Genomic DNA, 115,343 nt, shown 5'->3' with positions numbered 1-115,343 from the left:
GCCGAACTGTTCGTGACCGATATCTTCCAGGACAACATCGACCGCGCCGTCAACGAGCTGGGTGCGACCGCCGTTGGCGCTGACGAGATTTTCGACCTGGATGTGGATCTGTTTGCTCCCTGTGCCATGGGCGCCATCCTGAATGACGATACCATCTCCCGCCTGAAAGTGGGCGCCATCGCCGGTGCCGCCAACAACCAGCTGGCGGAAGAGCGCCACGCGGCGGTACTGCGCGAGAAGGGGATCCTCTACGCACCGGACTATGTGATCAATGCCGGCGGCATCATCGATGTGTACTACCAGCAGCAGGGCGACTACAACCCGGCGCAGGTGAAGGAGCATATCGACACTATCGGCACCACCATGAAGGAAGTATTCCAGCGCGCCGACGAGAGCGGTGAGACCACTGCCCACGTGGCGGATCGCGTTGCAGAAGAGCGTTTCGGGCACGAGGATGCTGTAAACGGAGCGCTAAAAAAAACTGACTCGGAAGCCGCTTGATTTTTGAGCAGGAGCCTGGCTCCTACTGGTAATCTTTCCCCTTTGGCGATTTGCATCATCGCTTCTCTCTGTGATGTATTTACTTGGGCACCTAGGTGCCCATTTTTTTTGCCTGCAGCCTGCCGCATTATTTGGAGTTTCCGGCGAATTAGCCGACACCAGCCCCATTTTGTTGCCTACACTTCCCCTCTTGTGAGCCGTTCTTTATCAGGGATAACAACATGGAATTGCGCCAAGTCCTAATCTGCCTGTTTCTCAGTACATTTTTTCTCGCCAGTTGCGGCCAGCCGGACGAAGAGAGTCATCGTGCGCTGTCTGTAGACAAGGAAGCCGCCGCCAGCAGTCGCGCCGCGGCGGCGGACAAGCAGGCCTATGTGGCGGCGCCCAAGCTGGAGATTCCCTTTCACAAAGAAGTGCTGGACAACGGCCTCACGGTGATAGTGCACGGGGACCACAAGGCGCCGGTGGTGTCGATCAATATCTGGTACAAGGTGGGCTCCAAGGATGAGGTGCCGGGCAAGACCGGATTTGCGCACCTGTTCGAACACTTGATGTTCAACGGCTCGGAAAACTATCCCGGCGAATACTTCGAACCTTTCCAGCGCTCCGGTGCCACGGATATGAACGGTACCACCAACAACGACCGCACCAATTATTTCGAAACAGTGCCCAAGGGGGCGCTGGATATGGCGCTGTGGATGGAATCCGACCGTATGGGCCATTTCAGCGGCGCCATCACCCAGGAAGTTCTGGACGAGCAGCGTGGCGTGGTGAAGAACGAGAAGCGCCAGGGGGAGAATGCCCCTTACGGTAAGGCCTTCGATACCATCGCCATCAGCACCTTCCCCCCATACCACCCCTATTCGTGGACGCCGATCGGTTCCATGGAGGACCTGGACAACGCCAGCCTGGAAGATGTGAAAAAGTGGTTTGCGGATTACTACCAGCCGGCTAATGCAATCTTGGTGATCGCCGGCGATATCTCCGTCGAGGAGGCGATGGCCAAGGCGCGGCAGTATTTCGGTGATATTCCCAGTACAGAGGTGCAGCCGCGCCTGAAGAATTGGGAGTTGCCAGCGCAGGTCAACAAACGCGAAATCATCTTCGACCAGGTGCCGCAGACGCGCATCTACAAGGTATGGAATGTACCGGCCATTGGCAGTGAGGAGGAGGATGCTCTCGACCTGATGACTTCGTTGCTGGCAAACCGCAAGAACTCGCTTCTGTACCGACGCCTGGTCCGCGATGAGCAGGTGGCCACAGGTGTGAGTGCCTTCTATTACGGACGCCAGCTGGCCGGACAGCTGGTCATTATGGTAGATGTGAAGCCCGGGCAGCCGCTGGAAAAAGTGGAAAAGCTGCTGGATGCGGAACTGCGCGAATTTGCCAAGGGCGGTGTGAGCACGGAAGAGTTGCGCCGTATCAAGCAGAGCGAGTTTGCCGGACTGGTGAAAGGTCTGGAAAAAACCGGCGGCTTCGGCGGCAAGAGCGATATCCTCGCCCGATCAGAGTTCTATTACGGCGATCCGGGGGCGCTGATTGGCGGCCTGGAGGAGTACGCCAAGGTCTCCGCACTGGAAGTGCAGGATGTGGCCAGCCGCTGGCTCAAGCCGAACAGTTACACGCTGATCGTGAAACCGAAGAAAAAATACTCTTCGGCAGATAAGGGCGTGGATCGCAGCAAGTTGCCGGCGGTGGACAAGACCGTGGAGCTGGAGCTGCCTGAGCAGAAAGCCTTCACCCTGGACAACGGCCTGCCTGTGGTGCTGGCCGAGCGCCACGATACGCCGGCGGTCTTTATGAATCTGCAATTTCGCAGTGGTGCGGCCGCGGACCGCGACAAGCCGGGCCTGGCCTCCATGGCCGCGCAGATGCTGAGCGAGGGGGCGGGGGAGCTGGACGGCCTGGAGTTCAGCGCGCGCCAGGAGGAGCTGGGGGCGAGTATCGGCGCCGGCAGCGGCCTGGACTACAACAGCATTACCTTCAGTGCCCTGAAGACCCAGTTGGAACCGTCGCTGGAGCTGTTTGCCAAGGTGGTGCTGCAGCCGCTCTTCCCGGAAAAAGATCTGGCGCGGGTGAAATCCAATCGCATAGACGCCATCGCTCAGGAAAAGGCCCAGCCCCAGGGGCTGGCCCTGCGCGAATTGCCGCCGCTGCTATACGGCAAGGGACATCCCTACGGATCGCCGCTGACCGGTTCCGGCACCGTCGAGGGCATAGGGGCGATCAGTCGCGATGACCTGGTGCAGTTCCACGAGAACTGGGTGCGGCCGGACAACGCCATGCTGACCGTGGTCGGCGATGTCACCGAGGAGGAAATCAAGACACTGCTGAACAAGGCGCTCGCAGGCTGGAAGGCGCCCAAGTCCGAGTTGGCGCAAGTCCAGGTGCCACAAGTGGAGCGGCCGCAGCGGGCGCGGGTCTATCTGCTGGACCGTCCCGGTGCGGAGCAGAGCTACATCATGGCCGGCCTGGTGATGCCCCCCTGGCAGCCAGAGGGTGCCGAGGCCTTTGACGCCATGGCCAATATTATCGCTGGCAAGTTCACCTCGCGGGTGAATATGAATCTGCGCGAAGATAAGCACTGGTCCTACGGTGCCCGTGCCGTGTCTCTGGATACTGAGGGGCAGCGCCCCTATATCCTGTTTGCGCCGGTACAGACGGACAAGACGGCACCGGCGATCGAGGAACTGCTGAAAGAATACCGCAGTTATCTCGGCGACAAGCCGGTGCGTGAGGAGGAGCTGGCGGACTACCGCGATGACGAAGTGTTGAAGCAGAGCGGGCGCTTCCAAACCAAGGGGCAGTTGTTGTCCAGCATCACCTGGCAGGTCGAGAAGGGGCTGCCGCCGGCGTATATCGCCGAATATCCGCAGCGGGTGGCGGCCCTGACCAAAGACAGCGTCGAGGCCTCGGCGCAGGAGTTCCTGGCACCGGAGCAGTTTACCTGGGTGATTGTCGGCGACCTGGGCAAGATACAGAAGGAAATCGAGGCGCTGGATATAGGACCGGTGGAAGTGTTGCCGTCAGGTGATTAATCCGCTCGTCATGCCGGCGCAGGCCGGCATCCATTGCTGAGGTCGCTGGACCCCGGTCTGCGCCGGGGTGACGACTTAATCAGGCCTTGGCGCTGGGTCTCTCATTCAACTGATCCCGCCAGCGCACCAGATTCGCATGTTTCTCGGCATCCGGCCGCAGCTGCACCACCTTGCCGAAATCCAGGCTGCACAACATGCCGATATCCGCCACCGAGAAATAATCCCCCACCAGGTACTGGTTGTTCGCCAGGTGCCGATCCAGGACATCGAAGAACTTCAGTGCCCGCTTGCCGGCGTCCTCGCCAAAGTCCGGAAATACTGCCATGCGGTCGGCGAAGAAGCCGGAGGTGTGCTGGAAGCACATGCCCACGGCGAGCATCATGTTAAAGTCGGCGCGGCGGGTCCACATTTCCACCAGCGCCTTTTCCTTCGCATCGCGGCCGAACAGCGGCGGTTGCGGCTGCAGCTCCTCGAAGTAACGCTGAATCGCCACCGACTCGGCGATACAGCTGCCGTCATCCAGTTCCAGCACCGGCACCTTGGCATTGACGTCTTTGCTGCGGTACTCCTCGCTCAGGTTTTCGCCCTTGGCCAGGTCCACCGGTACATATTCCATATCGATGCCTTTCTCGGCCAGGTACATGCGGACCCGGCGGCAGTTGGGGGCACTGGCGAATTCGTAGATCTTCATCGGGCATCCTCTCGAATCATCACTTGGCGACGCACCCCTTGGGACTCTTCCCTTGGGTTGGGGGGGCGCTTGGGGTAGATTGTGTAGCTTCAATAAAAACCATACGACTCTAAGTTGGATTTTACGGGTGGGACAATGACAACAAATACCAAACGGGGCAACTTACTCAGTCGCGTCGCCGCGCTGCTGGCTCTTGTTGTGGGCCTCAGCTGTTCCGAGGCACTGGCTGAGGCCACGGCGATATACGCCGGCAAACTGTTCGACAGCGAGAGCGGTGAGATGCTGGAAAATCGCACAATCCATATCGTCGACGGCCGCATAGCGTCGGTGCAGAAGGGCTTTGCCAAGCGCGACCGCGAGAAGCTGGTGGACCTGCGCGATTACACGGTGCTGCCGGGTCTGATGGATATGCACACCCACCTGGTCTATGAGTTCGGCCCGCGCACCTATATGGAGACTTTCACCTGGAACCCGGCGGACTACACACTGCGCGGCGTCGATGCCGCGCGGCGCACCCTGCGGGCAGGTTTCACCACCGTGCGCGACCTGGGCGACAGCGGCAATGTCACCGTCAGCCTGCGCAAGGCGATCGATGCCGGCACCATCGAGGGGCCGCGCGTCTTTACTGCCGGCAAGTCCATCGCCACCACCGGCGGTCACGCCGATCCCACCAATGGTTACCGCCAGGACCTGATGGGCAGCCCGGGTCCGGCGGAAGGGGTTGTGAACGGCGCGGCCAGCGCCCGCGAAGCGGTGCGGCAGCGCTACAAGGATGGCGCCGACCTGATCAAGATCACCGCCACCGGCGGTGTACTGAGTGTGGCCAAGAGCGGCCAGAATCCGCAGTTCATGCAGGACGAACTGGAGGCGATTGTCGCCACCGCCAGGGACTACGGTTTTACCGTGGCGGTGCACGCCCACGGCAAGGAGGGGATCGATCGCGCCATCCGCGCCGGTGTCGATTCCATTGAGCACGGTACCTACATGGATGGCGAGACCATCGAACTGATGCGCCGCAACAACACCTGGTATGTGCCCACCCTGTTGGCCGGGGAGTGGGTTTCACAGAAATCCGCACTGGACGGTTTCTTCCCGGAAATGGTGCGCTCCAAGGCGGCCACCATCGGTCCCTTGATCCAGCAGACCTTTGCCAATGCCTACAAGCGCGGTGTGAATATCGCCTTCGGCACCGACAGCGGCGTCAGCCGCCACGGCGATAATGCGCGCGAGTTCGCGCTGATGGTGCAGGGCGGTATGACCCCGGCGGATGCCATCCGCAGCGCCACCTGGAATGCGGCGAGGCTGCTCAGGGTTCAGGACGAACTGGGAAGTATCAGCGAGGGCAAAAAGGCGGACATTATCGCTGTGGCCGGCGATCCGCTGGAGGATATTTCCGAGTTGCAGAAGGTCCGGTTTGTGATGAAGGACGGCAAGGTTTTTCTGAATGCGGAATGATGACAAACTTTTCTGGAACTAATTTGCACAGTCGAAGGCTGCCCGCGAAGCGGGTGAGGCGCAGGGAGGCGCCTCATGAATGCGGAATGCGGAATGCGGTGCCAATTAATTCCGCATTCCGATTTCCGCATTAAGGAATCACTCCAGCTCGAATACCAGATCCAGATTCACCGTCAGCGTGGTCTCCCCTGGCGCAACCGGTGTCGCCACATCCGCCTTGGCCGCCGCCATCTCCGCGCGCATCATCGGGCGAGGAATGCCGCCGCTGCCGCTTTCGGAAATGCTGACGATACGGCGTACCTTCATGCCCAGTGACTTGGCGTAGGTCTCGGCGCGGACCTGGGCTTTTTGCAGGGCCTGCTCGCGGGCCTCGGCCATTACCGGTTCCGGTTCGCCGATTTCCAGGCTGGGGCCGTGAATCTGGTTGGCCCCGGCGGCTGCCAGGTCATCCAGAATCTTGCCCAGCTTTTCCAGCTCCCGTACCTTGATACTGACGGTGTTGCGGGCGATATAGCCGGTGATCTGCGGCTTGCGATCCTGCTGGTAGTGGTAGCGCGGCGACAGGCTGATACCGCTGGTCTGCACGTCCTTGTCGTCGATGCCGGCTTTTTTGATCGCCTTGATCAATTTATCCATCTGTTCGGCGTTGTCGCGCATCGCCTTTTCGCTGTCCTCGGCTTCGGTGACCATTCCGGCGGAGATATTGGCTACATCCGGCACCTTGCTGGCCTCGCCATTGGCGGAAATGGAGACCAGGGTGCCAGGCTCGCCGGGGTGATCGCTACCGCAGGCGGTGGCGAGTACTGCGAGCAGGGCAATGGCCGATAGTTTTACAACCTTCATGACTTTTTCCTTGTAAGTGACTCTAAAAAAGTGGCCCGATCATAGGCGCTGTTATCTGAACACAAGCTGAGCGGCAGGTTCCCTAGCGGAAAACCTGCCGGTAAGTTTCATTTTCTCCGTGATAAATGGCAAATCCGAGTCGCAGCAGCCGCTGGCGGCGGTCGGACAACACTGCGCGGGATTTCAGCTCCTGCTGCAGCCGCTCCGATTGCTCGGCGGTGCCGCAGTCGAAGGTGAAAAAGTGTCCGTGGCCATTTTGCAGGTCGTGGTAGATCAGGTTGTCCCGGTTCAGCAGAGGGTGATCGACCGCATCCATGGTGTCGAGAAAGCGCTTTTGCGCCGCGAGGACATAGTCGTGGATCCTTTCCACGCTGATGCCCTCGCGCTCGAACAGCTCGAATATAGCCAGGCCTTTGTACAGGGCGGAGTAGTCCATGGTGGCGCCGGCAAAGCGCAGCCAGTTGTCGGCATAGCCGACCCGGTCGGCGCGGTTCTCCAGCTCCGCCAGTTCCGCAAACCAGCCGGTGTTCAGCGGGCGCAGCTGGCAGTTCGCGGGAATGCTCATAAAGCACATTCCCTCGCCGGCACCCAGGTATTTGTAGGAGCCGGCGGTAAAAAATACCTTGTCTGCTATCTCGCCGAGATCGATGGGGCGCGCGAAGAAGGCGTGGTAGCCGTCGATCACCAATTCGGTGCGCGCCGGCTTGCGCCCGGCAATCTGCAACAGCTCTGGAAATACCACACCGGAATCGAAAAACACCTGGCTGGCGTAGGCCAGCTGGTAGTCGCCGCGGTGAAGTTCCTGCTCGAAGCGCTCTGCCAGGGTGGCGTAGGGCTCTTTGGGAATACGGGTCACTTCGACACCGGGGAGCTCATCGAGCCGCTGCAGCTGGCGCGCGAAGCTGTAGAATTCGCCATCGGTGGTCAGGATGCGCAGCGGCCGGCTCAGGTCGAAGGCACTGAGCAACCGGTAGACCAGCTCGTGGGTGTTGGGCGCAATGGCGATGCGGTCCGGGTCCGGCAGATTCAGTGTGCGGGCCACGGCGCCCTGCCAGGCGGGGATCTTCTCCTCGAAAATGGGGCCCCACTTGTCGTCGGCGAGCAGGGCCGAGTCGCGCCAGTACTGTTGCACGGCATCGAGGGTGACGTCCGGCCAGTAGTGGTGGGAGTGGCACGCCATGTGCAGCATGGAAGTCGGGCTGCCACTGGGGGCCTGTAAAAACTGTCGATAGTATTTCTGGTACATTTGGTTCTGGTGTCTGCAATGCGGGTGTTTTATTTTGCTGCCGGCATTGTAGATGGAGACAAAAGGAAGGAGTAGTGCGGTGGAATATCTACATACGATGGTGCGCGTGGCGGACCTGGACGAGTCATTGAAGTTTTATTGCGAAAAGCTGGGGCTGCAGCAGGTCAGCCGCAAGGATTATGACAAGGGTCGCTTTTCGCTGATATTTCTCGCCGCGCCCGGTGACGCGGACAGTGCGCGGGAAAGCAAGTCGCCCTGCCTGGAGCTGACCTACAACTGGGATCCGGAAACTTACACCGGTGGGCGCAACTTTGGCCATCTGGCCTACCGTGTGGATAATATCTATGCGATCTGCCAGCGGCTGATGGACGAAGGCGTCACCATCAACCGCCCGCCCCGCGACGGCCATATGGCTTTTGTGCGCTCCCCGGACGGCATCTCCATCGAGTTGCTGCAAAAGGGTGAACCGCTGGAGCCGCAGGAGCCCTGGGCCTCCATGGAGAATACCGGCGAGTGGTAGACCGGAATATTCCGGGCTTGCGTAGGGTGTGCCGTGCGCACCGGCTGGCCTGGACGGTGCGCGCGGCGCACCCTACGGCTCCGAATTGAGTTAGAGAAGAGTAGTGAAAAGATCCAATTGCGTACTACTGGCCGGCACCTCTGCCGCGAAGCGTATCCGCGAGGAGGGCCTGCGCCAGGAGCAATTCTCGACCCTGGTGGGCGCCTCCGGCGGTCCCAAGTGGCTGGTCATCAGCCAGCTGGACCGGGTGTTGATGGGAGAGTTCTTCAAGGGCCGCAGCCAGCCTGTCGCCACAGTGGGCTCGTCCATCGGCAGCTTCCGCAATATGTGTTACGCGATGGAGGATTCTCTCGGCGCGCTGGAGCGCCTTGAGTTCGGCTATATTCACCAGACCTATGACTCGGGCAGACCGACGCCGGTGGAGATCACCGCGGCGGGCGAGAAGATATTGCGGGACGCGCTGGGCGGCGAGGGCGCGCGCCAGGTGGCGAACAGTCCCATCTGGCACAGCCATTTCGTGACGGTGCGTGGTCGCGGGCCCCTGGCCAGTGAAAGGCGCGCGTTGCTGGCGCCGGCGCTGCTGGCTTCGGCACTGGCCAACGCCATGTCCCGCCACAGCCTGCGTGTTTTCTGGGACAGGGTGGTTTTCCATAACGGTGACAGCGCCAGCGTACACTTCGACAGCCTGCGCACCGTCAATACGCGGCTGTCAGAGGAGAATGTCTGCGACGCGGTACTGGCCAGCGGCTCCATCCCGCTGGTAATGGCCGGTGTGCAGAACCCCCACGGCGCGCCCGCCGGCAACTACCGCGATGGCGGTATCACCGATTACCACTTTGACCTGCGTTTCGGACACCCGGAGGGGCTGGCGCTCTATCCGCATTTCTTCCCCTATATGGTGCCGGGGTGGTTCGACAAGAGCCTGTTCTGGCGCCGGGTCCGGGGCGGGGACATGCAGAACACTCTGCTGGTGTCGCCGTCGCCGGCCTTTGTTGCCCGGTTGCCCTACGGTAAGATTCCCGACCGCAACGACTTCTATAAGCTCAGCACCGAAGAGCGGCTGAAGTACTGGAACAGGGTGGTGGATATGAGCAGGCAGGTAGCGGATGACTTTTACGAGCTGTGGCAGACCGGCGCCGTTGCCGATCACCTGATCGAGGTGGGCTCAGAGGATATTCCCCACAAGCTGTCACGGGTAACCGCAGCGTGAGTAATGCACAGGAGTTCAGCGCGCCCCAGGAGGAGTACCGAACCACCCAGGAGCGGGTCTACTACCAGGTGCGCGACGCCATCTTGCGCGGCAAGTTTCTGCCCGGCCACGCGATCACCATCCGCGGCCTGGCCGCAGACCTGGGCTGCAGCCCCATGCCGGTGCGCGAGGCATTGCGCCGACTCACTTCCGAGAGGGCGCTGGAGCTGTCCGACACCCGGAGGGTGACGGTACCCACCATGACCCCGGAAAAACTGGCGGAAATCTGCGCGGCGCGGGTGGCGCTGGAGTGCCAGGCGGCCGCACAGGCGCTGCCCTATGTCGGTCCGGAGGAGCTGGACCAGTTGCGCCAGTTGGACGGGCGGGTCACTGCGGCCCTGGCGGACAAGGACATAGAGGAATATGTCACCGCCAACCTGGAGTTCCACTTCACCCTCTACCGCCTCGGGCGGCCCCATATCATCCTGTCGCTGATCGAGAGCCTGTGGCTGCAGACGGCGCCACTGCAGCACCTGGTATTCCAGCGTTTCGGCGTGCAGGAGCTGCCCGACCGCCACCAGGACCTGATCGATGCCATCGGTTCCGGCGACGCGGAGAGCGTGCGCACCGCCATCCGCCAGGATATCGAAGAGGGCCTCGGCTCCATCTCCGCAGAAGAACTTCTATAAATATGTTCAGTTACATCCACATCGCCCTGCACCTGCTGGTGCCGCTGGCCATCGCCTGGTTTTGCTTCCGTGCCGACTGGAAGAGGGCGGCGCTGATCATGCTCGCCGCCAACCTGGTGGACCTGGATCACCTGCTGGCCAGCCCCATCTATGATCCCGGCCGCTGCAGTATCAACTTCCACCCGCTGCACAAGATGCTGCCGATTTCCCTCTACGGCGCCATGATGTTCCTGCCCTGGAAACCGGTGCGCTATCTGGGTATCGGGTTGATCACCCATATGCTGCTGGATGCGCTGGACTGCGGTATCTGATTCTGTTTCCAGGGTTCCCCGGCGATTCGCTGGCTCCGCGCGGTGAGACTGCCGCCGCGAGCCGTCCGGGCACTACCAGCGGCGGCTGACAAAGAAAGCGCCCATGGCGCCGGCCAGCAGCATGGCGCCAAAGCTGATACTCGTATAGAAGGCGACGGGGATCGCAGCAGTGCGATCACGCCCTACAAAGGCAAAGCGACGCAGCTTTCCCTTCTCCTCGACGTCATAATACGCGCCCAGGTATTGGGGGGATCGAATTTGCTTGTAGTCCAGCCGGGCAAACAATGGATGCTGCCGGATGTGCTCCCTGTATGCCACGTTTTGCATGCGAGGGACAAAGCTCCGATACTCAGGCATTTCGGCAAACAGAAACGGCGGTTCCCCCTGCTTGATCCAACCCTTGGATTCGTACAGAAAGGTACCGACCTTGGCGTCCTTAATAACTGTGCCGTAGGCCGTTAACGCCGAACCCACCATCAGGGCCAGCAACCCCGCAAGCAGCCACGAGCGCCGGGTCCGTTCACTACGTTTTTTGTGATTGACAATTAAATCGCGCACCTGAGCTATGTCTTTCAGCTTGTGCAGCTCGGTATCCGTCACCTGTTGGCCAACAGCGGCCATGTCGAATTCGTAGGCCTGCATCAGCTTGTCGAAGCTCTCGGGCGAGGGGACGGCCTTATTGTTTTCCAGCTTGGACAAATAGGACTGTTCGATGCCGATCTGGGCTGCGGCCTCAGGCTGAGTCCAGTTTTTCGCCTCGCGCTGGTTTTTGATAAATTGGCCAAACGTCATGGGCATATCCTTATATCTGTTTGAAAATCAAACGAATTCTTTTGTATTCATGTCGGGAAAGCGAGATGAATATCGGGCCATACAAAGGAATTTCCAGATTTTGGCGGGTGATGCAAGCATTTTTCAAATCACACAACTGTCATCTCCCGGTCGAGGCGGCAACCGATTGCAAGGCCTTAACAGCTGGCACTGGTGTTCTCTCCGGATGACCCTCTCCCTCTGGCCCTATACTCGGCAGCCCGGGAAAGAGAGGAGCTATTCCGTCGAGCCCTGCCCCGGAATCTACAATCCCTATTGCGTATCCGGCTCGGCTCACACTAAAATGTGATCACATTTTGCCGTCGCCTCTGGCCTGGACGTCTGCGACAGGGCCAGGGGCGGTTTCATCAGGAGCGAGACCATGAACAAGAGTCAACTGCAACAACACGACCGCGAGCACCTGCTGCACCCCTTTACCGACTTCCACGACCTGGGCAAACAGGGTACCCGTGTGATCACCAGCGCCGACGGCGCCTATATCTCCGACATCGACGGTCACCGGATGCTGGACGGCATGTCCGGTCTCTGGTGCTGTAACCTGGGTTACAGCCGCAAGGAAATCAGCGACGCCATCTACGAGCAGCTGAACAAGCTGCCTTTCTACAACAGCTTTTTCCAGTGCACGACCGTACCCTCCATCGAGCTGGCGGACGCCCTGGCGGAAGTGACGCCGGCGGGCATGAACAACGTGTTCTTCACCGGTTCCGGTTCCGAAGCCAACGACACCAACCTGCGCCTTATCCGCCGCTACTGGGACCTGCAGGAGAAGCCCGAGAAGCGCATCGTCATTTCGCGCAAGAACGCCTACCACGGCTCCACCATCGGCGGCGCCAGCCTCGGCGGCATGAACGGCATGCACAAGCAGTTCCAGGGGCTGGACTATATCGAACATATCCAGCAGCCCTACTGGTTCGGCGAGGGCGGTGACATGTCCCCGGAGGAGTTTGGTGTCCAGGCCGCCCGTGCGCTGGATGAAAAAATCCAGGAGCTGGGCCCGGAAAAGGTGGCCGCGTTTATCGCCGAGCCGATCCAGGGCGCCGGCGGCGTGATCATCCCGCCGGAAACCTACTGGCCGGAAGTGAAAAAGGTGCTGGACCAGTACGAAGACATACTGCTGGTGATGGACGAAGTGATTTTCGGCTTCGGTCGCACCGGCGAGTGGTTCGGTGCCGACTACTACGGCATGCAGCCGGATCTGATGACCTTCGCCAAGGCGGTGACCAACGGCTACTTCCCGCTGGGCGGCACCATGGTCAGCGACCGCGTGGCGGACGTGATCAAGGCCAAGGGCGGTGAATTCACCCACGGCTACACTTACTCCGCGCACCCGGCGGCCTGTATGGCCGGCCTGGCGACCATCAATATCCTGCGCAACGAGAAGATCATCGAAAACGTACGCGATGTTACCGGCCCTTACCTGGCCAAGCGCTGGGCTGAGCTGGGGGATCACCCGATTGTCGGTGAGGCCCGCAGCCTGGGCCTCGTGGGTGCGCTGGAGCTGGTCAAGGACAAAGGCAGCCGCGCGCGCTTCGACGATGACTGCACCGCCGGTGGTATCTGCCGCGATATGAGCATCAAGAACGGCCTGGTGATGCGCGCCACCGGCGACACCATGATCATCGCGCCGCCGCTGATCCTCACCACCGAGCAGGTGGACGAGCTGGTGGAGAAGGCGCACCGCGCGCTGGACGACACGGCCAAGGCGTTGGCGTAATATTCTCGGGTCCCGGACTCGGGAAAATGAACCGAAATTTGATGCGAAGGTCCTGATACCGCTGGCTGTTTGCGGGGCCTTATGAGGCAGGGATGCCGATTAGAGCGTACAGGGATGTATTCACAGCGCGTCCCGCAAACAGCCAGCGGTATCAGGACCGCCACGGACACATCAAGGGGCCCCGAATCCGGGATCCCGGTAAAGGCAAACTATGTCTCAGGAAAAAGAATTTATACCGCTACCGGAACTGCTGGAAAAATCGCGCCAGGTCCTCGCTGAAAACCCCGATCTGAAATGGATCGAGGGCTTTATGTTCGATATCAACGGTGTTCCCCGCGGCAAGTGGCTGCCGGCGGATTCGGCGGAAAAGCTGCTGAAGGGCAGCCTGCAGATGCCGCGCAGTGCCGCCAGCCTGGATATCTGGGGGCGGGATATTGAAAACAGTCCGCTGGTATTCGCCAGCGGCGACAGCGATGGCATCTGCATCCCGGTTTCACCCATCTGCCTGGCGCCCTGGCACCGGGAACAGACGGCACAGCTGCATATGCAGCTGCACGAGGCGGACAGCTCGCCGCTCTACGCCGATCCCCGCACCCAGTTGCAGGGCGTGGTCGCAAAACTAAAGGAGCTCGGTTACACCGCGGTGTGCGCCACCGAACTCGAGTTCTACCTGCTGCGCGAAGAGGCGGACCACCTGGCGCGGCCGCGTCCGGTCAGCGACAACGATGCCGAGCTGGTGCCGTCCACCGATGTCTACGACCTCTCGGAGCTGGACGCCCAGCGGCATTTCTTCGCCGATGTGCGCGCCGCCTGTGAAGAGCAGGGCATCCCGGCGGATTCCGTCCTGTCCGAGTGCGCGCCGGGGCAATTCGAGATCAACCTGCTGCACAGCGCCGACCCGGTGAAGGTCGCCGACCAGACACTGCTGTTCAAGCGCCTGCTGAAGGGGGTGGCGCGCAGTCACGGCTTCCGCGTCAGCACCATGGCCAAACCCTTCGGCGACCAGGCCGGCAATGGCATGCACGTGCATATGAGCCTGATCGACGACAGCGGCAAAAATGTCTTCGACGACGGCAGCGAGCAAGGCTCCGAGCTGCTGCGCCAGGCAGCCGCCGGCATGCTGGCCACCGCCAATGACGCGATGGCCTTCTTCGCGCCGCACAGCAATTCTTACCGTCGTTTCCAGGAGAGTTCCCACGCGCCGCTCAACCTCTGCTGGGGCTATGACAACCGCACCACCACCCTGCGAGTGCCGGCCAGCAATCCGGAAGCGCGGCGCATCGAGCACCGCATCGCCGGCGCCGATGTGAATCCCTACCTGGTGCTGGCAGCGATCCTCGCCGGAGTCTGCCACGGTATCGAGAACAAGCTGGAGCCCCCGGCGCCGGTTGAAGGCGATGCCTACCAGGTGGAGAGCGAGCAGTTGATCAACACCTGGAGCGACGCATTGAAGCGCTTCGAGAAGAGTCCCCTGTGGCAGAAATACCTGGATCCGCGCTTTGTCGAACTCTTCCTGCTACTGAAGCGCCAGGAACTGGCGGAGATAGGTGCGCGCGTGACCGATGTGGAGTACCAGAGCTACCTGCACCGGGTGTGACCCTATCCACAGAGGGGCGGCACTTGCCACAACTACTCGACGGCTTTGGCGACAGGAATCGCAGGCGGGGATAAACATTTGCTATACCTAGGTTAAGCGCGTAACGCGCTTGAGACTCTCCTCCTGAAAGTGTGTTCGAGAAATCTGGCCCGCCATTTGGCGGGCATTTTTTTTGTCCGGCAACACACTGTCGGAATATATTTCCCCAGATCCGCTCTCTAATTGGTACGCCTTGCTGCATGTTGAAAAAGCCCACCTATACTGGAAGTAACCGCAACTGCGGCGAAGGAGCTTTTCAGCGTTACAAGGAGTTACCCCATGAGATTGAAGTCCCTCCTAATCCCCATGGCACTGGCGGGATACGCCGGCTTCGCCGCCCAGCCGGCCCTGGCGGGCCCATCTGGTTATCCAGTACAGCAGCCATCACCGGGAATATATACCGCTGGAACCGTCATGTTGCGTGTCGGCGCCTCGTATGTAGAGCCGGACGATAACGTCTTTTCTGGAACCCAGGTATTCAGCGTGGCTGATCCCGCGATCGAAAACCCGGTGGCGAGTGATTTTGTAAATGTCAACGTGTTTACCGACGTGGACCTGGATGATGATACTACCTGGTATATCAGTGGCGTTTGGTTACCGATTGAGCACCTGGGGATAGAGCTCTACTTAAGTGCCGACGCCAATCTCGATGCAACACTCACTTCAATTGCCAGTACCGGAGGCAGTTCCTTTGGTAGCTTCTCCCAGGGGGTCGGCGATTTCGATACCTATACCACCAGTCTTTTCGCAAACTGGTATCCGATGAGCCCCACCTGCCTGATTCAGCCCTACGTCGGTCTGGGTGTCAGCTACGTCGATATCGAGCAGGAGTTTTTGCGACCGGTTTTCCGCGATCAATTTGGTGAATTCGGTTTGCTGGATTTCGGCAGCGATTTCACCTGGACGGCGCAGGTCGGTGTGGATTTCAATTTCGGCCGTGACAACGGTTGGCAGATCAACGCCTCCGCGATGTATGTGGATGCCGAACCGGACATCTACATCGGTTACGACACCGAGACACTGGTGCCCGGATTCAGTGATTCCATCATCCTGCCAGTGCGTGTACGCGATGAGCTGGACATGAGTCCCTGGATGTTCAATCTGGGCGTGGGCTATCGCTTCAGCTTTTAATCCACCCGCTGCATCTCGCGAGGCAGGTGAGGGGCCCGGGCCGCTCACCTGCTTTTCTGTGCGTGTTGAAAATATGTCACTAAGCGGCAGGATTGCCGCTTAGTACGGCTGAAGGCTGCCCTAAGGGCGAGGGCTACGGATGGAGCAATCAACGTGAACTGATTCTGTCTGGCAGTCATTTCTGCGCCAGTGTATTCTTCGCAGTTTCCAGCCTCCGGTAATAGAACAACACAGATGGGGAAGTCATGACCGCCTCGGGCAAGGGTAGAGAGAGGAATTGTACGGGCGGCCCATCGGTCGCGCCGCCGCAGCCACTGAAGTCGCGACCACTGAGAATTTGCCTGCTGGGCTATCGCAGCCATCCTTACTGTGGGGGGCAGGGGGTCTATCTCCACTATCTGAGCAAGGCGCTGGTAGAGGCGGGTCACACGGTGGATGTTATCTCCGGGCAGCCCTATCCGGTACTGGACCCGCGCGTAAAGCTGATTGAGATGCCGGGGCTGAACCTGTTTGAGGAAGAGCGTCCCACGCGCGCGCTGAAATGGCGTCACCTGCTGTCCTGGACCGATTTCTTCGAGTGGTGGGGCAAGCTGACCGGCGGTTTCGCCGAGCCCTACACTTTCGGCCGCCGCGCGGCCAGGTACCTGCGCGAGCATGGCTGCCACTACGACATAGTGCACGACAACCAGTCCCTCTGTTATGGCCTGCTCGATATCGAAAAAAGTGGATTGCCGGTTGTGGCCACCATTCACCATCCGATTACCCGCGACCGGCAACTGGCCCTGGACGCGGCGCCGGACTGGCGTTACCGGCTGCTAGTGCGCCGTTGGCACAGCTTCCTGGGGATGCAGATCAGGGTTTCGCGCAGACTGCGCAATATTGTCACTGTCTCGCGCCAGTCAGAGCGGGATATTGTCGAACAGTTCGGTGTGGATCCGCAGCAGATCCAGCTGATCTACAACGGTATAGACACGGATCTGTTCAAGCCGCAGCCGCAGGTAGTGCGCAAGCCGCTGCGTATCATGACCACCGCATCTGCCGACCAGCCGCTCAAGGGGCTGCGCTTTTTGCTACAGGCGCTGGCGGAGCTGCGCCAGCGCCATCCTGGACTCGAGTTGCTGGTAGTCGGGCGCCTTCAGGAAGGCGGCGCCACAGAGCAATTACTGCACGAGTTGCAGTTGCAGGATGCGGTGCGTTTTGTATCCGGTATCTCCAACCAGGAGCTGGTGGAGTACTACGCGAGCGCAAGCGTAGTGGCCTGTCCGTCCCTGTATGAGGGGTTCGGCCTGCCGGCCGGTGAAGCCATGGCCTGCGGTGTACCGGTGGTATCCAGCGATGGCGGCGCCTTGCCGGAAGTGGTGGGCGATGCTGGTCTGGTTGTGCCGGCGGGAGACTGTGTAGCGCTGGCGCAGGCGCTGCATAAGTTGCTATCCGATGAGTCCCTGCGTCAGGATTTGGGGCGCAAGGGCCGGGAGCGTATCGAGCAGCAGTTTTCCTGGCGCCTGGCGGCGGCACACCTGGTGGATTATTACCGCCGGATTCTCGGCGAACCGCGGGTCAGGTCGCTGCCGCGCGTTGCGACACGCACCGAGGCCTCAAGTGGCGCGGAGGCAGCCTGATGATTACTGTCGAACTGCGCAATCTGAATCTGCAGGCTGGGCAGCGAGTGCTGGATCTGGGTTGCGGCGAGGGGCGCCACGCAATCCACTTGCTGGTGTCCGAGGCGGTGGATGTGGTAGGTATCGATCTGAGTATCGACGATGTGCGCACGGCCAGTGAGCGCGCCAAGCCATTTGTGGGTGAGCCGCAAACGCCGGGGCGGTTGCTACTCGGGGTCGGCAACGGCTTGCAGTTGCCTTTCGCCGATAATAGCTTCGATGTGGTGATCTGCTCCGAAGTCCTCGAGCATATCCTGGACTACCGCGGTGTCCTTGCGGAGATAGATCGGGTACTGAAGCCCGCGGGTATCTTCGCCGCGAGTGTACCGACCTTTTTCCCGGAGTGGGTCTGCTGGCAATTCAGCGACGAGTACCATCAGGTGGAGGGTGGCCATATCCGGATATTCCGCGAGCGCGAACTGCGCAACAGTATCGAAAGCCTGGGACATCAGTACTTTGCTCGCCACAAGGCGCACGCCCTGCACGCACCCTTCTGGTGGCTTAAGTGCCTGCTTTGGAGCAAGCCGGAGTCGCGTCTCCTCGCGGCCTATCATCGCCTGTTGGTCTGGGACCTGATGCAAAAACCACTGCTGACCCGCGCACTGGAAAAACTACTGAACCCGATTCTGGGCAAAAGCATAGTGCTCTACTTTGTCAAACCGCAGTCGCCCCCGGATGAGCCCCGGAAGTATGGGCAGGAGACAGCGGCAGTGGCAATGGAGGTGCAGTCTTGAGCGATCTGGCACTTCCCGCACTGTCCGGCAATGCGCTATTTCCCAGCGGTTTTTTGCGCGCCAGTGCGGGCTATATTCTCTCGCGGCAGCAGGCAGACGGTGCCATTCCCTGGTTCGACGGCGGCTATGCGGATCCCTGGGATCACGTTGAGGCGGCGATGGGGCTCAGTATTGCCGGTGAATACGCCGCGGCAGAAAAGGCGTACGGATGGCTGGCCGATATCCAGCTCGCCGACGGCAGCTGGTGGGCGGCATACAAAGACGGCGAAGTGCACAACCGCGAGCGCCGCGAGAGCAATTTCGTGGCCTATATCGCCACCGGTATCTGGCATCACTACCTGATCGAAGAAGATAAAAACTTCCTGCGCCGCTACTGGCCCATGGTCGAGCGCGCAGTGGAGTTCGTGCTGGCGCTGCAGACGGGGCACGGTGAGATTCACTGGGCGGTCGACGGTGACGGCCGGCCCAAAGAGGATGCGCTGATTACCGGCTGTTCTTCGATATACAAGAGCCTGGAGTGCGCCATCAATATTGCCCATTCCCTGGGCCAATCCCGCCCGCGCTGGATTGAGGGCAGGGCGCAGCTGGGTCGGGCACTGCGGGAGAAGCCCGAGCGCTTCGATCGCACCTGGGAGAGCAAGGCGCGCTTTTCGATGGACTGGTTTTATCCGGTGCTGACTGGTGTCTTCTCCGGCAGCGCGGCGCGCGCGCGACTGCAGAAAAAATGGGATGAATTTGTCGTGGCCGGGCTCGGCTGTCGCTGTGTCAGTGATGAACCCTGGGTGACAGTGGCGGAATCCTGCGAGCTGACCATGGCACTGGTGGCGGCCGGAGAGCGCAGTCGCGCGGCGAAACTCTATCGCGCACTGCACCGCTGGCAGGATGGGGACGGCGGCTACTGGACCGGTTACGTTTACCGCGACAAGGCGATCTGGCCGGAGGAGAAACCCACCTGGACGGTGGGCGCCATGCTGCTGGCGGCGGACGCGCTCGCCGGGCTGACGCCGGCGAGCGGGCTCTTTACATCCGTGCGACTGCTGTCAGATCCGGCGCAGAATACCGAGGGTGTCGACTGTCTCCACCAGCTCGAACTGAGCGGAAGCCAGGGCTAGCTTGTAAATATCATAGGGCGCCTGGCCGCCATCGGCCGGGTCTGGAAAAATATCGTGAATGGCGAGGTAGCCGCCCGGCACTATATGGCGGGACCAGCTGCGATAGTCCGTCATCGCGGCTTCCAGTGAATGGCCGCCATCGATAAATACCAGGCCCAGGGGTGTATTCCAACAGCGCGCGGCAACGGCCGAGGGGGCGACGACGGGTACCACCCAGTCCTCCAGCTGCGCAGCGCGCATATTCGCGCGGAATGTACGGAAGCTGTCCATCAGCTGGGCGCGATCATCGAAGAGGTCCGGATCGTGGTATTCCTCCCCGGGCTGGTGCTCTTCGGAACCGCGATGGTGGTCCACGGCAAACAGTACGCTGTCGGTCAGTTTGCAGGCAGAGGCGAGGTAAACGGTGGACTTGCCGCAGTAGCTGCCGACCTCGAGGCTGGGGCCCAGGGCGCTGGCTTCGGCGGCCAGATGATAGAGTGCCTCTCCCTCGTGGGCAGCGAGAAATCCCTTGATGGTGTGGATGTCGATGGGCAGTTTGAGTGACATGAATTACCGCTCGTTCTTTTCGTGGCGCAAACAGTAAACCGCCGCCTCCAGAAATGCAATTGAGTGCGGTGTACGTTGAGTAAGAGGCGGGTTAGTCGGTTGTGAATAATGCGTAAGGATCATAGACCCTACTGGTTGAAGCACTGGTTATTGCGGTGGCGTAAGTGGCGCACGCGCTACTTCCTGTTGCCGCAGTTTGATGCGGTCGGCGCTGACCCGGAAATCATGGATCCGGGTTCCGTATCTGTGTTCGGCAAGAATATCCGCCTGGGCGATTATCCGCACCTGATCTCCACACCGGACAAGTGTATTCGCTTTACCACGCTGGGTCACAAGGGCGGCGATGCCTTTATCACCATTGGCGACTATGTGCTGATTTCTCCCGGTGTGCGCATTTCCGCTGCCGAGTCGATTACCATTGGCGATGCCTGCATGATCGCTGCCAACGTCTATATCTCCGATTCCGACTGGCACGGTCTCTACAATCGCACTCGCCCCTTCCGCTGCACCGCACCGGTGCGCCTGGGGAACAATGTCTGGATAGGGGACAGCGCCATTATCTGCAAGGGGGTCAGCATCGGTGACAATTCGGTCATTGGTGCCGGCAGTGTGGTGACAAAAGACGTGCCGGCGAATACCGTTGTGGCCGGAAACCCGGCCCACGAGATCAAGCAGATCAATCCCCGCCGGCGTATGATCACCCGCGAGGCCCTCTTCGCCGATGCCTTCCGCCAGGCCCACAATATGGATGAACTGGATCGGATGCTGCTGCAGGGCAACTCCCTGAGGGGTTGGTTGCGCTCGCTGGTGTTTCCCCGTCACGGCGATTGACCGGTGCCGCTAAAGGTTTCACTGGTAACTGACTCCCGGCGGTATCGGTAATAAAATAGCGAAATGAAAAAAAACAAAAGTATTGTCCTGATAGGCATGCCGGGCGCCGGCAAGAGTACCCTGGGGGTGTTGCTGGCCAAGGAGCTGGCTCTGGATTTCGTCGACACCGACGTGCTGATCCAGCTGCGCGAGAGCAAAACGCTGCAGGAAATCATGGACGAGAGCGATTACCTGAACCTGCGCCGTATCGAGGGCGAGGTGATCGCCGATGCCGACCTGCCCAATCATGTGATCGCCACCGGCGGCAGTGTCGTGTACAGCGAAGAGGGTATGGCAAACCTGCAGCGTTTCGGTCCTGTGGTTTTCCTGAACTGTTCCGCAGATGAGTTGCGCCGTCGCATTCACAACTACGAGAGCCGCGGTATCGCCAAGGCGCCGGGGCAGTCGTTCGAGGAGCTGTTTGCCGAGCGGCAGGCGCTGTACCGGAAATATGCGGATATCACCGTGGACTGCGACGGCAGGGATCTGCAGCAGGTGCTGGATCGGGTACTGGTAGGATTAAAGGCGCTGAATTAATATCAGTTTCTGAGGCTCGGGAGCAGCGGAAGAATACCAGTGCTTGAAGCGAAGGCCCTGATGCCGGTGGCTATTTGAGGGACTGTTGGCGAGAGGGACCTCGCCGACAAGCCTACAGGGATGTATTCACGGCGTGTCCCGCAAATAGCCACCGGCATCAGGGCCGCCACCAAGCTGGATGGAGGTTCGGCGCTTGATGTTCCTCGCGAGTAAGGGCAAACATGCGGGTTGCCCTTGATGATAATTTCCCAGACGTGAAATTAAAGCGGCAGCTGAGTCGTGTACTTGACCTGCTTCAACGCAAAGGTGGAATTGACCGATGCCACATTGGGCAGGTGCACCAGCGAACGCTTCAGCAACTGCTCGTAGTGCTCGACACTGTCCACCACCACACGCAGTACATAGTCCTTGTCGCCACTGGTGGAATAACACTCCACGACTTCTTGCACGTCCTGTACGGCGGACTCGAAACTGTTCAGGGATTCTTCGTCGTGGTTGTGAATGGTGACATAGCAGTATACTGTGACCCCTAGGTCGAGTTTACGGGGGTCGAGCAGGGTGACGCGTCCGCGGATTATGCCCTCGGCCTCCAGGCGTTTGATTCGGCGCCAGCAGGGTGTGTGGGACAGGCCCACTTTGTCTCCGAGTTCCGCCATGGAATAATCGGCGTTCTCCTGCAGCGCTCGCAGTATCTTACGGTCAAAATCATCCAGGTCTGTCGAACGCTTCATATAAACTCCTATCCTACAAAATTTGTACTGGTCGAGATTTTCATCATAATTTTACGCGCATATGTGTAAATAAAGCAATGCTCTATTGCGCTTAACGCACTAGTATGACCCTGACCAGTCCGTCGCAGATTCTACGCTTTTTGTGATTGCCCGCCAGTCCGCTCATCCGGGCCGGGCAAACTACACTGCCGACGGCTGATGGCAGCAAAGCCGAAAGAATAATGACCAATAGTCCGAAAGTCGTTTCGAACTGGATAGATAACCGGAAGTAGGCGTATGAGTGAAAAAGTAAGCGGCGCGCAAGGCGCGGCCCAGTCCCAGGTGATAGGCCAGGCAAAGCAGGTCTCCCTGGACGATCGCTACACCACCCTGAAGGGGCGCGTGTTGCTGTCGGGTATCCAGGCTCTGGTGCGCCTGCCCATCGACCAGATGCGTATGGACCGGTCCCGCGGGCTCAACACCGCCACTTTTATTTCCGGTTACCGAGGCTCGCCGCTTGGCGGCTATGACCAGCAGCTGGCCCGCGCGAAAAAACTTCTCGAAGAACAGAATATCCGCTTCCAGCCCGGCGTGAATGAGGAGCTGGCGGCGACTGCTGTCTGGGGTTCACAGCAGGTAGGCCTGTTTGAGGGCGCCGAGGTGGATGGTGTCTGCGGCATCTGGTACGGCAAGACGCCGGGTGTCGACCGCTCCTGCGATGCTTTCCGCCACGCCAATGCGGCCGGTTCCTCCCCGAAGGGCGGTGCCCTGATCGTCGCCGGCGACGACCACGGCTGCAAGTCCTCTTCCTATCCGGGGCAGTCCGAATTCGCCTTCGTGGATATGCATATTCCGGTACTGAACCCGGCTACCGTGCAGGAGGTGCTGGACTACGGCCACTACGGCCTGGAACTGTCCCGCTTCAGCGGCTGCTGGGTGGCGATGATCACCCTGGCGGAAAACATGGATAGCTCCGCTACCGTCGAGGTGGATCCGGAGCGGGTGCAGTTTTCCTATCCGGAAATCGAGCGCCCCGAGGGCGGCCTCAATATCCGCAAGCAGGACAACCCGCTGGAACAGGAGGAGCGCCTGTGGCGCTACAAGCGCCCGGCGGCCCTGGCCTTCGCCCGCGCCAACAAGCTGAACGAGGTGGTGCTGGAAAACCCGCGCGCGAGCCTGGGGATAGTCACCACCGGCAAGGCGCACCTGGACCTGATGCAGGCCTTCGAGGATATGGGTATAGACGAACAGCGGGCGAAAGCGCTCGGTATCCGTATCCTCAAGGTGGGTATGACCTATCCGCTGGACGTGCCCGGCATCCAGGAATTCGCCCGCGGCCTGGACACACTGCTGGTGCTGGAAGAAAAGCGCAGCCTGATGGAAGTGCAGTTGAAAGAAGAGCTGTACAACGTGCACCAGAAGGATCCGCATTTTCCGCGAATCCTCGGCAAGGTGGATGAGAACGACCGTCCGCTGATGCCGATGTACGGTGAACTGTCGCCGGCGATTATCGCCCAGGTCCTGGGCAGGGTATTGGGCGACGAGAAACTGGATGAGCGCGGCAGGCACCGTCTGATGCGTCTCAATGCGCTGGCGGAGCGCGTCGCCGAGCAGGCCGGTTCCAGTGTGTCGCGCCTGCCGATGTTCTGCGCCGGCTGCCCGCACAACCGCTCCACCAAGGTACCTGAGGGCAGTCGTGCCCTGGCCGGCATCGGCTGCCACTATATGGCCCAGTGGCTGGACCGCGAGACCTATACCTTCACCCAGATGGGTGCCGAGGGCGTTAACTGGGTCGGCCAGGCGCCCTTTACCAGTGAGAAGCATGTGTTCGTCAACTTGGGCGACGGCACCTATTTCCATTCCGGCATCCTCGCCATCCGCGCCTCTGTCGCGGCCAAGGTGAACATCACCTACAAGATACTATTCAACGACGCCGTCGCCATGACCGGCGGCCAACCCCACGACGGCGAGCTGGCACCGGACATGATCTGTCGCCAGGTGCTGGGGGAGGGCGTGCGCAAAGTCGTGCTGGTGATGGACGACCCGGACAAGTACAAGGGTGCACTGACATTTCCCAGCGAGGTGGAGATCCGCCACCGCGACCATCTGCCCGTGGTGATGGAGGAGCTGCGCGAAACCGAAGGCTGTACTGTCATCATCTACGACCAGACCTGTGCCACCGAACTGCGCCGCAAGCGCAAGCGCGGCCTGCTGCCGAAAGCGGAGGGGCGCCCGTTTATCAATGAGCGGGTGTGTGAGGGCTGCGGTGACTGCGTGCAGCAATCCAGCTGTATTGCGGTGGAGAAGGTGGAGACCGCCCTGGGTGACAAGCGCCGCATCAACCAGACCGGCTGCAACCAGGATATGTCCTGTGTCAACGGTTTCTGTCCGTCTTTCGTCACCGTAAAAGGCGGCAGGCTGGCCAAGCGCGCCGGCGTCGGCGACGTGCTGCGCACCGAGGCGGAAAAGCTGCCGCCGCCGCAGTTGCCCGCATTGAGCGAACCCTACAACCTGCTGGTAACCGGCGTTGGGGGCACCGGCGTGGTGACCATAGGTGCGCTGCTGGCAATGGCGGCGCATATCGAAGGCAAAGCGAGCAGCACCCTGGACCAGACGGGGCTCGCGCAGAAGGGCGGGGCTGTCTATTCCCACGTGCGCTTTGCCGCCGAGCCGGAGGCGCTGCAGGCGGTGCGCATTTCCGACGGTCGCGCCGATGCGCTGATGGCCTGCGACCTGATTGCCGCGGGTAACCTGCAGGCCTGCCTGGCCAAGCTGGACGAGACCCTGAGCCGCGCCGTGGTGAACACCCATCTGAGCCCGACCGCGGCCTCGGTACTGGGGCGTGAGGACGTGCACTCGCCGCAGGCGGTGCTGGACACTCTCAGCGGTGCGGTGAAAGAGCTGGAGGCGGTGGAGGCCCACAAGCTGACCAGCGCCGCCCTGGGCGATACCCTGGCTGCCAATATCTTTATGCTGGGCTACGCCTGGCAGAAAGGGCTGTTGCCCCTGGCGCAGGATTCCCTGCTGCAGGCGATCGAGCTGAACGGCGTCGCCGTGGAGGGCAACCTGCAGGGCTTCGCCGCCGGCCGCCTGGCCGCCGCCAACCGCAAGGGGCTGGACGCACTGCTGTCGCGGGACGAGAAAGAAGTCGAACTGCCGCGCGGCCTGGAAGAAATAGTCGTGCACCGCGTCGAGCATCTGACCGGTTACCAGAACGCCGAGCTGGCGAGCCGCTACCGCTCTCTGGTCGACAGGGTCAAGGCGGCGGAAATTCTGAAAGTGCCCGGCAGCGAGGCGCTGGCGGAAGTGGTCGCGCGCTACTATGCGAAGCTGCTCGCCTACAAGGACGAGTATGAGGTGGCTCGCCTCTATACGGATGGCCGCTTTATCAAGGCGCTGGAAGAGAACTTCGCCGGCGACTTCGAGCTGGAATTCAATATGGCACCGCCGCTGATAGCGCCCTTCGACAAGGCGCTGGGTCGCCCGCGCAAGCTCAAATTTGGCGGCTGGATGTACAGGGCCTTCGGTCTGCTGGCGAAACTGAAAGTCCTGCGCGGCACGCCGCTGGATATCTTCGGCTACACCGCTGAGCGCAAGATGGAGCGCGCCCTGATCGGCGAGTTCGAGCAGTTGGTGGACAGGGTGATCGGCGAACTGAACGCCGAGAATCACGCCGCCGCCATAGAATTGCTCAGCTACCCGGACCTGATCCGCGGTTACGGCCTGGTCAAGGACGAGAGCCTGGAGCGGGCGCGGAAGCAGCGCGATGCTGCTCTGCTGCGCTTCGAGAACCCGGCGGCGGACCTGAATGGTGCTGCGCCGGTGGAGGTCTTCGATCCGGCCAAGGCGCAGCAGGTGGGGTAAGGAAATGCGGAATGCGGAATGATGAATGCGGAATACGCGAATGAGCATCGCGTATTCCGCTGGAGCGGGGGCCGCGCCTAAGCTAGCGGAATAGTGGGTTTGACGATTAAGCCTCGGCCGAACATTCTATTCCGCATTCCGCATTCCGCATTCCGCATTCCGCATTCCGCATTCCGCATTCCGCATTCCGCATTCCGCATCACCAGCTCGCCTGGGCGCGAAACGCCAGCTGGTCGGTTTCGTCGCCGGTAAAGTCATCGTCCCCCAATACCACATTGAGCATAAATCGCACGCGCGGGTTGAAGTAGAAGTTGACCCCCAGCGTGACGTTGCTCGCTTCCAGGTCGTCAATGTCCTTGTTTTCGATGGTCTGGTAGCGCGCGGTCAGCTCCCAGGCGCCCCAGCCGCTGCGCGGTTTGACGGATCTGAATACGCCTTTTTTGCTGTCGTAGGGTTTGTGTTCACCGGTGATCACCCAGCTTCCCATGACGTACCAGGTACGCACGTCCTGGCCGCCGATATAGCAGCCAAAATCCGGGTCGCACTCGAAGCTTGGCGGGGCGCCAAAGAAGTCTTCGAAGGCAATTTCCGACAAGAAGTAGTCTCCCTCGAAATCCCCGTACACATATTCCGCCTGTGCGTAGAGAGGGCCGTGGGTTCCCGCCAGCTCCAGGCCCACGGTGTTGACGCTGCCGCCCTGATCGCCGAAGAAAAAATCGTCGTTGTCGAAGTCTTCAACAAAGAAAGACCTGTCGCCCGGAGTCAATGCAATCAGCTGGTCCGGACCGCGGCGTCCGGCGTAGGTGACGTCAGCCACTAGGGGGTCCGAATCCCGGTTGGCATTGTCATGGCTCCCCGAAATCCCCAGGTGGACAGTGCTTAGGCTGTCATTGAGAGGGGCCCAGGTAAAGCGGCTGGAGGCTCCCAGCCCCTCGTTGCGCGGGCCGCCGGGGTCGCGCAGGTTATAGCCGGCGACACCGAGGGTATAGCAGTCCCAGAAGGTGTGCCAGCCGATGCCCTGTTGCCGCTGGCGGTCGGCATAGATACCTCCGGCGCTGGTAAATGAGCGCTCCATCATGGTTATTTCATTGGAGCTGGTCATCTCTTCCATGGAGCGATAGGGTTTGAAATTGCCGATGGTCAGCTTTCCACCGAGCACTTTGGTGGCGATATAGACGTCGCGCATACCGCCGGTGCCGCTGGAGGCGAAGTCGCGATCCAGTTTGTACTCCCATTTCCACAGCTGGCCACTCACTGCCAGGCGCGCGCGACGGATTTCGGTGGTGCTTACCGGGTCTTCGATGTCGGGGTCGAAAAGATAGGTGTCAAAGTGGATGCGGCCGCCGAGTTGGGAAGAGAAGTTGCCGTCATCCGAAGTGATTTTCAGTCCGCCTTTGGTTTCCGCCTGGTCGGCAATAGCCGGGTTGATCAATACCACGCCGGCCAGGGCGCAGAAAATTCCACAACGGATCATTGGATACCTCCCTGTATCTGTTCCCTGCAATAGTTTGTATAAACAATGCAATTCGAGTTTAGCAGTTGCGGGAATGGCAACCCGTAGTAATCATTAATTTCAAGAATAATTAATATCGGGTTGCGCGGGGAGGAAGGCAGTTACAGGCGTTGCAGTTTGTATCCCTCTTTTTTTAGCAGCGCTACAACGCTCTTATCCCCAATCAGGTGTCCCGCACCGACAATGACAAACAGGGGATTGTGGGCCGGGTCTGCACTGGCAATTTTTTCTGCCATGAGCCGGTTGCGACGGAAAAACAGGGTTTCGTACAGCGGAGCGTATTCGGGGTGCTCTGCGAGGCCGTCGGCGATGATGAGTTGATAAAGTAAGTCGGTATCCCCCTTCTTCCAGGCACTGGTCATCTGCGGCACAAAAGATTGGATATCTTCCAGCTGCTCCAGGGTCTGCTGCAGCAGCAGGTCCGGATTTTCAAGATTGTTCAGTAGTTGCAGCTGTTGCAATACGCCCTCGAGTTCCACGACGGGCTTGCCGTCCCGTTTTGCTTTCTTCAGGAAGTGGCGATCTATACCGAGACTGGGATCCAGGCCCAGTGCCTGCATTTCCATCATGCTCAGGGTGACCATCGCAATGGCGGGGCGCTGGCGAATGAACATCGCCTCCGGCAGTTGCCGTCGCTTCAGCCAATCCTGGAGTTGGCGGTAAGTGGCGGGTGAGAGATCGTCGCGCAGGCTGCGATCGCCCTGGTAGAGGGATTCCAGCATGATCCGCTGCTGCAGAGCCATGTCGGCTTCCGCGGCGAGAATATCCGCTTCGACCACCAGCGCGTCGCTATCGGCGTAGGCGCGCTCGATCTGCGGCCGCAGGGGGTAGAAGTCGGGTGTGGCCAGGTGTACGGAGCCCAGCAAATAGACCGTCTGCCCCTCTTTGTCCGCCTTCCAGAAGACACCTCTATCGGTTTCGCCCGCAGAGGCGACGCCGCAGATCAATAGCAATAGGGCGAACATTGGCAGCAATAGGCGGGGGTATCTCATTGTTTTTCCCTGTTCTTGTTGACTGTTCAAGCATGGTAGCACCCATTGCAACACCCTACATCCGGCGGTTTTCCGGCATTTCGCACAGTTGGCAAGGGGTGGGAAAGGGGGAAGGAGGAAGAAGAAGGAGGCCGGCGATAGCGGGATGATATTGTTTTCCCCGCGGGGCATTGGGAAGCCGGTTTCGGTTGGCCCGGCTGAAAGAGAAAACTGTGCGGGATTTACTGTGTTTTCATCCGCGGGAGCTTCAGAATAGGTAAGTTTTCACTGGGTTCATGGTGACAGTCGTGAAAGTCGTACAAATATTATCCGGGCTGGATGCCGGGGCGGTTGAGAAGGCCGCGCTGGATTTCGCCCATGAACTGGTGCGGCTCGGCCATGAGTCCATCGTGATATCCAATGGCGGTGAACTGGTGCCGCGCCTCACTCTTCGCGGCAGTCGGCATATCCAGATGTCGCTGCACAGGAAGTCCCTCTGGTCCCTGCGCCAGGTAAGCCGCCTGCGCCGGTTGTTGCAGGAGTTGCAGGCAGACGTCGTCCATGTGCGCTCGCGCATGCCCGCCTGGATTACCTGGCTCGCCTGGCGCGGTATGGCGGAAGGAAATCGCCCGCGACTGGTTACCTGTGTACACGGCCAGTATTCTGAAATTCTCTACAGTGGTGTCATGGCTTCCGGCGAGCGGGTCATTGCCGCCTCCCGCGGTGTGGCCGACTACCTGCAGGCGCGCTACGGCAAGCGGCTGCGCAGGCCGCCGCAGGTCATTTACCGCGGCGTGAATACGAGGGAGTTCGATCGCGATGCGCCCATTTCCGGCCAGTGGCAACTGCGCCTGCTCAACGATTATCCGCAATTGGAAGGCAGGCACTGGCTACTGATGCCCGCGCGCCTTGCGCCGGATAATGGCCAGGGTACTTTTCTGCAGTTGCTGGCAGTCATCGCCCGGCAGCGGGACGATGTGTTCGGGCTGGTGGTTGGCGGAGCGGACCCGGGGATGGAAAAGTACGCGCGCAAGCTAGAGCAGCAGGCGCTCGACCTGGGACTGAGCGACAGGGTGCTGTTTCTGGGTGAGCGCCGCGATATGCGTGAGCTCTATGCCAGTTCACAGATCACTTACGCCCTGCCTGGACGCCCGGAGGTCGTCAGCCCGGTTGCTGCAGAGGCACTGGCAATGGACTGCCCCGTCGTCACCTATGCGGATGGCGCTTCAGCCGAAATACTACAACAGTGCTTTACTGCTGGGCTGGTAGAGCGCGGCAACCTGGAGGCGCTGGTACAGGCCAGCCTGCAGATACTCGAGTGCCCACAGCCTGTGTCTTTCAATGGTTTGAGCCATGAGGATACGGCTGCGCAGACGCTCGCGGTGTACCGGGAACTGTGTCAGTCGGCATGATTCAGTCCTGACTCAGGAGATCAACTGCGAGTAAATCCGCCAGGTCGCCTGCGCCATATTGTCTAATGTGAGCTCGCTGGCAGCTTGCTCAAAAGTCGTGGCGAAGTCGCTGCATAGCCTCTCCCTGTCCTGCAAGGCGTAGTCGAGCCTTTCCGCCAGATGCGAGGGCTCCAGGCTGTCGAGTAGATATGCCGGTGGAATATAGTCCTCGGCGTTGTCGACGCGACTGGAAATCACCGGGCAGCGATTCAGCAGTGATTCTACCAGCGTGTAGGGCGCGCCCTCGCTGCGCGAGGGGATTACCAGCAGGTCGGCGGCGCGCATAAAGGCACTGACCCTGTCGGTATCACCGACAAATCTTACACGGCCGCCGAGATCCAGGGCTTTGCTCTGTTGCTCGAGGTTGGCCTTTTCCGGCCCCTCTCCAAGAACGATCAGTTGCACCCGTGGCAGTTCGGTCAGGGCTTCCAGCAACAGGTCGATACCCTTGAGCTTCACCAGGCGCGCCGCCGCCAGGATTCTGGGAGCCGGCCCCAGGTCGAATTCCAGCGGCGACAGTGGGTAGGTGGGGATGTCGATGCCGTTGGGGATGATATGCCAGGCCAGGCGGGAATTGGCGACGGCGCTGCGGCTGACGGCGATGCGCGCAGCAAAGGCGCTGGCCAGTTTGTCGCGCGGGTGACGCACGTTGTGGCGAGTGATGACCTGTTGCGCCTCGGTGTATTTCTGTACCGCCGCCAGCAGCTGCGCTGACTTGCTGCCGTGTCCGTGGGCTATCTGGTATTCGCCGGCGCGGATATGGTTGGCCAGGCGCCAGATCAGGTTGGGATGGTGGCGGCTGCGATCGGTGTTGAGTGGAATAAACTGAACCCGCTCATCGAGCGTGCTCTGGTAGCGGGGGTGGGCAATAACGGAAATTCTGGCATCGGTGTTGCGCGCCTGCCAGCGGGAGAGATCCGCCACGTGTTTTTCCATGCCGCCGTGTTCGCGGCTGGCAATCAGGTGGCAGATACTGAGCGGACCCGCGTGATCCCTGCTGCTCAGCGCCTCCGCGGCCTGGCGGAGGCCTGGTGCCGCCCGATCGTCACTGTGAAACGCTGAACTCTTAGCGCCCATAAGTCCCCCATATTTTTATGGGGCGTATTCTGCGGGATGCCTGTGACAGAAATTTGATTGAAATGTGACTGTTTGGCGACGCCGGGTGTTCAGGTCATTGTCCCCTGGTATTTATGAAGTGCGGGCAGGGGCTGCCTCCCTAGAAATGAAAATGCCCGTTCAGGGACGCGAAGTCAAAGCCGGGATTCGGGGTGTTGGTGTAGGCGTTGGAGAAGTGGCTGTAGCGCAGCGACAGGGTGTAGCCATTGCGCATGCGATAGCCGCCGGCGAAATGCAGGGCGAAATTGGGTTTGGTTGTGAGGTGGATATCGCCAAAGTCTTTGTTGGTCAGGTAGGCGACGCCGACGCCGGCTTCAGCGAAGATACCGAATGCCTCCTGCTGGGGGTACCAGCGCAGCACCGGCTTCAGTTCGAAGATATTCTGGCGCTGCTGCTCCCCGCGGTAGTCGAGACGCATATGGGAATAGCTGCCCTGGGCCCACCACTGCCAGTTGCCGGCGCCGCCCCGGTACTCTGAGAACAGGTAGGAGTAGTTGATTCCCGCCATGTCCGCGCCGGAAATGGACTCCTGCTGAATCAGTGCGTCGCCGAGTCCCTTGCCGGCGCTGACGATCAGTTCCTGTTCCGCACGGGCGCCGGGTGCCGTTAACAAGCTGCCCAGGATCGCGGTGAGAAACAGTGTGGAGGAAGAAAGTGCAGAGGAAACTGGCGCGGCGGCAAAAAATCTGCGCATGACAAATCGCTTAATACTGAGTTGAAACAGTAAATAAGCCTAGCGGTATCTCTGCCGAAGGCAAGCCCTATTCTACCCGCTTGTCACCCACCACGTGGATCTAGCGCCACTGGCGCTTGAGCTGGCGCAGTGCATCCGAATGCAGCTGCCGTGCGCGCTCCTGGCTGAGCCCCAACTGTTCGCCGATGACGCGGAAGGAGCAGTCCTTATCGGAGATAAGCCCATAACGCAGGTTCAGCACCGTGCGCTGGCGCGCGGGTAGCCGCGCCACGGCTTCGCGCAACCTCTGTGCCAGCTCCTGGTTGGTGACCAGTTCATCGGTGTTGTAGAGCTCGTCCGCCGGTGCGTAATCCAGTCGCGTACTGCTCTGGTCATCGGAGACAGGGTCGTCCAGTGAGCCGGTGGGGCCGGGTAGCTTCAACAGGCTCTGCACGCGTTCCAGTTCGAGACCGGTGTGCCTGGCGAGATTCTCGTCGGAGGCGGGCAGTCCGTCTGCGCGCACCTCGCCGATGGCGCGATAGATGGTGCGCAGGTCGTCTTGCACATTGGCGGGCTGGCGCACCAGGTCTTCATTGCGGCGCAGTGCCAGCTGAATTTCCTGCTGAATCCACCAGTAGGCGTAGGTGGAAAAGCGGTATCCCATCTGCGGCTTGAAGCGCTCGATGGCTTTCATCAGGCCGACATTGCCCTCCTGAATGAGGTCGATGAAAGGCACTGAGGGGTTGCGGAAGCGTTTGGCAATGGCGATGACCAGGCGCAGGTTGCACTGGATCAGCTTCTTGCGCTGTGCCTGGAAACGCCGCAGCAGGCTCTGCATCGAGCTGCGATCGCGCCGCGGCAACTTGTCCGAAGCCAGCAGCTCCTCGGCGCGGGCGATAATCAGGCCGTGGTCATAGGCCCCGGTACTACCGCGCTGTTCCACCCCCTCGCTGCGCAATTGCACCAGCTCCACACCGCGTTTTTGCAGCAGTGCGATCAGTTTGTCTTCCAGATCCCTGAGCAGGCAGGTGGTGGTGTGTTCCTCTTCGGGAGTCAACAGTTCCAGTCGATACAGGTGCTTGAGATAGCTCTGCATCGGGGTGCTGCTGCTTTCCGCGGTCGTATCCCCGGCGGCGGGCGTTTCGGCGGATCCCGCCTCACTTCCGCTATCGGCCGCGCGCTCGGATATATCTTCGGCGGCCTCATCGAGGGGAGCGGCCCCTGAGAGGGATTCGTCTGTGTCCTTCAGCCATGCTTCATCCCTTGAGTAAATATTTTCTCGGGACAAGAGAGTAAACCTTCTGTTGGCTGTATGGCTGGCTGCGGTCGCGGTGTCGCTGGGCGACAGCCGCGTGGCGCCTGATTCATTTTGAATATAGATGAATGTGGAAGGGTGCGTCGCACTTTGTCTGACCGGGGGGTTTTGGGGGGCAGGGGGGATTATTGCCAATAGAACTATGAATTGAAGCCGTTATAGATCGAGTGCATCAGCCATTGTCTGCGGCCGTTCGGGGGCAAGTGATAATCAGTCGATGACCTCTGTATAGCAGGTTTCTCTCTGTCCCGGAGAGAGTTGCGGGAATTGGAGCAGTCAATCTCGCGCAGTAATTCGCGCAGTTTCCAGTGACTTGTGACCGAAAACTGCGAAGTATCCCGTGCCAGCCGGCCCTTCGAGCTGCGGCTGTTCGCCGCAGCTGCTTTATTGATTTGGCTTTACCATCCGATAAATCCAGATTCAATCATTGAGGAGTTCGGCCAATGCTTGGCAGCAAAAGTGACACCATCAAATCCGAAGTCAATCCCAAGCCCTCCCTGGCGGGCAATGGCTCGGCTGCCGGTCATTTCGATGTGCTCGCGGCGCAGGAGGTATCGGCTCCGGCCGCGATCATCGGGCCCAAGATCCGTTTCCGCGGGGAGCTGGTGGGGGAAGAGGATCTCCTGATCCAGGGGCAGATTGACGGCACCATCGACCTCAAGGACAACAACCTGACCGTCGGCGAACAGGGAAAGGTGAAGGCCAATGTACTGGCCAAGACCATCACCGTGCAGGGGGAGGTGGAGGGCGATATCTTCGCCCAGGAGAGGATCGCCATTCTCTCTTCCAGCAATGTGCAGGGAAACCTGGTCGCCGAGCGGGTAATTCTGGAGGACGGTGCCAGATTCCGCGGTTCCATCGATATGGATGTGGAGGCGCACCGCGACCAGTTGCAGAAAGTCGGCGAGAAAACTGGTGCCAGCTGGTCGGTTAAACCCGGGACCAGGGGTGCAGGTACGGAAAAACAGCCCGAAACGGTGCTCGAAGAGTAAGTGACCATATCGTGGCTGTAGGCGACTCTCCGGGGGCGCATACAGCCCGAATAACAATAACAACCGCACTATGGCCATTCACTGTTCACCGGGAATCCAGTCCGTTTGCCGCGCCCTGGCACCGGGGCGTCAAAACAGGGTTCTGGATCTGGGCTCCATGAGCAGCCGCACCTTCCAGCACTTTTCCGGCAGCTGCTGCAAAATTCACTTCGAGAATCTCGACCAGTTTGTGGCCGAGAAGGGGCGTCTCTCCACCGGCAACCTTATCTATGCACTGGAGCGTTTCGTGCTGGGCCACAGGACGGGTGAGCGATTCGATATCGTCCTGACCTGGGATCTGTTCAACTACCTGCCCCTGGATGCCGTCGCCGCACTGTTGCGCCGGCTGCAACAATTCTGTAAGCCGGGCACGCTGGTGCACAGTGTGAATTATCTGTCCGCGCGCATTCCCGAGGCACCGCGCCGTTTCTCTATCTGTGACGAGGGACAGCTGGACCTGGAAGAAGCGCCGCTGGGCCCGCGCAGACTCCCCCGACACAGCGCCGCGGAGCTGCTCAAGGCCCTGGAGCACTACAGTATTCTGCACACCTATTGCGAGCGGCCGGGCATGCAGCCGGGCGTGTCCGAGCAGGTTTTCCGCTACGAACCCGATTCGCGGGCGAGCACGGTTGTCGCCGAAGCGCGGGGTGATGGCGGCGAGACTTCCATGCAATACCATTCGCCGATGTTCGGGCGGCTGCTGGCCCGCCTGAGGGACAGCATCGGTGTGAAGCTGTTGGACCTGGGAGGAGAGGGGCACCGGGCGCTCTGGTTGCGGGAGGGGGCCGAGCTGGAAGTGGTCGATCTTTACACAGCGGTGGAGCAGGGCGCGCGCTCCGGGAGTGAGTCACCGGAGGCAGCGATTCGCCGGCTGCTGGGAAGCTGTGTCGGGGAGAGGAAATTCGACGTCGTCATTGCCTGGGACCTGCTGAATCACCTGTCTCCCGTGGCCCAGCAGGTGTTTGCCCACTGGCTCGCGCCGCTGTGCCGCGAGTCTACGCAACTGCTGGCGCTGGACGGCGGCATCGCGTTTTGCCCCCGCTGCCTGCAGCTGACCGGCGGTGGCGTGGTAAAAGTTGAATTGTCGCCGGGTTCAGTGCCGCTGGAGTGCGGGGCCCCGCCGCAGCTGCCGGGTTTCTGTGGGCAGCGCATTGTCGCATCTCCCTCTGCCGCAGCACAGCAACTGGGGGAGCTCCTGTTTCAGCTAGGGGAGTTGCCAGCGGTCACTCGGTGCGCCTAGCCTGGATGTCGTAGGTGAAGTCTATATTGTCGGCCACCCGCAGTGCGCCCAGCGCGGCCCGGAATGGCGCCAGTCCCAACTGGCTGTGGCTCAGGGTGAAATGGCCGCGGGCGCGCACTTCGCGATCGCCGAATTCGATCTGGGCGGGAATCTTCAACCGGATGCTGCGTCCGGCCAGTTCAAGGGTCGTATCCAGGACCAGGTTCTGCCGGCGCTTGTCACGGGCGACCACGGCAGAGCCGCCCAGGCGGATATCGGGATGGTGTGCAGCGTTCAGCAGCGAGTTGCCGAGCATATTGGCGCGGGTGCCGGCCCTGGCCCTGGGGGACACGCGCGAGGAAAATTGCTTTCCGTAGCGCTGTCGCAGCGCGGGACTGTCCACTAACAGGGCCGCGACGGGAATCAGCAATTCAAAGTGCGAGGCCTCGGGCGCATCTGCCAGTCGCACGCTGCCGCTGATACGGCTGGTCGAGATGATGTGGTTGTGCCCGAGTGGCAGGGGGCCGTCGCTGTAAATGCGCCAGTGGATATCGGAAGCTGGCGAGTCGATGGCGAAGTCTACACTTTCGGCGGAAACCGGGCCGGCGAGGAGTAGCAGCAGGCTGAAAAGGCGGGCGCTTCGGTGGAACATGGGTGGCCTCCGGCCGCTTCGCTGCGGGGATTTTAGGGGGGGCGGAATTGGCCGCAGCAAAGGCGGCCAATTCGCGGAATGGATCGGGGAGGTCGCCAATCTACTGGACGCGCTTTACGCGTATTTTCCGTCCTCCGTCCTCCGCCTTCATAAAGAAGGAGCCAAACAGGCCGCGCTCCAATGTGACAGTATCGCCGCCTTTCCAGTGAACCCGCCCGCTGTCGTTCTGGCGCCACACCTGTCCATTGTCCAGTGTAATCAGCAGCTTGCCGTAGGCGATCTTCTGAACCTCGGCAATAGTGGCGTCGATGGACTCGGGGGCCTCTTCGGCAATACGCTGTTGCTCCTGGCCGAAGATCTGTTCCGCGCGCTTGTCGAGGGTCTTGCTCAGGGCATCGTAACAGGCCAGGCGCTCGCTGTTGTCTTTAATGGTAGAGCAGCCGCGCAGTTGCTTGGTGAGGGAGTCCTCTGCGGTGGCGCCGGCGGCGAGCAGTGCCAGCAATGGTATGGTGTAGAGAGTTCGCATATTGACAGCTTCGCTAGTTGGGATAGGTGGATTCTGCCCGAGTACCGGAAAATCGACAAACAGAAACGTGTTGCAGGTCACATTTTTGCCAGAACCACCGTGGAACAATGGACTGCGCAAATAATCATAAATCCACACTATCCAGGGGTCGGAAAATGAAGAAAATCATTATTCCCGCTATTGTGATTGCCGCCATCGGCGGCTACTTCTATTACCAGAACATGGAGCCCGCCACTTCCGAAGCGGCTATCGCCAAAGAAGTCGAATCTGCGGTGGAGCAGGCTGGTGAGGCGATGGAGAAGGCTGCGGACGAGACGGTGGTAGCCAGTAATGAATTGATGGAAGTCGAGGGCGATGTCTTTGCCGATGCCCCGGAGCATATGATGGGTAGCGCCGAAGAGGCGGCGGAGTCAATGGAAGCCGCCGCAGAGGAAGCGGAGGAAATGACTGAAGAGGCAATGGACGAAATGCCGGAGGAGGATATCGACCACACGGAGGAATGACCCTAAGTCAATCGAATCCGCAAAAAAATACCCGGGGCCTGCCCGGGTATTTTTTATCCGATCTCTAATCGCCGATCACCGACCACTACCTCTTCTGGGCATTGAACTGCCTGCCGCTCACCCCGCGGCTGTCGGCTCCCATCAGGTACAGGTAGGTGGGCATTATTTCTTCCGCCGCTACTACCGATTTTGGGTCCTCAGCCGGATAGGCGGTGGCGCGCATGTTGGTGCGGGTAGCGCCGGGGTTGACGCTGTTGGCGCGGGTGTTGGAGACGCCGTCCAGCTCGTCGGCCAGTACCTGCATCAGTCCTTCAGTGGCAAACTTCGACACCGAATAGGCGCCCCAGTAGGCGCGGCCCTTGAGGCCGACGCCGGAGCCGGTAAAGACAATCGAGCCGGCCTCGGATTTATCCAGCAGCGGCAGCAGCACTTTGGTGAGGCCAAAAGCGGCGTTGACATTTACCTGCATCACCTGCTGCCAGGTGCCGAAATGGTAGTTGGCGATGGGGGTGCGCTGGCCCAGCAGGCTGGCGTTGTGCAGCAGACCGTCGAGGCGACCGAATTCCTGGTCCACGGCTTCGGCGAAGTGTTCGAAAGTTTCGATTGTCGCCGTGTTCAGGTCCATCGGGAATATCGCCGGCTGTGGCCCGCCGGCCGCTTCGATTTCGTCGTAGACCATTTCCAGCTTGGGCGTGGTGCGGCCGAGCAGGATTACCGTGGCGCCGTGGGCGGCAAAGGTCTTGGCCGCGGTCTTGCCGATACCGTCGCCGGCGCCGGTGACCAGGATGATTTTGTCCTTGAGCAGGTCTTGGGGCGCTTGGTAGTCGCCGATAAATTCAGACATAACAATTCCAGATTCTGTGGTGGCTGAACCACCGATCGCGGCCACCGGCCGCTCCTACAAGGTCTTCCCGCAACTCACCTTCTAGAGATAGTGCCGCTGCAGCAGCGGCCAGATCTCTTCCGCCGAGTCCACCAGGTGATCCGCGCCCCAGTTGGCGGCGCTGTCGCCCTCGTCAATATAGCCGTAGCTGCAGGCAATGGTGGGCATGCCGGCGGCGCGGCCGGCGGCGATGTCCCGCTCGTGGTCGCCCACGTAGACCGCTTCCCGCGGATCGCAGCCGATCTGGCTGCAGGCGAGCAGGACCGGCTCCGGGTCCGGCTTGCGTTTGCTCACGTGATCGGGGCAGATGACCGCACCGGGAGTGGGCAGTTGGTCGAAGGCCTGCATCAGCGGTACCGTATAGGCTTCCGGCTTGTTGGTGACTATGCCCCAGGCGATCTGGTTTTCTGCGAGATTGTCCAGCAGCGCCTCGATACCGGGGAAGGGCACGGTTTTTTCGGCCAGGTGTGCGAGATACAGGTCCAGCAGCCGCTGGCGCAGCCCGTCGAACCCGGAGTCGCCTTCGTCCTTGCCAAAGCCCAGTCTCACCAGGGCGCGCGCGCCGTTGGAGACTACCGAGCGGATTGCGTCATCCGGCAGCGGCGGCAGTTGTTCCTGTTGGCGCAGCTGGTTGAGGACGACGATAAAGTCCGGCGCCGTATCGAATAGGGTGCCATCCAGATCAAATAAAACAGCTTTCATTTTGTTTCCGGTCACTTATTCCGGTTTACAGGCATGCATCAGGTAGTTTACGTCGACATCCCGCGGATTCAGCTTGTAACTGCGGGTCAACGGGTTGTAGGTCATGCCGGTGATGTCGCGGAGTTCCAGGTCGGCTTCGCGCAGCCAGGCGCCCATCTCGGACGGGCGGATAAACTTGCCGTATTCGTGGGTGCCTTTGGGCAGCAGGCGCAACACATACTCGGCGCCCACCACCGCGAACAGCCAGCCCTTGGCGGTGCGGTTGATGGTGGAGAAAAACAACTGTCCCCCCGGCTTCACCAATGCAGCGCAAGCGCGGATTGCGGATGCGGGGTCGGGTACATGCTCGAGCATTTCCAGGCAGGTGACGATATCGAAACTGGCCGGCTGTTCCCGGGCCAGTTTCTCTACGGGCATGCGGCGATAGTCCACATTGACGCCGCTTTCCAGCGCGTGCAGCTTGGCCACATTTAGCGGCGCCTCACCCATATCGATGCCGGTCACCTCGGCGCCGCGCTGGGCCATGGCCTCGGTCAATATGCCGCCGCCGCAGCCGACGTCCAGCAGTTTCCTGCCCGCCACCGGTGCACGCTGGTCGATATAGTTGGCGCGCAGCGGGTTGATTTCATGCAGCGGCTTGAACTCGCCCTCGCGATCCCACCAGCGGCTGGCGAGCTGTTCGAATTTGGCGATTTCCGCCGGATCTACATTGTTCGTTGGTTCGGCCACTTTGCGGTCCTTTATTAACTTCGTGGCGGCCCTGCTACTGGTAGCCTTTTGCGGGACGCGCCGTGAATCCATCCCTGGAGGCTTGTCTGCGAGGTCCCTCTCACAGGCAGTCCCGCAAAAGGCTACCAATATCAGCGCCTTCGCACTGAGTACAGATACTCTTATCAAGCCCCGATCAAATCTGGCCGGCGATTCTAGCACGCCACATTTGCGCCCGCTGAATCACCTCCGCCTCGTTCAGCGTCTGCAGCTGGCGATCCTTCAGCAGCGGTTTGCCGGCCACCCATACGTCAGTGACATTGTGCCCGCTGGCGGTATAGATCAGCTGCGATATGGGGTCATGCAGTGGCTGCTGCTCCAGCCCGCCGAGATCGATCGCGGCCAGGTCTGCGCTCTTGCCCGCCTCGAGGCTGCCTGTCACCTCGTCGATGCCCAGCGCGCGCGCGCCGTTGATGGTGGCCATTGCGAGGGCCTGATGGGCGGGCAGGGCGGCGGCGTTGCCGCTGACGGCCTTGGCCAGCAGGGCCGCGGTATTGGCTTCGGTAAACAGGTCCAGGCCGTTGTTGCTGGCGGCGCCGTCGGTGCCCAGCGCAACATTGATTCCGGCTTCCAGTAATCTGGCCGCGGGACAGAAGCCGGAGGCGAGTTTCAGGTTGGACCTGGGGCAGTGGGCCACGTGGGCGCCGCTCTGTTGCAGCAGTTCTATATCCCGTTCATTCACCGCGGTCATATGCACGCAGAGTGTCTGCGGGCCCAGCAGGCCCAGGCGCAGCAGTCGTTCGGTGGGACGCTCGCCGGTTTCCGCCAGGGCGCGCGCCACTTCGCCGGCGGTTTCGTGCAAGTGCATCTGCACCGGTATCTGTGCCTCGGCGGCGTAGACGGCGATCTTCTCCAGAGTGGCATCGCCCACCGTGTAGGGGGCGTGGGGGGCGAAGACCACGTCGATGCGCTCGTTGGCCTTGTAATCATCGCGCAGGGCCAGCCCTTTCTGCAGGGCGTCTTCGCCGTCGCGACTCCAGGGCGTGGGGAAGTCGATGATCGGGAAGGCGATCTGCGCGCGCAGGCCCGTCTCCCTGGCCACCAGGGCGGTGGCCTCGGGGAAGAAGTACTGGTCGGAGAAGCTGGTGGTGCCGCTTCGGATCATCTCTGCTGCCGCCAGGCGACTGCCGTCGGCGGCGAACTCTGGATTCACCCATTTCTTCTCTGTCGGCCAGATATGGTTCTCGAGCCAGTCCATCAACGGCAGGTCGTCGGCATAGCCGCGCAGTAGGGCCATGGCGGCGTGGTTGTGGGTGTTGACCAGGCCGGGAATCAGCGCATGGTGGTCAAGCCGGATCTCCTCCCTGGCCTGATAGCGCGCTTCAGCCGCCGCCGTGGGCAGCAGGGCGACTATGCTGCCGTCTGCGATGGCCAGCGAGCAGTTTTCGTACACTTTTTGCTCGGGGACGACCGGAATTATCCAGCGCGCGTGAATCAGCGTGTCTATGGATTGGGGCATGGGGGTGGCTACGTGGCTGTCTGCGGAGCGGTAGACTTTAGCGGCGGAACCCGGGGCGGGCAACCGCGGTGCTCTGGCGCCAAACTGTGGTAGAATCGCCCGCTTATCCGGGCCGGGTGCAGCGTTTGCATTCTGAGGCCTGCCGTATAAAAAGGAACGCCGTAAGCCATGGGCGAATTAGCCAAAGAAATCTCTCCGATCAATATCGAAGAAGAACTCAAGCAGTCCTATCTCGACTATGCGATGAGCGTGATCGTGGGCCGTGCGCTGCCGGATGTGCGCGACGGCCTGAAGCCGGTGCACCGGCGCGTGCTCTACGCGATGAACGAACTGAAAAACGACTGGAACAAGCCGTACAAAAAATCGGCACGTGTCGTCGGCGACGTGATCGGTAAGTACCACCCGCACGGCGACACCGCGGTGTATGACACCATAGTGCGTATGGCCCAGCCCTTCTCGCTGCGCTACATGCTGGTAGACGGCCAGGGCAACTTTGGCTCCATCGACGGCGACAGCCCGGCGGCCATGCGTTACACCGAGATCCGCATGGACAAGCTGGCCCACGAGCTGCTGTCCGACCTGGACAAGGAAACCGTCAACTTTATCGACAACTACGACGGCTCCGAGCAGATGCCGGAAGTACTGCCGTCGCGGGTTCCGAATCTGCTGGTGAACGGCTCCTCCGGTATCGCCGTAGGCATGGCCACCAATATCCCGCCGCACAACATGAGCGAAGTGGTCAGGGCCTGCCTGGCGCTGATCGACAATCCGGAGCTGACTGTCGACGACCTGATGGAGTATATCCCCGGGCCGGACTTCCCCACCGGGGCCACCATCAATGGCCGTGCCGGTATTCTGCTGGCCTATCGCACCGGCCGTGGGCGCATCTATGTGCGCGCGAAGGCGGAAGTATTGCGGGACGACAAGACCAACCGCGAAACCATCATCGTCCACGAGATACCCTACCAGCTGAATAAGGCGCGCCTGATAGAGCGCATCGCCGAACTGGTCAAAGAAAAGAAGATCGAGGGTATCTCCGAGCTGCGCGACGAGTCCGACAAGGACGGCCTGCGCGTGGTGATCGAACTGAAGCGCGGCGAGCTGGGCGATGTGGTCCTGAACAACCTCTACTCCCAGACCCAGCTGGAGAGCGTGTTCGGCATCAATATGGTGGCGCTGGTCGACGGCCAGCCCAAAGTGCTGAACCTGAAGCAACTGCTCGAGTACTTTATCCGTCACCGCCAGGAAGTGGTGACCCGCCGCACCGTCTACCTGCTGCGCAAGGCGCGCGAGCGCGGCCATATCCTCGAAGGCCTGGCGATTGCCATCTCCAATATCGACCCGGTCATCGAGCTGATCAAGTCCTCCGCCACTCCGGCGGATGCGCGCGAGGCGCTGCTGGCCAAGGGTTGGCCGGTGGGCGAGGTGCAGCAGTTCCTGGAGCGCGCCGGCGCCGACGCCTGCCGCCCGGACGACCTGCCCCCGGAATTCGGTCTGCGTGACGGCAGCTATTACCTGTCCCCGGCCCAGGCCCAGGCGATCCTGGAACTGCGCCTGCACCGCCTGACCGGTATGGAGCACGACAAGCTGCTGGCCGAGTACAGCGAGCGCCTGGAGCAGATCGCCGAATACCTGCATATTCTCGGCAGCTTCGAGCGTTTGATGGAAGTGATTCGCGAGGAGCTGGAGCAGCTCGACAGGGAGTTCGGCGACGAGCGTCGCACCGATATCGTCGCCTCTCGCCAGGACCTGACCGTCGAGGACCTGATCACCCCGGAAGACAAGGTGGTGACCATCTCCCACGGCGGTTACGCCAAGAGCCAGCCGCTGGCAGACTACCAGGCCCAGCGCCGCGGCGGCATGGGCAAGTCTGCGACCCAGGTGAAGGACGAGGATTTCGTCGAGCACCTGCTGATCGCCAATTCCCACGACACCATCCTGTGCTTCTCCAACAAGGGTAAGGTGTACTGGCTCAAGGTCTACGAGGTGCCCACCGCCGGGCGCGCCTCCCGCGGCCGGCCGATGGTCAACATGCTGCCGCTGGAAGAGGATGAGCGCATCAGCAGCATGCTGCCGGTGTCCGAGTACGACGAGAACTACTTTATCTTCTTTGCCACCGCCAATGGCACCGTGAAGAAGACACCGCTGCCCGCCTTCGCGCGACCGCGCAGTGTGGGCCTGAAAGCCATAGAGCTGGATGAGGGTGATCGCCTGGTGGCCACCGCCGTCACCGATGGCAGCCGCGATGTGCTGCTGCTCACCAGCGCCGGTAAGGCGGCCCGCTTTGCCGAGGAGAATGTGCGCTCCATGGGGCGGGTTTCCCGCGGCGTGCGCGGTATTCGTATGGCCGAGGGTGTGTCGGTTATCGCCATGGTGATCCCGGAAGAGGGCGGATCCGTGATGATGGTGACCGAGAACGGTTACGGCAAGCGCACTGCCACTGCGGATTTCCCCACCAAGGGCCGCGGCACCCAGGGCGTAATCGCCATTGCCGAGAGCGAGCGCAACGGTGCCCTGGTCGGTGCCTGCCAGGTGCATCCGGGTGAGGAGATCATGCTGATTTCCGATCAGGGTACCCTGGTGCGTACCCGCGTCGATGAGGTCTCAATCCTGGGGCGCAACACTCAGGGTGTGCGGGTGATTCGCCTGAAGAGCGGCGAGCACCTGGTTGGCCTTGCGCGTATCCAGGAAAGTGAAGAAGAGGATCAGGAAGAGGGCGGGGAAGAGTGATCCCCGCTTCTGTTGTCAGGAAAGGCTGCGATTCTCGCGGCCTTTTTTGACTCTGGCTATCTAAAAAGCGCTCGAAAGCGTGATGCTCATTTCCCGTTTATGGAAATTGGCGTCAGTTTATCTAGTTAATTTTGAAACCAATTTTTGCTGTCCTTATGGAAATTGAGTTATGAGGAAGTTTAATTTCTGTGCCGGTCCCGCCGCACTGCCGGAAGCGGTTCTGCTTCAGGCGCAACAGGAATTGCTCGACTGGGGTGGTCGTGGCTGCTCGGTAATGGAGGTCAGCCATCGCTCGCCGGAGTTCGTCGAGGTGGCCGAGCGCGCCGAACAGGATCTGCGTGATCTGCTGTCGATCCCGCACAGTTACAGGGTGCTTTTCCTGCAGGGGGGTGCCACAGGGCAATTCAGTGCCGTGCCCTGGAACCTGTTTGGTGCCGGTGACGGTCGTGAAAAGCGGGTAGCCGACTATATTCATACAGGTCAGTGGGCGGATAAGGCGATCAGGGAAGCGCGACGCTACGGGCAGGTCAACGTCGTGGCTTCCAGTGAGGACCGCAATTTTACCTACGCGCCGGCGGCGGACAGCTGGCAGCAGAGTAAAGATGCGGCCTATTTCCACTACACACCCAATGAGACCATCGGCGGCGTGGAGTTCGACTATGTGCCAGAGGTCAGCTGCCCACTGGTGGCAGATATGTCCTCGAACATACTCTCGCAGCCGATTCCGGTGGAAAAGTTCGGCATGATTTATGCCGGCGCGCAGAAGAATATCGGACCTTCCGGCATCGCGGTTGCAATAGTGCGCGACGATCTGCTCGATAGGGCCATGGACGGAATTCCCCGCAGCCTGAGTTGGAAGGTCGCGGCGGATGCCGGTTCCATGGATAACACGCCGCCCACGTTTGCCTGGTACCTGTCCGGCCTGGTATTCCAATGGCTGAAAGAGCAGGGTGGTGTCGAGGCGATGGCAAAGCTGGCCGGGCGGAAATCCGCGCTGCTGTACGACTTTATCGATCGCAGCGGTTTCTATTCCAGCCCGGTGGAAAAGGGCAGTCGCTCGCGTATGAATGTACCTTTCGTATTGGCGGACGAGCGCCTCGACAAAGAGTTTTTGCAGCAGGCCGAAGAAATGGGACTGCTGAACCTGAAGGGCCACAGATCCGTCGGCGGTATGCGCGCGTCGCTGTACAACGCGGTGCCACTGCAGGCAGTAGAGGCGCTGGTGGCCTTTATGGCGGATTTTGAACAGCGTCACGGGTGATTTACTCAATGGAGCAATGTAGGCAAAAAGGATGACTGAAGAAATTGTGAGCAGCGACCAGCATCTGCTGGAGCTGCGAGACCGTATCGACGAGATAGACGGTAATATTGCCCGCCTGATCAGCGAGCGCGCCGAGTGTGCGCTGAAAGTGGCGGAAGTGAAAAAGGCCACCGGCGAGGATGCCCTCTATTATCGGCCCGAGCGTGAGGCGCAGGTGCTGCGCAAGGCCATGGAGCGCAACCAGGGGCCGCTGACCGACGAGGAGATGGCGCGACTGTTTCGCGAGATAATGTCCGCCTGCCTGGCGCTGGAAGAGCCGGTAAAAGTCGCCTATCTGGGGCCTGAGGGGACCTTCACCCAGCAGGCAGCACTGAAGCATTTTGGGCATTCGGCCCAGAGTCGCCCGCTGGCAGTGATCGACGAGGTGTTCCGCGAGGTCGAGGCAGGTGCGGCCAACTACGGTGTGGTGCCGGTGGAGAATTCCACCGAGGGGGTGATCAACCACACTCTCGACAATTTTATGACCTCCAACCTGAAGATTTGCGGTGAGGTGGAGCTGCGCATCCATCACCACCTGATGATTTCCGATATCACCCGCCCGGATGCGATCACGCGCATCTACTCCCACGCCCAGAGTCTGGCCCAGTGCCGCAAGTGGCTGGATTCCCACTACCCGAACGTGGAGCGGGTGGCGGTGGCCAGCAACGCCGAAGCGGCGAAAAGAGTAAAGGGAGAGTGGAACGCGGCGGCAATCGCCGGTGATATGGCCGCGGATCTGTACGGCCTCAAAATGCTGGCGGAGAAGATCGAGGATCGCCCGGACAACTCCACTCGTTTCCTGATTGTCGGTACCCAGGCAGTGCCGGCCAGCAGCGACGACAAGACCTCATTGATGGTATCCATGCGCAATGAGCCCGGCGCCCTGCACGATCTGCTGGAGCCCTTCCGCCGCCATAATGTTGACCTGACCCGGGTGGAGACGCGTCCATCCCAGTCCGGCAACTGGACCTATGTGTTCTTTATCGACTTCAAGGGCCATCGCGATACGCCGGATGTCGCCGCGGCGCTGAAGGAAGTGGGTGCCTGCGCCTCCGATATGAAGGTGCTCGGCTCCTACCCGCGCGGGGTCCTCTGATGCTCGAAGCGGCGGGGGGGCGGCCGCAAATCGGCCGATTGGTGGTTGTCGGCATAGGCCTGATCGGTGGCAGTCTGGCCCTGGCCCTGAAGGCCGCCGGTGCCTGCCGCGAAGTGATCGGTGTCGCGCGGCGCCAGCGCACCTGCGAGCAGGCTGTGGGGTTGGGTATTGTCGATCGAGCGGTGACCGGGTTGCGCGAAGTGCTGCCGCAGTTGGAGCCGGGCGATGTGGTCTTTATCGCCGTGCCGACCCTGGCGGTGGAACAGGTGTTTGCCGAACTCAGGGATAAGCTGCCGGCCGGTGTGACTGTCACCGACGGCGCCAGCGTCAAGGGTAGTGTGATTGCTGCAGCGGAAAAGATCTGGGGGCAGGTACCGGACTTCCTGGTGCCTGGCCACCCGATTGCCGGCTCGGAAAAGAGTGGTGTCACCGCGGCGCGGGACGATCTCTACATCGCCCACCGTATTATCCTGACACCACTGGCAAATACCGATCCGGACCACCTGCGTCAGACGGTGCTAATGTGGCAGGCGACCGGCGCGGAAGTGCTGAATATGCCGGTAGAGGAGCACGACGAGGTGCTGGCGGCCACCAGTCATCTGCCGCACGTGATTGCCTTCGGCCTGGTGGATACCCTGGCCCACGACGCCGAGAACGAGAATATCTTCCGCTACGCTGCCGGCGGCTTCCGCGACTTCACCCGCATCGCCTCCAGCGACCCGGTGATGTGGCGGGACATCATGCTGGCGAACCGCGACGCCATCCTCAAGGCGATCGATCTCTACAGCGCCAATCTTGCATCGCTGCGCAGCGCTATTGCCGTCGGCGACAGTGATCAATTGATGGGCGTCTTTACCCGGGCCAAGGCGGCGCGGGATCACTTTACAAAAATGTTGACCAAGAAAGCGTATACAGAGCCTATGCAAGCACAGGAAGTTACTTTTATCGCGCAACCGGGCGGGGCTGTCAGTGGCAGGCTGCGGGTACCCGGCGACAAATCCATGTCCCACCGCTCCATCATGCTGGGCTCGCTGGCCGAGGGTGTCACCGAGGTCGAGGGTTTTCTGGAAGGAGAGGATGCCCTGGCTACCCTGCAGGCATTTCGCGATATGGGCGTGGTGATCGAGGGGCCGGTGGACGGTCGCGTGGTGATTCACGGTGTCGGCCTGCACGGGCTGCAGGCGCCGCCGGGGCCGCTGTACCTGGGCAACTCGGGAACGGCCATGCGCCTGTTCGCTGGCCTGCTCGCCGGTCAGGCATTCGACGTGACCCTGACCGGGGATGATTCCCTGTCCAAGCGCCCGATGAACCGGGTGGCCGACCCGCTGCGGGAAATGGGCGCGGAAATAGAGACGGGGCCCGAGGGGCGTCCGCCGCTGCTGATCAGGGGTGGTCGCAAGCTGCGCGGGATCGATTACCGGCTGCCGATGGCCAGTGCCCAGGTGAAATCCTGTGTGCTGTTGGCCGGCCTCTATGCCGATGGCGAGACCAGTACCACAGAGCCGGCACCGACCCGCGACCACACGGAACGCATGCTCCAGGGTTTTGGCTACGAAGTACGGCGCGATGGCGCCTGTGCGACCCTGCGCGGTGGTGGCAAAATGTCTGCGGGCAAGATCGATGTGCCGGCAGATATCTCCTCCGCAACCTTCTTCATGGTCGCCGCCGCCATAGCCCCCGGCTCCGATGTGCTGCTCGAACATGTGGGTATCAACCCGACCCGCGACGGCGTGATCAATATACTGCGCCTGATGGGGGCCGATATTGAGCTGCAGAACCGGCGCTCCGTCGGTGGTGAGCCGGTGGCGGATATCCGCGTGCGCCAAGCGCCGCTGAGGGGTGTCCGAATCCCCGAGGACCAGGTGCCGCTGGCCATCGATGAATTTCCGGCCCTGTTTGTCGCCGCCGCCTGCGCCGACGGCGAGACGGTGCTGACCGGCGCCGAGGAACTGCGGGTCAAGGAGAGCGATCGTATCCAGGCCATGGCCGACGGCCTGCGCATCCTGGGCGTTGACGCAGAGCCGACGCAGGACGGCATTGTGATTCAGGGGGCCGGAGAAGGCGTTGCCTTTGGTGGCGGCACCGTCGACAGCCTGGGCGATCACCGCATCGCCATGGCCTTCGCTGTGGCATCTCTCAGGGCGCGCGATACAATCCGCATCCAGCACTGTGCCAATGTGGCGACATCCTTCCCGAATTTTGCCGAGTTGGCCACGCGCGCCGGTCTGAAGTTGCAGGTTGCGTGAACGAAGCACCAGCTCCCCTCTCCCCAAGGTGAGAGGGGACTGATTGTGGCGGAACAGAGTTTGATACCAACAATATGACTGATAAACAGAGCCAAGTACCCGTTATCACCATCGACGGCCCCAGCGGCTCCGGCAAGGGCACCATCGCCAAGCTGCTGGCCGAAAGGCTCAAATACTCCCTGCTGGATTCCGGTGCCCTCTACCGACTGACGGCCCTGGCGGCGTTGAACCGTGACGCCGACCTGAGCGACGAGGCGACCCTGACCGAAATCGCTGCCAACCTGGATATCCGCTTCGAGTTGCGCGATGGCGAGGTCGCCGCGCTGCTGGAGGATAGGGATGTTTCCCGCGATATCCGTATGGAGCGAGTCAGCATGGCTGCGTCAAAAGTGGCTGCCATGCCCGGTGTGCGCGCGGCGCTGCTGCAGCGCCAACGGGATTTCCGCCGGGTACCGGGCCTGGTGGCCGACGGTCGTGATATGGGTACTACTGTGTTTCCCGACGCGCCGGTCAAGGTCTTCCTGACCGCCAGTGCCGAGGAGCGCGCCCGGCGGCGCTTTGAGCAGTTGCGGGAGAAGGGGGTTTCTGTTAGCCTCCGCGACCTGCTGGAGGACATCCGCGCCCGCGATGCGCGTGATATGAACCGCGCAGCCTCCCCCCTGGCGCCCGCTGAAGATGCGGTAGAGCTGGACAGTACCGGGGTGGATATCGACGGCGTCCTGCAGACTGTACTGCAACTGGTGCGCGACCGGATCCGTGTCCGGGGCGGCTGAAGAGCGCAGGCAGACCTACAATCAGTTTCAAACAACAGCGGCCGGGATCAGCCAGAATCGCCCGGCCGCTGTTGTAATCCGACCCGCGTGCTGGCAGCGCGGTGGGGCCGCGGCTGGCGGTTGACTAAACTCTATAGTCACCAGCGGCTGGGTCCATTTATATAGGTAATGTAATGAGCGAGAGCTTTGCTGATCTTTTTGAAGAGAGCCTGAAAAGCGTAGAGATGGCCCCGGGTTCCATCGTGACCGGTGTTGTTATCGACGTGGACAAAGACTGGGTAACCGTACACGCGGGCCTGAAGTCTGAAGGCGTTATCCCCGCTGCCCAATTCCTGAACGAAAAGGGTGAAGTGGATCTGCAGGTGGGCGACGAAGTACAGGTAGCCCTGGAAGCAGTAGAGGACGGTTTCGGTGAAACCCGTCTGTCCCGTGAAAAAGCCAAGCGCGCTGAAGCCTGGAAAATCCTCGACGCGGCCCACGCTGCTGACGAAGTGGTTAAAGGCGTTATCAGCGGCAAGGTTAAAGGTGGCTTCACTGTCGACGTGGCCAACATCCGCGCATTCCTGCCCGGCTCCCTGGTAGACGTTCGCCCGGTTCGCGACACCGCGCACCTGGAAGGCAAAGAGCTCGAATTCAAGGTCATCAAGCTGGACGCCAAGCGTAACAACGTTGTGGTATCCCGCCGCGCCGTTATGGAAGCCGCGACTTCCGAAGAGCGCGAGCAGCTGCTGGCCAGCCTGCAGGAAGGCATGACCATCAAGGGTATCGTGAAGAACCTGACCGACTACGGTGCTTTCGTGGACCTGGGCGGTATCGACGGCCTGCTGCACATCACCGACATGGCCTGGAAGCGCATCAAGCATCCGAGCGAGATCGTCAATGTTGGTGACGAGATCGACGTGAAGGTCCTGAAGTTTGACCGCGAGCGCAGCCGTGTATCCCTGGGCCTGAAGCAGCTGGGCGAGGATCCCTGGGTATCCATCAAGCAGCGCTACCCGGAAAACAGCCGCGTGAAGGCGACTGTGACCAACCTGACCGACTACGGCTGCTTTGCCGAGCTGGAAGAGGGCGTCGAGGGTCTGGTTCACGTATCCGAAATGGACTGGACCAACAAGAACATCCACCCGTCCAAAGTTGTCAATGTTGGCGACGAGGTAGAGGTGATGATTCTGGATATCGACGAAGAGCGTCGTCGTATCTCCCTGGGTATCAAGCAGTGCCAGGAAAATCCGTGGGATGCCTTCGCGCGTAAATTCGCCAAGGGCGACAAGATCTCCGGCAAGATCAAGTCCATCACCGACTTCGGTATCTTTATCGGTCTGGACGGCAGCATCGACGGCCTGGTGCACCTGTCCGACATCTCCTGGAACGAAGCCGGCGAAGAAGCCGTGCGCAAGTTCAAGAAGGGCGACGAGATCGAGACCGTTATCCTGGGAATCGACTCCGATCGCGAGCGTATCTCCCTGGGTATCAAGCAGCTGGAGTCCGATCCGTTCACTGACTACGTGGCCACCAACGACCGCGGTACCATCGTAACCGGTACCATCAAGGAAGTTGACGCCAAGCAGGCGGTCATCATCCTGGCGGACGAAGTCGAAGGCGTACTGCGCGCTTCCGAAATCAGTCGCGACAAGGTGGAAGATGCCCGCAACGTCCTGAAAGAGGGCGAAGAGGTCGAGGCCAAGATCACCAGCGTGGATCGCAAGAACCGCGTGATCAGCCTGTCCATCAAAGCCAAGGATCAGGAAGACGAAAAGCAGGCCATCAAGGATCACAGCAAGAAGCAGGCTGAACAGGTTCAGCCGGCGACTATCGGTGACCTGATCAAGGCGCAGATGAACAACAAAGAGTAATAGCTCTTGGTTGTTGAAAGCCCTGGATTGATTGTTTAGGGCAATGCGAAAGCCGGACTGGGGTTGCCCAGTCCGGCTTTCTATTAGATGATTGCCGCCCTAAGCTAGAATAATCAATGACTTACAAAAGGTTGCGGGGCGCATGACCAAGTCCGAACTGATCGAAAGGATAGCGTTGAGGTTGGATCAGCTGCCGGTGAAAGATGTGGAGCTGGCGGTCAAGGTGATGTTGGATACCATGTCAGATGTGCTGTCCCAGGGGGAGCGCATCGAGATACGTGGCTTTGGCAGCTTTTCGCTGCACTACCGCGCGCCGCGCACCGGCCGCAACCCGAAGACCGGAGATGCGGTGGCGCTTTCGGGCAAATACGTGCCCCATTTCAAGCCGGGAAAGGAATTGCGCGACAGAGTCAACCGGAGCATGCGCGACGAGACCATGACCGAAGTATGATCGGCCGGTGGCTGTTGATTTAATCATTCCTTGCGGAACGCGGAGGTTCCCTTGTCTTTTCTTCGCTGGCTGATGCGTCTCTTCTACGGATTGCTGGCTCTCCTGTGTATTGCCGTCGGTGTCTACTTCGCGGTCGACAATCCGGATACCATCGCCCCGAGCTTTGGTGGCTACACCCTCTATCCCGGCAGTGTCGGCTTCTGGTTGATCGGCTTCCTTCTGCTCGGCCTGGTTCTGGGTTTTATCGTCAGCCTGCTGCCTTTCTACGCCGAGCGCCGCCGCGCACGCGGGCTGGAACGGCAGTTGCAACGGCTGGAAAGGGAGCTCCACACTGTACGTCGACAAGTGTCCGCGGATTGAGACCTAGATGGGCGATCTAACCTTTTTCTTTTTTCTGCTCGCCGCCATCGCCATCGGTTGGTGGCTCGGGCGCAGAAGCACCAAAAAGAAAGTGGACTGCAGTCAACAGCAGCAGGCCCTTGCGCGCTCCTATGCGCAGGGGCTCAATTATCTGTTGAGCGAGCGCCACGATGATGCCATCGACAAGTTTATCGACGCGCTCGAAGTCAGCAGCGCCACCTTCGATACCCATCTGGCGCTGGGCAACCTGCTGCGCAAGCGCGGTGAGCACGACCAGGCTATCCGTGTACACCAGAATCTGCTGGCGCGCCCCAGCCTGACGCGCGCCAGCCAGCAAAAGGCGCAGCTGGAACTGGCGCGGGACTATATCGCCGCTGGCTGGTTGGACAGGGCAGAGCGATTGCTGCAGGAGTTGGTGGAAACCTCCTCGGAACTGCGCAATACCAGCCTCGAGTACCTGGTAGAGGTCTACCGGGATGAGCGGGAGTGGGCCAAGGCCATCCACGCGGTCAACCTGCTGCACGGCCGCCGCTTCAAGCGCCTCTCCCCCGAGTGGGCGCCGGTGCAGGCGCATTTCTGCTGCGAGCTGGCGGAGGAGGCCATCAATGGCAAGGACTACCTGAGCGCGCGCAAACATATCGACGCGGCGCTCGGCTACGATCGCAATTCCGTGCGTGCCAATCTGCTTTGGGGGCGGCTGGAGTATCTGCTCAGTCGCCCGCGCGAGGCGATCAAGGTGCTGCAGCGGATTCCGAAACAGAATCCGGACTATATCCCCGAGATTCTCGAGCTGCTGATTACCTGCTACGAGGCAATCGACGATGAAAAGGGGCTGGATCGGTATCTCGAGTCCCTGCTCAGGGAGCATCCCTCCAACAGTGTCCTGATCGCGCTGACCGAGAGAATCCATCACCAGCAGAGTGAGGCGGCCGCGGCGGCCTTTATGGGTAAGCAGCTGGCTCTGCGCCCGTCGCTGCGCGGGCTGGGGCATTTCCTCGACCTGCATATCGACAGCACCCAGGGTAGGGCGCGGGAAAACCTGTCGCTGCTGAAAACCCTGATCGACCAGTTGATTGCCAGCCGGCCTCATTACCGCTGCAGTAATTGCGGTTTCTCCGGCAATCAGCTCCACTGGCTCTGCCCCAGCTGCAAGCACTGGGATTCGGTGCGCTCCGTCAAGGGTGTCGAAGGCGAGTGAATAACAGAAAGTTTTCAATGGCATATGTGTAGGGTGCGCCGCGCGCACCACTGAGAGGTATTTTTGCAATCCCAGGTTTCTTCCCCTGTCTCTTCCCCGGTGATCGTCGCACTGGATTACGACAACGCCGCGGCCGCCCTGGCAATGGCGGAAAAGCTGGACCCCTCCCTCTGTCGCGTCAAGGTGGGCAAGGAGTTGTTTACCGTTGCCGGTCCGCAGCTTGTAAAGGAGTTGGTGGGGCGCGGTTTCCAGCTCTTCCTTGATCTCAAGTTCCACGATATCCCCAATACCGTGGCCTCCGCGGTCAAGGCGGCCGCGGAGCTGGGAGTATGGATGGTCAATGTTCACGCCAGTGGCGGTGCACGCATGATGGAGGCGGCCGCGGAAGCCTTGCTGCCCTACGGCGACAATAAACCGCTGCTGATTGGCGTGACAGTGCTGACCAGTACGGCGCCGGAGGAGCTGGCGGCGGTCGGTGTCACGCGAGCGCTGGATGAACAGGTGTTGACCCTGGCTTCGCTGGCAAAAGACTGCGGCCTGGACGGCGTTGTCTGCTCCGCGCGCGAGGCTCAGGCGCTGCGTCGGCAGTGCGGTGCGGAATTTGCACTGGTCACGCCGGGAATTCGCCCCGCCGGCGCTGCCGCCGACGATCAGCGGCGCATAGTGACGCCGGCCCAGGCGCTGGAGTGGGGGGCGGATTACCTGGTAATCGGCCGACCGATTACCGCCGCGGCGGACCCGATGGCAGCCCTGCGGCAGGTGCTGGCCGAGATAGGCGTGCAGGGGTGAGTGTATAGCGCCGTGTAATGGCGTGTAATCAGATCGCGGCCCATGGGTGCTGGCGAGCTGGTAAAGTGTGCCGGCTTGGGGGAGTAAAAGCAGTCCCGACGTGAAATTAGACAACTTCACTGGGAGTCCAATAATGAACCTTTTCCGTACACCACTTTCTATCCTGTTTGCCGCCCTGCTGCTGGTCTGTTCGCCCACACTGGCAATTGCCGACGAGGCAAAGGCGGATACCGCGCAGATGGCCTCCGCAACCGTTAACCTGAACAGCGCCTCGTCTGAAGAGCTGGCAGAGAAGCTCGACGGTATCGGCGTAGCGCGAGCGGAGATGATCGTCAAATTCCGCGATGAACACGGGCCCTTTACCTCGGTTGAACAGCTGCTGGAAATCAAGGGCATAGGGACGGCCACGTTGGAGAAGAATCGCGACAGGATTCAACTCTGAATCGAAAATCCGTGCACAGTCGGCAGTCTTGCAGGTGACTGCCGGCTAGTGTGCGGAAAAAGAACAATGCTGGGTAATAAAACAGATGGCGCGTTGGGTTGTAGTGGGCGGCACTGGATATATTGGCGGGGCACTCTGTCGTCGCCTCTGCGCGAGCGGGCAGCGGGTGCTCTCCGTATCTCGTGCGCCCAGCGGTCCGGCGGATTGTGAACACCTTTCCCTGTCACTGTCGGCCGACAGTGATTTTTCGTCCCTCTTTCAGCCCGGCGATCGGGTGATCTACGCGGCCGGCCTTGCCAGTCGATCCGACTGTGAGCGCCACCCGGAGCTGGCCCGCTGGCTCAACAGCGACTGCCCCCTGGCGCTACTGCGCTGTGCAGATACTGCGGGTGCGGAATCCTTTACCTATCTCTCCAGCGTCAAGGCGATGTGTCCGCCGCAGGGTAAGGTTGCCGATGAAGACACCGGCACCCCGGCATCGGATAGCTACGGTCAAAGCAAGTGGCTGGGCGAGCAGCAGCTGCTGGCGGAATTCTGCCAGTGCCGTGTCAACCTGATCCGCCCCGCATCCGTTTATGGTTTCGGGGAGGGCGCCGGGCCCGGCGGCCGGGCCGGGCGCTGGCGAAGTCGCCTGCGCCTGCTCGGGCGCCTGGCGCCGGTGCTGCCGGCGAGTGGCAGGCGGAGCTTTATCGGCCTGGAGGACCTGGTGCAGGCGGTTCAGTTGCTGGCGCAGGCGGAGCACTGCGACCGGCAGGTCTTTATCGCCGCGGAACCGAGTTTCTACGATCTGGCCGCTATCGTTTCCGCCTTGACCGGCGATCGCGCCCGGGGCAGCAGGCTGCTGGCGCGCCTGTTGCTGGCGCCGGTACGTCCATTGCGCAACCACCCGGTCGCTCGCGCACTGCTTGAGCTCGAACGGAGCGAACTCTATAGTGCCGCCCGATTGCGTCGGGCGCTGCCCTGGCGCGCTGAGGGGCGCTATAGCCAGTTCTTGCGGGGTGTTTCGTAATGGTGTTGATGGGGGAGTGGTTGATTCCGGTTCTTGCGGCGGCAGTGGTGAGTTACGGGCTGACCGCCGTGCTGCTGACCAGTATGCGCGAGTTCGCGCTGGATCTGCCGAATCACCGCTCCATGCACGAAATACCGGTGCCGCGCACCGGCGGCTGGGCCCTGGTGGCCGGCTGTGCGGTGGCGTTGGTTTTGAGCCCCGTTTCCCTCCCGCTTCCGCTGCTTGCGGGTTTTGCGCTCTTGCTGGCGGTATCTGTCGTCGATGACTTGCACCATGTCTCGGCGCGGGTGCGTTTTTCCGTGCACCTGTTGGCGGTGGCGCTGGTGCTGGCGGGGCTGCCGCAGGTCCTCGCCTGGTGGTGGTATCCGCTGCTGCTGGCGGGCGGAGTCTGGATGATCAATCTGTACAACTTTATGGATGGTATGGATGGGCTGGCAGGCAGTATGACTGCGATCGGCTTCGCATCGCTCGGCCTGGCCTGTGCCTGGCGAGGGCAGGGGGATCTGGCCGGTGTCTGCGCGCTGCTGGTCATCTGTGCACTGGCTTTCCTGCGCTACAACTGGCCTTCGGCGAGTATCTTTCTCGGCGATGCGGGATCGACTTCTCTGGGGCTGGCTTCGGTGGCGGTCAGCCTGTACGGCTGGCAGCGGGGCGCTTTTGGGTTGCTGGTGCCGGCCCTGGTTTTCGCACCTTTCTGGTTGGATGCCACGTTGACACTGCTGCGCCGTATGCTGACAGGCAAGCGCTGGTGGGAGGCGCACCGGGAACATCTCTACCAGCGCAGCGCTCTGCGCATCGGGGTTGTAAAAACTTTGTACTGGCAACTGGGATTTATGGTCAGTATGTCTATACTGGCGCTTGCGCTGGTCGGGCTCGACCTGGCGTGAAAGGCCAATATCCCGTAAATGGGGTGGGATAATCTGGCCGGGGGTTAAATTGGGGGATCATGTGATACGCATCTGGCGGACCGTACAGAAACATCACAAGCCGGTATTGATGCTGATATTCGACCTGTTGATGCTGGGCTTCGCCTTTATGATGGCGATGGCGATTCGGGTCAACGGCCTGACTCCGGCGCTGCAGACGGAAATGCTGGTCTGTCTCGCGCTGACGCTGGGCTCCAGTAGTTTCATATTCCTGCGCCTGGGCCTCTACCGCACTGTAATCCGCTATATGGGGCAGCAGGCCATAGTGGCAGTGCTGCAGGGGGTTACCGCCTCCGCGGTGGTGCTCGCGGTGGCTTCCTACCTTACCTTTGCCGGTGTGCCGCGCTCGGTGCCGGTCATCTACTGGTGTTTCGCCCTGATCGCTGTCGGTGGTTCCCGCTGGCTGGTGCGTATCTACTACCAGATGGCATTGGAAATCCACAAGACTCGCGTCGCCATCTACGGTGCCGGCACCGCGGGCCTGCAGATGTACAAGGCGCTGGTACACGGCGAAATCTACAAGCCGGTGGCCTTCTTCGACGACAATGCCTCCAAGCAGAATACGCTGATCGATGGTGTGCTCGTTTACAACCCGGCCAATATTCTCGATGTGGTCGCCGAGCGGGATATTGCCGAGGTACTGCTGGCCATGCCGGGTGTGCCCAAGCGCCGCCGCCGCGAGATTACCCGCGGGCTGCGCGAGCGCGGCCTGGTGGTCAAGGTGATTCCCGGGGTTGAGGAACTGGTGGACGGTGCCGGGCGCGTCGCCGACGTTTCGCAGATCTACGAGAACATTCTCGGCCGCGCGCCGGTGGAGCCGGAAAAGGCCCTGATCGCCGGCTCCATCAGTGGCAAGGTGGTGCTGGTCACCGGCGCCGGCGGTTCCATCGGTTCGGAGCTGTGCCGGCAGATCGCCCAATGGGGGCCGGCGCACCTGGTGCTGGTGGAGTCCTCGGAGTTCGCCCTTTACCAGATCGAACGGGAGCTCTACCAACAGCAGCAGGACGAGGGGCACCAGTTGAAGGTGACTTCCCTGCTCGGCGATGTGCGCGACCGCGCGCGCATGGCGGAGATTATCGAGAGTTTCTCCATCAATACCATTTACCACGCCGCGGCCTACAAGCACGTGCCTCTGGTAGAGCAGAATGTGGTGCTGGGGGCCGACAACAATGTGCTCGGCACCCTGTCGGTACTGGAGGCGGCCGAGGCCTTTGGTGTGGAACAGTTTGTGCTGATCTCCACCGACAAGGCAGTGCGTCCGACCAATGTGATGGGTGCGACCAAGCGCTTCGCCGAGCTGGTGTGCCAGGACTTCGGTCGCCGCTTTGCCAAAACCCGCGTGTGCATGGTGCGTTTCGGCAATGTGCTGGGTTCATCCGGCTCGGTGATCCCGCTGTTTACCGACCAGATCAATGCCGGCGGACCGGTCACCGTGACCCACCCCAAGGTCACCCGCTACTTCATGACCATTCCCGAGGCGGCACAGCTGGTGTTGCAGGCCGGGAGTATGGGGCGCAACGGCGAAGTGTTCGTACTGGATATGGGGGAGCCGGTGCGCATCTCCGATCTGGCCAGGCGCCTGATCCAGATCATGGGCCACACGGTGCGGGATGAGGAGAACCCGGAGGGGGATATCGAGATCCAGATCACCGGGCTGCGCCCCGGTGAAAAGCTCTACGAAGAACTTCTGCTCGGCGACAACGTATCCGGTACCGATCACCCGATGATCATGCGGGCCGAGGAGGAGCGGCTCCCCAGCGAGAGATTGCAGTTGCTGGTTGGAGAGCTTCGCGATGCCTGCAGTCGACACGACTGTGAGGGAGTGCATCGCCTTCTGTTGGAGGCGGTGAAAGACTATTCGCCCAAGCAGAGCCTGGTGGATGTGGTCTGGGCCCAGCAGCGCGACAACAAGCCTGCACCCAAGGTGGGGCAGGTGAAGCGCCTGCCGCTGCCGACGGATGGCGCCCGTCGCTAGGATCGGTTGGTATTATTGAATTAAGAGGCCCCGCCCAAATCGGCGGGGCTTTTTTATATCTGGAGATTGGCTGTTCGAGTACGCAGCGTAAGCACCCGGTTTACCTTGAGGGTATGTGGACACTTTGTGGGCGAGCAAACAAAAAGGCCTCTAGCTCGCGCTAGAGGCCTTTTTCGTATTTGGCTCCGCCTGCTGGGCTCGAACCAGCGACCCAATGATTAACAGTCATTTGCTCTACCAACTGAGCTAAGGCGGAATATCTTTTCGGTCCGGCCTGTTGTGCCGTCCCGTTCAGATGGCGCGTATCTTATAGAGGGGGTCGGTGCAGGTCAACCCCTTTTTGGCACTTTAACTCATTGATTTGTCAGTAGTTTAATTCTGTCGCCTGGTTGTTTAAAAATGCGGCGACCGGGTGCCGCTGGCGCATTAGATCACGGCGCACTGCGCGGGCATTTGTGGCCGTCCCGGGGAGAATCTACAATCGCGGATTGCCTTTCAAATCGGTTTTGGCGGTGGAGTTATGGAATCACGTCCTTTTCAGGTGGTGTGCAAATACAGTCCGGCGGGAGATCAGCCGGCGGCGATAGAGCAGCTGGTGGAGGGTGTGGGGGACGGCCTCAGCCATCAGACCTTGCTGGGTGTGACCGGCTCCGGCAAGACCTTCACCATGGCCAATGTCGTCGAGCGGCTGCAGCGCCCGGCGATCGTCATGGCCCACAACAAGACCCTGGCGGCGCAGCTGTACGGCGAGTTCAGGGAGTTCTTTCCCAAGAATGCGGTGGAGTATTTCGTCTCCTACTACGACTACTACCAGCCGGAAGCCTATGTGCCGTCATCGGACACCTTTATCGAGAAGGATGCCTCGGTCAATGAGCATATCGAGCAGATGCGCCTGTCAGCGACCAAGGCGTTGATCGAGCGCCGCGACGTCATAGTGGTGGCGACGGTTTCCGCCATCTACGGCCTGGGTGACCCGGACAAGTACCTGAAGATGGTGCTGCACCTGGATCGCGGCGACCTGGTGGACCAGCGCACTATTTTGCGCCGCCTGGCCGAGCTGCAGTACACCCGCAACGACGCCGACTTCCGCCGCGCCACCTACCGGGTGCGCGGCGATATCATCGATATCTACCCGGCGGATTCGGACCTGGAGGCGGTGCGCGTCTCCCTGTTCGATGAGGAAATCGAAGAGCTCACCATTTTCGACCCGCTAACCGGCGAGCAACTGAAAAAGGTGCCGCGGGTCACCATCTTCCCCAAGTCCCACTATGTGACACCGCGGGAGACCATTGTCAGCGCCATCGACCGGATCAAGGAGGAGTTGCGCGTGCGCCTCGAGCAGCTGCGCGACAACGGCAAGTTGCTGGAGGCCCAGCGCCTGGAGCAGCGCACCAAGTACGATCTGGAGATGATGCAGGAGCTGGGCTACTGCAATGGCGTAGAAAACTATTCCCGCTACCTGTCCGGGCGCGATGCCGGCCAGCCGCCGCCGACGCTGTTCGACTACCTGCCCCACGATGCCATGCTGTTTATCGACGAGAGTCATGTCACTGTGCCGCAGATCGGCGGCATGTACCGCGGCGACCGATCGCGCAAGGAGACGCTGGTGGAATACGGTTTCCGCCTGCCGTCGGCGCTGGACAACCGCCCGCTCAAGTTCGAGGAGTGGGAGCAGCTGGCGCCGCAGACCATCTTCGTATCCGCTACGCCGGGACCCTATGAGGCCGAGCATACCGGCCAGGTGGTGGAGCAGGTGGTGCGTCCCACCGGCCTGGTGGACCCGGAGGTGGAAATTCGCCCGGCCTCGACCCAGGTGGACGATGTCCTGTCGGAAATCCACCGCTGCGTGGATGCGGATCAGCGGGTGCTGATTACCGTGCTGACCAAGCGTATGGCGGAGGACCTGACCGAGTACCTGGGCGAGAGCGGCGTGCGCGTGCGCTACCTGCACTCCGATATCGATACGGTGGAGCGGGTGGAGATCATTCGCGACCTGCGCATCGGCGAGTTCGACGTGCTGGTGGGTATCAACCTGCTGCGCGAAGGGCTGGACATGCCGGAAGTGTCCCTGGTGGCCATCTTCGACGCGGACAAGGAGGGCTTCCTGCGCTCCGAGCGCTCGCTGATCCAGACCATCGGCCGCGCCGCGCGCAACCTGCAGGGCAGGGCGATACTCTATGCAGACAGGGTGACCGACTCGATGCAGCGCGCCCTGGACGAGACCCAGCGCCGCCGCGATAAGCAGATGGAGTTCAATGCCGAGCACGGCATCACGCCCCAGGGTATTCGCAAGAGTGTGGCCGATATCATGGAGGGCGCCATTGCCCCCGGTGTGCCGAAATCGCGCCGTAGGGTGGCCGAAGGCAAGGGCGCTTACAAGGCGGACAAGAAGCCCCTGTCCGACAAGCAGCGCTGGGCGCGTATCGAGGAGCTGGAGGAGCAGATGTACAACCACGCCAAGAACCTGGAGTTCGAGGCCGCCGCCAAGCTGCGCGACGAAATCTCCCGCCTCAAGGAAGAGCAGTAGATACTCCGTTCCATGTCGAGTCATCACTGACTCGTCATACCGGCGCAGGCCGGTATCCAGTTTCGGGGAGCGGGGGGCACCTGGATTCCGGCCTGTGCCGGAATGACGAGAAAGTGCTTCCGTAGGGTGCGCCGCGCGCACCATCCCCCGCAGCGGTGCGTACGGCGCACCCTACGACGCGGCACCCTGAGACTTAACCATCGGGCGCACTTTCCTGTCTTCCCCGCTCTTCTTCAGCAGCACCAGGCTTCCAATAATGATCGCCATTCCCCCGAGGTGATAGGCCGTAAACGGCTCCCCCAGCACCCAGGCTGCCGCGATCAGTGTAATCACTGGCCCGCTGGTGCCCACGGCCCCTGTCGCCGCCGAACCTATGCGCTGGATGGCCGCGCTCATCAGCAGTGAAGGCACCACGGTGCAGGCAAAGGCCACGATCAGCGCGTAGCCGTAGACCGGCCAGGGTTGAGCCACCCTGGACCAGTCCCCCTGCAGCGCGAAGTGCACGGCGATGGCCGCGCTGGCCGCGATCATCGCCAGGGCGGTGAACTGGCGGCTGCCCAGGCGCCGGATGGCGCCCTCACTGAAGGTCACGTAGATGGCAAAGCTCAGCGCGGCGCCGAGGGTCAGCAGCATGCCCCAGGCAGTCGGCGCCAGGGACACCCATTCCGGTGCGGCCGCGCCGGTGCTGAAGCTGTGATCCTGCCAGTAGATCAGCAGGATTCCCGCGTAGGCGCCGAGGATGCACAACAGCTGTCGCGGCGCCACCGGTTGGCGCAGGAACCACCAGCCCAGCAGCAGCACCATGGTCGGGTAGAGGTAGATGATCAGGCGCTCGAAGTTGGCACTGATATAGCGCAGCCCGTGCAGGTCGAGGAGGCTTGCCAGGTAGTAGCTGCACAGGCCCAGAATCCCGGTCACCAGCAGCAGGCGCGGAGAGGCGGGGCGCCATTGGCCGCTGCTCCGCAGCAGCGCGACAATCGCCAGGTAGAAGGGCAGGGCCAGCAGCATGCGCAGCAGGATAAAGGTCTCCACATCCACCCCGTGCCGGTAGGCCAGCTTGATAAAGATCGCCTTGACGGAAAACAGGGCCGCGGCGGCGAAGGCGAGGAAATAGCCGTTGCCCAGCAGCGGAGTCATATTGAGTTGTCTGGATTTCACGTTGGTCCCTTATCGGCGCCGGGTCGAAAGGGTGTGGACAACAGCCTTTCAGTGCGGCTGTTGTCATTGCGGAGGAGGTGAGTCTCAGGCAGGCGACAGCAGGCCGATGCAGCGGAATAGCCACACTGGCCATACGAAGGATTTCACTCGCGTCGGATTCATGTCTTCTCGGTATGCGGAAATGCCGGGTCATTAGGCCACAGGACAGCGGGGGGAGTCCATGGCCCCGGTGCGGGTTCGCACCCTCTGGTCGACGATTCAAATTCGCCGCTCGAAAAGCTCACTAAGTTGTTGAAAACACTAAAATCCGGTGCTAAAGTTCGCGCTCTTCGCAGCAAGGGGTTCCCCGCTGCAGAGTTGCTGAAAAAGCGTTACAGACCCGTAGCTCAGTTGGTTAGAGCGCTGCCTTGACATGGCAGAGGTCAGCGGTTCAAGTCCGCTCGGGTCTACCATCTTTTAAGTGCCTTCCGCACTTGGGCCAGATGCCCGACAAATCAAGTTGATTCACGCGGTCTTTGGTAGGGATCGCCACTGATAGAAAGGAAGTACAATGCCTGTTGTCACTCTCCCCGACGGCTCCCGTCGCGAATTTTCCAACCCTGTTTCCGTATTCGATGTCGCCAACGATATCGGCCCCGGCCTGGCAAAAGCCGCGCTCGCCGGTGTGGTCGACGGCAAAGAGGTCGACACCAGCCATGTGATCGACCGTGACGCGGAACTGGCCATTATTACCGACCGCCAGCCGGAAGGGTTGGAGGTTATCCGTCACTCCACCGCGCACCTGCTGGCCCAGGCGGTCAAGCAGCTCTATCCCTCAGCCCAGGTCACCATAGGCCCGGTGATCGAGGACGGCTTCTATTACGATTTCGCCTACGAGCGCCAGTTTACGCCGGAGGATCTGGAGAAGATCGAGCAGCGCATGAGCGAGCTGGCCAAGGAAGATATTCCTGTCAGTCGCCGCCTGTTACCGCGCGACGATGCGGTGAAATACTTCCGCGAGATGGGCGAGGAGTACAAGGCGGAGATCATCGCCAGCATCCCCACCAATGAAGATATCTCCCTGTATCGCCAGGGCGATTTCGAGGACCTGTGTCGCGGTCCGCACGTGCCCTCCACCGGCAGGCTGAAGGCGTTCAAGCTGACCAAGGTGGCCGGCGCCTACTGGCGCGGCGACGCCAACAACGAGATGCTGACCCGTGTCTACGGCACCGCCTGGGCCAACAAGAAAGAGCTGAAGGCCTACCTGCACCGCATCGAAGAGGCGGAGAAGCGCGACCACCGCAAGCTGGCGAAGAAATACGATCTCTTCCATATCCAGGAAGAGGCGCCGGGCATGGTGTTCTGGCACCCCAACGGCTGGACCGTCTACAGCACCATCGAGCAGTACATGCGCCGCCGCCAGCGCGAGTACGGCTACCGGGAGATCAAGACGCCGCAACTGGTGGATTTCTCTCTATGGCGCAAATCTGGCCACGCGGACAAGTTCGGCGACGATATGTTCACCCTCACCAGTGAGGAGCGCCAGTTCGCGATCAAGCCGATGAACTGCCCCTGCCACGTGCAGGTGTTCAACCAGGGCCTGCGCAGCTACCGCGACCTGCCATTGCGCCTGGCGGAGTTCGGCTCCTGCCACCGCAGCGAGCCGTCCGGCTCCCTGCACGGCCTGATGCGCGTGCGCGGTTTTGTGCAAGACGACGGCCATATTTTCTGTGCCGAGGACCAGATCCAGACGGAAGTGTCCGACTTTATGGAGCTGCTGCACTCGGTGTACAAGGATTTCGGCTTCGAGGACGTCATCTACCGCCTGTCTACCCGCCCGGAACAGCGCGTCGGTTCCGACGAGAGCTGGGACAAGGCAGAGAAGGCCCTGGCCGACGCCCTGGACGCCGCCGAACTGCCGTGGGAAGAGCTGCCGGGCGAGGGCGCCTTCTACGGGCCCAAGATCGAGTTTTCCCTGAAGGACTGCCTCGGCCGGGTGTGGCAATGCGGCACCATTCAGGTGGATTTCTCCATGCCGGGCCGCCTGGACGCCCAGTATGTGGCCGAAGACGGCTCGCGCCAGACCCCGGTGATGCTGCACCGCGCCACCCTGGGCTCCTTCGAGCGCTTTATCGGTATCCTGATCGAGAACTACGAGGGCGCCTTCCCCGCCTGGCTGGCCCCCCAGCAGGTGGCGATCCTGAATATCACCGATCGCCAGGCCGACTACTGCCGTGACCTGGAGGCCCGGTTGGGTGCCCAGCAGTACCGTGCTTCGGCCGACTTGAGAAACGAGAAGATCGGCTTTAAAATCCGCGAGCACACGCTACAGCGCGTACCTTATCTGCTGGTGATCGGCGATAAGGAAGTAGAGAGCCAGACGGTCGCCGTGCGGACACGCAGCGGTGAGGACCTGGGAACCATGACTTTCGAGTCGTTCCTGGACATCCTCAGGCAGGACGTGGATCGCCGCGGCCGTTTGTCTATTTCTGATAATTAACGGAGACGATAGCTATTAAACGAGAGAGCAAGGGACGGTCCAAAAAGGCCCGCATCAATGATCAGATCGAGGCGTCAGAAGTGCGTCTCATAGGCGCCGATGGCGAACAGGTGGGCGTTGTCTCCCTGAATGAAGCGCTGGAGGCTGCTCAGCAGGCCAATCTGGATCTCGTTGAAATTGCGCCGGACTCCGATCCGATAGTCTGTAAAATCATGGACTACGGAAAGCACGTTTTTGAGGCCAAAAAGGCCAAAAACGCTGCCAAGAAGAAACAGAAGCAGCAGCAGATCAAGGAAATGAAGTTCCGCCCCGGTACCGATATCGGGGACTACCAGATCAAGCTGCGCAACCTGACCCGCTTCCTCGAGGCGGGCGACAAGGCCAAGGTCTCCCTGCGATTCCGCGGCCGCGAGATGGCGCACCAGGAACTGGGTCTGGAAATGATGCAGCGCATCGAGAAGGACCTGGAGGAACTGGGCACCGTGGAGCAGCGGCCGAAGCTGGAAGGCCGCCAGATGATCATGGTGATTGCTCCCAGCAAGAAGAAAAAGTGAGGCCCGCGGCGCATGCCGCGGATCTCCCTTGGAGAAGTGGTTGGGCGACGGCTGCCCCCCCACTCTCGTAACGCCGCCGGTCTCCGGCGGTTCATTGAAGAAGTCTGTTCGCAGACAATTTTTTACTTTGGAGTACAAAATGCCGAAAGCAAAAGTACACAGTGGCGCCGCCAAGCGCTTCAAGAAGACGGCTTCAGGCTACAAGCACAAGCACGCCAACAAGAGCCACATCCTCACCAAGATGAGCACCAAGCGTAAGCGTCAGCTGCGCGGCACCCAGACCATGAACAAGTCTGATGCCACCCTGGTCGATCGCATGTTGCGCGCCAAGTAATTGGCCCATCGCTAAAAGGTTTAAGAGGATAGAGTTATGGCCCGTGTAAAACGTGGTGTAGAGGCGCGTCGTCGTCACAAGAAAATTCTGAAGCAGGCCAAGGGTTACTACGGTGCGCGTTCGCGTGTATTCCGCGTAGCCAAGCAGGCGGTGATCAAGGCCGGCCAGTACGCTTACCGCGACCGTCGCGTCAAGAAGCGTAACTTCCGCGCTCTGTGGATCACTCGTATCAATGCCCAGTCCCGCGCTGAAGGCCTGTCCTACAGCCGCCTGATCGCCGGTCTGAAAAAGGCGGATATCGCCCTGGACCGTCGCGTTCTGGCCGACCTGGCTGTATACGACAAAGCTGCTTTTGCTGCCGTAGTTGAAAAAGCCAAGGCAGCCCTGGCAGCTTAAGCTGCCACTTCAGTTGCAAAACTGAATACGAAAAATAGGGAAGGGCTGTTGTGGCCCTTCCCTATTTTTTTATGGAGATTCCGCTATTTTTAACCGGTGGCGGCTAAGACGGCGATGCCCGCCCTCTGATCAAAAATAATTTGACCATTTTCGTCTTTCTCAACCGGTGCTGCCGATCCGGGCGCCACTACGCTGGGGAAAGGCGAATTTAAACGAAGTAGAAATCTAACGGGAATGAGTTCGATGCAAGATTTGCAGTCCCTCACCGAGCAGGCGCTGGAGTTGGTGGAAAAGGCCGACGGCCTGGCGACACTGGACCAGGTGCGTGTGGATTACCTGGGCAAGAAGGGCCAACTCACTGCGCTGTTGAAGGGTCTGGGCAAGCTGTCGGCGGAAGAGCGCCCGGCGGCCGGGGCCAAGATCAATGAAGCCAAGCAGCAGGTGCAGGAAAAGATCAACACGCGCCGCAATGCCCTGGAGCAGGCAGCCATCAACGCCAAGCTGGCAGAGGAGACCATCGATGTCACCCTGCCGGGTCGCGGCGAAGAGCAGGGCAATGCCCACCCGGTGACCCGCACCATGCGCCGCATCGAAGAACTGTTTGTGCGCCTCGGCTTCTCTGTGGAGGAGGGCCCGGAAATCGAGGATGACTACCACAACTTCGAGGCGCTCAATATTCCCGCGCACCATCCCGCGCGCGCCATGCACGACACCTTCTATATCGACCCGTCCACGGTGCTGCGCACCCACACCTCCCCGGTGCAGATCCGCACCATGGAGAAGGCCGCGCCGCCGATCCGCATCATCTGCCCGGGCCGCGTCTACCGCTGCGACTCAGACGTAACCCACTCGCCCATGTTCCACCAGGTGGAAGGGCTGGTAGTGGACAAGGGCGTCAGCTTCGCCCACCTGAAGGGCTGCGTGGACCAGTTCCTGAAGGCCTTCTTCGAGGCCGACGTGCCGGTGCGCTTCCGCCCGTCCTACTTCCCCTTCACCGAACCCTCGGCGGAAGTGGATATCCAGTGCACCGCCTGCGGCGGCGAGGGCTGCCGCGTCTGCTCCGGCACCGGCTGGCTGGAAGTCATGGGCTGCGGCATGGTGCACCCGAACGTATTCAGCGCCTGCAATATCGACAGCGAAACCTACTCCGGCTTCGCCTTCGGCATGGGCGTGGAGCGCCTCGCCATGCTGCGCTACGGCGTCAACGACCTGCGCCTGTTTTTCGACAACGACCTGCGTTTCCTAAAGCAGTTCTAGGTCTGGGCCATTGCCCCTCCTGTAGGAGCGGCCCATGGCCGCGATCAAATTTGCCGACGGCACTGAACAGACATAGATCGCGGCCATGGGCCGCTCCTACAAAAAGCGAAAAACAGACAGCGCAAAACAGAATTCAGAAAGAGACAGCACTATGAAACTCAGCAACTCCTGGCTGCGGGAATGGGTAAACCCGCAACTCTCCGCACAGGAACTGGCCGACCAGATCACCATGGCTGGCCTGGAAGTGGACGGCGTTGAAAAGGTCGCGGGCGAATTTTCCGGCGTGGTGGTGGGTGAGATCCTCGCCGCCGAACAGCACCCGGACGCCGACAAGCTGCGCGTGTGCAAGGTCGCCGGCCACCCGGACGGCGAAATGCAGGTAGTCTGCGGCGCCCCCAATGCCCGCGTCGGCATCAAGATCCCCTTTGCCCTGGTAGGCGCCAAACTGCCCGGCGACTTCAAGATCAAGAAGGCCAAGCTGCGCGGTGTCGAGAGCTTCGGCATGCTCTGCGCCCAGACAGAACTGGAACTGGGAGAGGACAGTGATGGCATCTGGGAACTGCCCGAAGACGCCCCTACCGGTGAAGACCTGCGCCAATACCTGAAGCTGGACGACGAAACCATCGAGGTTGACCTGACCCCCAACCGCTCCGACTGCCTCGGCATCGCCGGCATCGCCCGCGAAGTGGGCGTACTGAACCGCTGCCAGGTCGTTGGCCCGGAAATCACCCCGGTGGCGCAGCAGATAGACGACAGCCTACCGGTCACCCTGGCCGCCGGCGACGCCTGTCCGCGCTACGTGGGCCGCGTGATCCGCAATATCGATATCAGTGCCACCACGCCCCTGTGGATGCAGGAGCGCCTGCGCCGCAGCGGCCTGCGCTCCATTGACCCCGTAGTGGACGTCACCAACTATGTGCTGCTCGAACTGGGTCAGCCGATGCACGCCTTCGACCTGAGCAAGCTCAGCGGCGGCATCAAGGTCCGCCACGCCGAGAAGGGTGAGGAACTCACCCTGCTCGACGGCCAGGAAGTCAAGCTGCAGGAGGGCACGCTGCTGATCACCGACGAGCAGAAGCCCCTGGCCATGGCCGGCATCATGGGCGGCCTCGACTCCGCGGTGAGCAAAAACACCCGCGATGTCTTCCTCGAGAGCGCCTTCTTCCACCCGCTGGCCATCGCCGGCAAGGCCCGCTCCTATGGCCTGCACACCGATTCGTCGCACCGCTTCGAGCGTGGCGTCGACTACCGCCTGCAGGAAAAAGCCGTAGAGCGCGCCACCCAGCTGCTGTTGGGCATGGTCGGCGGCGAGCCGGGCCCGGTGCACCTGCGCGAGCTGAGCGAAGTCATGCCCGCCGAGCGCCATATCACCCTGCGCAAGCAGAGCGTGCCCCAGCGCCTGGGTGTGACCCTGGCCGACGACGAAATCGTCGATATCCTGACTCGCCTGGGCCTGGAGAAGATCGACCAGAACGCCGATGGCTGGACCTTCCTGGCCCCCAGCTTTCGCTTCGATATCGCCATAGAGGCGGACCTGCTCGAGGAGCTGGCGCGGGTCTACGGCTACAACCGTATCCCCAGCCTCAGCTTCAATGCCTCCCTGGACATAGTGCCGCAGCAGGAGAGCGAGATAGCCCAGGATGCGCTGGAGCAGACGCTGCTGGCCCGCGGTTACAACGAGGCCATCACCTACAGCTTTATCGACAGCGACTCCGCCGCGCTCTTCGACCCGGCGGCCGAGCCGGTGGCCCTGCAGAACCCCATCAGTGCCGAACTGGCGGTAATGCGCACCAGCCTGATTCCGGGCCTGTGCAAGTCGCTGCAGTACAACCTCAACCGCCAGCAGGGCAGAGTGCGCCTGTTTGAATCCGGCCTGCGTTTCGTTCCGGGCGACAGCGTGGCCGGACTGAAGCAGGAGCCGATGCTGGCCGGCCTGATTTACGGCAACCGCTTCAACGAGAACTGGACCGGCGGCAAGGACACGGTCGATTTCTACGACATCAAGGCCGACGTCGAGGCCCTGCTGGCGCACTATGTCACGGGAGGCGCGGCCGCTAGCGCAGAGGACGAATTCCGCTTCGAAGCCGGCCAGCACCCGGCCCTGCACCCGGGCCAGTGCGCCCGCATACTGCGCGGCGACGTCGAGGTCGGCGTAGTCGGGGCCCTGCACCCGCAGCTGCAGAAGAAGCTGGACCTGCCCAGGGCCGCCTTCGTGTTTGAGTTGAGCCTGGAGGCCCTGGGCCAGGCGCGCCTGCCGTCCTTCAGCCCGCTGTCCAAGTTCCCGGAAGTGCGCCGCGACCTGGCCCTGCTGATCGACGCCGATGTCGCCGCAGCCAGCCTGGTGGAGGCCGCCATCGAGGCCGCCGGCGAAACCTTGACCGACCTCAAGATTTTTGACGTCTATCAGGGCAAAGGTATTGATTTCAATAGAAAAAGTGTCGCCATGGGGTTGACCTTTCAGCATCCGTCGCGCACCCTTAACGACGACGAAATCAATGCCGCTGTCGATGCGGTGGTCGGAAAACTAGAACAAAAATACAACGCCAGCTTGCGCTAGCCTGCAGCATGACGCTCAGGGGTGCGGGTTGTCTGGCACCCCGAGAGCGTCTGCTACCGGGTTGAAGCCGCCGCGGTTTGGGCCGCTTCCGATCTGGAGTCGACGCCTCTGAATCTGTTGGTAGGAACCAATGACAGAGGCACTGACCAAGGCCGGGCTCGCCGAAAAGTTGTACGAAGAGCTGGGCTTTAACAAACGCGAAGCCAAGGAAATCGTCGAATTCTTTTTCGAGGAAATCCGCAATGCGCTGGAAAATAACGAGCAGGTAAAGCTGTCCGGTTTCGGCAATTTCGACCTGCGTGATAAAAGCCAGCGCCCGGGCCGCAACCCCAAGACAGGCGAGGAGATCCCCATCTCCGCGCGCAGGGTAGTGACCTTCAAACCGGGACAAAAACTCAAGGCACGAGTAGAAGAAGATGCTGGAAGCGAGTCATAATAGCGAGTTGCCGGTAATTCCGGGCAAGCGCTATTTCACCATTGGTGAAGTCAGCGAGCTGTGCGCGGTCAAACCCCACGTGCTGCGCTACTGGGAACAGGAATTCCCGCAACTCAGCCCCGTCAAACGCCGCGGCAACCGCCGCTACTACCAACACCAGGACGTCATCCTGATCCGCCAGATTCGCGCACTCCTGTACGAGGAGGGCTACACCATCGGCGGCGCCCGCCTGCAAATGGAGAACGGCAGCGACAAGGCCGAGACGGTGCAGGTGCAACAGATAATCCCCCAGGTCATCGCCGAGCTGGAAAGCGTGCTGACCCTGTTGGAGACCTGAAGCGGGGCCCGCCGAAAGGGCCTCCAAAAGGCGCAAATCCGGGCTTGCATTCCCCCGCCACTCATGTATGATTTGCGCCTCATCGCAATGCGATGTCCCTTATAAATCAAGCACTTAGCGCCGATCAAGGCGATCAGAAAGCAGCTTGATTTAGCTATGTCGGGGTGTAGCGCAGCCTGGTAGCGCACCACACTGGGGGTGTGGTGGTCGTCGGTTCAAATCCGGCCACCCCGACCATTTCAATCTCTCTCCTTTTCCAATACATCTGGGGCTGTCTGATGTCCCAAGTCTCGGCTTGTACTGCCGAGCTCTCCAATTGCTTACCGCGCCAGGGTACCCATTCCAAATGAATGTGATTAACATCACTTTTCGGATGGAGCGTTGATTGGCGCCTAATGAAAAATAAGCAAGAGAGCGCTTTGTGGAGCGAATTTTAATCAGTTGGATCGGGGGCCAGGATCTCGCTGCCTGCCAGCCGGCGAACCCCCAGTTGGGACCCATTGCGGAGGCTCTTGAACAGGAAAGGTTCAACAGCGTCGAGCTGCTCTACAATTATCCATCCTCTGACATTGCCCCTTATCTCGATTGGTTGCGGCAACGCACCTCGATTCCGGTAACCGGCCACCAAATCACCTTATCTTCTCCGGTCAATTTCGGAGAAATCTATCAAGCCGCTAATCAAGTACTGCTCGATCTGCGCGGGCAAAATTCTGAGGCCGAAATACACATATTGCTGAGCCCGGGGACGCCGGCCATGCAGGCGGTATGGATACTGCTGGGCAAGACCCGCCATCCCGCCACTTTCTGGCAGGTTTCGCGCGAGGAGGGGGTTCAGCAAACGCAGATACCCTTTGATATCGCTGCCGAATATGTGCCCGTCGCGGATAAAGTCTCGTCCCGCTCCATGACCCAACTGGCGGCATCCGCTCCGCCCGCAGATGCCGCCTTTGATGACATAGTCACACAGAATCCCAGAATGCAGCGCCTCAAGTCCCAGGCCAGTATCCTGGCCGCGCGGGATATCCCGGTACTGATTTACGGCGAATCGGGTACCGGCAAGGAGCTGTTTGCACGCGCAATCCACAACGCCAGCGAAAGATCGGATCGTCCATTTGTCGCGGTGAATTGCGGCGCTTTTCCCGCGGAACTGATCGACTCCATTCTGTTTGGCCACAGGAAGGGCGCTTTCACCGGCGCCAGCAGCGATAGGGAAGGTGTGTTTCAGCAGGCCGACGGCGGAACCCTGTTCCTGGACGAATTTGGCGAGCTGGAGCCCGCGGTTCAGGTGCGGCTGTTGCGGGTGCTGCAGGACGGCAGCTTCACGCCGGTTGGTGGTGGCAGGGAGTGCCGGGTGGATGTGCGCATTGTCACTGCCACCAACCGCGACCTAATGCAGATGGTGGCCGAGGGCAGCTTCCGCGAGGATCTCTTCTACCGCGTGGCGGTGGGCGTATTACACCTGCCGCAACTGCGCGAGCGGGAAGGGGATCTCAACCTTCTCACCGACCACATAATGGCGAACGTCGCCGCTCACGACGCCCATCTGCAAGGTAAGAAAATTTCTGTTGAGGCAAGAAATCTTATCCTGTGTCACCCCTGGCCGGGCAATATGCGGGAACTGCACTCGACCCTGCTGCGCGCCGCCCTGTGGAGCCAAACCGATTCCATAGACGCTGTGGACCTGCGCCAGGCTCTGTTCCATATGCCGGAGAAGGAGCGCGACCTGCTGGGGCGGGATCTGTCCAAAGGCGTTGATATACAAGGACTTTGCGACGATATCTGGCGCCACTATATCCCCCGCGCGCTGGAATCGGCACAGGGCAAAAAGACCCGCGCCGCGACACTGCTGGGTCTCAACAACTACCAGACGCTGACCAATCTAATGGAAAAACTCGGCCTCAAGTGAAAGCTGGCACGCTCTTCGCACTATGGCCGGTATGGATAGAATTTTTTATATGAAATCGCAGAACTTCGAATTCCTCCGCCCGGAAAACGAAACCCTGGCCAACCTCGCCGGCCTGGCCGAGGCGGTGCTCCATGTAGACCCGGGTAGCGCCCTCACGCGCCTGCGAGGCTTCGCCGAAGAGGTCACCAAGAGTATCTACAAGGAGGAGTACCTGCCGCGCCTGCCCCAGGCCAGCTTCTACGAGCTGTTAAAAAGCCGCGTATACGAGGACTGCGTCGACCGCTCCCTGATCCACCAGATCAACTTCTTGCGCGTACAGGGTAACGAGACAGCGCATGGCGCCAAAGGGGAACTGCGCAGCGCACAGATGGCCCTGGGCACCGCCCACCAGCTCGCCCTGTATATGGCGCTCAAGTACTATGGCAAAACCAAGTCGGACATAGCGCCGTTCAAGGAGGTAGCCGATCCCACCGCGCAACTGAGCCAGCTGAAAAAATCCGTCAGCAAATACCAGACGGAAGTCAAAGAGCAGGCTGCCCGGCTTGAGGAAGTGATCGAGCAGCTGGAAAAAGAGCGCACCCGCAACAGCGCCAACATCGAAGCGCCCCACAAACAGGATGCCGCGCGCAAGCAGGCCCAGAGCCATCGGGTAGCGGACTCCCTGCAGTGGGACGAAGCCAAAACCCGCCGCTTGCTGATCGATACCCTTCTGGCCAAGGCCGATTGGGATCTCAATAACCCCGAGCAGGTTACCCTCGAATTCGAGGTGCCGGAGCCCTCCAATAAAAGCGGCAAGGGCAGGGCCGACTACGTGCTCTGGGGCGACGACGGCCAGCCCCTGGCGGTGATCGAGGCCAAAAAGTCCGGCGAGCAAAATCTGCAGGCCGGCCGCGAGCAGGCCCGCATCTACGCCGACGGCCTGGAACAGATGGGCTACCGCCGCCCGGTGATCTTCTACAGCAACGGCTACGAAACCTTTATCTGGGACGATGTGCAGTACAACACCTACCGTTCGGTGTATGGCTTCTACAGCAAAGACAGCCTCGAGTACCTGATCTACCAGCGCCAGTACCGCCAGCCGCACCCGGAGCAGCTAAACCCCAAAACCGATATCGCAGGCCGCCCCTACCAGATTGAGGCCATCAAGGCCGTGGCCAACCGCTTCCAGGAGCAGCGCCGCAGCGCCCTGATCGTGCAGGCCACCGGCACCGGCAAAACCCGCGTAGCCATCGCCCTCAGCGAACTCTTGCTGAGCGCCAACTGGGGCAAGCGCGTACTCTTTCTGTGCGACCGCAAGGAACTGCGCACCCAGGCCAACAACGCCTTCAAGGACTATCTGCCCAGCGAGCCCCGCTGTGTGATCGGCGAGACCAGCAAGATCGACCAGTCCGTGCGCATCTACGTCGCCACCTATCCCAGCATGATGAACCGCTTCGCGCAGCTGGACGTGGGCTTTTTCGACCTGGTCATCGCCGACGAATCCCACCGCAGCATCTACAACAAATACCGCGACCTGTTCGACTACTTCGATGCGCTGCAGCTGGGCCTCACTGCCACCCCGGTGAAATTTATCAGCCGCAACACCTTCGAGCTGTTCGGCTGCGAGAGCACCGATCCCACCTTCGAGTTCGGCCTGAGTGAAGCCATTGACAACGAGCCGCCGTACCTGGTGCCCTTCCGGGTAAAGGACCTCACCACCGAATTCCTGCGCGAGGGCATCCACTACCAGGATCTGAGCGAAGAGCAGCGCCGCCAGCTGGAAGAGGATCTCGGCGAGGAAGAGGCCAAGAGGGCAGAGTTCGCCGGCAAGGATATCGGCCGCAGGATCTACAGCGAAGACACCGACCGCATCATCCTCGAAAACCTGGTCGACAACGGCATCCAGGACGAAACCGGCTCCCTGGTGGGCAAGAGCATCGTTTTCGCCCAGAACCAGAAGCACGCGGAACAGCTGGAAAAACTCTTCTGCAAACTCTACCCCCAGTACGGCACCCGCGTCTGCAAGGTGATCCACAACGCCGTGCCCAAGGTGGAGAGCCTGATCGGCGACTTCAAGAAGCCCGGCAACGATTTCCGCATCGCTATCTCCGTCGATATGATGGACACCGGCATCGACGTGCCGGAAGTGGTCAACCTGGTGTTCGCGCGCCCGGTGAAATCCTGGGTCAAGTTTTGGCAGATGATCGGCCGCGGCACCCGCCTGCGGGAAAACCTGTTCGGCGCCGGCAAACACAAGACTGAATTCCTGATCTTCGACCACTACGGCAACTTCGACTTCTTCGAGGAGGAGTACCGGGAAGCCGAGGACGTGGGTGGCAAATCTCTGTTGCAGACCTTGTTCGAAGCCCGCCTGGAGCTGGCCCTGGCCAGCCTCAAGCAAAATCACCGCGAGGGCTTCGACACAGCCCTGGCACTGCTCAAGGCGGATATCAACGACCTGCCCGAAGACAGCATCGCCGTGCGCCGGGAACTGCGCAGCGTGCACCAGCTGCAGCAGACCGACGCCCTGCAGCGCATGGACGGCAATACCCAGCATATCCTCAAAACCACCATCGCGCCGCTGATGGGCGCCCGCGTGCTGCCGGACAAATTCGCCATCGCCATCGCCCTCGACCGTCTGATTGCCAATATCCAGCGCTGCCTGGTGGAGCAGGCCAGCTGTTTCGACGATGGCCGCGACCAACTGCTGCAGGAGCTGGACACGCTCGCCGTCAATATCCAGGCCGTGCGCCAGAAAGACAGACTGATCGACGAGGTGCGCAGCGCCGACTTCTGGCAGAACCCCAGCGTCGAACGCCTGGAGCAGGCCCGCCGCGAACTGCGCGGCATCATGAAATACCGCCAGTCCGGCGGCGGGGGCGGCTATATCCTGCCCGGCACAAGCACCAGCGACGGCGGCATTCAGGAGAAGGAGCGCAAAGTCACCATCGGCGCCAATGAGGCCACCCTCTACCGTCGCCGGGTAAAAGCCATCCTCGACCAGATGCTGGAGCGCAACCCGGTACTGCAGAAGCTGCGCAAGGGCGAGCCCATCGTGGACGACGAACTGAAAAACCTCGCCTCCAGCATTCTCACCGAGCACCCGGGCGTCAGCCTGGAAGCCCTGAACCAGTTCTACGGCCGCACCGCCGGCGAACTGCAGCTCACCCTGCGCGAACTGGTGGGCATGGACCCGCTGGCCGTGGAGGCCCACTTCACCGGCTTCCTCCACGCTCACCCGCAGCTCACCCACAAGCAGGTGCGGTTTATGAACCTGCTCAAGAACCATATTGCCCAGTACGGCACCATCACCGTGGAAAAACTCTACGATGCGCCCTTTACCAGCGTGTCCCACGAGGGGGTGGATGGTGTCTTCCAGCCGGACGATGTGGACGATCTGGTCGCAGTGTTGAAGCCCTTCCTCAAAGACGCGACCGCCACCGAAGCCCAGTGATCCCACGTAACTGACGAACAGCAAGGACGGGAAATGGAATGACATTACAGGAACTGCCGAACCAATACTGGATCGCCGCCGCTGCCATTGCCCTGATTGGGGCTGCCATCGCCTATCTGCTGGCCAGCCTGCGCGCTGGCAAAACCCTAGCGCAGGTGCAGCAGGAGCTCTCCCTGGCGCGCGCCAATGCGGAGCAACTGGAGCAACAAAAGAATCTGATCCAGCAACAGCTGGATAGCACCAGCGAAGAGCTCGGCGCATTGCGCCTGGAGCACCGCGCACTGGCTACGCGCCTGGAATCCGAACAGATGGGCAAGGCCGAACTCGGCGCGCGCAGCCAACAACTGGAGCAGAGCCTGGAAAAGACCCGCGCGGACCTGCGAACCGCGGAAAACAGCCTGCACGCCACCCGGACCGAACTACAGCAGAGTCGCGAACAGCAGCAGGAAACCCAGCGGGACCTGCAGCAGCGACTGGCGGATGCGCGCGAGCAGTACCAGAACCTGGAGCAGAAATACGAACAGCTGCAACGGCAGCACAGTGCGCTGAACGCGGAACACGCGAAGCTGCAAACCTCGCTGGCGGAGCGGGACGAGAGTCACCGCGCGCAGCTGGCGCACTTCGAGGAGCAAAAGAAAGCCCTGGGCGAGGAATTCAAGGTGCTCGCCAATGAAATCCTCGAGCAGAAGAGCAAGGCCTTTCAGAACAGCAGTTCGAGCAACCTGTCCGCTCTGATGGCCCCCTTCAAGGAGTCCATCGACAGCTTCAAGAAAGAAGTGCAAGACATCCACCACCGCGAAACCAGCCAGCGCGGCGAGCTGCGCCAAGAGCTGGAACAGCTGAAAGCGCTCAACCAGCAGATCACCACCGAGGCCCACGAACTCTCCACCGCCCTGCGCGGCCAGAAGAAGCTGCAGGGCAATTGGGGGGAAATGGTGCTGGAGAGCGTGCTGGACCGCTCCGGCCTGCAGCAGGGCAGGGACTACGAGCGCGAGAAATCCTTCAACACCGAAGACGGCAAGCAGCGCCCTGATGTGGTCGTCAACCTGCCCCAGGGCAAGCACCTGATCATCGACGCCAAGGTCTCCCTCAACGCCTATACCCGCTACGTCAACAGCGAGGACGAGACCGAACGCCAGCTGGCCCTGAAAGACCACGTGCAGGCGGTGGCGGACCGTATCAAGGAACTGGCGGACCGGGACTATTACAAAATCAACGAACTCAACTCCCCGGAGATGGTGTTCCTGTTTATCCCCATCGAATCCGCCTTCGTCGAGGCGCTCAGGGCGGATGAGCGCCTGTTCCAGATGGCGATCGAGAACAACGTACTGGTGGCCACGCCCACCACGCTGCTCACCAGTCTCAACATCGTCCGCCAGCTGTGGCGCTTCGAGGACCAGAACAAACACACCGCCGCCCTGGCCAGCAAGGCCGAGAGTGTGTTCAAAAAGCTCAATGGCTTTCTCGGCAGCTTCGAGGGCATCAAGAAAGGCCTGGAAAAGGCCTCCGAAGCCTATGCCAAGGCCGAGGGCCAACTGGTCAGCGGCCGCGGCAACCTGGTCAAGCAGGTGGGCGAGTTCAAGAATCTGGCGCCGGCCATCCGGGCCGAACTGCCCGGTTACTTTACCGAGAAGGCCGAGCTGGAGATCGACTATATCCCCCGCGATGACCAGAGCGGGAGCCATGAGGAGAAGCGTCCGCAGAGTGGTGAGAGTGAAGCCGTGACACAGGAATTAATCAGCGAACAAGTAGAGAGTTAAGCATGCCAAATGGCCAAATCCGCAACGGCCTTGACGGTAGCGGCATCGAGGGAAAACTCCACGATGCGCCCTTTACCAGCGTTTCCCTCGAGGGGGGGCGGTGTATTCAGCCTCGAGGACGTAACCGAGCTGGTGGCTGTGCTCAAGCCCTTCTGGCAGCCCGATGCGTGAGCTGTCCGACCGTAGGATGGGCAAAGGAGCGCAGCGACGTGCCCATCATCTGGGATGTGTCGCCATGTCAGGAAAAGGCCACCTTTTTCCTGACAAAATGCGGCTTCGGTTTCATTGAAAAGTTATGAAAAACAGATGGTTAGAGAGATTTACGGTATGGGGAGGGTTCGGCACTTATCCAGAAATGACTTCACCCCGCTGGCTGGTTTTTCATGAACCATAAAATGGTTTATATTAACCAATATTTGGTATATAGAGGCCGCCATGTTCGTACTCAAAGGCATACTCCGCGCAGAGAGCCAGGAAAAGGCGCTGCTGTACCTGCTCCTGCGCGGGGCGGGCTACGGCAAGGCAATCGCCGAGTTCTACGGTATACCCACCAACCCGGTGCAAAAGCAACTGGCCCGGCTGGAGGAGGATGGCGTTGTGGTCAGCCAGCTGATCGGCAAGGTCAGGAACTACGAGCTGAATCCCCGCTACCCGTTTATGGAGCCGCTCAAGGCCCTGCTGAAGGCCGCCGTGGCCGCCTATCCGCCAGAGCTGCGCAACCGCCTGCTGGTGCAGCGCACCCGCCCGCGCCAGGCCGGCAAGCCCCTGGTGGCGGTGCGGGAAGCGGAAGGCAAGGGTGGGAAAAAGGGTAAAGGCGAATAATGGATTTCAGCCGCGCGACCATTACCGAACTCGCCGCCAGGGTTGCCGAACACCTGCACAACCAGGGTATCGAGGTGGTGCTGGTCGGCGGCCTGGCCGTAGAGATTTACAGTGAGAACCTCTACCTCACCAAAGACATCGACATGGTCAACACCAACTACCAGACGCCCGTTCAACTGCACCGCGCCATGGCCCAGCTCGGCTTTACCAAAAAGGGGCGGGTGTATGTCAATGCCACTACGGACATCACCGTGGAATTCCCGCCGGCGCCCCTGTCGGTGGGCAATGAACTGATTCAGCGCACCACCACCGCCGAGCTGCCGGAAGGCCGCATACCGATTTTGCGGGCGGAGGATGTGGTCAAGGACCGCCTCGCCGCGTTCATCCACTGGCGGGATACGCAGTCGCTGGTGCAGGCCACGGCCATATTGCTCAAACACTCGCTCGCTCCCGAGGCCTTTAAGGCGTTTTGTGAGCGTGAAGGAAGCAGCGTTCACTACCAACAACTGCTGCACCTGTACCAGTGCGGCAAAGTTCACCCACAGATCACCATGGCGCAGTTGGAGGCCGACCTGGCCAGGCTGCTGCTGAACAACTTATAACCGATTCAATAGAAAGAGTTACCCATGCTAACCGGACAAATCCGCAACGATATCGACAAACTCTGGGAGAAATTCTGGACCGGCGGTATCGCCAACCCCCTCACCGTGATCGAGCAGATCAGCTACCTGATGTTCGCGCGCATGCTCGATATTCAGGAAGAGGTGGCCGAGCGCAAGGCCGCAAAAACCGGCAAACAGGTGGAACGCCTCTTTCCGGAAGATTACAAAGGCCAGTTGCTGCGCTGGAAGAACTTCAAGAACATGGCTGGCAAGGAGATGCTCGCGCACCTGAAGAAAAACGTCTTCCCCTTCTTCGCCAGCTTGGGCCGAGAGGAAATCGGCGAAGACGGCACCGCCGCGCACGCCCTGGCCGGCATCGGCGAATATATGCAGGACGCGGATATCGAGATCAAGAACGAATCCGTACTGGTGGCCGCGGTGGAAATGATCGACAAGCTGCCGCTCACCGAGTCCGACGTCAAGGGCGATATCTACGAGTACCTGCTCAGCAAACTCACCACCGCCGGCATCAACGGCCAGTTCCGCACCCCGCGCCATATCATCGACACCATGATCGCCATGGCCGACCCGCAGCCGGACGCGGTGATCTGCGACCCCGCCTGCGGCACCGCCGGCTTCCTCGCCCGCACCATGGAATACCTGAACCGGGAGCACTCGAGCGAGTCCGGCACCTTTACCGACGAGGACGGCAACCCCCACTACAGCGGCGACCTGCTGGAGCCCTACCGCGACCATATCAACAGCGACATGTTCTGGGGCTTCGACTTCGACACCACCATGCTGCGCGTGTCCAGCATGAACATGCTGCTGCATGGCGTAGCCGGGGCCAATATCCACTACCAGGACAGCCTCAACAAGTCCGTCCGGGAGAACTTCCCCCGTCAGGAACAGGATTTCTTCGATGTGATCCTCGCCAACCCGCCGTTCAAGGGCAGCCTGGACGAGAGCAACACCAACCCGGACCTGCTCGGCATGGTCAAGACGAAGAAGACCGAGCTGCTGTTCGTCGCCCATATCCTGCGCGCCCTCAAGCCCGGCGGCTTCGCCGCGGTCATCGTGCCGGATGGCGTGCTGTTCGGCTCCTCCAAGGCCCACCAGCAACTGAGAAAAGAACTGCTGGAAAACAACCAGCTGGAGGGCATCGTCAGCCTGCCGTCCGGCGTCTTCAAACCCTACGCCGGCGTCTCCACCGCCGTGCTGCTGTTCACCAAGGGCGGCAGCACCGAGAGAGTCTGGTTCTACGACCTGCAGGCGGACGGCTACTCCCTGGACGACAAGCGCAGTCCGATCAAGGACAACGACCTGCCGGATGCCTTGGAGCAGTGGCGGGCCTACCGCGAGCTGGTGCTGGCTAATGCCGATGCAGAGGAGATTGGGAAGCGGTTCGGCGACAAGACCCAAAAGGCCTTTGTGGTGGATGCGAAGGATGTCGCCGGCAACAAGTACGACCTCTCCATCAACCGCTATAAGGAGGTGGTGTACGAGGAGGAGCAGTACGATCCACCCAAGGAGATTCTGGAGCGGCTGTTGAGGCTGGAAGACGAGATTATTACTGAGCTGAAAGTGCTGGAGGGGATGCTGTGAGTCATCCAGTCGTCAATTTGAGTGAAATCTGTTGGCCCAAACAGTGGAAAACGATTTCTGCTTCGGCCTTGCTTGAAGAAGGTTTTCCTGTTTACGGAGCGAATGGAAAGATCGGTTTTTTCTCTGAGTTTACCCATGAAAACCCGACGCTGATGATTACGTGTCGAGGTGCAACGTGCGGGAACGTGCATATTTCAGAGCCGAAGTCATACATAAATGGGAATGCTATGGCTCTAGATGACTTAGATCATAGCAAGGTTGATATTCGCTACTTGTATTATTTCTTCAAGAAACGTGGTTTCTCTGACGTAATTTCTGGCTCTGCTCAGCCCCAGATCACCCGTCAAGGTCTCACGAAGGTGACAGTGCCGCTGCCGTCCCTAAAAGAACAGCAACGCATCGCCGCCATCCTCGACAAGGCCGATGTCATCCGCCGCAAACGCCAGCAGGCCATCGCCCTCGCCGACGAATTCCTGCGTGCGGTATTTCTGGATATGTTCGGTGATCCAAACGCGAATCCTCAGAATGTTGAGGTTTTGCCGATGACAGAAATATTTAACATAAAAACCGGAAGCTTAAATTCTAATGCTGCAGTAGAGAGTGGAAAATATCCATTCTTCACTTGTGCCAAAGAAATATATGCAATCGATGACTTTGCATTTGATCAAGAGTCTCTCTTGTTGGCTGGAAATAATGCTCAAGCCGATTATGACGTGAAGCATTACAAAGGAAAGTTCAACGCCTATCAGCGGACATATGTGCTGTCCTTGAAGGATGAAAGTTGGAGTTATCCATTTTATAAGTTTGCACTCGAATACCAGTTGTCTAACCTCAAAAGATTTTCAAAAGGGTCCAACACTAAATATATAACTATGGAAATTATGAGCAGGACTCTGCTTCCAGTTCCTGAGCCTGATAAGCAGAAGGGGTTTGTTGAATTTTTTGAAAAAATAAGCAGTATTAGATCGAGTCAAAATTCTGGCATTCTTCAAGACGTTGAGTTGGCCGAATCGACTAGTCAAAAGGCTTTCTCTGGTCGGCTTTAAGGGGGCAGTATGTTACAAGAAGCGGAAGAGTCTTCGGTGTCTCGTCAAGAAATAGAGTTGCGGTTGCCGAAGCTAGCCATTGAGGAGGGGGTTTGGCCCAATCCTAATGACAAGTTGGAACGTCGAGCAGAGATTGAGAATCTCACACCTGTCTTGCTCAATGCTCAAGCGCCACTAGTGCTTGCTTTAGAGGCTCCGTGGGGCGGAGGTAAGAGCACTTTTATTAAGCTGTGGCGGCAGTATCTTGTATGTAATGGGCATGTCTCCCTGGCTCTGAATGCATGGGAAAGCGATTTTTGTGATGATCCCCTAATGCCGCTACTTTCGGTGCTAGATGACTGGTTGTCTGAGCAGCGTGAAGAAGGGGTGGCAGGTAAGGCCTGGAAGAAAGCTAAAACATTGGCACCAGGTCTGCTTAAAGCAAGCGCAGTAGCTGCCGTCAAAGCAGGAACTTTAGGGGCGCTAGATCTCGACAAGGCGGTCGAAGGCGCAATCGCGTCATCGGCGGGTGACGTGGCAGGGAATATAGTCGATTCATTCAAGAGCAAGGTTAATACCCTCAAACGCTTTAAAGAGTTGCTTGCGTCGGCGCTAGAAGCGCTTCCAGCGGAGCAGTCGAACCTGATCATCTTTATTGATGAACTCGATCGTTGTCGTCCAAGCTATGCCATCGAGTTGCTAGAGAGAATTAAGCATATCTTCGACATAGATCGGTTAGTGTTTGTGCTTGCTATCAATCGAGAGCAGTTGGGGAAGAGCCTGCAAGGAGTGTATGGCCCTAATTTTGATGGCGAAAGGTACCTTAAGCGATTTGTAGATCTTGATTATCAATTGCGAGTGCCGGATGTTAGGGCGTATGTGGAAGCTCAGTTGCGCCAGCCCTATTTTCAGAGGCGATTTGAGGCGCATCAAGCGTTAAAGGCAGAGTTTAGCTGGTTGATAGAGACTTTTGTTTGGCTCAGCGAACGCTTCAATTATCAACTTAGAGACATTAATCAGTTGATGTTGCGCCTGAGACTAATTTTTCGCTCTATCCCAGATAAGCACACCTTTAACCCTCAGCTTTTAGTGGCGCTACTTGTATTGCGAGATGCAAACCCAAGCCTCTATGAGAGCTTCCGAAATGATATGCGGCTTGTAAACGAAGTGATCATGTTCTTGCTAGGTCGAGATTTTGATGAGGGGATCTATTCGAAGGCATTTTCTGTAGTCGCCGGTGTTATGGTGGGCGCCCTTAGTGAGGAAAGTTATAAAGATGAGCTATTCCGATATTGGTGTGAGCTTAGAGATAAATATGAGGGGGAAGATGTTCGCTATGAAACGGCTGCGCGTGTGCGTGATATCGCCGCAAAGGGGGATGGTTGGGACGGCGCCAAGTTAATTCAGATGGTATGTAATCGAGTCGAGCTTGTTGAAAAGATTAATATTTCAATGTGATGGTTATGTTGGCGAGCTAGATGCCTCCAGTCTGGGTTCTAAAGTTGGAATAGAAAGTGTCTATCTTCGGAGCGAGTGTATGAAAAAAATAACACAAGAAGCAATCATGAAAACCCTGGATTGGGCCTATGGGGCGGCTGTGGCAGGGGGTGCGGGTTTAGACTCGGCTTCTGACATGGCGAATGACTATATGCCTAAATCAGATTCTGAGTCGCTAAGGGATCGTGTTGATTCATTAATTCGGTGGCAGAATCTAAAGTCGGGTACCACCGGGTTTTTAACTGGACTCGGGGGCCTCCTTACGCTGCCTATAGCAATCCCTGCAAATATTTCTGTTGTTCTTTTTGTTCAAGTTCGCATGGTTGCTGCTATTGCACTAATGGGTGGTTACGATGTTAAGGATGACCGAGTAAAAGCTCTTGTGTATGCCTGTATGGCTGGGAATTCAGCAAAGGACATTCTAAAGAATGCTGGAATTGTATTTGGTCAGAAAATGGCTGAGAGTGCGATAAAAAATATCAGTGGGAAAACTATAGTCGCAATAAATCAGAAGGTGGGTTTTCGTCTTCTTACCAAGTTTGGCGAAAAAGGGATTGTCAACCTTGGGAAAGCGGTTCCACTCATAGGTGGTGTTATCGGCGCTGCTTTTGATTCTGTCGCGACAAATGCTGTCGGGAATATTGCGCGAGATACATTTATACCATTAGAAACTGCCGCTGGGCAGGAGGAAGTAGAAGCATGAAGATTTTGGGGGCGACTTGAATACGATTTTTTTCGTAAGAATTTACAAAGTTTTAGTAACAAAAAAGGGGATAGTAACAGTAAGGGGGCGGATCTATTTATGGCACAAAATTCGTCCCTTGAGGATGCCGCCATGGATGCTCTCCGGATATCGAATGGAAAAGGCACAGGGTCAGATCTTTCATTTTGCAAGATGGAATAGAAGGCGCGGTCAAAGAAGTGGCCTGATTGCCAACCAGATCTCTGCCGATTGCCCAAAGACTCCAAAGTGGGGTTACACCGTCAAGTAGCTTGATGACCTTTGGGGAGACGATCTGATCGCCCAGGCGTGGGAATGTGCACCAAACCATATTTATAGGAAAAAATCCACAGAGGATGAATGTGGTATTAAAAACCTCGGAAGATGCTCAGAAAATTTCTGGAGCAAATTTCTGAAAGTTGAATGGCGAGGAAACTTTACAGTTTCCGGCTACATAAATAAAACAAGGAGGATAACGTGTCCGCTCAACTGAAACCATCGTACAAGGAAGTAAAGGAGAAGTTTGAAATGGTTCGTCAAATTTCTCGCGAAGCCGCGTATGAGCAGCTGTCCCCAGTTCTGAAGAACAGGTTAGGGCAAGCTATCCTGAGAGGAAATATTGGCCTTGACGGATTCACCTTTGAAGCACAGAGAAAGCTCAAGAGCTGGGAAAGGTCCGGCTCGAGACGGGTGGCTTGGGACTGGGAAGAGATTGCGAAAAGCTATCGTACTCACCCCAAACGCTTTGAATTATCCATTTGGTTCAAGGACCTGGAGTTGAGCGGTGCGAGCATAGGCCGTCCAACGTGGAGCGGTGGAAAGGTGAGGCTGGACTATATCGAGTCTCATCCCATGGGAACCCCACTGGATGGACTGGTGACCGATATAAGCGTTGCAGCCGGTGTTGTGTACGCCAATGCCATCGGTGCTACCCAGCTGCGAATCATGAATCCGGTGAATACAGCAGTGAGAGACCATTATCTGAGCAAGCCGGGATTCTCGTTCAATGAACGTGGCAACTTCTGCTATAGGGATCTCTGATATGAGCGATGACAAGAAACCGCCGATAGACTCTCCGGACTTCAAGGAATGGCTGAAGAAGAAGTCAAAACGCCATGTCGACGACATTTTCGGTGAAAACCATGAGCCGGCTGACTTCGAGACGGGCGGGGCAATATATGGCGATGCCGACAGTCTTGATAAGAGCGACGCCGAGCTTTTTCCTGATGAGACAGAGGAGTACACCCCGGAAGAGCGCCGAGAGCGCTTCAAGGTGCATAAAAGAAAAGGGCGTAAACACGGCGAGCAATGAAAAACTAATCTTGAAGTAAGACAAACCTCCTTACGAAGAAACAGGTAATTGGGGACTTCTCCATAGACCGGCGCTTGCGGATTAAAGAAGTCATGATGTTTGCGAAGGGGGTGTAACGATGAAAGTTTACGCAATCCAGCCCAAATACGACGAATACAAAGGCTACCTGGTAAAAGACGAGGAAAAGGCCCGCGCGCAATACGGTTCCGCACGCTGTAAAGGTCAGCCGCTCGAATGGCCCGCGCCGCTGGAAATCGTCGCCGATGAAGAGGATACCGGTATTCCGGAATCAGATATCGGGCTGCTTACTATCGGCTCGCTGGTGATGACCGAGGGTGCCCATACGGCTATCAAGGCAGTTGCCGAACAGTACGGCCAGTTGCTGCCGTTGCAGTACGGTAGCAGAACCCTGTGGCTGTGGAATATCACCAATGTGGCCGGCGCCCTCGACAAAGAGCGTAGCGCCTTCAACGATTTCGGCTGAGTGGCAAACCCGGTCTTCAGCGCGGCCAAAGTCGCCGATAACGCTGTGTTCAAGCTGCAGGAAGACAACTTTACCGGTATCTACTGCAGCGATACTTTCCGAGCGCTGATCGAGAGCCACAATTTCAGCGGCCTTGAGTTCGAAGAGTTGGACGTCGCTTAGACAGAATTTCCCGTTACGGAGGACAAAAAATGTCTGACCAGGAAGCACCGACAATCAAGATCCACACCACCTTTGTGGAAAAGATCAACTTCGCCTGCCACCAAAGCGCCTTCGCCGTGCTGCGTGAGCTGAAGATCGAGAACCCGGACACCGAGCAGGACCTGTCCGATCTGTCGGTGACCCTGGAGGCTTCGCCGGCATTCCTGAAACCGAAAACCTGGACGGTGGACCGGCTCGCCGCGGGTGGTCTGCTGTCCCTGAAAGACCGCGATCTCGAGCTGGACGGCGGCTTTCTGTTCGGGCTGACGGAGTCTATGCGCGGTGCGGTGACGATTCGCGTAAGCCGTGCCGGTGAACCCCTGGTGGAGCGGGTGATCGAGGTGGAGCTGCTGGCCTGCAACGAGTGGGGCGGTGCCGGATATATGCCCGAGCTGCTGGCCGCCTTCTGCACGCCCAATGATCCGGCGGTGGATCGGCTGCTGGGGCAGGCCAGCCAGATATTGCGGAAAGCGGGCAAGCCGGATGCCATCGACGGTTACAAGTCCAACAGCCGGGAGCGGGTATGGCTGATGGCGTCCGCGGTTTACTCCGCCGTTGTCAGGATGCAGCTGGGCTACGCCCTGCCGCCCTCCAGTTTTGAGCGCAACGGCCAGAAGATCCGCCTGCCCAACCAGATTGAAACCGGAAAGGTGGCCACCTGCCTGGATACCACGCTGCTGTTCGCGGCCGCGTTTGAGCAGGCGGGGCTCAACCCGCTGGTGGTGATCACCGAGGGTCACGCGCTGGTGGGGCTCTGGCTGCAGCCGGAGGACCTGTCCAGCGTGGTGGTGGAGGAGGCGGAGATTCTCCGCCAGCGCATCCCCCTGAACGAGCTGATCCTGATCGAGACGACGCTGGCCACATCGCATCCGGCGGTGCCCTTCTCCAAGGCGGTTCAGGTCGGTGCCCAGGTTGTGTCCCTGAATAAAGACCAAGAATTTGTCGCGGCGATTGATATTCGTCGGGCGCGCGGGCACCGCATCAACCCGATCAGTCTCAAATCTCTCTCAACCAGTACCATTGGAAGCGAAAATGAAGGGGGGGCGGTCGAGCCGGGTCTGGAGGACGCGCCGCAGCTGCCCTCGAATACCGTGATCGAGGAAGGCGACATAGCCGAGAGTACACCAAGCGGTCGCCTGGAGCGCTGGCAGCGCAAATTGCTGGACCTGTCGGCCCGCAATCCGCTACTCAACCACAAGCCCGGCAAAACCAGCCTGACTATTGCCTGTGGCGATCCCGGCGCGTTTGAAGACGTGCTGGCAACGGGCGCGCGGATATCCATTGCGCCCTTTCCCAAATTCCAGACACAGGACCAGGACGAGGAGATCTATCGCCAGCGCACCGGGCAGGATCTGAAGGAAGAGTACGCGCGGGATGCCCTGTCGAAAAAGCAGGTGCTGGTCGACCTGACCCGGGAGGAGCTGGAGAAACGCGCCGTCGAAATCTATCGCAAGGCGCAGACGTCCCTGAAGGAGGGCGGCTCCAACACCCTGTTTCTGGCCATCGGTTTTCTGTTCTGGAAACAGCGGGAGAAGGACGACCGCCGCTATCGCGCGCCGCTGATCCTGCTGCCGGTTTCCGTGGAGCGGAAATCTGTGCGCAGTGGCGTGAAGATGGTCGCCAGTGACGATGAGCCCAGGTTCAATACCACCCTGCTGGAGATGCTGAAGAAAGACTTCGGCATCGACATCAAGGGCCTGCACGGCGAATTGCCCCAGGACCACAGCGGCATCGATGTTGCGGGGATCTGGAGCCGGGTGCGGCAGGCGATCAAGGATGTGCCGGGGTTTGAGGTGGTCGAGGAGGTGGTACTCGGCCATTTCTCCTTCGCCAAGTACCTGATGTGGAAGGACCTGGTGGACCGGGCCGAGGCGTTGAAGGAAAACCCGGTGGTAAAACACCTGCTGGAAACCCCCAGGGAGCCCTACGAGAGCGATATCCGCTTTGTCGATCCCGGCGATATCGACCGGGAGTATACGCCCGCGGACCTGTTGACGCCCCTGCCGGCGGATTCCTCGCAGATGTCCGCCATCGCCACGGCGGACCGCGGCAAGGATTTTGTGATTATCGGTCCGCCGGGCACCGGCAAAAGCCAGACCATCGGCAATCTGATTGCCCATATGATGGGCAAGGGCAAGAAGGTGCTGTTCGTGTCCGAGAAAACCGCCGCGCTGGAGGTGGTGCACCGCCGCCTGAAGGATATCGGACTGGGGCAGTTTTGCCTGGAGCTGCATTCCAACAAGGCGAAAAAGGCCGACGTGCTGGAGCAGTTGCGGACCTCCTGGAACAGCTTCTCTCAGTCGAAGGTAAGAGATTGGCAGGCGGAAGCGGAGCGCCTGAAAACACTGCGGGACCGGCTGAACCGGGTGGTCAACGCCCTGCACAAACGCCGCCGCAATGGCTTGACCGCCCACCACGCCATCGGCGTCAAGGTGCGCGACGGCGACCTGGCGGCCAAGGTGAAACTGAGCTGGCCCAACGCCGACTATCACGATGACGGGCAACTGCAGAAATTGCGGGAAACGGCCGAACTGTTGAGTGTGCAGGCCAGGGCGGTGGGCGAGCTTGTCGATCACCCCTTGAAAATCGTTGCCAATCACGACTGGCGGCCGCAGTGGCAGGAAACGGTAGTGAAGGCTGCAGGACTGCTGAAGGCCAGTGCGGATCAGGTCGCCGGAAATCTGGCGGCGCTGGAAAAGGCCGCCGGGCTGAGCCTGGGAAATGTCGGGCTGGCCAGGCTCGGGGCTGTCGCGGAGTTCGGCCAGGTATTGCTGGACTCCTACCGCAAGCCGGCCGCTTTTGCGCTGGAGCCGGACGCGCCGGATCGCCTGGACGCGCTAGAAGAGGCCGTTGCCCAGCTGAAAGCCTATATCGGCCAACAGGCCCGCCTCAGCTGCAGCTACGAGGCACTGGCCTGGCAGAAACTCGATGCCGACAGTCTCGAGCGGGAGTGGGGCGAGGCCAACCGGACCTGGTGGCCCAGGAGTTTCTTCGCCAAACGCAAACTGCTGAAGCAGATGCGCCAGAACGGCGCCCAGGGCGAGCCCGATCCCGATAACGATATTGCCGTACTGAAGCAGCTGCGGGATATCGGCGGCAATATTGACCGGTTGGACGGTGTATTGCAGGGGCTGCGCGGCTGGAATTCCTATGATTCCGATCCCCAGGCTATGGCCTCTCTCAAATTGCTGGGCTCCCGTGCCCGCAATGCCGTGGGCAAGCTGGCGGACGATGCGGCATCGCTGGCCGAGATGCGCTCCGGAATCAGGACGCTGCTTTACGATGCCAACGACCTCCTCGCGCCGGACGCATCCGTCGGCCGGGTGATTGCGGAGTTCCTGGAATCATTGCAGCGCTTCAATGCAATCAAGGAGAAATTCGAGGGCCTGATCGGCAGCGCGCTGGACGCCCATCTGTCCGGTGATATGTCGGCGCTCGGCGTCATCGGTAGCCTTTGCCGGGAGATTGTGGAACACCACGCCTCCCTGAAGGACTGGTGCGCCTGGGTGCGCAGGCGTTCCGAGGCGTTGGACTGCCAGCTGGGGCCGCTGGTCGAGGCGATTGAAAGCGGCGGTGTCGAGCCCGGTGAGGTGGCCGATGTTTTCGAAGCCGCCTATTGCGCCTGGTGGTCGTCGGCGGTGATCGGCGAGGACGAGGTGCTGAGGACATTCTCCTCGCCCGAACACGAATCGGCGATCCAGCACTTCAGGGCGCTGGATACGCAATTCAGTGACCTGACGGCGCGGTACATCGCGGCCAAACTCGCGGGCCAGATCCCGAACCCCGAGGACATCAAGCGCAGCTCCTCCTGGGGCGTGTTGCGTCACGAGCTGCAGAAGAAGACCCGGCACAAGCCGGTTCGGGAGATGATGGAGACGATTCCGGATGTCGTCACCAATCTTGCACCCTGTCTAATGATGTCGCCGCTGTCGATTGCCCAGTTCCTGTCTGCGGGACAGGCGCTGTTCGATGTGGTGATCTTCGACGAGGCCTCTCAGATTACCGTCTGGGATGCGGTGGGTTCGCTGGCGCGGGGCAGGCAGGTGATCGTCGCCGGTGATCCCAAGCAGATGCCGCCCACCAACTTCTTTGCCCGCTCGGACGATGATCCGGATGGCGATATAGACTCCGAGGGTGATCTGGAGAGCATTCTGGACGAGCTGATCGGGGCCAGTATTCCCCAGCGCGTCCTGAACCTGCATTACCGTTCGCGCCGGGAGAGCCTGATCGCTTTCTCCAACAGTCGCTACTACGACAGTTCGCTGATTACTTTCCCGGCGCCGGTCCATCCCGACAAGGGCGTATCGCTGGTGCGGCCGGAGGGTTATTATGCCCGCGGCAAGGCGCGTCACAACCAGGGCGAGGCCAAGGCGATCGTGGCCGAAATAGTGCGGCGCCTGAAATCCCCCGATCCGGCGCTGCGCGGCCAATCCATCGGCGTGGTGACCTTCAATACGGAACAGCAGACCCTGATCGAGGATTTGCTGGACAAGGCCCGAGCGGACGACCCGTCTATTGAGTGGGCGTTCTCGGAGGAGGCCACTCTGGAGCCGGTATTCGTCAAGAACCTGGAGACGGTGCAGGGCGACGAGCGGGATGTGATTCTGTTCAGTATCACCTACGGCCCCGACGAGGCCGGCCACGTCACTATGAACTTCGGCCCGCTCAATCGAAATGGCGGCGAACGCCGCCTGAATGTGGCCATGACCCGCGCGCGTTCGGAGATGGTGGTGTTTTCCACCATGCCGCCGGAGCGTATCGACCTGGCCAGGACGCAGGCCCGGGCCGTCGCCGACCTCAAGCACTTCCTGGAGTACGCCGAGCGGGGCGCTTCGGCGCTGGGGGCCGCAGTGCACGGTTCCATGGGCGACTTCGAGTCTCCGTTTGAAGTGGCTGTGGCGAGGGCGCTGCAGGACAGGGGCTGGACCGTCCATCCCCAGATCGGCGTGTCTGCCTACCGTATAGACCTGGGCATTGTGCATCCGGATGCGCCGGGGCTCTATCTCGCGGGCATCGAGTGCGACGGTGCCATGTACCACAGCTCCGCATACGCCCGCGAGCGGGACAAAATCCGCCAGGCAGTTCTCGAAGGCCTGGGATGGACGCTGTTCAGGGTTTGGTCCACGGACTGGTGGACCAACCGCGCCAAAGCGCTCGAGGAGCTCCATGCCGCTTTGACTCAACATCTCGAAAAGGTGCGGGAAGTAAAAGCTCAAGAGGCGGTATTGGCCGAGGAGACAGTGGCGGATGTCACTCCTGTGACCAAGCTGGAAGGGCTCGTTAGAGAAGAATTCGATACCAATGAAGACGGCATCGTCACCCGCTATTCCCGGACAAATTTGTCAGGTTTTTCCAGCGACCCGGAACAGTTCTATCTGCCTGTTTATGATGCCCTGCTCAAGGAGATGGTCCTGCATGTGATCGATAGCGAAGGGCCAATACATGAGGAGCTCCTGGTGCGAAGAATTGCGCGCGAACACGGTTTTCAGCGCGCCGGCCGACAGATCCGGGACAGGGTGACACAGGCTGCCGAAGGCAACCGGAAGTGTACGCAAGAAGATGTGGGCAGTTTCTACTGGCCGGATCTGGATGGAAGTTCCCCCATGCGATTTGCTCGCACAGAGGGAAGAGATGAAGAGACTAAAAAGTTGGATTATATCTGCGCAGAGGAATTAGCCCAGATCCTCCATGTTTGTAATGACAGTGGCCAGCTTGTTGAGTTCTGTCGGGCTCTTGGGGTAGGGCGACTGACGCAGCAGATGAGAACCAGGTTGGATGCTGTATGCGCGCCGGAAATATCCGGAAGTGAAGGAGGTTGCCCAGCGATTTGAGTCGATACTAAGTCTGGCTGAATACGGTAATCGATTTCGACCAGATAGACGATATGGAAGATTTAACAAAGGCGCTCAAGATGATTGAGACGCGGTTGCAGGCCGGAACGCAGCCAAACTACGTGATGAACAAAAAGGGCGTGGGGCTGCCGCAGTGATTTATCGAATACATCCGAATGTTAAGGAATACCTCCATTTCCTTGTCAGCGCCGACGAGGTGGAGGCCAAGCTCGGCGAGGGATGCCGGTTCCATCTTGAGAAAAAACCCAAGAGCTACCTTGACACTTGGAAGCCGCTGGAGGTCGAGTTTTTTAATAACTACGATTCCAAACCAAAGCCGCAACCGGATATTTCCGTGTGGAATGGCCGCCTCTATTTGAGCGAAAAAGCTTACAAAGTATTGGCCGAAGCGCTCGATGGTGGTAGCGAGGTTCTGCCCGTAACCTGTGGCCGGGAGCGCGGCTATCTGGTCAATGTGCTCAATAGCGCCGACACTGTCGATGCTATAAATTCCAGGTTGACCGTGCGCAACGAGTGGAATGAGCTGGTTTCACTCGGGTTTGATGATGGCAAAGTGAGTGACTTCGCTCTATTCCGCACCAAGCAAGACAGCTATCGCGGCATTTACTGCTCCGAAAAGGTCAAAGACCTGATAGAGTCCTCAGACTTGTCGGGCGTAGTATTCGCAGTCGACCTGGCTGATATGCCTGCCTGACACCAGTGAATCAATTCCCTGTTTCGACTCAAACCCAGGCATTGGGGGCGATGGGGCGACTTTCACTGAAGTCGCCATCTATTGGGTAGTTCGTCAAACTTTTACTCTGACTTTAACTTCTAGCCTGCACTGATCCGATAACAGGGAATATATGCCTTACCCGGCAGCTTCATCCTCTGCTGCTTCACAAAAGATTCCAGCAGGGCATCAATGCTGCGCATAATTGCCGGATCACCGCGCAGTTCATAGGGTCCATGCTTCTCCACGATCCGAATCCCCTCATCCTTGACGTTGCCGGAGACAATCCCGGAAAACGCCCGGCGCAGGTTGGCGGCCAGCAGGTAGGGCTCCTGATCCTTGTGTAATGCCAGGCTGTGCATATTCTCGTGGGTGGGGGCGAACGGCCGCTGGAACTCGGTCGACACCTTCAACTGCCAGTTGAAGTAATAGGCATCGCCGGTTTCCTTGCGGTGATCCCGCACCTCCTGGATACCCGCGGCCATCTGTCGCGCCACTTCCTGGGGATCGTCGATAATGATCTGGTACCTGGACCTGGCTTCCTCGCCCAATGTCTCGGTAATAAACTGGTCGATGCGGATAAAGTAGTCCGCGGCGCTGGCCGGGCCGGTAAATATTACCGGGAAGGGCTGTTCCCGGTTTTCCTCGTGCAGGAGTATGCCCAGCAGGTAGAGAATCTCTTCGGCGGTACCCGCGCCGCCGGGGAATACCACTATGCCGTGGCCGGTGCGCACAAAGGCCTCCAGCCGTTTCTCGATATCCGGCATTATGACCAGCTGGTTGACGATGGCGTTCGGTGCCTCGGCGGCGATGATGCCCGGCTCGGTAATGCCGAGATACTGTCCGTGGCGGTCGCGCTGTTTGGCGTGGCCGATAGTGGCGCCTTTCATCGGGCCTTTCATGGCACCCGGGCCACAGCCGGTACAGATGTCGAGGTGGCGCAGTGCCATCTCGTAGCCCACCTCCTTGGTGTAATCGTATTCCTCGGAAGAGATGGAGTGCCCACCCCAGCAGACCACCAGCCTGGGTACGCGGTTGCGATTAAAGGTGCCGGCGTTGCGCAGTATATGGAATACCGCATCGGTCACACCCTGTGCGGATACCAGGTCGTAGCGCGGGTCGCCGGTGATTTCGCTGTTCACGTAGATGATATCGCGGAGCACGGCAAAGAGGTGCTCGGCGATACCGCGAATCATCTTGCCATCTACAAAGGCATTGGCGGGAGCGTTTTTAACCTGGAGTTTTACGCTGCGCTCTGTCGGCGCGACGGAAATATCGTAGTCGGCATAGGTTTCCAGTAGCTCTTTGCCGTCATCCATATGCGCGCCGCTATTGAGTACGGCCAGGGAACAGTTGCGGAAAGTCTGGTGTTGGGGGCCGCGGCTTTCGTGGCTGAGTTTGTGGATTTCGTACTTGGAGAGAATGTCGAACTGCCCGGTAGGTGATACTTGTGCGTCGATAAGATCCGTAGACATGTAACCCTCAAATCATGCTGAAAGATTCTGCCGTACAGTAAGCGCCCTACGGCAGCTATTGAATAGTAGTCCAAGTCGTTGATTGCGTGCGCTTTTTCAGGTGGGTTTCGACCGAAAAATCCCTGCGTCGAATATTGATTGGTGATTAAATGTACAGTTCGGCTGGAAAATATACGTTTCAGAAGTTGGAGCGGAGTCCGTATTGATCGGGTCGGAGGATGGCGATGAAAAAACTTTTCCGGGCTGCTGTGCGCCATGTTGCCGTTAATATTGCCGTAGAAGTTGTCGATCGGTTGGCGAACATCGCGCGGCAAAAAATTCAGCTGTTATGTGATGCATTGGCTTCCGAAATTGGCGCCGCCGATCGGGTGGCCCCATTCGTCAGTGGCCGGTCGACGCGAGGAATTCGGCAATCTTGCCGTTGACCCATTCCGCCTGCTCCTGCCCGATCCAGTGCCCCGCCTCAATCACTTCACAGATGCGCAGATCGCTGCACTGCCGGTGCATATCCAGTCCGATACTCTCAGCATAGCGGTGGGTCCAGTCCTTGCTGCCGGTCAGGTACATCGCCGGTACTGTGATGGTGTTGTCTCCCTGTGCAGCCGTGCGCTCCCAGGTGCGTTCGAAGTTGCGGTACCAGTTCAGCGGCGACTCAAAGCCGTGGCGCCGGTAGCGGCTGGCGATATAGTCGAGGAAGTCCCGGGACATATATTCGGGGCGCTGTTCCGGCAGGGTGATGCGTTCCAGCAGGCCGGCGTCGCCGGCCTTTTGGCCCAGCAGGTCGAGGCGGCCGGTGAGGATTTTTTCCAGGGACAGGGGGTATCGCGGTTCAGGGCCTCGTGGGCGGCGGCCTTCTGGAAGTCGATAATGTAAAAGTAGTTATCGCCCATCTGCCGCTTCAGCGCGCTCAGGGTGTCGGTCTGGCCGCGCCCGAACCAGGGCACGCTCAGGCCGCCGACGCCCTTGATGCGCTCGGGGTGCAGCCAGGCGGTGTGCCAGGCGACGATACAGCCCCAGTCGTGGCCGATAATCACCCCCTGTTGCTGGTCGTAGGCGTCCAGCAGGCCGATCACGTCGGCCGCCAGCTCGACGGTGTCGTAGGCGGCGACGTCTTCGGGGGCGTCGCTGTCGCCGTAGCCGCGCATGTCCGGGGCCACCACCTTGTAGCCTTTGTCCACCAGGAATTTGATCTGCGGGCCCCAGCTGGCCCAGCACTCGGGGAAGCCGTGCAGCAGGAATACCGGCGGGCCTTCGCCGGCCTCGGCCAGGTTCAGGTGGATGCCGTTGCAGGCCTGGGTGCGAAAGCGAATTCCGTAGTTCTCTAATCCGTAAGCCAGTTTCTGGCCCATGGTTTCCCCGTCATTTTTATTGCCGGCCGCTGACCCGGGCCAGCGTAGCCGTTTGCCCGGGTATTGAACAGCGCTGCCCGAGCGGGCAGAGCGGTCCCGGGCCGCACCGAAACCGGCCGCTTCGGGATTCCCGCCCGGCAGTGTCCTCTGGGCCACCCTGACCCCGCCTAAGATTCCGCAAGCGCGGGGATACCGGGACAAAAGATTCTTCAGTTTTGACCAGATTTCGACCTTGCTGATTAACTATATTCGGAATATTCTAAGTTTTGCCTAATTTAAATCTGCAAAGGTCTCCCAATGTTAAACTCGATTTCGTCGCTGGATCGCACGGATATCGCCATCCTGCGGGTCCTCCAGGCCGAGGGGCGCATCAGCAATGTGGAATTGTCCGATCGCGTCCACCTGTCACCGCCGGCCACGCTGGCCCGGGTCAGGCGGCTGGAGGAGGAGGGCTATATCAGCGGCTACGCGGCGATGCTCAATCGGGAGAAGCTGGGCCACGACAACCTGGCCCTGATCGAGATTGCCCTGGAGCTGCACCAGCACGAGCGAATCGCCGAGGTACTGGATCGCCTGGTGGCCATGCCGGAAGTCCTCGAGTGCTATCACGTTACCGGTGAGTACGACTACATGATCAAAGTCTCCACCGTGAACAACCGCGCACTCGACCACTTCATCGCCACGCGCCTGATACCTCTACCGGGCATTGCCCGGATACATACCAGCATTGTGTTGAAGGCATTGAAGCAGACAACGCAGCTGGATTTGCCGGAACCCTAGGCGGGCACGCACATATGTGCCCGTCTAGAAGCTGTTTCAACACCCGCGCAGTAGTGATGAAGCAGCTTCTATTGATAACGATAAAAGAGGCACTTATGTGGGAATCAAAAAATATTGAAACCAACACCATTCACGGTGGCAAGAAATCCCAGGGCGAACACGGCCCCCTGTCGACGCCGATCTACCAGACGTCGACCTTTGTCTTCGACGATGTACAGCAGGGCGCGGACCGCTTTGCCGGCGATGCCCAGGGGCATATCTATTCCAGGCTCGGCAACCCCACCGTCGATGAGCTGGAAGCGCGCATGGCAGTGCTGGAGGAGACCGAGGCGGCGGCCGCTTTCGGTTCCGGCATGGGTGCGGTTTCCGCGGCGATCTTTGCCCTGCTCAAGGCCGGCGATCACCTGATCACTTCCCACCGCCTCTACGGCTGCACCTTTGCACTGTTCAATCACCAGCTGCCGGCGCTGGGTATCCAGGTCAGCTTTGTCGACCTGGCCGATGAACAGGCCGTGCGCGCGGCCATCAAACCGAATACCAAGGTGATTTACGGCGAGACGCCGATCAATCCCTGCCTGACGGTGATCGACCTGGACAGCATTGCGGCTATCGGGCGCGAGCAGGGCATCACCACGGTGATGGACAACACCTTTATGTCGCCGATCCTGCAGCGCCCGGCCACCCACGGTATCGACCTGGTGCTGCACTCCGCCACCAAGTACCTGAACGGCCACGGCGATGTGGTGGCCGGTATTCTGTGCGGCTCCAGCGAGCTGATCAATCACATCAAGATGACCACGCGCAAGGATATGGGCGCAGTGATGAGCCCCCACGACGCCTGGCTGGTGATCCGCGGCCTCAAGACCCTGCACCTGCGCGTGCAGCGCCACAGCGAGAATGCGCAGGTGGTGGCGGAATACCTGCAGGGCCATGGCGCCATCGAGAAGGTCTACTACCCGGGGCTGCCGGAGCATCCCGGCCATCGCCTGCTCGGCAGGCAGATGCGCGGTGCCGGCGGGGTCATGGCCTTTGAGGTGAAGGGCAGCTTCGAGCAGGCGGTGGCCTTTATCAACCAGCTGAAGATGTGCAAGCGCGCGGTCAGTCTCGGCGACGCCGAGACCCTGATCCAGCACCCGGCCTCCATGACCCACTCCACCTATGAGCCGGAGGAGCTGGCCGAGGCGGGTATCTCCCGCACGCTGATCCGTCTCGCGGTGGGCCTGGAGAATGCCGAGGACATTATGGCGGACCTGGACCAGGGCCTCGCCAGCATCGGCGGCTAACCGCCGGACTCGCTAGACAATAATAAGTCGCCGTCGCGCGAAGATTTCCGGCGCCATTGAACCCGCGTTCATTGGCGCCCGTGTGTCGGGCGCGATTTGGCGTTTTCCATCAGTACCGAGCCGCTAGGGGTGCACGGTGAATATGCAAGTCAATCCGCACGACTTAATTGCAGATCAGGATTCAGAGCTGCAGGAATGGCTGGAATCCCTGGACGATATCCTGCGCTACCAGGGCGGGGACCGCGCCCAGGAAATACTGCGCGCGCTGCAGGAGCGCCTCGTCAGGCGCGGCGTGCCATTGGACCAGGCGCCGCTGAACACCCCCTACCGCAATACGATACCGCTGTCCGAACAGCCGCCTTACCCCGGCAACCTGAAGCTCGAGCAGCGCATCGAAAATATCATCCGCTGGAATGCCATCGCCATGGTATTGCAGGCCGCCGACAGCGGATCCGGTGTCGGCGGTCATATCGCCACCTACGCCTCCGCCGCCACCATGCTGGAAGTGGGGTTCCATCATTTCTTCCGCTGCCGGGATACGGACTACGGCGGCGACCTGGTCAACGTGCAGGCGCACGCGGCGCCCGGTATCTATGCCCGGGCTTTTCTGGAGGGGCGGCTCACGGAGCGGCAGCTGCAGAATTTCCGCCGCCAATTGCAGCCGGGCGGCGGCCTCCCTTCCTATCCGCACCCGCGGCAGATGCCGGATTTCTGGCAGGCGCCCACCGCCTCCATGGGGCTGTCCACACCCTCGGCCATCTACCAGGCGCGCTTTGCCAAGTACCTGCAGGCACGCGGACTGAAGCCGGATAACGGCGGCAAGGTCTGGAATTTTATCGGCGATGGCGAGGCGGACGAGCCGGAAGTGCTGGGCACCATCAATATCGCCGCGCGGGAGAAACTCGACAACCTGGTGCTGGTGGTCAACTGCAACCTGCAGCGCCTCGATGGCCCGGTGCGCGGCAACGGAAAAATCATTCAGGAGCTGGAGCGCAGCTTTCGCGGCGCCGACTGGCAGGTGATCAAGGTGGTCTGGGGCAGCGGTTGGGACACACTGCTGCAGAATGATCGCAACGGCGTGCTGCAAAGGCGCATGGACGAAACCCTGGACGGCGACTACCAGATGTACTCCACCCGGCCCGGTGGCGCCCAGCGTGAACACTGGGTGGAAAACTCCCCGGAGCTGCAGGCATTGATGAGCAGCCTCACCGATGAAGAGGTCCGGGAGATAAAGCGCGGCGGCCAGGACCCGAAAAAAATCTACGCCGCCTTTGCCCGCGCCGCGCAGAGCAACGGCAGGCCGACGGTAATACTGGTCAAGACGGTGAAGGGCGATGGACTGGGCGAGTCCACCCAGGGTAAAAATACCGCGCACCAGAAAAAACAGTTTTCCACGGAAGAGCGCGTCGGTATCGGCCGCAGGCTCGGCATTCCGCTGGCGGACGAGGAGCTGGCGCGGGCCGGCTTCTACTGCCCGGCCGAGGGTTCCGAGGAGCTGCGCTACCTGCGCGACAGGCGTCGTTCACTCGGCGGCGGTATGCCCTACCGGCGGGTGGACAGTGCGCCGCTGCAGGCGCCGGACAGGGCGCTGTTTGAAGAGTTCTATTGCGGCAGCGGGGAGCGGGCCCTCTCCACCACCATGGCGGTGGTGCGCATGATGGCCAAGCTGATCAAGGATAAGCGTGTCGGCAAGTACATAGTGCCGATTGTCCCGGACGAGGCGCGCACCTTCGGTATGGAGGCGCTGTTCCGCGAGGCCGGTATCTACGCCCCCGGTGGGCAGAAGTACCTGCCGGTGGACGCAGACAGCCTGTTGCCCTACCGCGAGGCAGCGGACGGGCAGATACTGCAGGAGGGCATTTGCGAGGCCGGTGCCATGGCGTCCTTCCTCGCCGCCGGCACCGCCTACGCCAACCACGGGGTGCCGACCATCCCGCTGTATATCTTCTACAGCATGTTCGGCTTCCAGCGGGTGGGGGATATGATCTGGGGCTGCGCCGACAGCATGTGCCGCGGCTTCCTGCTCGGCGGCACGGCCGGCCGCACCACGCTGAACGGCGAAGGGCTGCAACACCAGGACGGCCACTCCCACATACTGGCATCGACGGTGCCGAATATGCGCAGTTACGATCCGGCCTTCGCCTACGAGCTGGCGATGCTGCTGCGCGACGGTATCGAGGTGATGTACGAGCGGGGCGAGCAGGTCTTCTACTTCCTGACCGTCTACAACGAGAACTACCCCATGCCGGCCATTCCCGGTGGAGAGCAGGCGCGCATCGAGGAGGGAGTGAAAAAAGGAATCTACCTTTTCCGCCCGTCGGACAACACGGATGGCGCACAGCCGACGGTGCAACTGTTCGGCAGCGGCAGCATCATGCAGCAGGTGCTGGACGCCCAGGCCCTGCTCGCCGAGCGTGGTATTTCCGCGGATGTGTGGAGCGTGACCAGTTACTCGGAGCTGGCGCGGGATGCGGAGAGGGTAGAGCGCCTGCAGCGGATGCAGCCGGGGGCGCAACATGAGTCCTATCTGGAGCGGGTGCTTGAATCGGTTGATGGCCCCATAGTCGCCTGTACCGACTATATGCGCGCGCTGCCGGCGAGCATCGCGCGCTGGGTGCCGGGGCACTTTGTCGCCCTCGGCACCGACGGATTCGGGGTGTGCGAATCGCGGCAAGACTTGCGCAAATACTTCGAGGTGGATGCAGCCAGTATCGCCTATGCCGCACTTGCCGCTCTCCGTGATCAGGGGGAGATCACTTCGGAAAGGCTCAAATCATTGGGCGATGGGCTGGGTGTTTTCGACGAGTTTTCCCGCGCTGCAGACGCCGAGTTTCCTGGATAGATACGGGTTAGGGCCCTTTACTAATCGCGATCGTAGGGTGCGCCGTGCGCACCGAAAGGCTCGGCAGTCCGCATCAGCTCTGATGTGGTGCGCACGGCGCACCCTACGGGACCGGTTCAAATGGCTATTTAGGGGTGCCCTTCAGCGGGCATTCGAAAACCGTGCGGCTCAATACTCCATCAGCACCGGATACATCAGGTAGACCTGGTCGTAGTAAGGGCTGCGCTGGTAGAAAAAGTCCAGGCGCGCCTTCGGATCCTCGGCGAACGCCTTGTCCTGCAGGCGCTGTTCAAATTCCTTTTTTAATGCCGGATCCCGTTGCAGCATTTGTTGCGCCAGTGGCACCAGCGCGTAGGGCTCGTAGTACTCGGTGCGCTGGAAAATCCGGTTAAAGAACCCCCACTGGAAGAAGGAGTCGGGCCCGCGCGGGTCCAGCAGGGCCACCGCCAGGCTGCCCAATGGCTGGTCGGTGCTGATTTTGGCATAGCCATCGAGCGGAGCCTCGATCTGCTCCTCCTCGAATTCTCCCTTGACCCGGAAGTGGCCTTCGAAAGGGCTTTCGGCGAACTCGTGCTTGTCGACTTTGAAGCGGGTCAGTGCGGCCGCCCTGCGCCGCGGTTCGGTAATCTCGATACCGTGTGCTTGCAGTCGCTCCAGCACCAGTGTCTCATTTTTCGGCAGGTAGAAGGCCTCGGGCACTCGTACCTCCACCGCTTTTACGTTATCGACGAATACGGGGAGGGAAGGGTAATCCAGGGCCTCGCCGAGCCAGGCCACCTGCTCGGTGCCGCTGATGGGGTTCTTTTCCTTCCGGTAGGCGATGCCCTTGAAGGGCTTCTGCGCAAATACCGAGAGGTCGGGCTTCTTGTTGGTTGCCCAGGCGAGTACCTGGTTTTGCGGGCGGCGCTTCTGATCGTCGGCAATGGCCTGGCTGAGCCTGTCTCCGTCCTCGGCCAGCGCTTTGAGGGCCGCGTCGATCAATACATAGGTTCCCAGTACCCGCTGGCGATAGGGTTTTAGCGAGTGGTTCTCCACCAGCACCGTGGGGGTGTGGCGCAGGTCGCCGAGACCGTTGGAGAAGCGGGGCGGGGCCGTCCAGTGGTTGATACCCTCGGCAAAGTCCTGTCGGTTCACACCGAACACCAGCGGGCCCGGGATATGGCCACTGGCGGTCAGGGCTGAGTCCAGGTCCTTCTGCAGGCGGGTTTCCAGCCACTTTGTGCTGGCCGGTGAATCGGTGGCGAAGGAACCGTTGTAGCCGTAGGTGATATCGTACTGGTAGTCCTCACCATCGGTGACATGGATATCCAGGTAGAGGCTGGGTTTGTACGCGTTGATCACGCCCATTACCGCGCGCATCTCCGGTGTGTCGAGCTTGGCGTAGTCGCGGTTCAGGTTCAGGTTGTTGCCGTTGGTCCGCCAGCCGGCGTTGTCCGGGCCCCGTTGATTCATGCGTGAATACAGGTCGGCGCGCTCGTGGCCGTCCACATTGAGGATGGGAATCAACAGCAGGTTTGTGCGCTCGATCAGCTGGCGCAGCTCCCGGTCGCCATTAACATAATCCCGCAGCAACATCAGGCTGGCATCCTTGCCGTCGATCTCGCCCGAATGGATACCCGCCTGCACCAGCAGGGTCGGTTTGCCATTTGTTCTGGGATCGCTGCCGCCCTCGGTCAGGGTTACCAGCTGCACCTGCCGTCCCCCGGTGGAGGTGCCGATTTCGATGATCTCGATATCCGCGCTGTCCGCGGCCAGGCGATCGATAAAGGCGCGGGTCTGCCGGTAATTCGGCGTGGTGCGGAAGTCGTTGGCCTCTGCAGGCGTCACCCAGTCGCCCTCGCGCACGATCAGTTGTTCGGAAGCGCCCTGCCATGGAATCAGTTTTGGCAGTGGCGCCTGTAACTGGGAGTCACTCTGGGCCGAGTGGGACGCAAAGGTAGCGACGGCCATCAGGCAGTGGGCGAAGAGGGCGGAGCCTGCAAACTTAGTGACTTTGAGCATGAGGGATACTTCCCAGAGTGAAAGGGCGATTGATCTCAACTCGCAGTTCTCGCCGCCGAAGGCGGAAAACCGGGGCGTCGACCACCGGCGCTTTATATCATCCGGGCTGCCGAAAATCTCGTGTGCCGTCAGGCCTTCGAGTTGCAGTACAAGCGCAGCACGACCGCAGGCGGGGTCTCACTAACGGATGTCGAGATGGATCCGTGCCTCCGCCGGGCGGCCAGATTGGGTCACCCCACTTTTAATCCGGCCCGGATGCTGCCATCGAGTGGCGGTGCCTATCGTACACCAGTCGCGCCGCCACCAGATCCTCCAGGGCGTGGCCCACGGACTTGAAACAGGTGATGCTGTCCTGCGCCCGTGGCAGTGGGGCTGGGTTGCGGCACAGGCTCGGCAGATCGCCGCGTACGGATTCCGGATTGAGCTGGCCGCTGGCGATGGGAATGGCCAGGTCCCCGGTTTCCGCCAGCGCCTGGGGGAGTGCGTCGGCATAGAGCGCCACGCGTTTGATCAGCGTATCGTCCGCCTCGCGCATATCCGGGCGGTAGGCACCCACCAAGTCGATATGCTGATCGGGGCGCAACCAGTCGCCGTGCAGCAGCGGGGTTTTGCTCAGGGTGGCGCAGCTGACGATATCCGCCCGGTGCACACTCTTCTCCAGGTCGGTGCAGGCTTCGGTGGCGTAGGCCTCGCACTGCAGGGACTGCGCCAGTGCCTGTGCCTTTCCATGGTCTCTGCCCCAGATCAAAATTCTTTCGATCGGGCGCACGCTGGTGTGCGCGTGAATGAGTTGCGGGGCCAGGGTGCCGGTGCCGACCATCAGCAGCGTGCGGGCATCGGCCGGGGCCAGGTAGTCGGCAGCCAGGGCCGAGGCGGCGGCCGTGCGCCGGGCCGTCAGGGCGGCCGCGTCCATGATGATTCTGGGGGTGCCGGTGGCGGCCTCGTAGAGGGCGTACTGGCCCTGGATCGACGGCTCATCGATATTGTCCGGTGCGACCACGACCGTCTTTACTCCCAGGTAACCATCTGCCTCCCAGGCGGGCATCAGCAGCAGGGTGTTCTCCCCATCGCGCCTGCGCGAATAGGTGTAATGGTGGTGGTGGCGTGGGGGAACCTGGATCTGCTGCTCGCGAAACGCCGCGCGCAGGCCTTCGATCAGCTGGGGGTAGTTCAGGGCTTCGGCGACCTGCCAGTGGTCCAGGTACTGCATTTTCATATAGCTCCTCAATCGGGTCAGCGCAGAAAAAAACCGTGTTTAAACGGGTCTGCCGGGTCGATATGAAACCGGTGCTCCCCGGTGATACTGGCCGAGCCCTGTATCTCCGGGATTACCGCGGGGTGCCCGCCGTAATGGGTGGTGTCCGCGACTTTGCCGGTAAAGACACTGCCCAGGATGCTCTCGATGCGCAGGGGTTTGCCCGCGGGCAATAGGCCCTGGGCGTGATGGAGCGCCATGCGCCCGGCTACGCCGGAACCGGTGGGGGATCTGTCCAGCTCACCGTCGGCGAACACGCAGGCATTGCGACTGTCTGCCGATTCGGTGGCGCAGCTGTCGAGGAAAATGGTGCCGTACAGGAAGCTGAGATCCGTCTCGTAGGGGTGTTCTATCGCAGGGCCCTGTTCCGCTACCGCCTTCTTTACTGCGCGCCCGGCATCGATAATCCGAGTGGCGTTTTCCGCGCTCAGCGAGAAGGGCAGCTGTGCGGCATCCACATAGGCGTAGAAGGCACCGCCATAGGCGATGTCGTAGTTCAGCTGTCCCAGCCCTGGCACGGAAACGCGCTGGTTCCGGGCCAGCACAAATGATGGCACGCACAGGAAGCGTGCGCTTTCGACCCGCTCGTTTTCGCCCTGCCGGGCGAAGGCGTGTATGCGGCCACAGGGTGCATCGATGGTCACCGCTGTTTCCTCGCCTGCACCGCGGGTATCCACCCAGCCCATCTCCACTGCCAGCGTGGCCAGCGCGATCACCGCGTGACCGCACATGGTGCTGTAGCCCTCGTTGTGCAGGAAAATGACCCCGAAGTCCGCCTCTGCGGAGTTGGGTGGCACCAGCAGGCAGCCGTACATATCCGCGTGGCCGCGGGGTTCCCACATCAGTGCGGTGCGCAAGTGATCGAACTGCGCGCGCACCCGGCTGCGGCAATCCAGCACATCTTTGCCGCTGATTTCGGGAAAACCGTCCAGTATCACCCGCAGCGGCTCGCCGCCGGTGTGCATGTCGATGGTGTCTATCGCCAGCCGGTCCTCCCGAGGGGGCAGCCGGCGGCTTTGCAGGATTCGCTGGTAGCTGCTGTTCGGCATTATCGTTACCTGCTTAAAATTATTTTGAGTACAATAACAATTGTTATTGAGGAGTGCAAACGACCGGTGACGGGAGGGGGGCGGGTGCGAGCGGACCTATTCGGGCAGGCGCCAGCCGAAATTCTGCAGCAGGGAGAGAAACTGGCCCCGCGGCGGCGCGACCAGATTCAGGCGCTCGCCGGTCACCGGGTGGTCCAGTTGCAGTTGCAGGGCGTGCAGCAGCAGGCGGCTGCAGCCAAAGTGCTCTGCGAAGAAGCGGTTGTGCACTGACTTGCCGTACTTGGGGCAACCGATCAGTGGGTGGTGGATATGCTTGAAGTGGCGGCGTATCTGGTGCCGGCGGCCGGTGACCAGCTGAATTTCCACGAGGGAGTAGCGGCTGGTGGGGTAGCGGTCTACGGCGTAGGGGACTTCGATGGTGTCGAGCCTGCGGTAAATGGTGACCGCCGATTGGCGGGGAAGCTCGGCCCTGGGACGCTTGCGCTGATGCTTGAAATCGGCCACCGGCGGCAGCGGATAGTCGATCACGCCCTCCTCTGGGCAGTAGCCTCGGCAGACGGCGATATATTTTTTTAACGATTCCTCGCCCTCCAGCTGCGCCTGTACCTGCGCGGCTATCTCCCCGCTCTTGCCGAAAACGATGATGCCGGAGGTGGGTTTGTCCAGCCGATGAATGGGGTACAGGTGGCAGCCGACCAGGTCGCGCAGGAACTGCAGCAGGACCCGCTCTTCGCGAGGATCTATATCCGAGCGGTGCACCAGCCAGCCTTCGGGCTTGTAGGCCGCGACGAGACAGCCGTCTTCAAAGATGATTTCCGGGTACATGCTCTTCCATATCGACTGCAAACCTTGCGTCGGAATTATATGGTGCCTGCAACTGCCTTTCACGACAGTCTTCGAATGGTATTTTATAAAAAATACGTCAATCGACGATTTTCTGTTGACATTCTGTCGGCGCTGTTTAGACTCGCCACAACTTTCAATCACTCTCCAATTCGCCGTAGTCCGCAGCTACGGCAGCACATGAAAAAGGAGCCATAAAATGCGCTATCAACCAGTAAAAAATCGGTTTATCTAAAAGCCTTTCATGTGCTCGCGCTTGAAAGGTGACATCGCCTTTCAAGCCAGAACTTCCTGAAGCCCTGGCAAATGCCGGGGCTTTCTTTTTTCCGGCCTCGAAAGGCAATTTTTATAAAAACGTGGAGTAATCCAGGGATTCGTTATGCCTGTAAAAATGGTACTGAACAATAATGCACCGCCGGGAACAGTCCCGGTAAAAATCTACACCGAAGAGGTGGAGCCGGCAGCATTGCAACAATTGAAGAATATTGCCCAGCTGCCGATAGTGCACTCGCACGTGGCGGCCATGCCCGATGTGCATCTCGGCAAGGGGGCCACCGTGGGATCCGTGATTCCCACCGTCAGTGCGATCATTCCCGCTGCGGTGGGGGTGGATATCGGCTGCGGCATGAACGCGGTGCGTACATCGCTGCGCGCAAACCAGTTGCCGGACAACCTGAAGTCGCTGCGGGACGCCATTGAGGTGAAAGTCCCCGTGGGCTTTGGTCGTCACAAGATGATTAACGCCCGGGAAGCTGCCTGCAAACATCTTGCTCCCGGAGCGGACAGGTTGTTCGACAAGCATCCGCAACTGCTGAAAAAGCTGCGCCAGCCGCAGCAGACCTGGGTGACCCAGCTGGGTACCCTCGGCAGCGGCAACCACTTTATCGAGATCTGTCTCGATGAGAGCAACGCGGTCTGGGTGATGCTGCACTCCGGCAGTCGCGGCATCGGCAATGCCATCGGCCAGCACTTTATCCAGCTGGCACGCAGGGATATGGCCGGGTATATGCACAATCTGCCGGACCGGGATCTCGCCTACTTCAGCGAGGGCAATGGCCACTTCGACGATTATATCGAGGCGGTCAACTGGGCCCAGGAATACGCGCGGGTAAACCGCCAGGAGATGATGAAACTGGTGTTAGGCTGCCTGCGCGCGCATCTGCCCGAATTCACCCTGACGTCCGAGGCGATCAACTGCCACCACAACTACGTGGTGCGGGAACGGCATTTCGGACGCGATGTATTCGTGACGCGCAAAGGGGCGATCAGCGCACAGCGGGACCAGCTGGGAATTATCCCCGGCTCCATGGGCGCCAAGTCGTCTATCGTGCGCGGCCGCGGCAACGCGGATTCATTTTGCTCCTGCGCTCACGGCGCCGGGCGCAAGATGAGCCGCACCGCGGCCCGCAAGCGTTTCACCCGCCAGGACCTGGAGGAGCAGACCCGAGGTATCCAGTGCAGGAAGGACAGCGGCGTGATCGACGAGATACCCGCGGCCTACAAGGATATCGATCGGGTCATGCAAAACCAGTCCGATCTGGTGGATGTGGTGCATACGCTGCGACAGGTTATTTGTATCAAGGGTTAGAGAGGAGCCGCGTAGCAGACATGGACGTCAAACTGGCAGAGGAAATCATCGCGTGCCTGTCGCAGGGACGCACCAAGTATTTCTATTTTAAGAACAAATATGCCCTGACGCTGTTGGGGCACTACTGTACTGGTGGCAGGCCGGTTGCTGCCCTGCGTCAGAGCCATATGCGGCGCCTGCTCGACAAGCCTCTGGTGAGGGAAGTACTGGGATCCTGTGGTGATGGGATAGCCCGTCCGGAAGTGTTTTCCAGCTATTGGCCGGAGTATTTCCATTGCTACACCCTGAGCCTTGACCTCTGGGGCAGTGAGCGCAGGAGCAGCTGGCACCAAACATCGAGGGCGGGGCGCAACCTGGTTCTGCAGCTGAACTTTTCCAATGAGCACGACAGGGTTTACCGCGAATTGAAAGTCGACGCTGACGCTTCGCCGTTTGATTTCGCCGGCCATCCGACGAGCAGGACGCGCAATACCCTGGCCTGGTCGCGGATCGACCTGGACCTGGAGTCGGATACGGCACTGATCGAAGAGGTCCAGAACGATTGGCTGCGGGAGGCATCCTGGCTGTTCAAGCACGCGAAACGGTGCCTGGCATCAAGGCCAGGCGCGCGCAGGCGGCGCTGGTACGAGACTTTCTCACCGCAACAGGCGGTGGAATATTTCGAGAAAGCCATAGCTCCTCACCTGGGGCACTGGTCGGAAGCCATGCTCGCGGCAACGGTCGAGTTTTTACTGACGGAGATAGGCATCCACAGGATCTATTTCCACAGCTGGGAGACCGGCTGTAAGGTGAAAAACTGCAGACCACCAAGGTCTGTCTATTCGACGCTGCCGGAAAAGTTCTGTTTCCGTCGCGTTGCCGCCGGTCCGCAATTTCTGTACGACGACAAGTCTTCGAGGAGGAAGATGAGAAAGATAGATAATCAGCAGTGGTATTTATTGGATTTTACTGAGGAGAGCCATAGCAATGAAAAACAACAGACCGCGCAATCGCGTTGCGCTTAACCCACTGCTTCGCAAGGGCGGCGCCCATGTCAGGGCCAGGTCCGGCGAGCGGTTCGCCAATAAACAGAAAATGTTGAAGGCGGCGCGGGAGTGGAAAGGCTCCCGCGATTTTTTTGGGTTCTCACCATTATGCCCGTAGGGTGCGCCGCGCGCACCAAAAGAGGTATAAAACCGCATCCATCCTGATGTGGTGCGCACGGCGCACCCTACGGCCAGCCGGAAATAGGCTCTACATACACCCAGCGCTTCCTGTACAGCTTGAATAGCGACACTTCGTGCATCGAGTGCTCTATGTCGTTTTCCAGGTACCAGGCCCTGAATTCCACCACCGATTTCTTCAGCCCCTGCTTGCTCCTGATCACTTCCAGCCGTGTCCACTGAGTCTGCAGATCCCCCGCAACCAGTTCCGGGCAGGTATCCGGATGCCAGCTCTTGCGCAGGTAGGGCAGGTTGCCGGTGGAGAAGGCGCTGAAACGGCTGCGCATCAGGATTTCTGCGCTGTTTGGGTAGGCTTTGCCCGAAAGGTAAAGGTCGCAGCAGTCAGCAAAGGGCTTTCCGGAGCTGCACGGGCATTGGGTGTTGGGTTGGATCATGGCGGGTCCGGGGGCTGATGCGGTCGGGGTGATATTGTGGCAGGCTTGCCCCCATCTGAACAATGAAAGCGGAGAAACGCTATGTGGAAGCCCCTCGCCCTCTTGGGGGCAATGCTAATCGCCGCCGGCGGTGCGGCCGCCGCCCGGGCTGCGGATTATGCCAGCCCCCTGATCTTCGAGCGCGAAGTGGCGAACTTCAACCGCCTGGGCGGGCGGCAGCCCATCGAGCCCGGCGGGGTAGTGGTTACCGGCAGCTCCAGTATCCGCATGTGGCACCCGCGCATCCGACGGGACCTGGGCGGCATTCGGGTGATTCCACGCGGCTTTGGCGGCAGCAATATGAACGACCTGCTGTATTACTCGGACCAGCTGATCTCCAGGCATCGACCCAGGGCCGTGGCCATCTATGAGGGTGACAACGATATCGTCCAGGGGATAGAGCCGCAGCAGGTGGTGGATAAATTTTTGGCGCTGGCCGACAAGCTGCGCAAGGAGAACCCAGAGCTGCGTATCTATTTTATTTCCATCAAGCCGAGCCTGGCGCGCTGGTCCCTGTGGCCAAAAATGCAGCAGACCAACCGCATGATCGAAAAACTGTGCGATGAGCGCGAGCATTTCTTCTATATCGATGTGGCCAGCGCACTGCTGGAGAAGAGCCGGCCGAGGAGGGATATCTTTATCGCAGACGGGCTGCACCTGAATGAAAAGGGCTACGAACTTTGGTCCGGTGCGGTGGCGGCAGTGCTGGAGCGGGGCGAGAGCGCCTTCGAATAATTTCGCTACACCTTTCCGTCACAGTGAATTGATCGATATTCTGCGAGGATAGATTTCTGTACGATTGTGCCAAACATTGGTTGGTAGTAGTCGTATGTGTATTCGATCAATTTCTCGACGTTTTGTTTTTCTTTTATCCCTGTTCGCCAGCCTTTCAGCAACGGCGACTTCCTACGAGCGAGCGGAGTGGCTGCCACGCTGGTCTGACTTCGACAGCGACTGCCAGGATACCCGGCACGAACTGCTGGTCCGCTATTCCCTGGCCCCGATCACATTTACCCGCACAGACAACTGCAAAGTGGCCACCGGCCTGTGGCTGGATCCCTACACCGGCAACTTCTACAGCAAGGCATCGGACCTGGACGTGGAGCATATTGTACCGCTCAAATGGGCCCACGAACGCGGTGGTGCCCACTGGAGTCGCGAGCAGAAGCGCCGCTTCGCCGAGGACCCGGACAACCTGTGGCTGGTGGACGACGGCCGCAACCAGAGCAAGGGCGACCGCGGCCCGGACGAGTGGATGCCGCCCTACGCGCCCGTCTCCCGCATCTATGTGCAACGCTTTATGGCCATAGTGCAGAAGTATGGCCTGCAGCCGTCGATCGCGGAGGTCAGCCGCTTCGAGGCGCTGGCGGCGGGCTCCTAGGCGTCTGCCGGGGCAGGGGAAGGATATATGCGCCAACTACTGCTACGCTTAACGGGAGTCAGTCGTTGAAATCACGGGTGAGGTTATGTGGCAGTGGTTGCTTGTCGCCGGGCTGGTATTGCCCGCCTCCCTGCTGGCCCTGGCCGTCGACGATACTACCGGCGCACAGACGGATGGGGGGCAGAGTCCGACGCTGAGCTTCTGCCAACTGCGTTTCTACGAAGAGGACGACGGCCGCTTGTTGTGCAACTGGGCGGTCAACTTCAATTTTGCCTGTTTCGTCTCCTATCCGTCGAATAAGGTCATCCAGGCCGGGGCGAAAATCTCCGAACCGGAAGTGGTCGGCGAGTGCGACAACGGGGAAGCGGTAATCAAACTCTTTCACTACTGATCCACATCAGCCGGGCTCTGGAACGGCTGTTGCCGGTAACTGGCCTTCGGCAATCAACGCCTCAATTTTTTTCTGCAGCTTCTCGTAGGTAAAGGGTTTCTGGATGCAGTCCAGGATGCCGTCCGCGAGGATCTCCTGGACCTTGCTGTCGACACTGTAGCCGGTGGACAGAATCGCCTTGATATCGGGGTTGATGCGTTTCATAAAGGCGAACAGCTGCTGGCCGTCCATACGCGGCATGATCATATCCAGCAGTACCAGGTCCACATTTTCATATTCCTGGCGGTAGAAATTGATGGCCTCTTCGGCGCTGGCGAAGGTGATCACATCGTGACCGTGCATTTCGAACAGTGTTTTCGAGTAGCTGCGTACTATGGCTTCGTCGTCCACTACCATAATGCGGATATTTCTCTCCTCGATGACGGGGCTGGCCTGGGGGTTGGAGAGCCTGGCGCAGTCCTTGATGATCGGCAGATAGAGATCGAAGCTGCTTCCCTCGCCCTCATTGCTGCGGCAGCGGATGGCGCCTTTGTGCAGATGGGTGGTGCCGTACACGGCCGCCAGCCCCAGCCCGGCGCCGCGGCCGCTCTCCTTGGTGGTGAAGAATGGCTCGAAGATACGCCGGCGCACTTCGGCGGACATGCCGGTACCGCTGTCGCTGATGTTGATCAGCAGGTACTGGCCCGGCTCTATCTCGAAGTCGGAAATTTTGGTCGAGCTGTCAATGGCGATATTGCTGGTGGCAAATCGCAGTGTGCCGCCCTGGGGCATGGCGTCCTTGGCGTTGATACCGAGATTCAGCAGGGCGCTCTTCAACTGGGCGATATCCCCTTTGACATGGGGGCGGCTGGCGTCCAGCTGCCGTTCGATATCGATGCGGCGGTCGATGGTGCGCTCGAGCATGGCGCAGACATCGCGGATGATTTCGTGGGTATTGCACTCGCTCAGCTGGTAGTTGCCCTTGCGCGCGAAGGTGAGCAGCTGCTTGGTGAGCTCGGCGGCGTGGTGGGCAGTGGTGAGTATATGGGAGATGTATTCGCCAATGCGTGCATCGCAGGTCAACTGCTGGATCACCTCGGCGTAGCCGGTGATGCCGTGGATCATATTATTGAAGTCGTGGGCGATACCGCCGGCCAGCTCGCCGATGGCCTGCATCTTCTGCGCCTGGCGCAGTTCCTCCTCGAGTAGCCGCTGCTTGGTGATATCAGAGCCGATACTCAGCACACCGATGGCATTGCCATTTTCATCGGTCAACAACTTGTTGGTCCAGGCGATCCACACCCGCTCGCCACTCTTGGTGATATTCTCGTTGACGTTGTAGCGGTGCTCTTCCGGGTAATTGCAGATGTGGTCCATCAGCGGGCGCAGGTCGCGGCCGGTGCTCTCACTGGCGGGCACAATGGTTCCGACCACATGCTGGCCGATGATCTCGGCCTCGGTATAGCCAAAGAATTGCTGGGCGTATTCATTGAAGAAAGTGATATAGCCGGTCTTATCCCAGCGCAGGATAATGGAATTGGCGTGCTCGACGAGTTCGCGGTAGCGCTCCTCACTCTTGCGCAGTGCCTCGTAAATATGCCGCGAATCCTGTGCTGTCGCAGGTGAGGTGACCGGTTCCCGCTCCGCAGTGTCCTCAAGCGGGGAAATATTATTTTTTCTTCTTTTCATCCATCCTTCCTGGATATTTTTTCGCCAATCATTCCATCACGATGGATTGACAAAGTCCAGGTCGCTTTTGGGAAGAAACGCACATTTTGCGCGTCTCTACCTGAAGCTATAATTTCCCATTTCGGCGATCGGGCGTTAATGAAATTGAACTCGAATAAGTCACAGAAACTGCTGGTGCAATTGGGTGAAGACTTTCGCCGCCTGCGCCTTGCCCGCAATATTGCCCAGGATGCGCTGGCAGCCGATGCGGGTGTGGGCCTCAGTACACTGAAGCGGCTGGAAGTCGGCCGCGGTTGTAACCTGGCGGCATTGGTCCAGTTGTTGTCGGCGCTGGGTTGCGCGGAGCAGTTTGAATCATTTTTTGCACAGTTGGCCGGTGGCGTGACCGGTGAACGAGCCGATCCCGCGGACCAGCGCCGGCGCGCCTCATCGCCGCGCAAGCCCGCCGCGGAGTGATGTGGAAGTTTTGGTAATGGCCAATGGGCGCCAACCTGTTAGCATGCAACGCGATAACTGATTGGGGTGGGCGCTCCGTTTCCTCCCTGCTCATCAATATAAAAATGGAAGATTGACTATGCAGCTGCAATTTCTGTTTGCGCAACCCGGGCGAACCGCCGGGCGCTGTATCGCGGCACTGCTCAGGGCCGCGACTCTAGTTGGGGCCGCAGTGCTTATACCGGGCTGCGGGGGAGAAGAGGAGGGCGGCGATGATGGGAAGTCCGTGAGTTTCGCCCGCCAGGACGCTTTCCCCTCTACCTATTCCATAACCCAGTCCCGCCCTGTGCTGATTCAGGGGGCGACCCTGCTCACCGGCACCGGCGAACAGCTGGACAACACCGACCTGTTGCTGGAAGAGGGCAAGGTCGCCGGGATTGGCGAGAATCTCAAGGCACCCAAGGGTGCCCTGGTGGTAGACGGCAAGGGCAAGTGGGTGACGCCGGGGATTATCGACGTGCACTCACACCTGGGTAACTACCCGGCGCCTGCCATCGAGTCCTCCCAGGACGGCAACGAGATGACCGCACCCAATACCGCACAGGTATGGGCGGAGCATTCGGTCTGGACCCAGGATCCGCAATTTGCCCTGGCCCTGGCCGGCGGCGTGACCACCCTGCAGATACTGCCGGGCTCCGCCAACCTGTTCGGTGGCCGCAGCGTGACCCTGAAGAATGTCCCCGGTCGCCGCGTACAGGATATGAAATTTCCCGGTGCGCCCTATGGCGTGAAGATGGCCTGCGGCGAAAACCCCAAGCGGGTCTACGGCGGCAAGGGCACATTGCCCTCCACCCGTATGGGCAATGTGGCCGGCTACCGCAGCGCCTGGATCGCCGCCAGCAACTACAAGAAGAAGTGGGATAACTATCGCGAGAAGGGCGGTGACCAGCCGGATCGCGATCTGCAGCTGGAAACCCTGGCGGGTGTGCTCAATGGCGAGATACTGGTGCATAACCACTGCTATCGCGGCGAGGAAATGGCGGTGATGATGGATATCGCCGAGGAATTCGACTTCGACATTTCCACCTTCCACCACGCGGTCGAAGCCTACAAGGTGGCCGACCTGCTGGCTGAGAACAATGTCTGTGCAGCCATGTGGGCCGACTGGTGGGGCTTCAAGCACGAGGCCTTCGACATGACCGAGGCCAATATCGCCATCGTCGACCAGGCCGAGGCCTGCGCGATGATTCACTCGGACGATGCGGTGGGCATACAGCACCTGAACCAGGAAGTGGCCAAGGCCATGGCTTCCGGACAGCGCGCCGGATTCGATATTCAGCCCAGGGACGCCGTGAAGTGGATGACCCTGAACCCGGCCAGGGCACTGGGTGTCGACGAGCTGACCGGCAGCCTGGAGAAGGGCAAGATGGCCGACGTGGTGGTCTGGTCCGGCAATCCGTTCAGCGTCTACAGCCACGCGGACCAGGTCTTTATCGACGGCGAACTGATGTACGACCGCAGCGACAGGAGTCGCCAGCCCCACAGCGACTTCGAGCTGGGAATTCTGAATGCGGAGGGAGAGCGGCTGTGAATAGAAGAATCATGAAAAAGAGCGCACTGATCTGCACCCTGGCACTGGGGCTCGCGGCGCCGGCACTGCAGGCGGAAACCCTGCTGATCAAGGGCGGCAAGGTGCACACCCTGGCCGATGCGGGCACCCTGGAGAGCGCCGATATCCTGGTGCGCGACGGTCGCGTGGAGTCGGTTGCCCCGACTCTCAATGTGTCCGCGGACAAGGTAATAGATGCGAGCGGCAAGGTGGTGACTCCGGGTGTGATAGCGCCGGATACCCAGCTGGGTATCACCGAAATCGGCGCTGCCGCGGCGACCAATGATGACGCCGCGGTGGAGGGCGAGAACACCAGGGGGGTGCAGATAGGCACCGCCTACGATCCGCTTCCGGCCTATAACCCGCACTCCACACTGATTCCGTTCAACCGTGCCGGCGGCGTTACCCGTGCCCTGGTGATACCGGGCAGTCAGCACAAGATCTTCGCCGGGCGCAGTTTCGCCATCAAACTGAACGGCGCCATGGACAGCGTGGTCGGCACCGACCTGGCGCAGCGGGTCTACCTGGGTGAGGCCGGCGCGCACCTGGCCGGCGGCAGCCGCGCCGTGGCCTACGGGCAGGTCAGGCAGGCGCTGGGCGAGGCGCGCGAGTATGCGGCCAACCGCGAGGCGATTCGCCGCGGCGACTGGCGCGACCTGAGCCTGACCGTTGCCGACCTGGAGGCGCTGCAACCGCTGATCAGCGGTCGCGAGCCCATGCTGGTAGCGGTCAATCGCGCGAGTGACATACTGCAGGCGATCAAACTGGCGCAGGAATTCAATCTGCGCCTGGTGGTTGAAGGAGCTGCAGAGGGCTGGATGGTGGCGGATCAGCTGGCCGAGGCCAAGGTGCCGGTGGTGATCGATGCGATGAACAACCTACCCATCTCCTTCGAGAGCCTTGGCGCGCGCCTGGACAATGCGGCACTGATGCACAAAGCGGGTGTGACCGTGATTATTCGCGGCCCGGGTTGGCTCGCCACCCACGATGCCTTCCTGTCGCGCCAGTCCGCCGGCAATGCGGTGGCCAACGGCCTGCCGTATGAAGAGGGGCTCAAGTCCATCAGCCGCAATGTGGCGCAGGTGTTCGGTATCGACGGCGGCAGCATAGAGCCGGGTGCGGTGGCGGATATCGTGGTCTGGAGCGGCGACCCGCTGGAGGTCACCAGCCACGCGGAACAGGTGCTGATCGACGGTGTACCCCAGTCACTGGTCAATCGCTCCACGCGCCTGCGCGACCGCTACCTGAAGCCCGAGCAGGGGCATGGCTTCGGCTACAAACATTAGTTGGAACTACAAATATTAGGGCGCTCAATGTAGGGTGCGCCGTGCGCGCCACACCGACCTGATTACTGGTTTGGGTGTATTCGGTGCGCACGGCGCCCCTGCGGAGTGATATTTACAGAAGGGGGAGATAATGGCTGTCAATGTAACCGCACTCTACGCAGGCCTCTGCGCCATCCTGATCATTGCCCTGGCATTTCGCGTGGTGCAGTTCCGCCGCTCGAAAAAAGTCGGGCTCGGCAGCGGCCAGGATCGCGATAGCGAGATCCGCGTCCGTGTACACGCCAATGCGATCGAGTATATCCCGATCGCGCTGGTATTGATGTTGATTGCAGAGCTTTGCGGTCTCGCCGCCACCTGGCTGCATCTGCTCGGAGGCCTGTTTGTACTGGCGCGGCTGATGCACGCCTACGGGCTCACTGCGGGGCAGGGCGGCTATCACCCGGGGCGCTTTGTGGGCACGGCGTTGAGTTGGGTGGTAATCCTGGTACTGGCCGTTATCGATATCGGTTTTGCCCTGGCAGGGTAAGTTTGCAGGGTGCGCCGTGCGCACCGAATGAAGGTTGGTACTGTCTTCAGTGCTTCCCGATGCGCACGGCGCACCCTACGGGGTGTCCCGTCCTAAAATAGGTTTACGGTTTTCAACTAAGCCAGCTCGACCCCCGAGCTGGCTTTTTTGTGCACAGATTCCGGCGTTTCCATGCCGAGGCTCAGGTGCGGCCGCAAGTGGTTGTAGGCGTATATGGACTCCT

Annotated in this window: 99 protein-coding genes and 3 tRNA genes (1 of these 102 running past the window's edge); 73 read left to right on the top strand and 29 right to left on the bottom strand. The window is 60.2% G+C overall.

The features are described 5' to 3' along the window. Both IG627_RS10000 and IG627_RS09995 read left to right on the top strand, forming a co-directional pair. Positions 1-501 carry the end of a Glu/Leu/Phe/Val dehydrogenase gene (locus IG627_RS10000; RefSeq protein WP_193192211.1) on the top strand. It extends 588 nt beyond the left edge of the window, so 501 of the gene's 1,089 nt are visible here — the last part of the coding sequence; its start codon lies off the left edge, out of view; it ends in the stop codon at positions 499-501. Between the two features lie 221 nt (positions 502-722). Continuing rightward, positions 723-3,539, top strand: coding sequence for a M16 family metallopeptidase (locus tag IG627_RS09995; RefSeq protein WP_193192210.1), 2,817 nt, complete (start codon positions 723-725; stop codon positions 3,537-3,539). Positions 3,540-3,618: 79 nt separating this feature from the next. On the opposite strand, the gene IG627_RS09990 is transcribed toward IG627_RS09995, so the two are convergent. Beyond that, positions 3,619-4,230 (bottom strand): glutathione S-transferase family protein, encoded by a 612-nt coding sequence (locus tag IG627_RS09990; RefSeq protein ID WP_193192209.1) that lies wholly within the window; start codon positions 4,228-4,230, stop codon positions 3,619-3,621. A gap of 135 nt (positions 4,231-4,365) precedes the next feature. Here IG627_RS09990 and IG627_RS09985 point away from each other — a divergent pair, with 135 nt between their 5' ends. Beyond that, the gene (locus IG627_RS09985; protein ID WP_193192208.1) at positions 4,366-5,685 is read left to right on the top strand and encodes a metal-dependent hydrolase family protein; all 1,320 of its coding nucleotides are present in this window, start codon (positions 4,366-4,368) and stop codon (positions 5,683-5,685) included. Positions 5,686-5,823: 138 nt separating this feature from the next. Here IG627_RS09985 and IG627_RS09980 read toward each other — a convergent pair whose 3' ends face one another. Further along, entirely contained in the window at positions 5,824-6,528 is a 705-nt protein-coding gene (locus tag IG627_RS09980) for an SIMPL domain-containing protein (protein ID WP_193192207.1), read from the bottom strand. Positions 6,529-6,610: 82 nt separating this feature from the next. Further along, positions 6,611-7,774 (bottom strand): aminotransferase class V-fold PLP-dependent enzyme, encoded by a 1,164-nt coding sequence (locus IG627_RS09975; protein WP_193192206.1) that lies wholly within the window; start codon positions 7,772-7,774, stop codon positions 6,611-6,613. Between the two features lie 79 nt (positions 7,775-7,853). Here IG627_RS09975 and IG627_RS09970 point away from each other — a divergent pair, with 79 nt between their 5' ends. From IG627_RS09970 to IG627_RS09955, 4 genes are all read left to right on the top strand, one after another. Continuing rightward, positions 7,854-8,294, top strand: coding sequence for a VOC family protein (locus IG627_RS09970; protein WP_193192205.1), 441 nt, complete (start codon positions 7,854-7,856; stop codon positions 8,292-8,294). A gap of 103 nt (positions 8,295-8,397) precedes the next feature. Continuing rightward, on the top strand, positions 8,398-9,504 hold the full coding sequence (locus IG627_RS09965) for a patatin-like phospholipase family protein (RefSeq protein WP_193192204.1): 1,107 nt from the start codon (positions 8,398-8,400) through the stop codon (positions 9,502-9,504). Beyond that, positions 9,501-10,172 (top strand): GntR family transcriptional regulator, encoded by a 672-nt coding sequence (locus tag IG627_RS21180; protein WP_193192203.1) that lies wholly within the window; start codon positions 9,501-9,503, stop codon positions 10,170-10,172. Before IG627_RS09965 ends, IG627_RS21180 begins: the two co-directional genes overlap by 4 nt. Positions 10,173-10,174: 2 nt before the next feature. After that, positions 10,175-10,483: a DUF6122 family protein gene (locus IG627_RS09955; RefSeq protein WP_193192202.1), complete on the top strand. Its 309-nt coding sequence runs from the start codon at positions 10,175-10,177 to the stop codon at positions 10,481-10,483. A gap of 72 nt (positions 10,484-10,555) precedes the next feature. Here IG627_RS09955 and IG627_RS09950 read toward each other — a convergent pair whose 3' ends face one another. Continuing rightward, a complete protein-coding gene (locus IG627_RS09950) occupies positions 10,556-11,275 on the bottom strand; it encodes a helix-turn-helix domain-containing protein (RefSeq protein ID WP_193192201.1) in 720 nt (239 codons plus the stop codon). A gap of 400 nt (positions 11,276-11,675) precedes the next feature. On the opposite strand from IG627_RS09950, the gene IG627_RS09945 reads away from it, so the two are divergent. The 6 genes from IG627_RS09945 (at position 11,676) to IG627_RS09920 (ending at position 19,299) form a co-directional block, all read left to right on the top strand. Then, positions 11,676-13,028: an aspartate aminotransferase family protein gene (locus IG627_RS09945; RefSeq protein ID WP_193192200.1), complete on the top strand. Its 1,353-nt coding sequence runs from the start codon at positions 11,676-11,678 to the stop codon at positions 13,026-13,028. A gap of 211 nt (positions 13,029-13,239) precedes the next feature. Next, positions 13,240-14,625 (top strand): glutamine synthetase family protein, encoded by a 1,386-nt coding sequence (locus tag IG627_RS09940; protein WP_193192199.1) that lies wholly within the window; start codon positions 13,240-13,242, stop codon positions 14,623-14,625. Positions 14,626-14,943: 318 nt separating this feature from the next. Further along, the gene (locus IG627_RS09935; RefSeq protein WP_193192198.1) at positions 14,944-15,795 is read left to right on the top strand and encodes an OmpW/AlkL family protein; all 852 of its coding nucleotides are present in this window, start codon (positions 14,944-14,946) and stop codon (positions 15,793-15,795) included. Positions 15,796-16,040: 245 nt separating this feature from the next. Then, positions 16,041-17,414: a glycosyltransferase family 4 protein gene (locus tag IG627_RS09930; protein WP_193192197.1), complete on the top strand. Its 1,374-nt coding sequence runs from the start codon at positions 16,041-16,043 to the stop codon at positions 17,412-17,414. Next, the gene (locus tag IG627_RS09925) at positions 17,414-18,187 is read left to right on the top strand and encodes a class I SAM-dependent methyltransferase (protein WP_193192196.1); all 774 of its coding nucleotides are present in this window, start codon (positions 17,414-17,416) and stop codon (positions 18,185-18,187) included. The genes IG627_RS09930 and IG627_RS09925 overlap by 1 nt, the downstream gene beginning before the upstream one ends. After that, positions 18,184-19,299 carry a prenyltransferase/squalene oxidase repeat-containing protein gene (locus IG627_RS09920; RefSeq protein ID WP_193192195.1) on the top strand — a complete coding sequence of 372 codons (1,116 nt, stop codon included), beginning with the start codon at positions 18,184-18,186 and terminating at the stop codon, positions 19,297-19,299. Before IG627_RS09925 ends, IG627_RS09920 begins: the two co-directional genes overlap by 4 nt. On the opposite strand, the gene IG627_RS09915 is transcribed toward IG627_RS09920, so the two are convergent. Next, positions 19,228-19,845, bottom strand: coding sequence for a class I SAM-dependent methyltransferase (locus IG627_RS09915; protein WP_193192194.1), 618 nt, complete (start codon positions 19,843-19,845; stop codon positions 19,228-19,230). The two genes, IG627_RS09920 and IG627_RS09915, sit on opposite strands and share 72 nt — an antisense overlap. Before the next feature lie 108 nt (positions 19,846-19,953). Between IG627_RS09915 and IG627_RS09910 the strand changes: the two genes are divergently transcribed. Both IG627_RS09910 and IG627_RS09905 read left to right on the top strand, forming a co-directional pair. Next, complete coding sequence (locus IG627_RS09910) at positions 19,954-20,676, top strand: acyltransferase (protein WP_193192193.1); 723 nt, start codon at positions 19,954-19,956, stop codon at positions 20,674-20,676. 63 nt (positions 20,677-20,739) lie between these two features. Next, on the top strand, positions 20,740-21,252 hold the full coding sequence (locus IG627_RS09905; protein WP_193192192.1) for a shikimate kinase: 513 nt from the start codon (positions 20,740-20,742) through the stop codon (positions 21,250-21,252). A 260-nt stretch (positions 21,253-21,512) separates the two neighbouring features. Here the strand turns inward: IG627_RS09905 and IG627_RS09900 are convergent, their stop codons facing one another. Next, positions 21,513-21,983 (bottom strand): Lrp/AsnC family transcriptional regulator, encoded by a 471-nt coding sequence (locus IG627_RS09900; protein ID WP_078085981.1) that lies wholly within the window; start codon positions 21,981-21,983, stop codon positions 21,513-21,515. A 276-nt stretch (positions 21,984-22,259) separates the two neighbouring features. Here IG627_RS09900 and IG627_RS09895 point away from each other — a divergent pair, with 276 nt between their 5' ends. Further along, positions 22,260-25,826: an indolepyruvate ferredoxin oxidoreductase family protein gene (locus IG627_RS09895; protein ID WP_193192191.1), complete on the top strand. Its 3,567-nt coding sequence runs from the start codon at positions 22,260-22,262 to the stop codon at positions 25,824-25,826. Positions 25,827-26,025: 199 nt separating this feature from the next. On the opposite strand, the gene IG627_RS09890 is transcribed toward IG627_RS09895, so the two are convergent. Continuing rightward, positions 26,026-27,300, bottom strand: coding sequence for an OprO/OprP family phosphate-selective porin (locus IG627_RS09890; RefSeq protein ID WP_226864914.1), 1,275 nt, complete (start codon positions 27,298-27,300; stop codon positions 26,026-26,028). 140 nt (positions 27,301-27,440) lie between these two features. Then, positions 27,441-28,331 carry a TraB/GumN family protein gene (locus IG627_RS09885; protein WP_193192190.1) on the bottom strand — a complete coding sequence of 297 codons (891 nt, stop codon included), beginning with the start codon at positions 28,329-28,331 and terminating at the stop codon, positions 27,441-27,443. Between the two features lie 287 nt (positions 28,332-28,618). On the opposite strand from IG627_RS09885, the gene IG627_RS09880 reads away from it, so the two are divergent. Continuing rightward, positions 28,619-29,722 carry a glycosyltransferase gene (locus tag IG627_RS09880; protein WP_193192189.1) on the top strand — a complete coding sequence of 368 codons (1,104 nt, stop codon included), beginning with the start codon at positions 28,619-28,621 and terminating at the stop codon, positions 29,720-29,722. A 12-nt stretch (positions 29,723-29,734) separates the two neighbouring features. Here IG627_RS09880 and IG627_RS09875 read toward each other — a convergent pair whose 3' ends face one another. The 3 genes from IG627_RS09875 to IG627_RS09865 all read right to left on the bottom strand — a co-directional run bounded on the left by IG627_RS09875 (position 29,735) and on the right by IG627_RS09865 (position 32,838). Beyond that, positions 29,735-30,838, bottom strand: a complete 1,104-nt coding sequence (locus IG627_RS09875) for a glycosyltransferase family 4 protein (RefSeq protein WP_193192188.1) — start codon at positions 30,836-30,838, stop codon at positions 29,735-29,737. 139 nt (positions 30,839-30,977) lie between these two features. Next, positions 30,978-31,571, bottom strand: a complete 594-nt coding sequence (locus IG627_RS09870; RefSeq protein WP_193192187.1) for an acyloxyacyl hydrolase — start codon at positions 31,569-31,571, stop codon at positions 30,978-30,980. A gap of 100 nt (positions 31,572-31,671) precedes the next feature. Then, positions 31,672-32,838, bottom strand: coding sequence for a sigma-70 family RNA polymerase sigma factor (locus tag IG627_RS09865; protein WP_193192186.1), 1,167 nt, complete (start codon positions 32,836-32,838; stop codon positions 31,672-31,674). A 470-nt stretch (positions 32,839-33,308) separates the two neighbouring features. Between IG627_RS09865 and IG627_RS09860 the strand changes: the two genes are divergently transcribed. Both IG627_RS09860 and IG627_RS09855 read left to right on the top strand, forming a co-directional pair. Next, positions 33,309-33,857, top strand: a complete 549-nt coding sequence (locus IG627_RS09860; RefSeq protein ID WP_193192185.1) for a bactofilin family protein — start codon at positions 33,309-33,311, stop codon at positions 33,855-33,857. A 70-nt stretch (positions 33,858-33,927) separates the two neighbouring features. Continuing rightward, positions 33,928-35,136 (top strand): class I SAM-dependent methyltransferase, encoded by a 1,209-nt coding sequence (locus tag IG627_RS09855; protein WP_226864912.1) that lies wholly within the window; start codon positions 33,928-33,930, stop codon positions 35,134-35,136. On the opposite strand, the gene IG627_RS09850 is transcribed toward IG627_RS09855, so the two are convergent. Both IG627_RS09850 and IG627_RS09845 read right to left on the bottom strand, forming a co-directional pair. After that, the gene (locus tag IG627_RS09850) at positions 35,120-35,767 is read right to left on the bottom strand and encodes a YceI family protein (RefSeq protein ID WP_193192183.1); all 648 of its coding nucleotides are present in this window, start codon (positions 35,765-35,767) and stop codon (positions 35,120-35,122) included. The two genes, IG627_RS09855 and IG627_RS09850, sit on opposite strands and share 17 nt — an antisense overlap. 100 nt (positions 35,768-35,867) lie before the next feature. Next, positions 35,868-36,293 (bottom strand): hypothetical protein, encoded by a 426-nt coding sequence (locus IG627_RS09845; RefSeq protein ID WP_193192182.1) that lies wholly within the window; start codon positions 36,291-36,293, stop codon positions 35,868-35,870. Between the two features lie 155 nt (positions 36,294-36,448). Here IG627_RS09845 and IG627_RS09840 point away from each other — a divergent pair, with 155 nt between their 5' ends. Further along, on the top strand, positions 36,449-36,796 hold the full coding sequence (locus tag IG627_RS09840; RefSeq protein ID WP_193192181.1) for a hypothetical protein: 348 nt from the start codon (positions 36,449-36,451) through the stop codon (positions 36,794-36,796). Positions 36,797-36,881: 85 nt separating this feature from the next. On the opposite strand, the gene IG627_RS09835 is transcribed toward IG627_RS09840, so the two are convergent. The 4 genes from IG627_RS09835 to IG627_RS09820 all read right to left on the bottom strand — a co-directional run bounded on the left by IG627_RS09835 (position 36,882) and on the right by IG627_RS09820 (position 40,608). Further along, positions 36,882-37,640: a YciK family oxidoreductase gene (locus IG627_RS09835; protein ID WP_193192180.1), complete on the bottom strand. Its 759-nt coding sequence runs from the start codon at positions 37,638-37,640 to the stop codon at positions 36,882-36,884. Positions 37,641-37,721: 81 nt separating this feature from the next. Then, positions 37,722-38,381 (bottom strand): HAD family hydrolase, encoded by a 660-nt coding sequence (locus IG627_RS09830; RefSeq protein WP_193192179.1) that lies wholly within the window; start codon positions 38,379-38,381, stop codon positions 37,722-37,724. Between the two features lie 15 nt (positions 38,382-38,396). Then, complete coding sequence (gene ubiG / locus IG627_RS09825) at positions 38,397-39,110, bottom strand: bifunctional 2-polyprenyl-6-hydroxyphenol methylase/3-demethylubiquinol 3-O-methyltransferase UbiG (protein WP_319024540.1); 714 nt, start codon at positions 39,108-39,110, stop codon at positions 38,397-38,399. 175 nt (positions 39,111-39,285) lie between these two features. Continuing rightward, on the bottom strand, positions 39,286-40,608 hold the full coding sequence (locus tag IG627_RS09820) for a TRZ/ATZ family hydrolase (protein WP_193192177.1): 1,323 nt from the start codon (positions 40,606-40,608) through the stop codon (positions 39,286-39,288). Positions 40,609-40,776: 168 nt separating this feature from the next. On the opposite strand from IG627_RS09820, the gene gyrA reads away from it, so the two are divergent. From gyrA to IG627_RS09750, 14 genes are all read left to right on the top strand, one after another. Next, entirely contained in the window at positions 40,777-43,338 is a 2,562-nt protein-coding gene (gene gyrA, locus IG627_RS09815; RefSeq protein WP_193192176.1) for a DNA gyrase subunit A, read from the top strand. A 169-nt stretch (positions 43,339-43,507) separates the two neighbouring features. After that, entirely contained in the window at positions 43,508-44,599 is a 1,092-nt protein-coding gene (gene serC / locus IG627_RS09810; RefSeq protein ID WP_193192175.1) for a 3-phosphoserine/phosphohydroxythreonine transaminase, read from the top strand. Between the two features lie 31 nt (positions 44,600-44,630). Next, positions 44,631-45,734 (top strand): prephenate dehydratase, encoded by a 1,104-nt coding sequence (pheA, locus tag IG627_RS09805; protein WP_193192174.1) that lies wholly within the window; start codon positions 44,631-44,633, stop codon positions 45,732-45,734. Further along, positions 45,734-47,980 (top strand): bifunctional prephenate dehydrogenase/3-phosphoshikimate 1-carboxyvinyltransferase, encoded by a 2,247-nt coding sequence (locus IG627_RS09800; RefSeq protein WP_193192173.1) that lies wholly within the window; start codon positions 45,734-45,736, stop codon positions 47,978-47,980. The genes pheA and IG627_RS09800 overlap by 1 nt, the downstream gene beginning before the upstream one ends. Before the next feature lie 74 nt (positions 47,981-48,054). Continuing rightward, the gene (cmk, locus tag IG627_RS09795; RefSeq protein WP_193192172.1) at positions 48,055-48,753 is read left to right on the top strand and encodes a (d)CMP kinase; all 699 of its coding nucleotides are present in this window, start codon (positions 48,055-48,057) and stop codon (positions 48,751-48,753) included. 173 nt (positions 48,754-48,926) lie between these two features. Beyond that, on the top strand, positions 48,927-50,606 hold the full coding sequence (rpsA, locus tag IG627_RS09790; protein WP_193192171.1) for a 30S ribosomal protein S1: 1,680 nt from the start codon (positions 48,927-48,929) through the stop codon (positions 50,604-50,606). Positions 50,607-50,748: 142 nt separating this feature from the next. After that, positions 50,749-51,057 carry an integration host factor subunit beta gene (gene ihfB / locus IG627_RS09785; RefSeq protein WP_193192170.1) on the top strand — a complete coding sequence of 103 codons (309 nt, stop codon included), beginning with the start codon at positions 50,749-50,751 and terminating at the stop codon, positions 51,055-51,057. 51 nt (positions 51,058-51,108) lie between these two features. After that, positions 51,109-51,417, top strand: a complete 309-nt coding sequence (locus IG627_RS09780) for a lipopolysaccharide assembly protein LapA domain-containing protein (protein ID WP_226864911.1) — start codon at positions 51,109-51,111, stop codon at positions 51,415-51,417. 7 nt (positions 51,418-51,424) lie between these two features. After that, positions 51,425-52,615, top strand: coding sequence for a lipopolysaccharide assembly protein LapB (gene lapB, locus IG627_RS09775; RefSeq protein ID WP_193192169.1), 1,191 nt, complete (start codon positions 51,425-51,427; stop codon positions 52,613-52,615). A 63-nt stretch (positions 52,616-52,678) separates the two neighbouring features. Beyond that, positions 52,679-53,404 (top strand): orotidine-5'-phosphate decarboxylase, encoded by a 726-nt coding sequence (gene pyrF / locus IG627_RS09770; RefSeq protein WP_193192168.1) that lies wholly within the window; start codon positions 52,679-52,681, stop codon positions 53,402-53,404. Between the two features lie 133 nt (positions 53,405-53,537). Further along, the gene (locus IG627_RS09765) at positions 53,538-53,846 is read left to right on the top strand and encodes a ComEA family DNA-binding protein (protein WP_193192167.1); all 309 of its coding nucleotides are present in this window, start codon (positions 53,538-53,540) and stop codon (positions 53,844-53,846) included. Between the two features lie 85 nt (positions 53,847-53,931). Further along, the gene (locus IG627_RS09760; RefSeq protein ID WP_193192166.1) at positions 53,932-54,855 is read left to right on the top strand and encodes an NAD-dependent epimerase/dehydratase family protein; all 924 of its coding nucleotides are present in this window, start codon (positions 53,932-53,934) and stop codon (positions 54,853-54,855) included. Next, the gene (locus tag IG627_RS09755) at positions 54,855-55,742 is read left to right on the top strand and encodes an MraY family glycosyltransferase (RefSeq protein ID WP_193192165.1); all 888 of its coding nucleotides are present in this window, start codon (positions 54,855-54,857) and stop codon (positions 55,740-55,742) included. The genes IG627_RS09760 and IG627_RS09755 overlap by 1 nt, the downstream gene beginning before the upstream one ends. Before the next feature lie 61 nt (positions 55,743-55,803). Further along, positions 55,804-57,756: a polysaccharide biosynthesis protein gene (locus IG627_RS09750; protein ID WP_193192164.1), complete on the top strand. Its 1,953-nt coding sequence runs from the start codon at positions 55,804-55,806 to the stop codon at positions 57,754-57,756. 180 nt (positions 57,757-57,936) lie between these two features. Here the strand turns inward: IG627_RS09750 and IG627_RS09745 are convergent. Beyond that, positions 57,937-58,012, bottom strand: a tRNA-Asn gene (locus tag IG627_RS09745). A 264-nt stretch (positions 58,013-58,276) separates the two neighbouring features. Between IG627_RS09745 and uvrB the strand changes: the two genes are divergently transcribed. Continuing rightward, the gene (gene uvrB / locus IG627_RS09740) at positions 58,277-60,283 is read left to right on the top strand and encodes an excinuclease ABC subunit UvrB (RefSeq protein WP_193192163.1); all 2,007 of its coding nucleotides are present in this window, start codon (positions 58,277-58,279) and stop codon (positions 60,281-60,283) included. A gap of 171 nt (positions 60,284-60,454) precedes the next feature. On the opposite strand, the gene IG627_RS09735 is transcribed toward uvrB, so the two are convergent. Beyond that, complete coding sequence (locus tag IG627_RS09735) at positions 60,455-61,441, bottom strand: DMT family transporter (RefSeq protein WP_193192162.1); 987 nt, start codon at positions 61,439-61,441, stop codon at positions 60,455-60,457. A gap of 375 nt (positions 61,442-61,816) precedes the next feature. Between IG627_RS09735 and IG627_RS09730 the strand changes: the two genes are divergently transcribed. The 26 genes from IG627_RS09730 to IG627_RS09610 all read left to right on the top strand — a co-directional run bounded on the left by IG627_RS09730 (position 61,817) and on the right by IG627_RS09610 (position 91,705). Next, positions 61,817-61,893: transfer RNA gene (locus IG627_RS09730), tRNA-Val, on the top strand. A 98-nt stretch (positions 61,894-61,991) separates the two neighbouring features. Further along, a complete protein-coding gene (gene thrS / locus IG627_RS09725; RefSeq protein WP_193192161.1) occupies positions 61,992-63,920 on the top strand; it encodes a threonine--tRNA ligase in 1,929 nt (642 codons plus the stop codon). Between the two features lie 8 nt (positions 63,921-63,928). Beyond that, complete coding sequence (gene infC, locus IG627_RS09720; protein WP_455429755.1) at positions 63,929-64,474, top strand: translation initiation factor IF-3; 546 nt, start codon at positions 63,929-63,931, stop codon at positions 64,472-64,474. Between the two features lie 139 nt (positions 64,475-64,613). After that, on the top strand, positions 64,614-64,808 hold the full coding sequence (rpmI, locus tag IG627_RS09715; protein WP_193192160.1) for a 50S ribosomal protein L35: 195 nt from the start codon (positions 64,614-64,616) through the stop codon (positions 64,806-64,808). 36 nt (positions 64,809-64,844) lie between these two features. Continuing rightward, complete coding sequence (gene rplT / locus IG627_RS09710) at positions 64,845-65,204, top strand: 50S ribosomal protein L20 (protein WP_020413350.1); 360 nt, start codon at positions 64,845-64,847, stop codon at positions 65,202-65,204. Positions 65,205-65,447: 243 nt separating this feature from the next. Beyond that, the gene (gene pheS, locus IG627_RS09705) at positions 65,448-66,461 is read left to right on the top strand and encodes a phenylalanine--tRNA ligase subunit alpha (RefSeq protein WP_193192159.1); all 1,014 of its coding nucleotides are present in this window, start codon (positions 65,448-65,450) and stop codon (positions 66,459-66,461) included. Between the two features lie 151 nt (positions 66,462-66,612). After that, positions 66,613-69,018 carry a phenylalanine--tRNA ligase subunit beta gene (gene pheT, locus IG627_RS09700; protein ID WP_193192158.1) on the top strand — a complete coding sequence of 802 codons (2,406 nt, stop codon included), beginning with the start codon at positions 66,613-66,615 and terminating at the stop codon, positions 69,016-69,018. Positions 69,019-69,148: 130 nt separating this feature from the next. Continuing rightward, complete coding sequence (gene ihfA / locus IG627_RS09695; protein ID WP_010131375.1) at positions 69,149-69,454, top strand: integration host factor subunit alpha; 306 nt, start codon at positions 69,149-69,151, stop codon at positions 69,452-69,454. Further along, positions 69,435-69,791: a MerR family transcriptional regulator gene (locus tag IG627_RS09690; RefSeq protein ID WP_193192157.1), complete on the top strand. Its 357-nt coding sequence runs from the start codon at positions 69,435-69,437 to the stop codon at positions 69,789-69,791. The genes ihfA and IG627_RS09690 overlap by 20 nt, the downstream gene beginning before the upstream one ends. Positions 69,792-69,951: 160 nt before the next feature. Next, a tRNA-Pro gene (locus IG627_RS09685) sits at positions 69,952-70,028 on the top strand. A 517-nt stretch (positions 70,029-70,545) separates the two neighbouring features. After that, positions 70,546-71,697, top strand: a complete 1,152-nt coding sequence (locus tag IG627_RS09680) for a sigma-54 interaction domain-containing protein (protein ID WP_226864910.1) — start codon at positions 70,546-70,548, stop codon at positions 71,695-71,697. 49 nt (positions 71,698-71,746) lie between these two features. Beyond that, complete coding sequence (locus IG627_RS09675; protein WP_193192155.1) at positions 71,747-75,130, top strand: type I restriction endonuclease subunit R; 3,384 nt, start codon at positions 71,747-71,749, stop codon at positions 75,128-75,130. Between the two features lie 38 nt (positions 75,131-75,168). Continuing rightward, positions 75,169-76,890 carry a DNA recombination protein RmuC gene (gene rmuC / locus IG627_RS09670; protein ID WP_193192154.1) on the top strand — a complete coding sequence of 574 codons (1,722 nt, stop codon included), beginning with the start codon at positions 75,169-75,171 and terminating at the stop codon, positions 76,888-76,890. Positions 76,891-76,899: 9 nt separating this feature from the next. Next, positions 76,900-77,061 carry a hypothetical protein gene (locus IG627_RS20865; protein ID WP_226864909.1) on the top strand — a complete coding sequence of 54 codons (162 nt, stop codon included), beginning with the start codon at positions 76,900-76,902 and terminating at the stop codon, positions 77,059-77,061. Between the two features lie 264 nt (positions 77,062-77,325). Then, on the top strand, positions 77,326-77,712 hold the full coding sequence (locus tag IG627_RS09665; RefSeq protein ID WP_193192153.1) for a winged helix-turn-helix domain-containing protein: 387 nt from the start codon (positions 77,326-77,328) through the stop codon (positions 77,710-77,712). Next, positions 77,712-78,314 (top strand): nucleotidyltransferase, encoded by a 603-nt coding sequence (locus tag IG627_RS09660; RefSeq protein WP_193192152.1) that lies wholly within the window; start codon positions 77,712-77,714, stop codon positions 78,312-78,314. The genes IG627_RS09665 and IG627_RS09660 overlap by 1 nt, the downstream gene beginning before the upstream one ends. A gap of 24 nt (positions 78,315-78,338) precedes the next feature. Beyond that, positions 78,339-79,919 (top strand): type I restriction-modification system subunit M, encoded by a 1,581-nt coding sequence (locus tag IG627_RS09655; RefSeq protein WP_193192151.1) that lies wholly within the window; start codon positions 78,339-78,341, stop codon positions 79,917-79,919. After that, the gene (locus tag IG627_RS09650) at positions 79,916-80,965 is read left to right on the top strand and encodes a restriction endonuclease subunit S (protein ID WP_193192150.1); all 1,050 of its coding nucleotides are present in this window, start codon (positions 79,916-79,918) and stop codon (positions 80,963-80,965) included. The genes IG627_RS09655 and IG627_RS09650 overlap by 4 nt, the downstream gene beginning before the upstream one ends. A 9-nt stretch (positions 80,966-80,974) precedes the next feature. Next, positions 80,975-82,402 carry a KAP family P-loop NTPase fold protein gene (locus IG627_RS09645; RefSeq protein WP_193192149.1) on the top strand — a complete coding sequence of 476 codons (1,428 nt, stop codon included), beginning with the start codon at positions 80,975-80,977 and terminating at the stop codon, positions 82,400-82,402. Between the two features lie 79 nt (positions 82,403-82,481). After that, entirely contained in the window at positions 82,482-83,144 is a 663-nt protein-coding gene (locus IG627_RS09640) for an EcsC family protein (protein ID WP_226864908.1), read from the top strand. A 495-nt stretch (positions 83,145-83,639) separates the two neighbouring features. Beyond that, on the top strand, positions 83,640-84,203 hold the full coding sequence (locus IG627_RS09635; protein ID WP_193192148.1) for a hypothetical protein: 564 nt from the start codon (positions 83,640-83,642) through the stop codon (positions 84,201-84,203). A gap of 1 nt (position 84,204) precedes the next feature. After that, complete coding sequence (locus tag IG627_RS09630) at positions 84,205-84,474, top strand: hypothetical protein (protein ID WP_226864907.1); 270 nt, start codon at positions 84,205-84,207, stop codon at positions 84,472-84,474. A gap of 118 nt (positions 84,475-84,592) precedes the next feature. Then, the gene (locus tag IG627_RS09625) at positions 84,593-84,958 is read left to right on the top strand and encodes a hypothetical protein (RefSeq protein WP_193192147.1); all 366 of its coding nucleotides are present in this window, start codon (positions 84,593-84,595) and stop codon (positions 84,956-84,958) included. Then, the gene (locus tag IG627_RS09620) at positions 84,959-85,120 is read left to right on the top strand and encodes an imm11 family protein (RefSeq protein WP_193192146.1); all 162 of its coding nucleotides are present in this window, start codon (positions 84,959-84,961) and stop codon (positions 85,118-85,120) included. It begins immediately after the preceding gene. Positions 85,121-85,149: 29 nt separating this feature from the next. Beyond that, positions 85,150-90,990, top strand: a complete 5,841-nt coding sequence (locus tag IG627_RS09615; RefSeq protein WP_193192145.1) for a DUF3320 domain-containing protein — start codon at positions 85,150-85,152, stop codon at positions 90,988-90,990. Positions 90,991-91,144: 154 nt separating this feature from the next. Further along, complete coding sequence (locus IG627_RS09610) at positions 91,145-91,705, top strand: imm11 family protein (RefSeq protein WP_193192144.1); 561 nt, start codon at positions 91,145-91,147, stop codon at positions 91,703-91,705. Between the two features lie 119 nt (positions 91,706-91,824). Here the strand turns inward: IG627_RS09610 and ppnN are convergent, their stop codons facing one another. The 3 genes from ppnN to IG627_RS09595 form a co-directional block, all read right to left on the bottom strand. After that, a complete protein-coding gene (ppnN, locus tag IG627_RS09605) occupies positions 91,825-93,198 on the bottom strand; it encodes a nucleotide 5'-monophosphate nucleosidase PpnN (RefSeq protein ID WP_226864906.1) in 1,374 nt (457 codons plus the stop codon). 381 nt (positions 93,199-93,579) lie between these two features. Continuing rightward, complete coding sequence (locus tag IG627_RS09600) at positions 93,580-93,906, bottom strand: alpha/beta fold hydrolase (protein ID WP_193192143.1); 327 nt, start codon at positions 93,904-93,906, stop codon at positions 93,580-93,582. Beyond that, positions 93,840-94,547: an alpha/beta fold hydrolase gene (locus IG627_RS09595; RefSeq protein WP_193192142.1), complete on the bottom strand. Its 708-nt coding sequence runs from the start codon at positions 94,545-94,547 to the stop codon at positions 93,840-93,842. Before IG627_RS09595 ends, IG627_RS09600 begins: the two co-directional genes overlap by 67 nt. Positions 94,548-94,844: 297 nt before the next feature. Between IG627_RS09595 and IG627_RS09590 the strand changes: the two genes are divergently transcribed. The 3 genes from IG627_RS09590 (at position 94,845) to aceE (ending at position 99,452) form a co-directional block, all read left to right on the top strand. Beyond that, entirely contained in the window at positions 94,845-95,327 is a 483-nt protein-coding gene (locus IG627_RS09590) for an Lrp/AsnC family transcriptional regulator (protein WP_193192141.1), read from the top strand. Positions 95,328-95,422: 95 nt separating this feature from the next. Beyond that, entirely contained in the window at positions 95,423-96,610 is a 1,188-nt protein-coding gene (gene megL / locus IG627_RS09585) for a methionine gamma-lyase (RefSeq protein ID WP_193192140.1), read from the top strand. Between the two features lie 142 nt (positions 96,611-96,752). Beyond that, the gene (gene aceE, locus IG627_RS09580; protein WP_193192139.1) at positions 96,753-99,452 is read left to right on the top strand and encodes a pyruvate dehydrogenase (acetyl-transferring), homodimeric type; all 2,700 of its coding nucleotides are present in this window, start codon (positions 96,753-96,755) and stop codon (positions 99,450-99,452) included. 168 nt (positions 99,453-99,620) lie between these two features. Here aceE and IG627_RS09575 read toward each other — a convergent pair whose 3' ends face one another. From IG627_RS09575 to IG627_RS09555, 5 genes are all read right to left on the bottom strand, one after another. Continuing rightward, positions 99,621-101,453: a M14 family metallopeptidase gene (locus IG627_RS09575; protein ID WP_226864905.1), complete on the bottom strand. Its 1,833-nt coding sequence runs from the start codon at positions 101,451-101,453 to the stop codon at positions 99,621-99,623. Between the two features lie 241 nt (positions 101,454-101,694). Continuing rightward, positions 101,695-102,669, bottom strand: coding sequence for a bifunctional Delta(1)-pyrroline-2-carboxylate/Delta(1)-piperideine-2-carboxylate reductase (gene lhpI / locus IG627_RS09570; RefSeq protein ID WP_226864904.1), 975 nt, complete (start codon positions 102,667-102,669; stop codon positions 101,695-101,697). Between the two features lie 17 nt (positions 102,670-102,686). Further along, positions 102,687-103,757: a proline racemase family protein gene (locus tag IG627_RS09565; RefSeq protein WP_193192138.1), complete on the bottom strand. Its 1,071-nt coding sequence runs from the start codon at positions 103,755-103,757 to the stop codon at positions 102,687-102,689. 96 nt (positions 103,758-103,853) lie between these two features. Then, positions 103,854-104,582: a pseudouridine synthase gene (locus IG627_RS09560; RefSeq protein ID WP_193192137.1), complete on the bottom strand. Its 729-nt coding sequence runs from the start codon at positions 104,580-104,582 to the stop codon at positions 103,854-103,856. 154 nt (positions 104,583-104,736) lie between these two features. Continuing rightward, entirely contained in the window at positions 104,737-104,880 is a 144-nt protein-coding gene (locus tag IG627_RS09555) for a hypothetical protein (protein WP_193192136.1), read from the bottom strand. A 99-nt stretch (positions 104,881-104,979) separates the two neighbouring features. Here IG627_RS09555 and IG627_RS09550 point away from each other — a divergent pair, with 99 nt between their 5' ends. Together IG627_RS09550 and IG627_RS09545 are read left to right on the top strand one after the other, a co-directional pair. Continuing rightward, a complete protein-coding gene (locus IG627_RS09550) occupies positions 104,980-106,188 on the top strand; it encodes an RtcB family protein (protein WP_193192135.1) in 1,209 nt (402 codons plus the stop codon). Positions 106,189-106,208: 20 nt separating this feature from the next. Continuing rightward, entirely contained in the window at positions 106,209-107,192 is a 984-nt protein-coding gene (locus IG627_RS09545) for a hypothetical protein (RefSeq protein WP_193192134.1), read from the top strand. A 206-nt stretch (positions 107,193-107,398) separates the two neighbouring features. Here IG627_RS09545 and IG627_RS09540 read toward each other — a convergent pair whose 3' ends face one another. After that, on the bottom strand, positions 107,399-107,785 hold the full coding sequence (locus IG627_RS09540) for a YchJ family protein (RefSeq protein ID WP_193192133.1): 387 nt from the start codon (positions 107,783-107,785) through the stop codon (positions 107,399-107,401). 81 nt (positions 107,786-107,866) lie between these two features. Here IG627_RS09540 and IG627_RS09535 point away from each other — a divergent pair, with 81 nt between their 5' ends. The 3 genes from IG627_RS09535 (at position 107,867) to IG627_RS09525 (ending at position 109,596) form a co-directional block, all read left to right on the top strand. Further along, a complete protein-coding gene (locus IG627_RS09535; protein ID WP_193192132.1) occupies positions 107,867-108,559 on the top strand; it encodes a GDSL-type esterase/lipase family protein in 693 nt (230 codons plus the stop codon). A 94-nt stretch (positions 108,560-108,653) separates the two neighbouring features. After that, positions 108,654-109,205 (top strand): HNH endonuclease family protein, encoded by a 552-nt coding sequence (locus IG627_RS09530; protein ID WP_193192131.1) that lies wholly within the window; start codon positions 108,654-108,656, stop codon positions 109,203-109,205. Positions 109,206-109,290: 85 nt separating this feature from the next. Beyond that, positions 109,291-109,596 carry a hypothetical protein gene (locus IG627_RS09525; protein WP_193192130.1) on the top strand — a complete coding sequence of 102 codons (306 nt, stop codon included), beginning with the start codon at positions 109,291-109,293 and terminating at the stop codon, positions 109,594-109,596. Between the two features lie 6 nt (positions 109,597-109,602). On the opposite strand, the gene IG627_RS09520 is transcribed toward IG627_RS09525, so the two are convergent. Beyond that, complete coding sequence (locus tag IG627_RS09520) at positions 109,603-111,264, bottom strand: hybrid sensor histidine kinase/response regulator (RefSeq protein WP_193192129.1); 1,662 nt, start codon at positions 111,262-111,264, stop codon at positions 109,603-109,605. A gap of 144 nt (positions 111,265-111,408) precedes the next feature. On the opposite strand from IG627_RS09520, the gene IG627_RS09515 reads away from it, so the two are divergent. The 4 genes from IG627_RS09515 to IG627_RS09500 all read left to right on the top strand — a co-directional run bounded on the left by IG627_RS09515 (position 111,409) and on the right by IG627_RS09500 (position 115,120). Continuing rightward, a complete protein-coding gene (locus tag IG627_RS09515) occupies positions 111,409-111,720 on the top strand; it encodes a helix-turn-helix domain-containing protein (RefSeq protein WP_193192128.1) in 312 nt (103 codons plus the stop codon). 118 nt (positions 111,721-111,838) lie between these two features. After that, positions 111,839-113,290: an amidohydrolase gene (locus tag IG627_RS09510; protein WP_193192127.1), complete on the top strand. Its 1,452-nt coding sequence runs from the start codon at positions 111,839-111,841 to the stop codon at positions 113,288-113,290. Beyond that, entirely contained in the window at positions 113,287-114,594 is a 1,308-nt protein-coding gene (locus IG627_RS09505) for an amidohydrolase family protein (RefSeq protein ID WP_319024539.1), read from the top strand. The genes IG627_RS09510 and IG627_RS09505 overlap by 4 nt, the downstream gene beginning before the upstream one ends. A gap of 130 nt (positions 114,595-114,724) precedes the next feature. Then, entirely contained in the window at positions 114,725-115,120 is a 396-nt protein-coding gene (locus tag IG627_RS09500) for an MAPEG family protein (RefSeq protein WP_193192126.1), read from the top strand. Positions 115,121-115,343: the final 223 nt, after the last annotated feature.

The organism is Microbulbifer taiwanensis (assembly GCF_014904815.1).
GTDB classification, from domain to species: domain Bacteria; phylum Pseudomonadota; class Gammaproteobacteria; order Pseudomonadales; family Cellvibrionaceae; genus Microbulbifer; species Microbulbifer taiwanensis.
The sequence above is the reverse complement of the archived record's forward strand: the minus strand, read 5'-3'. Positions and strand labels throughout refer to the sequence as shown.

Coding starts and splice junctions, on each gene's coding strand:
- IG627_RS09995 (WP_193192210.1), top strand. CDS start 723: ATGGAATTGCGCCAAGTCCTAATCTGCCTGTTTCTCAGTACATTTTTT.
- IG627_RS09990 (WP_193192209.1), bottom strand. CDS start 4,230: ATGAAGATCTACGAATTCGCCAGTGCCCCCAACTGCCGCCGGGTCCGC.
- IG627_RS09985 (WP_193192208.1), top strand. CDS start 4,366: ATGACAACAAATACCAAACGGGGCAACTTACTCAGTCGCGTCGCCGCG.
- IG627_RS09980 (WP_193192207.1), bottom strand. CDS start 6,528: ATGAAGGTTGTAAAACTATCGGCCATTGCCCTGCTCGCAGTACTCGCC.
- IG627_RS09975 (WP_193192206.1), bottom strand. CDS start 7,774: ATGTACCAGAAATACTATCGACAGTTTTTACAGGCCCCCAGTGGCAGC.
- IG627_RS09955 (WP_193192202.1), top strand. CDS start 10,175: ATGTTCAGTTACATCCACATCGCCCTGCACCTGCTGGTGCCGCTGGCC.
- IG627_RS09950 (WP_193192201.1), bottom strand. CDS start 11,275: ATGACGTTTGGCCAATTTATCAAAAACCAGCGCGAGGCGAAAAACTGG.
- IG627_RS09945 (WP_193192200.1), top strand. CDS start 11,676: ATGAACAAGAGTCAACTGCAACAACACGACCGCGAGCACCTGCTGCAC.
- IG627_RS09940 (WP_193192199.1), top strand. CDS start 13,240: ATGTCTCAGGAAAAAGAATTTATACCGCTACCGGAACTGCTGGAAAAA.
- IG627_RS09935 (WP_193192198.1), top strand. CDS start 14,944: ATGAGATTGAAGTCCCTCCTAATCCCCATGGCACTGGCGGGATACGCC.
- IG627_RS09930 (WP_193192197.1), top strand. CDS start 16,041: ATGACCGCCTCGGGCAAGGGTAGAGAGAGGAATTGTACGGGCGGCCCA.
- IG627_RS09925 (WP_193192196.1), top strand. CDS start 17,414: ATGATTACTGTCGAACTGCGCAATCTGAATCTGCAGGCTGGGCAGCGA.
- IG627_RS09915 (WP_193192194.1), bottom strand. CDS start 19,845: ATGTCACTCAAACTGCCCATCGACATCCACACCATCAAGGGATTTCTC.
- IG627_RS09910 (WP_193192193.1), top strand. CDS start 19,954: ATGCGTAAGGATCATAGACCCTACTGGTTGAAGCACTGGTTATTGCGG.
- IG627_RS09905 (WP_193192192.1), top strand. CDS start 20,740: ATGAAAAAAAACAAAAGTATTGTCCTGATAGGCATGCCGGGCGCCGGC.
- IG627_RS09900 (WP_078085981.1), bottom strand. CDS start 21,983: ATGAAGCGTTCGACAGACCTGGATGATTTTGACCGTAAGATACTGCGA.
- IG627_RS09895 (WP_193192191.1), top strand. CDS start 22,260: ATGAGTGAAAAAGTAAGCGGCGCGCAAGGCGCGGCCCAGTCCCAGGTG.
- IG627_RS09890 (WP_226864914.1), bottom strand. CDS start 27,300: ATGATCCGTTGTGGAATTTTCTGCGCCCTGGCCGGCGTGGTATTGATC.
- IG627_RS09885 (WP_193192190.1), bottom strand. CDS start 28,331: ATGAGATACCCCCGCCTATTGCTGCCAATGTTCGCCCTATTGCTATTG.
- IG627_RS09875 (WP_193192188.1), bottom strand. CDS start 30,838: ATGGGCGCTAAGAGTTCAGCGTTTCACAGTGACGATCGGGCGGCACCA.
- IG627_RS09870 (WP_193192187.1), bottom strand. CDS start 31,571: ATGCGCAGATTTTTTGCCGCCGCGCCAGTTTCCTCTGCACTTTCTTCC.
- IG627_RS09860 (WP_193192185.1), top strand. CDS start 33,309: ATGCTTGGCAGCAAAAGTGACACCATCAAATCCGAAGTCAATCCCAAG.
- IG627_RS09855 (WP_226864912.1), top strand. CDS start 33,928: ATGGCCATTCACTGTTCACCGGGAATCCAGTCCGTTTGCCGCGCCCTG.
- IG627_RS09850 (WP_193192183.1), bottom strand. CDS start 35,767: ATGTTCCACCGAAGCGCCCGCCTTTTCAGCCTGCTGCTACTCCTCGCC.
- IG627_RS09845 (WP_193192182.1), bottom strand. CDS start 36,293: ATGCGAACTCTCTACACCATACCATTGCTGGCACTGCTCGCCGCCGGC.
- IG627_RS09840 (WP_193192181.1), top strand. CDS start 36,449: ATGAAGAAAATCATTATTCCCGCTATTGTGATTGCCGCCATCGGCGGC.
- IG627_RS09835 (WP_193192180.1), bottom strand. CDS start 37,640: ATGTCTGAATTTATCGGCGACTACCAAGCGCCCCAAGACCTGCTCAAG.
- IG627_RS09830 (WP_193192179.1), bottom strand. CDS start 38,381: ATGAAAGCTGTTTTATTTGATCTGGATGGCACCCTATTCGATACGGCG.
- IG627_RS09820 (WP_193192177.1), bottom strand. CDS start 40,608: ATGCCCCAATCCATAGACACGCTGATTCACGCGCGCTGGATAATTCCG.
- gyrA (WP_193192176.1), top strand. CDS start 40,777: ATGGGCGAATTAGCCAAAGAAATCTCTCCGATCAATATCGAAGAAGAA.
- serC (WP_193192175.1), top strand. CDS start 43,508: ATGAGGAAGTTTAATTTCTGTGCCGGTCCCGCCGCACTGCCGGAAGCG.
- pheA (WP_193192174.1), top strand. CDS start 44,631: ATGACTGAAGAAATTGTGAGCAGCGACCAGCATCTGCTGGAGCTGCGA.
- IG627_RS09800 (WP_193192173.1), top strand. CDS start 45,734: ATGCTCGAAGCGGCGGGGGGGCGGCCGCAAATCGGCCGATTGGTGGTT.
- cmk (WP_193192172.1), top strand. CDS start 48,055: ATGACTGATAAACAGAGCCAAGTACCCGTTATCACCATCGACGGCCCC.
- rpsA (WP_193192171.1), top strand. CDS start 48,927: ATGAGCGAGAGCTTTGCTGATCTTTTTGAAGAGAGCCTGAAAAGCGTA.
- ihfB (WP_193192170.1), top strand. CDS start 50,749: ATGACCAAGTCCGAACTGATCGAAAGGATAGCGTTGAGGTTGGATCAG.
- lapB (WP_193192169.1), top strand. CDS start 51,425: ATGGGCGATCTAACCTTTTTCTTTTTTCTGCTCGCCGCCATCGCCATC.
- IG627_RS09765 (WP_193192167.1), top strand. CDS start 53,538: ATGAACCTTTTCCGTACACCACTTTCTATCCTGTTTGCCGCCCTGCTG.
- IG627_RS09760 (WP_193192166.1), top strand. CDS start 53,932: ATGGCGCGTTGGGTTGTAGTGGGCGGCACTGGATATATTGGCGGGGCA.
- IG627_RS09755 (WP_193192165.1), top strand. CDS start 54,855: ATGGTGTTGATGGGGGAGTGGTTGATTCCGGTTCTTGCGGCGGCAGTG.
- uvrB (WP_193192163.1), top strand. CDS start 58,277: ATGGAATCACGTCCTTTTCAGGTGGTGTGCAAATACAGTCCGGCGGGA.
- thrS (WP_193192161.1), top strand. CDS start 61,992: ATGCCTGTTGTCACTCTCCCCGACGGCTCCCGTCGCGAATTTTCCAAC.
- rpmI (WP_193192160.1), top strand. CDS start 64,614: ATGCCGAAAGCAAAAGTACACAGTGGCGCCGCCAAGCGCTTCAAGAAG.
- rplT (WP_020413350.1), top strand. CDS start 64,845: ATGGCCCGTGTAAAACGTGGTGTAGAGGCGCGTCGTCGTCACAAGAAA.
- pheS (WP_193192159.1), top strand. CDS start 65,448: ATGCAAGATTTGCAGTCCCTCACCGAGCAGGCGCTGGAGTTGGTGGAA.
- pheT (WP_193192158.1), top strand. CDS start 66,613: ATGAAACTCAGCAACTCCTGGCTGCGGGAATGGGTAAACCCGCAACTC.
- ihfA (WP_010131375.1), top strand. CDS start 69,149: ATGACAGAGGCACTGACCAAGGCCGGGCTCGCCGAAAAGTTGTACGAA.
- IG627_RS09690 (WP_193192157.1), top strand. CDS start 69,435: ATGCTGGAAGCGAGTCATAATAGCGAGTTGCCGGTAATTCCGGGCAAG.
- IG627_RS09680 (WP_226864910.1), top strand. CDS start 70,546: ATGCAGGCGGTATGGATACTGCTGGGCAAGACCCGCCATCCCGCCACT.
- IG627_RS09675 (WP_193192155.1), top strand. CDS start 71,747: ATGAAATCGCAGAACTTCGAATTCCTCCGCCCGGAAAACGAAACCCTG.
- rmuC (WP_193192154.1), top strand. CDS start 75,169: ATGACATTACAGGAACTGCCGAACCAATACTGGATCGCCGCCGCTGCC.
- IG627_RS20865 (WP_226864909.1), top strand. CDS start 76,900: ATGGCCAAATCCGCAACGGCCTTGACGGTAGCGGCATCGAGGGAAAAC.
- IG627_RS09665 (WP_193192153.1), top strand. CDS start 77,326: ATGTTCGTACTCAAAGGCATACTCCGCGCAGAGAGCCAGGAAAAGGCG.
- IG627_RS09660 (WP_193192152.1), top strand. CDS start 77,712: ATGGATTTCAGCCGCGCGACCATTACCGAACTCGCCGCCAGGGTTGCC.
- IG627_RS09655 (WP_193192151.1), top strand. CDS start 78,339: ATGCTAACCGGACAAATCCGCAACGATATCGACAAACTCTGGGAGAAA.
- IG627_RS09645 (WP_193192149.1), top strand. CDS start 80,975: ATGTTACAAGAAGCGGAAGAGTCTTCGGTGTCTCGTCAAGAAATAGAG.
- IG627_RS09640 (WP_226864908.1), top strand. CDS start 82,482: ATGAAAAAAATAACACAAGAAGCAATCATGAAAACCCTGGATTGGGCC.
- IG627_RS09630 (WP_226864907.1), top strand. CDS start 84,205: ATGAGCGATGACAAGAAACCGCCGATAGACTCTCCGGACTTCAAGGAA.
- IG627_RS09625 (WP_193192147.1), top strand. CDS start 84,593: ATGAAAGTTTACGCAATCCAGCCCAAATACGACGAATACAAAGGCTAC.
- IG627_RS09615 (WP_193192145.1), top strand. CDS start 85,150: ATGTCTGACCAGGAAGCACCGACAATCAAGATCCACACCACCTTTGTG.
- ppnN (WP_226864906.1), bottom strand. CDS start 93,198: ATGTCTACGGATCTTATCGACGCACAAGTATCACCTACCGGGCAGTTC.
- IG627_RS09600 (WP_193192143.1), bottom strand. CDS start 93,906: ATGTCCCGGGACTTCCTCGACTATATCGCCAGCCGCTACCGGCGCCAC.
- IG627_RS09595 (WP_193192142.1), bottom strand. CDS start 94,547: ATGGGCCAGAAACTGGCTTACGGATTAGAGAACTACGGAATTCGCTTT.
- IG627_RS09590 (WP_193192141.1), top strand. CDS start 94,845: ATGTTAAACTCGATTTCGTCGCTGGATCGCACGGATATCGCCATCCTG.
- megL (WP_193192140.1), top strand. CDS start 95,423: ATGTGGGAATCAAAAAATATTGAAACCAACACCATTCACGGTGGCAAG.
- aceE (WP_193192139.1), top strand. CDS start 96,753: ATGCAAGTCAATCCGCACGACTTAATTGCAGATCAGGATTCAGAGCTG.
- IG627_RS09575 (WP_226864905.1), bottom strand. CDS start 101,453: ATGCTCAAAGTCACTAAGTTTGCAGGCTCCGCCCTCTTCGCCCACTGC.
- lhpI (WP_226864904.1), bottom strand. CDS start 102,669: ATGAAAATGCAGTACCTGGACCACTGGCAGGTCGCCGAAGCCCTGAAC.
- IG627_RS09565 (WP_193192138.1), bottom strand. CDS start 103,757: ATGCCGAACAGCAGCTACCAGCGAATCCTGCAAAGCCGCCGGCTGCCC.
- IG627_RS09560 (WP_193192137.1), bottom strand. CDS start 104,582: ATGTACCCGGAAATCATCTTTGAAGACGGCTGTCTCGTCGCGGCCTAC.
- IG627_RS09550 (WP_193192135.1), top strand. CDS start 104,980: ATGCCTGTAAAAATGGTACTGAACAATAATGCACCGCCGGGAACAGTC.
- IG627_RS09545 (WP_193192134.1), top strand. CDS start 106,209: ATGGACGTCAAACTGGCAGAGGAAATCATCGCGTGCCTGTCGCAGGGA.
- IG627_RS09540 (WP_193192133.1), bottom strand. CDS start 107,785: ATGATCCAACCCAACACCCAATGCCCGTGCAGCTCCGGAAAGCCCTTT.
- IG627_RS09535 (WP_193192132.1), top strand. CDS start 107,867: ATGTGGAAGCCCCTCGCCCTCTTGGGGGCAATGCTAATCGCCGCCGGC.
- IG627_RS09530 (WP_193192131.1), top strand. CDS start 108,654: ATGTGTATTCGATCAATTTCTCGACGTTTTGTTTTTCTTTTATCCCTG.
- IG627_RS09525 (WP_193192130.1), top strand. CDS start 109,291: ATGTGGCAGTGGTTGCTTGTCGCCGGGCTGGTATTGCCCGCCTCCCTG.
- IG627_RS09520 (WP_193192129.1), bottom strand. CDS start 111,264: ATGAAAAGAAGAAAAAATAATATTTCCCCGCTTGAGGACACTGCGGAG.
- IG627_RS09510 (WP_193192127.1), top strand. CDS start 111,839: ATGCAGCTGCAATTTCTGTTTGCGCAACCCGGGCGAACCGCCGGGCGC.
- IG627_RS09500 (WP_193192126.1), top strand. CDS start 114,725: ATGGCTGTCAATGTAACCGCACTCTACGCAGGCCTCTGCGCCATCCTG.